Here is a 115343-nt window from a genome sequence, read left to right on the forward strand (position 1 = left end):
GAACGGCTACCGCTGGCGACCTCGGTTGGAGATTACGAAGCGCTGTTGCCGTGGAACTGCTCGCCGGTATCGCCCAGCTAAGCGCTCTACCCATCTTGTAGTCGGTGGGGTTTATGGAGCGCTTACATCGTACATTGCGGTTGAGCCCGCTGTGCCAAAACCACTGCAGTGGCGTTTCTGGATGCTCACGACAGTCTATAATTTCCACAAATCTGTCACACTTATAAGCTAACGGAGGAAAAGCTCGTGGGCCATAAGGTTATCTATCTTTTGTATCCGGCTTTTCAATTAAGCTACCACGCGTGCGCTATTTATGTGTGATGTGCTTAAAGGCCGTAATCGATATTGGCGTTTAGGTTTCGTTTGATATCAGTAAGCGGCTGTCAGGTAAGGGCACGGTGTTTCATTACCTTGTCGATGGCGATGCGATCTCGATCACTTACCAAGGCGCAAGGGTTCGTTTCGGCCAGCAGTCCGGGCGTTCCACGCTGAGTGTTGTCTGGGGTTGGTTGTCGGGCACGACGGGAGGCGGGGAGTCAAGCTACGTTGAACTTGCTGAGTGCGACAACCACTCCTAAGGCACAAACTCCACCCGCAAGCCCCGGCTCGCACTGCGCCCCTGATCATCACTGACCCGCAATCGATACTCTCCTGACTTACCCGGCCGCCAATTCAGCGTGGCTTGCGGCGGCCCTTGGCCGATCAAGGTTTGATCAGCGAACCAGTACAACGTCGCCGCATCGCTGGCCGCATTGGCATTCAGCGGGATGCTTTCCTGTGGCTGGGACAGGCGCAGCTGATAGCTCACCTGGGTCAGCGGCGAACGGATCTGCGGCGCTTCGCTCTGGTCGCTGACGCGGTTGGGTTGGCAGTTTTTCATCACGTTGGGCGGCGTGCGCCGCGGCAGGCCGGCGGCGCGGTATAGGCGTTGCACGTCACTGGGCCAGAATTCGAAGACCTCTTCGCGGGTGTATTGCGCCTCGAACGGCGGGCAGGCGGCTTTGCCGGTGCGGGTGTCGATCAGCACCGGGCGGTGCAGGTTGGACACGCGAATCGGCGAGACGCCGGGGATATACCAGGTCTTGCGGGTTTGCGGGCACCAGCGGTTGGGTAACTCGCCGGAGGCGGCGCAGATGTCGATGCGCACCAGTCCGGCGGGTGGCTTGTCGGGTTTGATCACCACATTCGGCAGGGCCAGGGGCAGGGCGTCGGCAATGCGGAAAAACAGCGGCGCAGCCGTCTTGGCGCCGATAAACGCCGGGTTCGGCCGGCCATCGAAGTTACCCACCCACACCACCAGCACGTACGGACCGACCAGGCCTGCGCTCCACGCATCGTGAAACCCCCAAGAGGTGCCGGTTTTCCAGGCGGTGCGCCAGTGGCGGCCAGGCAAGCCATCCGGGCGTGGGTTGCGACGCAGCATGTCGCGCACCATGAAGGCGGCTTGAGGCGTTAGCAGTTGGGCGCCGGTGGTCTGGGGCTGTTCCTGCAAATAGCGCAATGGCCGCAAGTGCCCGTCACCGGCCAGCATCACATACAGCCGCGCCAGTTCCTCCGGTGTCATCTCACCGCCGCCGAGGGCCAAGGCCAGGCCGTAGTGGCTTTCATCGCGCAGACCTTTGATACCGGCGTGCTGCAGCAATCCATATAAGGACGGCGACTTGACCTGGCTGGCCAGCCACACCGCCGGGATATTTCGACTGCGTATCAACGCATCCCGGGCTGTCAGCGGCCCGACAAAACTGCCGTCGAAATTTTCCGGCTGGAAGTAGCCGAAATTACTTGGCAGATCCTTGAGGATACTCATCGGGTGGATCACCCCTTGGTCCAACGCCAGCCCATACAGGAAAGGTTTGAGCGTCGAGCCCGGTGAGCGCCGCGCCAATACGCCGTTGACTTGACCGTGGAGGCTTGTGGATAAGTAATCCGCCGAGCCTACCAGCGCCTTGACGCTCTGATCGCGGCTGTCGATCAGGATGGCCGTAGCGTTTTCCACACCGGTACTGCGCTGCTCGGCGATAAATCCGGTGATCAGCCGTTCGAGTAAATGTTGCAAGGGCAAGTTGAGGGTGCTGTGCAACTCGTTGCCGGCCTGGGATGCCAGCAATTGCTCGCTCAAGTGCGGTGCCAGAAAGGGAATCTGCTGGCGGTTGCGCGCCTCCAGGGGCAGGTCCAGCAAACTGTCGTTACGCGGGTCCTGTGGGTAAGTCTCTCGCCAGTCAGCCATCAAGCGCAGCCGCGCGTTTTGCAACGACGGCCCGAAGCGCGCACGTCGCCCCGGTTGCTGCGGAATCACCGCCAACGCCAGCGCTTCGGACAACGACAGTTGTGCCGCCGACTTACCAAAGTAGATGCGGCTTGCCGCCTCGGCGCCCTCGATATTGCCGCCCATGGGCGCCATGTTCAGGTAGGCCTCAAGGATATCGTGCTTGCTGTAGCGTGCTTCCAGCCACAGCGCCAACGCCATCTGCTGCAACTTGCCCGGCACTTGGCGGGTGTTCAGATCCCACAAGCGCCGCGCCAGTTGCATGCTCAAGGTCGACCCGCCCTGGCGTTGGCCACCGCTGTAAGTGGCCAGGGCTGCGCGCAGCAACGCTGGGGGATTTATACCCGGGTGCCAGTAGAAATTACGGTCTTCCTTGAGCAGCAAGGCCTCGACCAATGACGGCGACATGCGCTCCAGCGGCAGCCACAGACGGTATTGCCCGTCATCCGCCAATGTCATGCGCAGCAGTGAACCGTCGTCGGCCAATACCACCCGTGACGAGGTCACGGCCTGTTCCAGCGGGGCATGGGGCCACAGCCGCAGCCCCGCCAGTAGAACCGCCGCTGCCAGCAGCGGCGTCAGGCGTTTAAGGCTTGGTAATTTCAAGCTGGCCTACTTTGCCGCGCCCTTGCAGGGTGGTTTCGTACATGCCTTCGGCGTAGGCCGGTGGCGTATTGAAGGTGCCGGCGTTGGTGGCACGCACGCGGTAGACGAAAGTGCCTACATCGCGCAGTGCAGTGCCGTACAACACCACCCGATCATCACGCACGTCCACATAGTCCGGCTGCCAGGTGCTTAGCTCGGTTTCGCCGATGGGCGCTTGCCATGCGTCAGCTTGCTGGCTGTCTTCTTCCACGTATTCGGACTCTTCACCTTCCTCACTGCTGGCGGCTTCCGGCTCCGGCGGCAAGTTATACACAGGCTCGACGCCACCCGGCAGCAAGTCGACCACGGCCACTTGCTGCACCTGATCACGGTCTGTAGCACGCAGACGCAGGCGTACCAGGAACTCATCACCTACCGCCACCTTGCTCACCGGCTCGCCCTTGAGGTCGAGGTATTCGTGGATGATTTCCAGGCCATTGTTGATCGGCTTGAGCTTGGCGCCCTTGTCGAAACCGGCTTCGCTGAGCATGTAGAACGCGGCCGGGCCGTCGGATTTTTCCATCACCAGCTTTTGCGTGGTGGCTGGCACGGCGGCGCGTGGTGGCTGACCGGCCATCTCCAGCAATTGCTGTTGCTTGTCACCCAGCCAGGCGGTGGCCTTGAGGGTCATGTCGCTTTGCGCGCGCTGGCCATAGTTGTCCAGGGCGCGCAGCAACAGCGCCGCCGACAGCGAGTTGTAACGCTGCTCATTGAGGCGCTTGCCGAGTTTATCCAGCAGGGCCGTGGGCACATCGTCCATTAGCTCAGGGAAGTGGCGCGCCAGCAGGTGCAGGTGTTCGGCATCGTGCACCAGCGGGTCGTAATACAAACCGTCGCTGTTCCACTTATCCACAAGCGAACGCCATGGGATTTTGCGGAACAGTGCATCGGCCTGGCGATCCTGCTTGAGCAACTTGTAGCTGGCGGCTAGGTAGGCGGCGCCCAGGTCGTTCTGCCAGGTGTCTTTGAAGTAGCTCTCGTAGCGCTCGCGGATATCGCTCAACGCACCACTCACCAGAATCCCCTGACGGCTCAGCAGGTAACTGGCGTAGGCGCGGTTGCGCAATTCCGACAAGCCTTCGCTAGGACCGTTGGCCAGGTCTGTCAGATACGCGTTCGAGCGCACCAGCAGATCTTCCGGCACAGGCGACCCGCGCTCTTTGGCTTCGATCAGAAAGTCGGTGGCGTACAGGCTGGCGTACGGCGCCACGTCCGGGTTGGCGGCCCACAAACCGAAGCCACCGGCCTGGTTCTGGCGTTGGCGCAGCATGCGCACGGCGCTGCTGAAGGCTTGTTCGGCTTGCGGTGTGTTGCCGCCCCAGATCAATGCCGGCATGGCCTTGGATACCAATTGCTCGGTGCAGGCATAGCCGTAGTCATCCAGGTAATGCTTGAGGCCGTTTGCCCATACCAGTGGCGAGGCGGCCACACCCAGTTGCACGTCACGCAGCTGGCTGAACAGTTCGCGAGTAGGTTTGAGTTCTTTGCTGGCGCCGTCGAATCGGCCCAGGCTCAGTGCCACGCGATGTTCGCTCAGCGGTCGAATCGAGGTAGTTTCCGCCACCTGGATACGCTTGCCGTTTGGCAATACGGCGACGAAGCGTAAGTCTGCCGAACCGAGGATTTCACCCACCTTGATCTTGAACTCGGCAGTGCCTTCCTTGCGCGGTTGCAGTGACAACGTACTGCCCTTGTCGCCCTGTACCTTGAGGCCATCGCTGGTCTGCAGTTCAACCTTTACGTCGGCCGCCGCATCGAGGTTGCTGAACACCCCGGCGCTGACGTTGAACACATCCCCGGGCGCCACAAAGGCTGGCACGTTTGGTGTGATCACGATCGGCCCGCGCACCTCGGTATTGGCTTCGCTGACACCGACGCTGTCGCTGTCCACTGCCACCGCAAACAGGTGTAGCTTGCCGTTGAAGCTGTCCGGCACCTGGTAATGCAGCACGGTTTCGCCGGCTGGCAGGTCGACCAATCCCGACCACCACGCCACCGGCGGCTGATGCTTGCGCTTGAACGGGTTGAGGTGATTGGCCAGGGCGCCTTCCGTATCGCCACCGGGCGCCGCCCCACTGAGCAGGCGGCTGAATTCCGGCAGGATTAGGTCAAGGATCTGACTGGTGCCTACCTCCAGCGCACGCTTCTGGAAGAAGAAGCCCAACGGGTCAGGCGTCTGGTAACGCGCCACTTGCAGGATGCCTTCATCTACCGCGTAGACCACTGCGCGGCCCGGGCGGTCGGCAGTGACCTTGATATCCAGCATCTGCCCCGGCTCGATTTTCGCCGGGCCTTCAACCTTCAGCGCCATGCGTCGCGCATCCAGGTTGATGCTGAACGGCACCACACCATAGGACAGCGGGCTCATGTACACCTCGGCCGAACCCATATCGCGCAAAAACTGCACGTTGACGTAGGCATTGCCCTCGAGCCCTGCGGGAACGCGGATATGTTGCACGCTGTTGGTGCTGTCGGCCTTGAACCACTGCTGGGTGTAGACCTTGTCGCGCTCGATGGTGATCAAGCCGGCGCCGGTGTAGGGCGCACGGATGCCGATGGCGATCTCATCACCGGTGGCGTAGCTGCGTTTATCCAGGCGCAGTTGCAGCTCAGCGTTGCGTTCCAGCGAGCGCGAAGTGTTGCCACGCCCGGCCACGCTGTAGTCGATCTGGTTGAGCAGGTTGCCGTTGGCGTCTTTGAGTTGCAGGGTGAAATCGCCCGGGGTTCCGGTGTTCAAGGTCTGCTTGGCGCCTTGGGCGGTCATCACCAGCGGCTGCGCTGGCTGGCTGATGTTCTTGATGCGCGACTCGTACTTGTAGGTGCCGTTGGACTGTTTCACCAGCACCGACACATAACGGTGTTCGACCACTTCGCTGGTCAGGCCGTCTACCGCCAGCGGCGTAAGGTCCGCCGCGACGGCCAGCCATTGCACCTGGCGCGGCGCGTCTTTGGCGACGTACGACAGCGAATCCTGACTTTTCACACCGACCAGGTAGGGCGCGGATGACACCAGCAAGGCACTTTGCGCCGCCACATTGCGTCCGCCTTCGGCTTCGAATACCTGGCTCATCACCTGCAGGCGATAGGTGCTGTTGGCGAAGCGTTGCAGGTTGAGGTCGAGCACGGCTTGGCCGTTGTCGTCGACGGTGGTTTCGGCCAGGTCTTCAGTGCTGGCGTCTTCTAGAGCGTCGTTGAGGCGGAAACGGTAATCGGGGTAACGGTCAAACGCCGCGAGCGTCGGGCTCAGGGACATTTTCGCGGTCACGCGACGGCCGGCCGCCGGTGCGCCGAACAAGTGCATGGCGGTGACCTTGGCTACCACTTGGTCCGGTGGAATCCAGCCCTGCACAGGCGTGTCATGCAAACTCAGGCTGACCTTCATGCGGTCCGGTTCGAAGTCGCGGACCTTGAAGCTCACGCTGCCCAAGTCGGTACGGGTCTGCTTCTGGCCAATCAACTGCAAGGTTGCGGTGTACTCCCCGGCCGGCGCCACTTCGCTGCTGGGGAAATCAAAGGTTTCAAAACCGCTGGCGGACAGCTTCACCGGCTGGCGGATGATTTCCAGGCCACGCGGATCGGTGATTTGCAGCTCCACCGGCAGGCCTTGCAGCGCGCCTTTCCAGTTGCCGCTGCGCACGATCATGCCAAGGTGCGCGGTTTCACCGGGCCGGTACAGGCCACGGTCGGTAAACAGGTAGGCGCTGAGGCGATCAATCGCACCATCTTCTTCCAAACCGCCTACGTCGAAGCGCGACAAATCCAATTGCTGGGACTGGCGGGCAATGGGCAGGAACGACTGATCATTACCGCGAGTGACCACATACATCAGTGGCGTTTTCTCACGACGCAGTTCATCCAGCTTGGCGAAATGCGCGTGGCCTTCGCCGTCGGTATGGCCGCTGGCGACCGGCAAACCGTTGCGACCGATGATATCAACTTGGGCGTCGGACACCGGCGAGCCGTTGCCGATGGACTGCACATACACATCGTGGCTGCCATCGCTGGAGCGCTTGGCGATGATGCCGAGGTCGGTCACCACGATAAAACGCAGGTCGCTGGTGCTGTTGCGCTCGTACTCGAACGTACGCTCGGCGGGGTCATCCTGCGGGCTGAGCTTGAGGACAAAAATACCGCGACGTCCGCCATTGGCGGTGAGGTAGTGGCTGAGGTCCACATTGCCGTAGACGGTTTTTGCCGGATCATTGGATGACAGAGGAATATCCAAAGACTGACGCTCGACCATGCGATCGAAGTACTCATTGCCAAAGTTTGGTCGCGCAAAGCTGCCGCTGCTCTGGTCCACCAGATGTTGCAGCTGGTTGGGCAATAGGCGGGCGATTTCCACATGGGCGCCGGGCACGCCACGGGCCATGAACCCTAGGCGTTTTTCGCCATTGAGGCTGAGCAAGGCGCCGTCAGACAAGAACTGCAAGGTACGTGGATACGCCGGCATGCTGATCAGCGACGCCGTCGGAGTTTTTGCCAGGTAGCCACCGATGGCTTCAAGGTTGGCGGGCACTCGTACATACACCGCGCGACCGGCCGGGACCTTGAATTTGAAAGCGTGCAGGGTGTTCAGCGGCTCGACGCTGGGCACGTGGGTCAGGTTGACCTTGGTGCTGCGGGCGAGCAGGGCGTCGTCGATCTCGTTGCTGTTGTAGGGGCGAGTGTCGTCCTGGACTTTTTCTAGCAACAGCCAGGCCTGGACCTTACCGGCGATGGTGTCGTCGGCTACGGCGCTGGAGCTGCTGAACATCAGCACGGGCTCCGGTTCGCCACGTTCGTTGTCGACAAAACTCACTTCGGCCCCGGTAAAGGTCAGGCGATAGCGACCGGGCACGGTGACGTCCGCCACCAGCGGTGCGCTGCTGGCGTTGCCGCCGTCGCGGGCCTTAATGCCTTCGTCGAGCTTAGCGCTGACCGGTGTGCTTTCCAGCGGCGTAGCCAGGGCGGCGGAGCGTACGTAGGCGTTTAGCTTTTTCTCGTCGAAGGTGATTTCCGGGCGGTTGGGCAACTGGGCGTCGCGGTAGACCAGGCCTTTGCCGAGGGTCACCGTTACGCGCTTGCGTAGGCTGTCTTCATCCACCGGGTGTGAAAAATGGAAGGTGGCCACCAGCTGTTTCAGCGTCGGGTTGGACGGGTCCTGGTACAGCTCGTTTTGCGCCAGGGTGGCTCGGAACGGTTGGGTGGAAAACTGCATGCTGTACTGGTCCAGTAACACGCCATCGGCCAGCAGGTTTTTCTTGGCCAGGTCCAGGGTGTAATGGGCGTCGATGGGCCAGTCTTTCTCAGGTACGAACTGCAGGGTACGGTCGTCGGACCAACGCCAGGTGCCCGCAACCGCAGGTTTGAGGCTAATACCGTCGGTGACCGGTTTGCCGATGGCCGCCAACGGGGCCACGGATTCGCCGAAACGCACCTGCACGTTATCCACAACCGGCTGCTGCTGGGTGTAGTCGGTGAGGTTCGGTTTGTGCAGCGAATAGCTCGCGGTGTGCGGCTGCGGCAGGTTGGAATACCAATGCCAGCCGTAGAACCCGGCGGCGGCCAGCAGGACCAGGCCTAACACGCCGGCACCGGTCTGGCGCGGATAAGCGCGGGCTTTGCTGCCCATGTTCGCCAACCCACGGCCGGTAGCGCGCAGCCAAAGCGGCGGATGCCATTGGCCAAAGACGGCCCCCACCACAGTCAATAACGCACCGACAATACGGCGGCTAATCGCTTTGAACGAATCGGACATGGTGAGCATCCCTGGCTAAGTGCGGCGTATCTTACACGCGTCTTTGATACAAAAGATGACGCCATACGCCGACGGCTTTGGCCGAATCATTTAGCCCCTCGGCACAGTGGAGCAGGTCCGAGGCGTAGGCCGGGGCGCCCTCGAGGCTGAGGTCGGTATGGGGGGTGAAAAAGTGGTGGGGCGGGTTGGGCTTTACTTTGCTCATTGCGGTAACTCCAATGTAGTCGATTGGAGCAGCCACGAATCGCGACTAAACGATGGGGTGGCGCTTGTGCGCCCCATGTAAATCTTTCCCGAGCGACTAAACCCGGTCACTGAATTGGCAGTGACAAACGCAGACTAGCCACCCAAAGGCAGGGCACAAGCGGCTGGGATTCTCTCGGAAATGTCCGGGGAGGTAGGACTGCTTTTTTCAGACATTACCTCGGCCCAAAAGCGTTGACGTTTGCGGATTGGGCTATGGCAGGTTTTGTCTGCCTTTAGGCATACAAATGATTGGTGAGCATCACAAAACAACTGTGGGAGCGAGCAAGCCCGCTCCCACATTTTGATCTTCAGAGGGCTTGAGGTCGGTGGCTCAGGTCCACCAGTAGCGCACGAGGTGGAAGAAAATCGGCGCCGCAAAACACACCGAATCCAGCCGATCCAACATACCGCCGTGCCCTTCGATCATATGCCCCCAGTCCTTCACGCCCCGGTCGCGCTTGATCGCCGACATCACAATGCCGCCGGCAAACCCCAGCAGGTTGATCAACAGCGCAATCAGGAAAGACTGCCAAGGATTGAACGGCGTGGTCCACCACAGTGCCGCACCGATCAGGGATGACAAGAGGATGCCGCCGACAAACCCTTCCACTGTTTTCGACGGTGACAAGTTAGGCGCGATCTTGTGTTTGCCGAACAGCTTGCCGCACACGTACTGCAGCACGTCGGACAGTTGCACCACGATCACCAGGTAGGCGATCAACAACAGGTTGCGGCCTTCGTAGCCGGGGATGTCGAGGGTGAGCAAGGCGGGCACGAAGGATACGCAGAACACCGCGATCATCAGGCCCCATTGCACCTTCGACGCGCGCTCAAGGAAGTGCGTGCTGTCGCCGCCCAGCGAGGCGAGGATCGGTAGCAGCAGGAACACATACACCGGGATGAAGATCGAGAACAACCCATACCAGTCCGAGTAAATCAGCAGGTATTGCAGTGGCAACGCCAGGTAGAACGCGGCGACCAGCGCCGGGTAGTCGCTGCGGCGGGTGGGCGTGAGCGTGAGGAATTCGCGCAGGGCGTAAAACGATACGGCATAGAACAGCAGGATCACCGCGCCGGTGCCGAGCCAGAAGGCGACACCGATGACTACCACCATCACCCACCAGGCGTTGATGCGCGCGTTGAGGTTGTCGATCACCGCGTTCGGGTTGCCACGGGTACGCAGTTTGAGGATCAGGCCGATCAGCGAGGCGAGCACCAGGATCGCGCCGATGCCGCCGAACAACATCAGGGTTTGGCTATCCATCTCAGGAATGCTCCGGGGCAAGGGCGAGCAGAGCATCGCGAGTACGGGCGAGGAAGGCGACTTTGTCTTCGCCTTCTTCCAGTTGCAGCGGTGCGCCGAAGCTGGTGGTGCACAACAATGGCAGCGGCAATACGCGACCTTTGGGCATGACACGGTTGAGGTTGGCGATCCACACAGGAACCAGTTCGGCCTGTGGGTAACTTTTTGCCAGGTGGTACAGGCCGCTTTTGAACGGCAACAGGCCATCCTCAAGATTGCGCGTGCCTTCGGGGAAGATGATCAGCGAGTCGCCGCCTTCCAGCGCATTGAGCATGGGCTGTAATGGGTTATCCACAGGGTCTTTGCGTTCGCGGTCGATCAGCACGCCGTTGAACACGCGGTTGATGATGTAGCGACGCAAGGCACTTTTATTCCAGTAATCGCTGCCGGCCACCGGGCGCGTGAATTTGCGCAGGTTCTGGGGCAACGAGGCCCACAGCAACACGAAGTCGCCGTGGCTGCTGTGGTTGGCGAAGTAGATGCGCTGCACCGGCACCGGCGCGCAACCGAGCCACAGGCTGCGGGCGCCAGTGACGGTGCGGGCCATGGAGGTAATCAGCGTGGCGACCACGGGTTCGAACATGAGGATTCCTTATCCGGCGAAAGGCAGCCAAGGGCTGGCGAGGATCACGGCCAGGGTCAGCAGCGCTTGCGCGCCGAGCAGCCAGGCTTGTTTGCGCAGCAGTTTGAGTGCGCCGCGACGGCGCTCGGTCCAGGGCCGGCCAGCGCGTTTGGGCGATTGCAGGCCGAGGGTTTGCAGGGCCTGGTCGAGGTCGGCGGTGCGCTCGATGTCGCGCGCCAGCATGGCGAACAGGTCAGCGTCAAACGCCACACGCAGCGCCCAGTACTTTTGCAGCAGTCCGAGGATAATCATCCACAGGCTCAGTAGCAGGCAAATCGGCGAAATAATCGCTATCAACAGTTGAGCCAAGCCAAATAACACGCCGACCAGCGTCAGGCCTGTTGATAACTGATCCAGCGAACGGCCGCGACGCAGCAGGCTGGCGACGACCTGAAGTTCCATATCAACGGGCATGGGACAAACCCTCCAAGGCTTCTCGGTGAGCAGGGTGCAGGACCACGTCGGGCCGCGCTGTACGAATGATAGTCAGCGCATTCTCTACCGTCGCGGCACGTCCGGTAGACAACAGCCAGGCGGCGACGGCGGTTGCGCTGCGCGAATAGCCAAGGGCGCAGCACACCAGCAATGGGCCGCTGGCGCGCAAGCGTTCGATGGCGTGTGCGGCTTGCCGGCATTCGTCGGGTGTCGGTGCGACAAGGTCCAGCACGGGTATGGACTGATAGGCGCGTCCCTGTGGATTAATCGGCAATTCTGCGCAGAGATCGACGATGGCCTTGAAGGGCGCCTGCTCACTTGTCGTAGGAATACGACCAAGCCAGACGTTATCCACAACCCGGTCGGGTTGTGGATGTTTGCGTGTCCACAGCCGTGAGTTGATCCAGGCAGCTGCCAGATAGGGCGCGTATAGCCAGCGCGCGGCAGGGGTTAGTTGGCCATCGGCGCGTTTCTGAAAGCCCGAAGCGCCCAGTACCAAGTAATTGGCTTTGACCAACGCGAGAGAAACCGACGGCCAGAGTATCCACAGCCAGCCACCGCCCAGTACAACGGCAAGCATCGCCAACAGCAAAGCGCACACGCCGTAACGCACGCCTAACCGCCAGCGTTTGGGCGCGCGCGTCAGCCGCGCATTCAACAATGGACTCGGGTGTTCAACCGGCCACAACCACACGCAAATCCACCCCGCGAGGGCGCCTGTGGGTAAGTCGATAAAGTGATGTTGATAAGTGGTCAGTACCGAAATACCGATCAACGCGAACCAGCCATGCACCACCCACCGCCAGAACCCTTGAGTGTGGCGCTGGAACATGACCCACAGGATCACCAGCAGTGCGATATGCAGCGAGGGCGCCTGGTTGAACGGCTTGTCGAACCCGGCCAGCACCGCAAACAGCCAGCCGAATACGCCATCCAGTTCAGGCCGCTCGAAGGTGAAGCGCAACGGCCAGATCAGGAAGCTGCTCACGGCAATCACCTGCGCACTCAGCAGCCGCAACGCGTGTTGTTTCAACTCGTGGCGGGTACTGGGCAGCAGGAGTGAGCACCCATACAGCAGGTCGATGGACCAGTAGGGCACGATGGTCCAGGCCCAAAACGGCATATGGGTTTCCCAGCCGAACACCAGCGTGCCGACGTCGCTGCGCTGGCTGGTGACCCAGGTGGCAAAGCCGTAGGTGCTGAAGAACAGCGGCGCCAACAGCAGCAGCCATAAAACCGCTGGTTTCAATAAACCGGGTTCGCGCATGCTCAGATCTTCTGCGCCAGTGACACGGTAAAGATGCCCCACTCATCCACACGCTGGGTGATCTTGCGAAAGCCCGCAGCCTCGACCAACTGATCCATTTCCGCCTGGCTGCGCCGACGCATGACCCAGGCCTGGCCCTGGCGATGACTGGTCAGCGCACGGGCAATCAGTTCCAACTGCGGGTGCCATGGTTGGCCGGTGTACACCAGGTAGCCGCCGGGCTCCACGGCTTCGGCCAGGCCGGCCAGCGAGCCGCCGACCATGCCGTTATCGGCAAACAATTCATACAGCCCGGACACCACTGCCAGTGTCGGCTTGGGGTCCAGCGCGGCCAGGTCGAGGCGATCAAACGCATCGCCTTTGACGAACTGCGCGATATCCCCCAGGCCCTTCTCGCGAATCAAGGCGCCACCGTCGCGCACGTTGATGTCGCTGTAGTCGCGCAGCAGGATCGACTCCGGCAGCGGCGACACGCCCTGCAAGGCTTCCAGGATGTAGCGACCATGACCGGCGGCAATATCCACAATGCGCACTTCGCGATCATCCGCGCGTAACTTGGCCATGGCCAGGCGCAGCAGTTCCTCGACGTTCAGCTTGCGCTGGCGAATGCCGCGCCAGCCGATGGAGTTGAGGTAATTGGTGTCGATCATCCGCCCCAGCCGACCTTTGCCGGTGGGTGTGTTGCGGTACACGTAGTCCAGGGTGCTGCCAGAGTCGAAGCCGGTGTCGAAACCCAGTTTTACCCCATCCGACAGATTTTTGCCCAGGCCCATGCTGGCGCGGGTCATGCGCCAGTACAGGTCGCGCAAGGAGTTGCGCGGCAACGGCGCGGCAAGGGATTCGGACTCGGCGCAGGTGGCGCCGATTTTGTCGGCGTGGAGCAACGGGGCGCGGTCCAGCGGGTGTTCGAAGTTCTGCAGGATAAAGCGCTTGGCGCTGCTCACGGCGGTCGCGCGGTCGCGTTCGCCGAGGGTGTCGTGAAAGAAACCGGGGAGGATATGCAGCTCTTTTTTCAGGCTGCCGAGACGATCGAAAAATTGCTGCTGGGGTTTGCGGTGCACCACAAAGTCGGAGCCCGAGATCAGCAATTGGGTCGGCACCTGGATCGCTTGGGCATCGGCTACAACCCGGTCGGCCGCTTCGTACAGGCCGAGCAGCACATTCACCGAAATGGCCTTGGTGATCAGCGGGTCACTGTCGTAGGACACCACGCGTTCCGGGTCATGGCTGAGGAACTTGGCCTTGACGTAACTGTTGACGAAAAAGTTGCCACGGAACTTGCGCATCAGCGCCAGGCCCGGCCGGGCGAATGGTACGTAGAGCTTGACCTTGAACGCCGGGGAGGCAAGCACCAGGGCGCGGATCTTCGGTGCGTAATCGTGCACCCAGGTCGCGGCAATCACCGCGCCGACGCTTTGGGCGATGACGGCGAAGTTTTCTTCTTCGATGCCATAGGTGGCGCCAATGTGATCGCAGAACGTCTGCACATCGCGGGCGCTGGTGGCAAAGCTCGGGCTGTCACCGCGCGCGCCGGGCGAATGGCCGTGGCCACGGGCATCCCAGGCGAAAAAGTCGAATGCCGGCAGGTCCAGTTCATCCACCAGATGGGCGATGCGCCCCGAATGCTCGTGGCCGCGATGGAACAGCACGATCGCCTTGCGCGGCTCATCGCCAAACGCAGCGGTAGCCGGCCAGTGCCGGTAGAAAAGCTCGACGCCATCGTGGGTACTGAAGGTGTGCTCTTGCTGTTCGCGCATCGCAAAATCCTTATGCAGAAGGGGAAGTCGTTTCGTTAAGACCTTGGCGCACGCGGTTGACCAGGGTGTAGGCGAGCAGGGCGGCGACCAGCCACATCACCGCATCGACCCAACCCGCGCCCAGCCAGCCCAGCGCCACGCCGGTGGCCAGCACACCCAATACAAACGCTCGATCGCTCTTGCCCATCGGCCCGTCATAGCGGCGCGACGCGCCCACCATCGGCCCAAGCACTCCGGCGTATTCGCTGAACACCGCCAGCAGCGCCACCAGCAACACAGGCGCCAGGCTTACGCCGGGGATCAATGCAAACGGCAGGATCAGCGCGCTGTCGGCGATCACGTCGCACAGTTCATTGAGGTAGGCGCCCAGGCGCGACTGCTGGCCGAATTCTCGGGCGAGCATACCGTCGATGGCATTGAGGGCCATGCGCAGGATCATCCACAGCGGGATCAGCGCAAACAGCCACAGGTGTAGGGCAAAGCTGGCGATCAACAGGCCGACCAGCAGCGAAATCACGCCGGCCAGAAGGGTGATCTGGTTGGCGGTGGTGCCGTTGTCGTAGAGGCGCTGCACCAGAGGGCGCAGCAGGTTTTGAAAGCGCGGCTTGAGCTGATAGATCGAAATCATAAGGGGTAACGCTTCCTTGTCCATTGACCCGCGAAAAACTGGTCTGGAGTGTGCCGATTAATCGCAGCCTGCACCAGTGATGGCGCGTGTTTATGGGGGTTTAGTCACGATCTTGGACACAACGATGTCCCTGTGTGGCAGCTGGCAAGTCAGCTCTCACACAGGACCGCTTCCACAGGGGGGTTGGGGGGTACTGAAACTGCTGTTTTTCGAACAAAAATTTCACGCATCGTGTTATATCGTAACGAATTATGTACATTCAGGCGTTGAGTGGATGCAAGTGGATCTGGAAGCTGAAGGCGCTTCGGTGGAGGGCCTCCCGCGGTTTCAACAAGGGCTCTTCCATGCCCGTCGATTGCGCCAAGCCGGTATCAGCCTGACGGTGCTGGCCGTTGCCGGCTGGGTGCTGGCGCTGTTTGTCGCGCTGTTCGCGCCGCTGTCGATTTGGCCGGTGGTGTTGATCAATGGCGCGTCGGCGTTGCTGCTGCTGGTGGCCGGTTTGCAATCGGCGTGGTGGGTGGCGGATTGGCGTGCCCAGGCGTTGGAAGCGCCTGCGGTTGAAGAACCGGTTGAAGACATCGGCCGGTACGCGCGCCTTGCGGAGCGTTTTGGCAAGCAGATCGGCGCGCCGGTGCTGTGGCTTGGCGGTTGGTCGTTGCTCGCGCTGGTCAGCATTCTTGAGTTCTGGAACCTGGCCTTGCCCGCCGCTCCCGTCGGTCAATCAGCAAGCGTCGGTGCGGCGCTGGCGCTGGCCTTGGCGTTTGGCCTGCTGGTGTTCGAACGTCGTCTGGCCCAGGAAACCGCTGCGCAGTGGCCGGAAGCCTCGCAACTGGCACAGTTAAGCCGAGTGGCGATTATTTGCCTGGTGATCAGTGCGATTTGCCTGCTGTTCGCAGGGGCGAATTCCGTCTGGCCCCTTAGGTTGGCCGTGTTGATCGGCCTGCTGCCGGCGCTGGTCTCGCTGGAGTTTCTTTTAAGAGCGGTGCTGTCACTGTTTAGCCCGCGTCAGCCACGCCTCGAACCCCGCCTGATGGCGCAGAGTTTTATCGCTGGGCTGCTGCGTTGGCCGCCGCAACCCTTGCTCGCGTTGCAGCACGAGTTGCACAACCGCTTCGGTATCGATTTGCGCCAGATCTGGGCGTTTACCTACATGCGTCGGGCGTTTCTGCCGGTGCTGTTGGTGGTGCTGGCGGTAGGCTGGGCGCTGACCGGCGTGCATGAAGTTCCGCTGCAAGGGCGTGGGATTTATGAGCGTTTTGGCAAACCGGTGCAGGTCTTCGGCCCTGGCCTGCATGCAGGTTTGCCATGGCCGTTGGGCCGCGTAATAAGCGTGGAAAATGGTGTGGTGCATGAGCTGGCCACCAGCGTCAGTGACGCCGCCGCGCCGGAACTCGCCCCCGCCGAAGGCCCACCGCCGCTGATCGCCAACCGCTTGTGGGATGCCAGCCATGTAAATGACAAATCCCAAGTGATTGCCAGCAGCAGCGGCGACAAACAGAGCTTCCAGATCGTCAATATGGACGTGCGGTTTGTCTACCGCATCGGCCTCACCGACCAGGCCGCGCTTGCCGCCACCTATAACAGTGCGGATGTGCCGACCCTGATCCGCAGCACCGCCAGCCGCATTCTGGTGCATGACTTTGCCTCGCGCACCCTCGATGAACTGCTCGGTGAACAACGCACCAGCCTGGCCGACGAGATCGGCCGCGCGGTGCAGGCGGACCTGCAAAAGCTCGACAGCGGCGTGGAAATCCTCGCCACCGTGGTCGAGGCGATCCACCCGCCGGCCGGTGCCGCCAACGCCTATCACGGCGTGCAAGCCGCACAAATTGGCGCCCAAGCGTTGATCTCTCGCGAACGCGGCGCGGCCAGCGAACAAACCAACCAGGCCTTGCTCCAGGCCAGCACCGCGCGCGACCAAGCCCAGGCCACTGCGCGCGAAGTGAATGCGGGTGCCCAAGCGGCCGACCTGCGTTTTATCGCCGAACAAAAGGCCTACGCCACGGCTGGTCAGGCCTTCGTGCTGGAACAGTATCTGGGCCAACTCAGCCAAGGCCTGGCTCACGCCAAGCTGCTGATTCTGGATCATCGCTTGGGCGCCGATGGCGCGCCGACGATCGATCTGCGTTCTTTTACCTTGCCGGCCGATCCCTCGGTGCCGCGTAAAGCCGTTCAATAAGGAGTCTGTCTGTTGAGCGCTCATTCTCACGATCATCATCACGGCCATCACCACCACCCTCATCACGGTGACGAGCAAGCCGCCGGCCCATTCCCATGGCGGCGCATGGCCTGGGCGCTGTTGCTGGTGCTGTTTGCAGTCGCGGCCGCCAGCCTTGTGCAGGTGCGCTCCGGCGAGGCCACGGTGATTACCCGTTTCGGCAACCCATCGCGGGTGCTGCTGGAACCGGGCCTTGGCTGGCGCTGGCCGGCGCCGTTCGAAGCGGCGATCCCGGTGGACTTGCGCCTGCGCACCACCTCCAGCGGTTTGCAGGATGTGGGCACCCGTGATGGCCTGCGCATCATCGTGCAGGCCTATGTGGCGTGGCAGGTGCAGGGCGACGCGGAGAATGTGCAGCGCTTCATGCGCGCCGTGCAGAACCAGCCGGATGAAGCGGCGCGGCAGATCCGTACCTTTGTGGGGTCGGCACTGGAAACCACGGCGGCCAGTTTCGACTTGTCCAGCCTGATCAACACCGATGCCAGCCAGGTGCGCATCGCCGATTTCGAAGCGCAGTTGCGCCAGCAGATTGATCAACAATTACTCACCACTTACGGCGTGCGTGTGGCCCAAGTCGGGATTGAGCGGCTGACCTTGCCGTCGGTGACCCTCACCGCCACGGTCGACCGCATGCGCGCCGAGCGTGAAACCATCGCCACCGAACGCACCGCCGTGGGCAAGCGTGAGGCAGCGCAGATCCGTTCTGCCGCCGAGCGCGATGCGCGCATCCTCCAGGCCGACGCGACGGTGAAAGCCGCCGATATCGAAGCGCAATCGCGGGTCGAAGCAGCGCAGATCTATGGTCGCGCGTACACCGGTAATCCCCAGTTGTATAACCTGCTGCGCTCGCTGGATACCTTGGGCACCGTGGTCACGCCGGGGACCAAGATCATCCTGCGCACCGATGCGGCACCGTTCCGCGCCTTGGTGGACGGGCCGAAGGATGTTCAGCCATGACCGAGCGTGACAGCCCGGACAGCCCATGGATCCAGGCCGGGCGCCTGACCTTTCTGGCGCTGTACGCGGTGACCGTGTTGGCGGCGTTGGCCTGGGCGTTTTCCAATGTGCGCCAGATCGACCCGCAGAACCGCGCCGTGGTGCTGCACTTCGGCGCCCTTGACCGCATCCAGAATGCCGGGTTGTTGTTGGCGTGGCCGCCGCCGTTCGAGCAGGTGGTGCTATTGCCCGCAGCCGACCGAGTGATCGAGCGGCGTGTGGACAACTTGCTGCGTTCCGACGCGGCGACCCAGGCCGACCGCGTGGCCAGTTTTGCCACGCCGCTCAGTGATGCGCTGGCCGGCTCCGGCTACCTGCTGACCGGCGATGCCGGTGTGGTGCAGCTGGATGTGCGGGTGTTCTACAAAGTCACTGAACCTTACGCCTTTGTGTTGCAGGGCGACCATGTGCTGCCGGCCTTGGATCGACTGGTGACCCGCAGCGCCGTGGCCCTGACGGCAGCGCGTGACCTGGACACGATTTTGGTGGCGCGTCCTGAATTGATCGGCACCGACAACGGCGCCGCCGAACGCCGTGAGCGGTTGCGCGGCGATCTGGTGCAAGGCATCAATAAACGCCTCACGGAGTTGGCTTCCACAGGCTTGGGATTGGGCATCGCAGTGACCCGCGTCGATGTGCAATCGAGCCTGCCTGGCCCGGCAGTGAATGCCTTCAATGCCGTCCTCACCGCCAGTCAACAAGCCGATAAGGCCGTGGCCAACGCTCGCACCGAAGCTGAAAAACTCACCCAAAATGCAACCCAACAAGCTGATCGCCTGGTGCAAGTTGCCCACGCCCAGGCCAGCGAACGCCTGGCCAATGCCCAGGCGCAAACCGCAACCGTTGCCAGCCTGGCCCAGGTGAAAGACCCGGGCCTGTTGTTGCGCCTGTACCGTGAACGTCTGCCGAAGATTCTTGGCCAGGCCGGTTCCGTGACCACGGTCGATCCACAAGACGACTCCCGCTTGATCATCCAGGGAGCCGAACAATGAGCGCACCCATGCTGACCTCCGCCGAGCAGCGCAGTGCCGCCCGGCAATTGACCCTGGCCATGTTGGCCTTGGGCTTGCTGATACTGGGCCTGGTATGGCGCTGGCTGGCGCCGGACCAGACCGGTGTGAGCCAGTTGCTGTTGGGCGTGGCGTCCTTGCTGGTGGCCGTTCCCGTGATGCGTTCGGCCTGGTACAGCCTGCGCTTCCCCAGCCTGCATGGCATCACCGACCAATTGATCGCCCTGGCCATGCTCGGTGCTTGGGCTACGGGGGATTTGCTGACCGCCGCGCTGCTGCCGATCATCATGATTTTCGGCCACGTGCTGGAAGAACGCAGCGTGATCGGCTCACAGGAAGCGATCCATGCCCTCGGCAAACTCACCCGCAGCCATGCGCGGCGGGTGCAGGCTGACGGCAGCATTGTTGAAGTGGATAACGGCACGCTGAACACTGGCGATATCGTCGAAGTGCGCGCCGGTGATCGGGTGCCCGCCGATGGCGTGGTGCTGTCGGGCCAGGCGAGCCTGGACACGGCGCTGATTACCGGTGAGTCGGTACCGTTGGAAGCCAGCGCAGGGGTGCTGGTGTTTGGCGGCGCGATCAACCTCGACGGCTTGTTACGTATTGAGGTGACCCGCACCGGTAACGAATCCACCTTAGGCAAAGTCATCGCGCTGATGCAGAACGCCGAGCGTTCCAAGCCACCGATTACGCGGCTGCTTGAGCGCTATGCCGGCAGCTATATGGTGCTGGTGTTGTTGCTGGCGGCGGTGACCTGGTTTGTGACCAATGACGCCCAGGCGATGCTCGCCGTGCTGGTGGCGGCATGTCCCTGTGCGCTGGTGCTGTCGGCGCCGGCCACGGCGATTGCGGGAATTGCGGTGGCGGCGCGGCATGGGATTCTGATTCGCAGCTCGGCGTTTCTGGAGGAGTTGGCGGACCTGACTTCACTGGTGGTCGACAAGACCGGCACCCTGACCTTTGGCACCTTGCGTCTGCAATCCATCGAAACCACGGCGCCGGATCGGCAGGTGATGTTGAACCTGGCGGCCAGCCTGGGCTCGGCCAGCAGCCACCCGGTCAGCCGGGCGTTGGCGGGGTTGGCGACGCAGGAACAGATGCAAGTGTTGACGGACATTCGCGAACGCCAGGGGCTGGGCGTCGTGGCGCAAACCCAGCAGGGCGAAGCGGCCTTGGGCCGGCCAGAGTTATTCGAGCAACTGGGCATTGTCACTACGGCGGTGCCGAACCACGATGGCCCGATCGCCGGGCTGGCGCTGAACGGGCACTTTCTCGCCTGGCTGCTGCTGGCCGACAGTGTCAAACCGGAAGCACGCCAAGCCCTGCAAGAGCTGCGCGAGCTCGGCCTCGGTCGGCAACTGCTGCTCACGGGCGATCGTCAAAGCGTGGCCGACAGCCTCGCGCTGGAGGTGGGCATCAGCGACGTCGAAGCCCAGGCCCTGCCGGAAGACAAGCTCAACCGCGTGCTAGGGGAAATCGGCAGCGGTTTTCGCCCGATGGTGGTGGGCGACGGCATCAATGATTCCCTGGCGCTCAAGGCCGGTGTGGTCGGCGTGGCCATGGGCGCGGGCGGCGCGGATATCGCCTTGGCGTCGGCGGACGTGGTGCTGATCGGCAGCGACCTGCGGCGTCTGGGTACTTGTGTGCGCTTGAGTCGCCAATGCCGGCAGACGTTGCAGGTCAATGTGATCATCGGCTTGGGCTGGACCTTGGCCATCGTCGTGTTTGCGGCTTTCGGTTGGCTGGGTGCGGCGGGCGCGATGATTGCGGCGGTGCTGCATAACCTCAGCACCTTGCTGGTACTGGGCAATGCCGGGCGACTGTTGCGATTTCAGGAGCCACTGTTGAAGCTTGAGGAATAATGTTCAGAAATAGTTGAGAGGTGTTGTAACGCCGATGGGGGACCTCGCTCTAGTGGTGTGTCGAGACTGAACAATCCGTTCAGACCGACACCCACACTGACCCTTGAGGACTACAAAATGAACATCAAAAATGCCGTTTCCGGTGCTGCCCTGGCTCTCGCTGCCGCCACTATGTTTGCCGGTGTCGCCACTCAGGCACAGGCCGCCGACGCTACTGTTCATTGCTACGGCGTAACTTCCTGCAAAGGCATGAACGACTGCAAGACCGCTGAAAATGCCTGCAAAGGGCAGGGCTCCTGCAAGGGTCACGGTTTCAAGGCCATGACCAAGGCAGCCTGTGACGCCGCTGGCGGCAAAGTCGGCGAGTAATCGCAGCCGAGTGCTACCGCAGCGGTTTACCGTCCGCTGCGGACACTCTCCCAGGAGTGTCTTATGCCTACCCCCCTTGCGAGCCTCGGTTACGGCCTGGGTTTACGCAGTGAGTACTACCCGCAGATCCTTGAACAATCGCCGCCCGTGGATTGGTTTGAAGTGATCTCCGAGAATTATCTGGTCCAGGGCGGTAAAGCCTTGTACTACCTGGATGCGATAGCCGAGCGCTATCCCCTGGTGATGCACGGCGTGTCCTTGTCCATCGGCGGGCCCCATGCCCTCGATACCGATTACCTGAAGCAAATCAAACAGCTCGCCGAGCGCATCCAGCCGGCATGGATTTCCGATCACCTGTGCTGGAGCCGCGGCAGCGCCCACCAGTTGCATGACCTGCTGCCGCTGCCTTACACCGAAGAAAGCCTCTACCACGTAGCTGCCCGCGTGCGCCAAGTGCAGGACGTGTTGCAACGCCCTCTGGTGCTAGAAAATGTCTCCAGTTATGTGCGCTCCAAGGCCGACGAATTCACCGAGTGGGAATTCCTCAACGCGTTGGCTCACTTGTCGGGGTGCCAGTTGTTGCTGGACGTCAACAATGTGTATGTCAGCTCGCGCAATCACGGCTTCGACGCTTGGACGTTTATTCGCAACCTGCCACCTGGGAGTATCCGCCAGCTGCACCTGGCGGGGCATATGGACTACGGCGACTACGTGGTCGACACCCATGACCATCCTGTGTGTGACCCGGTGTGGGCGCTTTATCAACAAACGCTTGAACACCTGGGGCCTGTGTCGACGCTACTGGAGCGCGACGACCATTTCCCACCCTTTGAAGAGCTGCTCATCGAATTGAGCAAGGCCCGTGAGTTGGGCGCTAAGGCCCTGGCCAGGAGGCATTTATGCGCCTGACCGATTGGCAGTTGGCCTTCGAACAGCACCTGTTAGCCGACACACCGAACGCCAGCAGTGGCTTCGCCGCGACCTTGATGGGCGGGCCGACGCTGGATGTAGAGACGGGCCTGGCGATTTACCACAACGCCTATATCGCGCGGCTGCAGGAAGTGTTGCGGCATGATTTCCGCACTATCCATTATTGGTTGGGCGATGATGAATTCGCCTCGCTGACCAAGGCCTATGTGCGCCGTTATCCATCGGCCCATTACAGCCTGCGCTGGCTGGGTCAGCGTTTCCCGGCGTTTATCCTTGAGCATTTGGTGGCGGAGCAAAGTGCGCCGCTGGCGGAACTGGCGCGGTTGGAGTGGGCGTTTACCCTGGCCTTTGATGCACCGCAGGGCGAACGGCTGACGCTGAACGATATGGCGTTGTTGCCACCTGAAGAATGGCCGGTGCTGCAGATCACCCTGGCGCCATCGGTGCAGCAGGTGCTGTGTCATTTCAATAGCGTAGCGATCTGGCGCGCCAGCAAGGACGAGTCGGATTTCCCCGACAGCCAGCCGTTGAGCCCGCCACAGATCTGCCTGGTGTGGCGCCATCAGAATATTTGCCATTACCGTAGCTTGGAACCCGAAGAAGCCTGTGCCTTGGCGGGAATGGCGACCACTGGCTGGAACTTCGCCGAACTGTGCGCAGCGTTGGCAGTCAGTTACGCAGAGGGTGCACCGTTGCAGGCTATCACGTGGCTTAAACAATGGGTTCAGGACGGCTTGCTCGAGCGCCGGGCCTTATAGGCGAGCGCTATCAAATCGATAGCCTCCTACTTTGTCTTCGGATGGTCTACCCTCAAGCCAGGCGTCTGAAACACGGGGGGACTACTCATGCTCGCGCAACTTCCACCGGCCTTACAGAATCTTCAGCTACCGCTGCGTCTGCGACTCTGGGATGGCCATGAATTCAACTTGGGCCCCGAGCCCAGCGTGACCATCGTGGTGAAGGACCCCGCGGTTGTCAGCCAATTGACCCATCCCACGCTCAACTCATTGGGCGAAGCCTTTATCGAAGGCAAGCTGGAGCTGGAAGGCTCTATTGGCGAAGTGATCCGGGTGTGTGATGAGCTGAGTCACGCGCTGGTGCACGACGATGAACCCCGTCCGGTGCGCTCGATTCACGATAAGGCCACTGACGCAGCCGCTATTTCCTACCATTACGACCTGTCCAACGCGTTCTACCAGCTGTGGCTGGACCAGGACATGGCGTACTCCTGCGGGTATTTCGAAACCGGCAGCGAATCCATCGACCAAGCTCAACAAGACAAATTTCGCCACTTGTGCCGCAAATTGCGGTTGCAGGCCGGCGAGTACTTGCTGGACGTCGGTTGTGGCTGGGGCGGCCTGGCGCGTTTTGCCGCGCGGGAGTTCGGGGTCAAGGTGTTCGGCATCACCTTGAGTAAAGAGCAGTTGGCACTGGCCCGCGAGCGGGTGAAAGCCGAGGGCCTGGACGATCAGGTGGACCTGCAACTGCTCGACTACCGCGACCTGCCGCAAGACGGTCGTTTCGACAAGGTGGTCAGCGTGGGCATGTTTGAACACGTCGGCCACGCCAATCTGGCGGAGTACTGCAAGACGTTGTACGGCGCCGTGCGTGAAGGCGGCCTGGTGATGAACCACGGCATTACCGCCAAGCACACCGACGGTCGCCCTGTGGGCCGCGGCGCGGGGGAGTTTATCGAGCGTTATGTGTTCCCCAACGGCGAACTGCCGCACCTGGCGATGATGACCGCCGAAATCAGTGAAGTCGGGCTGGAAGTGGTCGACGTCGAAAGCCTGCGCCTGCACTACGCCCGCACGCTGGACCATTGGAGCGAGCGCCTGGAAGACAACTTGGAGGCAGCGGCGAAAAGGGTGCCGGAGCAAGTGCTGCGCATTTGGCGGTTGTACCTGGCGGGTTGCGCGTATGCGTTTGCGCGAGGCTGGATCAACCTGCACCAGATTCTGGCGGTGAAACCCCATGCTGATGGCAGTCACGAACTGCCGTGGACGCGGGAAGATATCTATCGCTGATCTACCGGGACGTTAGCGATCCAAATGTGTTGGCCTTTAGAGGATGGGTGAGATCAGCCGCGCGACCCGCATGCCCAGTTGTTGAAGACGGCGTGTCTCGCGGCTTTCTTCCTGGCTGACCTCATGGGCCAGCGCGAAATCGTCCAGCAGCATGTGCTCGACTTGTTTAGCGAACGCTTCGTCGACCGTCAGCAGCATCACTTCGAAATTTAGCCGGAACGAGCGGTTGTCCATGTTGGCGCTGCCGATGGCGCTGATTTCGCTGTCCACCAGCACCACCTTCTGATGCAGAAAACCAGGCGTGTAGCGGAATACGCGCACCCCGGCGCGCACGGCTTCGAACGCATAAAGGCTGGACGCGGCGTAAACGATGCGGTGATCGGGCCGTGACGGCAGCAACAGGCGCACATCTACACCACGCAGAACCGCCAAGCGCAAGGCGGCGAATACCGCCTCATCGGGCACAAAGTACGGGCTGGTGATCCACACGCGTTGGGTGGCTGCATGAATGGCTTCTACGAAAAACAGTGAGCAGGTTTCGTACGGGTCGGCGGGGCCGCTGGCGAGCAATTGGCAGAGCACGCCATCCTCGGGGTAGGCGTCCGGCAGAATCAATGGCGGAAGTTCCCGCGCGGCCCAGAACCAGTCTTCGGCAAACGACTCCTGCAAGCACGCCACCACCGGCCCGGTGACCTGCACATGCGTATCGCGCCACGGCGCCAGCGGCGGTTTTTTGCCCAGGTACTCATCGCCGACGTTATGCCCGCCGATAAACCCGGTGATGCCGTCCACCACCACGATCTTGCGATGGTTACGGAAGTTGACCTGGAAGCGGTTGAGCCAGCCGCTGCGCGTGGCGAATGCTTTGATATGCACGCCGGCTTCACGCAGTGAATGCACATAGCGATGAGGCAGGGCGTGGCTGCCGATACGGTCGTACAGCACGTAAATGGCTACGCCTTGAGCGGCTTTTTCCTTCAACAAGATGTGCAATTGGCGGCCCAGTTCGTCGTCGTGAATAATGAAAAACTGGAACAGCACGGCGGTTTTCGCGCTTCGGATGGCTTCAAAAATCGCGCTGAAGGTCGCGTCGCCGTTCACCAGCAGACGTACCTCATTGTTGGCCAGGCACGGCATGCGGCCCAGCTTGGGCATGGCGCGCAGCGAGGCGTAGGCGCTGGAGTGACGCGCAGCAAGGGCCTCCTCGACCCACGGGCGCCAGTTCAGTGCGGTGATTGCCTTGTGCATTTCCTGGTTGGCCTGGCGACGCGCCTGGATGTAGGCATCGAACGTGCTGCGACCAAAGATCAGGTAGGGGATCAGCGTGAGGTAAGGCATGAACATCAGCGACAAGGCCCAGGCGATCGAGCCTTGGGCGGTCCTGACGGTCAGCACCGCATGAATCGCGGCGAGGGTCCCGAGAAAGTGCAGCGTGGCAATGAAGTAGGCAAGCAGGTGCGGGCCAAAGAAATCCATGGACGACGGTACTCCAGGCAATCCAGTGCCTAACAGACCATGTCTGGTCACGAATGTCGCTATTTTATTTGCCGTGCAACACTGACGCTTTTACGGCGTCTAACGCCCACAATTGCCCAGGAGTTACCCGATGAATGCTCGTCTGCTAGGTTTGGCCATGGTTGTTGGTTTGTCGCTGCCCGTGGCAGCGCAGGCGCAGATGCTGGCGCCGGGCTTGTGGGAATTGACCACCAGCAATATGAAAGTCGATAACCAGGACCTGCCGGACTTGTCGCTGATCCTCGGTCAACTCAAGCAACAGATGACCCCCGAACAGCGTGCCATGCTCGAAAAACAAGGCATCAACATGGCAGGCAAAGGTGTGCAGGTGTGCCTTACACCGGCACAGGTCGCCTCCGATTCCATCCCCCTGACCGACCCGCAATCGGGCTGCAAACAGGAAGTGACCGACAAGACCGGCAACCAGTGGAAATTCCGCTTCAGTTGCCCGAAAGCCCAGGGCACTGGCGTGGCGACGTTCCAGAGCCAGAAGGAATTCACCACCACCGTCAACGGCACCTTCAATGCCACTGGCATCCAGCAGAAGGGCAGCCTGGACAGCCATGCCCAGTGGTTGGGTAACGATTGCGGTACAGTCAAGCCTCGCGCTTAACGCAGAAAATGCAGGGGTAAACCCTGACAGCTATCGACCACTTGGCCGTTGTGCCAGGCCAGGTGGCCGGATACCAGGGTGGTGCTGACGCTGTGGCGAAAGCTGCGTTCGGCGAAGGGCGTCCAACCGCAGCGGGCCAGGATCGGCTGGCTGCTGACGGGCTTTCCCTCGGGCTCGGGTTTGATCAGTACCAGGTCGGCCCAATAGCCTTCGCGTAAATAACCCCGGTCCGGGATGGCAAACAGGTCGGCGACGCGGTGGCTGGTCTTCGCTACCAGGGTGGTGATGGGCAGCAGCCCGTCCGCCACCAACTCCAGTAATGCCGGCAACGCGTGCTGCACCAACGGCAGCCCTGACGGCGCTTCGCGATACCCCATCTGTTTTTGCGCCCAGGTATGCGGCGCGTGGTCGCTACCGATCACATCCAGCCGGTTGCTCAACAAGGCCAAGCGCAAGGCATCGCGGTCGGCGCGGGTCTTGATCGCCGGGTTGCATTTGATCTGGTGGCCAAGGCGGTGATAGTCGCGGTCATCGAACAGCAGGTGATGCAGGCAGACTTCGGCGGTGATGCGTTTTTCGGCCAGAGGCTTGTCTTCGAATAGCGCCAACTCGCGGGCGCTGGTCAGATGCAATACGTGCAGGCGGGTCCCATAACGCTTGGCCAGTTCCACCGCAAAAGATGAGGAACGATAGCACGCCTCGGCATCGCGGATCAGCGGGTGCGCCACGGCTGGGATGTGCTCGCCGAAGCGTTCGTGCAGGCGCAGTTCGTTGGCCTGGATGCTCGGCGTGTGCTCGCAATGGGCCAACAGAATGGTCGGCACTTCGGCGAACAGGCGTTCCAGGATGCGTGGATCGTCCACCAACATGTTGCCGGTCGAGGCGCCCATGAACACTTTGACCCCGGCCACCTCCCGCGGGTCGAGCGCGGCGACGGTGTCGAGGTTGTCGTTGCTCACGCCGAAGTGAAAGCCATAGTTGGCCACCGAGTGCAGTGCGGCGCGGCGTTTTTTATCGGCCAGGGCTTCCAGGTTCAGGGTGGCCGGATGGGTGTTGGGCATGTCCATGAAGCTGGTGATGCCACCGGCCACCGCGGCGCGGGATTCACTGTAGAAACTGCCTTTGTCCGGTGCCCCGGGGTCGCGAAAGTGCACTTGGTCATCAATCATGCCGGGCAGCAGCCATTGGCCTTGTGCGTCGATGGCCACGGTCGCGTTGCAGCCTTCGATGCTGCTGGCGATCTTCTCGATGCGACCATTGGCAACCCATACATCGGCGTCGAATGCCTGGCCTTCATTCACCAGGCGGGCGTTGCGGATCAGCAGGCGGCTCATGGTTCAGAACTCGTTTTGCAGGGCTTTGTAGCCGCGCACCAGATCGACATTGGTGCGTGCCACGTCTTCGGAGAACTCCGAGGCACTGACGCTCACCGGCGGGAATTGCGACAGGTCGGTATTGGGTCCGATGCGGGTGGTGGAGGGCACGTAGAACGCGGCGGGCAAGTCGCGCCCGTCGACCACCGAGTTGTGGCGCACCACGCAGCCGTCGCCCAAGGCGCAGTTGAACAGCACGCTGTTGAAACCGATGAACACGCGGTCGCCAACGCTGCACGGGCCGTGGACGATGGAGCGGTGGGCGATGGAAGTAAATTCTCCGATCGTCACCGCCGCGCCGGACTTGGAATGGATGACCACGCCGTCCTGGATGTTGGAGTTGGCACCGATGGTGATCGGGTCCATGGCGCCGCTGGCGTCGACTTCGTCGGCACGGATCACGGCGTAGGGGCCGACGAAGACGTTCTCGCCAATGATGACTTTGCCGCAGATGATCGCAGTTTTGTCGACGTAGGCGGATTCGGCAATCACGGGCAGATCGCCCGACGGGTTCTTGCGGATCATGGCTTGCCCAACGCGGCGCACAGGGTGTTGAGGTTGTATTCGAACAGTCCTGTGAAGGTGCTGGCCGGGCCTTCCGCGGCGAGGGCGTCTGAGTACAACGTGCCGCCGATCTGCGCGCCGCTTTCATCAGCGATCTGCTTGAGCAGGCGCGAATCCTTGATGTTTTCCATGAACACGGCTTTGACTTTGTCTTGGCGGATCTGAGTGATCAGCGCAGCCACTTCGGCAGCTGACGGCTCACGTTCGGTGGACAGGCCTTGGGGGGCGAGGAACTCAATACCGTAAGCCTGGCCCAGGTAACCGAAGGCGTCGTGGGAGGTGACGATGCGGCGGTTGCCGGGTGGCAGCGCGCCGAACTTGGTCTTGGCCTCGGCGAGCAGGCGGTGGATTTCTTTCAGGTAGGTTTGGCTGTTGCGCTGATAGTCGGCCTTGTTGACGGGGTCGGCAGCGATCAGCGCCTTGGTGATGTTGTTCACGTAGATTTCGGCATTGGCCAGGTTATGCCAGGCGTGTGGGTCGGGAATGGTTTCGCCGTCTTCATCCATGGTGTGAGAGATCACGCCTTTGCTGGCAGTGACCACGGTGGCTTTGGTTTCGGTGCTGGTTACCAGGCGGTCCAGCCAAGGCTCGAAGCCGAGGCCGTTCTTGATGATGACTCTGGCCTTGAGCAGCGCTTTGGCATCGTCCGGCGTTGGCTCGTAGGTATGGGCGTCGGCGTCGGGGCCGACCATATTGCTGATCTGGATGTGATCGCCACCGATCTGGTGAGTGATGTCATCGAGGATGCTGAAGCTGGTGACCACCTGAAGCTTGTCTGCGGCCTGAGCCGTCGATAAGGACAAGACGAGACTGAACAGCACGAGTAGAGCGCGCATCGGGAAACACCTCATTGGGATGACAGCAAGGGCGGGCGGCGCAGCAAGCCGTGCACCGGACCGAAGACAACGGACAGCAGATACCCGGCACCCGCCACCAGCACGATGGCCGGGCCGCTGGGTAACGAGTAGTAGAACGACAGCAACAAACCCAGCCACACCGACACGCATCCCAGCACTGCCGATACTGCGATCAACACGGGCAGGCGCCGGCTCCAAAAACGTGAAGCGATGGCCGGCAACATCATCAGGCCCACCACCATCAAGGCGCCGATGGCCTGGAAGCCGATCACGAGGTTCAGCACCACCAGGGTCAGGAACAGCCCGTGAGCCAGTGGGCCGAGGCGACTGACGGTTTGCAGGAACAGTGGGTCGAGGGTGTCCAGCAGCAGCGGCTTATAGATCACAGCCATGGCGATCAGGCTGAAACCCGTGACCCAGAGCATGCCAGTGAGGGTGGTTTGGTCCACGGCCAAGGCGGAGCCGAACAGCAGGTGCAGCAGGTCCAGGCGCTTGCCGGCGATGCCGAGGATCAGCACGCCGGTGGCGAGCGAGATGGGGTAGATGGCAGCGAGGCTGGCGTCTTCGCGCAGGCCTGTGCGACGTGTGATCCAGGCTGACAGGCCAGCCATGCTAAGGCCTGCGCCGAGGCCACCGATGGTCAAGGCGGGCAGGCTGAGCCCGGCAAACCAGAAACCCAGCGCGGCGCCGGGCAGAATGCCGTGGGCGACGGCGTCACCGATCAGGCTCATGCGCCGCAGGATCAAAAACACGCCCAACGGTGCGGTGCTGCAGGCGAGTACCAGGCCGCCAATCAAGGCGCGACGCATGAAGACGAAGTCGACGAAGGGCATCCACAGGTGGGCGGCGAAATGCATCAGGCCACCTGCATCTGAGGTTGCGGGCGGATCAGCTCTTTGCTCGGGCCAAACACGCAGCCGGTGCTTTTGATTTGCACCACTTGCTGGGTGTGCTGGCGCACGGACGCAAGGTCATGGCAGACGACGATCAGCGTGCGGCCTTGCGCTTGCCAGGCGTGGATGTGTTTCCAGCACAGCGCCTGGCCTTCTTCGTCGAGGGCGGCGTGAGGCTCGTCGAGCAACAACACGGGCGATTCGGCCAGGCTCATACGGGCGAGCAGGGCGCGCTGCAATTCGCCCCCGGACAAGGCCATCAGCGGGCGGTGCTCCAGGCCGCTGAGGCACCAGTCTTGCAATACCGCCTCAAGGCGCTGGCTACGTTGTGGCGGGGAGAGTTGAGTGCCCCAGAAACCGGCGGCGACCAATTCTTGAAGGCTGATGGGGAATTGGCGGTCGAGTTGTTGCTGCTGGGGCAGGAACGACAGGCCGCCACGGCGTGGAACGTCCACGCTGACTTTGCCCGCCAGAGGTTTCTGCAGGCCGGCGATGACCTTGAGCAGGCTGCTTTTACCGGTGCCGTTGGCCCCGATGATGCCGGTCAGGCTGCCTTTTTCCAGGGTGAGGTTTATGGCGGGTGTCAGCGGTTGGCCTGGGGCGCCCCAGCGCAAAGCGGTGCAGGTGATCATGCAGGGTTTCTCGTCCAGCGGCTTTCAGCCACGGCATCGTGCGCGTGCAGGCTTTCGGCGTGGATCACTTTCAGGTGGAAGGCTTTGACGGCATCCGAGCGTTTCAAGGCGAGGTTCACGCGGCGGGCGGCGTCTTCGCAGAACATCAGGTTCTGCCCATTGGCCAGGGCGAAGGCTTGTTCGTCCGCACGTTTTACAGCGGTTTGTACGGCGGTGCCGAGGGCGGCTTCGACCTTATCGATTAACTCTGCAATAGGTAATTGCTCGCCTTGCAGTTGGACATGCAATTGCGCATTGCTGCGCTGGCTGTGGGGCGTGGCGACGATGCCGCTGGCGCTGCCGAGCCAGCTCAACACGTCGTCGTGCCGCAACGGGGTGTTGCCGAAGTCTTCGACAAATTGCTGCTGAATCAATTGCCTGGCGAGGGCAGCAGAGCAGGGGCAGGTTGAGGAATAAATAACGTCAATTTTTAGTTCCACGTGGAACATCTGGTTTTCAAGACGCGCTTCGATACTGATCGGGTAGCGCTTCCATCCGGCCAAGGGGCTGACCAAGGCGGCGCGTTTCAGCAGCAAATCCGTGTGGATACGCAGGTAGGCGTTCTTAGATAAACCTTCATGACTGTCGAGAAACCGCTGCAGTACATTACGCAGATGTGCGGGCGTAAGGGACTGCTGGTCGAGCATTTCCAGCGCCAGGTACAGGCGTGACATATGAATGCCACGGGCGCTGCCATCGTCCAGGCTCACGCCAGCGTCGGCGGTGGCCGTCAGGTGCTGGCCGTTGATCAGGATCGGCAACGCGATGCCGCACATGCCCACCCAATCGAGTGGCAAGGCTTGGCGTGAAGCCTGCGCGGCGATATCCGGCAGAGTCAGCGCATTCATGAGCAGGTCCATCGTTGGAAATAAAAAGACATGTTATATTATAACTATTGAGTCGACGATGATTTTTCTGCTCCAGCCTTTTTTCAGTCATGTCGAGTAGGGACGCTCCTTTATTTGCGGTATTCGTATGCACAGACGTCAGCTCTTGAACCTGCTCTTGGCCAGCCCTCTTTTCACTCTGCCGTTTACGGCCCACGCCACGCAGATACGCAACGCCCGCTTGTGGCGCTCGGACGACAAGCTTCGGCTGGTGTTCGACCTCAGCGGCCCGGTGCAATACAAGACGTTTACCCTGAGCGCACCGGAGCGTTTGATCATCGACCTGAGCGGCGCCGGGCTCAGTGGTGATTTCACTCAGTTGGCGTTGAAGGACAGCGGGATCACCTCAATCCGCTCCGGGCATTTCGGCAAAAGCGATACGCGCATCGTGCTGGACCTGGCGTCGCCGATGCAGCTCAACAGCTTTCTATTGCCACCTCAGGACGGCCAGGGCCATCGCCTGGTACTGGACCTGACCAGCGCCACCCAGGCGCCTCGACAAATCGCCGCCGAACCTGCGCCGTTAGTGGATAAGGCGCACCCCAAGCGCGACATCATCGTGGTGGTCGACCCCGGCCACGGTGGCAAGGACCCAGGCGCCGTCGGCGCCAAAGGCCAGCGCGAGAAAGACGTAGTGCTGTCCATTGCCCAGTTGTTGGCCAAGCGTTTGAAGCGTGAAAAGGGCTTTGACGTGAAGTTGGTGCGCAACGACGACTTCTTCGTACCGCTGCGCAAGCGCGTGGAAATCGCCCACAAGCACAATGCCGATATGTTCATCTCAGTGCATGCCGATGCGGCGCCGCGGATCACCGCGTCAGGCGCATCGGTGTATGCCCTATCCGAAGGTGGCGCCACTTCAGCCACGGCGCGGTTCATGGCGCAACGAGAAAACGGCGCCGATTTGCTCGGGGCCACCCGCCTGCTGAACCTGAAGGACAAGGACCCCATGCTGGCTGGGGTGATTCTGGACATGTCGATGAATGCCACGATCGCCTCCAGCTTGCAGCTGGGCAGTTCGATTTTGGGCAGCTTGGAAGGCATCACCAGCCTGCATCAGAAGCGCGTGGAACAGGCTGGGTTTGCGGTGCTCAAGTCACCGGACGTGCCGTCGATCCTGGTGGAAACCGGGTTTATCTCCAATGCACGGGACAGTGCGCGCCTGGTTACCGTGCGCCACCAACAGGCGGTTGCGGAGGGTCTGTTTGAAGGCCTGAAAAAGTATTTCCAGAAGAACCCACCGATGAACAGCTACATGGCGTGGGTGCAGGAGCAGAAGAACGGTCAGGTCTAACAGCCGGTCATGCGGCTGCAGGTAAATTTGGCGCTGGCGCCGCCCGAACTGGAAAACCGGTTGAGGGTGGTCCAGCCCACGCGCCGCGTGTAGCCGACCCATGCCTCACCGTCCGATGCCAGCCCGGTAAAGAACGTCAGTTGCCCGTAACGGCTGTTGGTCTGAGCCCAATAGCGTTTGCCGATCACCTCGTACCCGCGCAAGTACGTGGTGCTGCCGACTGTCGCTACACTGTAGGCGTTACCCAAAGGGTCGACGCAGGCCAGCAGGTTGGCGCTGCGCGTGCAGTTGGCCAGCAGACTCGGCGCTTGGGCGCAGGCAGTTCCTGCCGCCACCAATAACAGGGCGCACACCCAGTATTTCATCGGGATTCTCAAGGTTGGGGAAGTGTTCAAGCATTGCGCCCTTCGTCGTGGCAAGCAAGACGGCATTGGCTTATTTGAGTTGTTATACTATAACATAAAAGCACAGCCTGGCTTTACCGGGCGGCCTGATGAGAATGTCCTGATGCCCAATCGTCTCCCCGTTACTGTGTTGTCCGGCTTTCTCGGCGCCGGTAAAAGCACGCTGCTCAACTACGTCCTGCGCAACCGTGAGAACCTGCGGGTGGCGGTGATCGTCAACGACATGAGCGAAATCAACATCGACGGCAGCGAAGTCCAGCGCGACGTCACGCTCAACCGCGCCGAAGAAAAGCTGGTGGAAATGAGCAACGGCTGCATCTGCTGCACCTTGCGGGAAGACTTGCTGGAAGAAGTCGGAAAGCTCGCCAAGGAAGGTCGGTTCGATTACCTGCTAATCGAATCCACCGGCATCTCCGAACCCTTGCCCGTGGCCGAAACCTTCACTTTTCGTGATGAAAACGAACAAAGCCTGGCCGACATCGCGCGCCTGGACACCCTGGTTACCGTGGTCGACGGGATGAACTTCCTGCTCGACTATCAGGCTGCTGAAAGCCTGGCCTCACGCGGCGAAACCCTCGGTGAAGAAGACGAACGCTCCATCACCGACCTGCTGATCGAGCAGATCGAATTCGCCGACGTGATCCTCATCAGCAAGATCGACCTGATCAGCAGCCGCGAACGCGAAGAGTTGATAGCGATCCTCGAGCGTCTTAATGCCCAGGCGGAAATCATCCCGATGGTCATGGGCGAAGTGCCGTTGCACAAGATCCTCAACACTGGGCGTTTCGACTTTGAACGCGCCGCCCAAGCCCCCGGCTGGTTGCAGGAACTGCGCGGTGACCACGTGCCGGAAACCGAAGAGTACGGCATCGCGTCCACCGCTTACCGTGCCCGCCGCCCCTTTCATCCGCAGCGTTTTTTCGACTTTATCGACCGGCCCTGGGTTAACGGCAAACTGCTGCGCTCCAAGGGCTTTTTCTGGCTGGCCAGCAAGCATCAGGATGCGGGCAGTTGGTCCCAGGCCGGCGGCTTGATGCGCCATGGTTTTGCCGGCCGCTGGTGGCGCTTTGTGCCGAAAAGCCAGTGGCCGCAGGACGAAGAAAGCGTCGCGGCGATCATGGGTAACTGGCAACCGAGCACCGGCGATTGTCGCCAGGAATTGGTGTTTATCGGGCAAAACATTGATTTCGCCCTGATGCGCGCCGAGTTGGACGCCTGCCTGCTCAACGATGAAGAAATGGCCGTGGGCGTCGAAGGTTGGCGCCTGCTGGCCGATCCCTTTGGCCCCTGGTATGAGGAGGCTGCCGCCTGATGCTGGCCCCGGTGATTCCCCTGCGCCCCGTGATTCGCCAGGCCTTTGGTGAAACGCCGCTGGCACTCTCTGACATTCTCGAAGACGGCGTGAACCTGGCGTTGTGGCAGCGCCAGTTGCCGCTGCACATCGCTGAGTTCGGCGCCTTGCTGGTGGCGCTCAATGAGCCGTTGGCCGATTCCATGGTCATTGAGCTCAACAACGAAGACGCCGTGCCCAACGTGCAGGGCTTGGCGTCCAGTTGCCGCGATCTTGAAGGCTATGAAGGCTTTGTCGCCGATGTATCGTGGCTGGTCAGCGCGTTTGCCTGCTTGCTGGGTGCCAAGCGCATTGGTGTGCGGCTGCGACTGTTGGACAAGGCCATGTGCCCGCGTTTTCACGTCGATCATGTGCCGGTGCGGTTGATCACCACCTATGCCGGCATCGGCAGCCAGTGGTTGCGCGAAGGCGTGATGGACCGTCGCAAGCTGAGCCAACCGGACGCGGAGCCCAGCGAGCGTATCGAACAGATCCACTGCGGCGAAGTCGCCCTGCTAAAGGGCACCAAATGGCATGGCAACGAAGGCAACGGTTTGATTCACCGCTCGCCAGCCCTCAAAGCCGATGAACGCCGCTTGATCCTGACACTGGATTGGCTCGCATAACCGCGTAGGATCAAACGCTCTACACGGTCCGAACGATGCCCTCATGCTCCAGAACATTCCTACCCACGTGATTGCCGGGGCCCTGGGCGCCGGCAAGACCAGCCTTATCAAGCACCTGCTCGCCCAGCGCCCGGCACACGAGCGCTGGGCCGTGCTGATCAATGAGTTCGGGCAGATCGGCCTGGACGCCGCCTTGCTCACTCAGGATGACGACGGCATTGCCCTGGGCGAAGTCGCCGGAGGCTGTCTGTGCTGTGTGAATGGAGCCCCGTTTCAGGTAGGGCTTGGTCGCTTGTTGCGCAAGGCCAAGCCTGACCGGCTGTTTATCGAACCGTCGGGCCTGGGCCATCCCGCGCAATTGCTCAAGCAGTTGCGCGCAGCGCCGTGGCAGGAGGTGCTGGCCGTTCAGCCTTGCGTGATGGTGTTGGATGCGCAGGCCCTGGCGGCAGGCAAACCCTTACCGCCAGCGCAACAGGAAGCGCTGGCCCGTGCAGGCCTGCTGGTATTGAACAAGGATGAAGCGCTGGACGCCGCACAGCGCCAGGCGATTGAGCGGTTGTTACCGGAATGTCCGCTTTACTGGACGCGTCAGGCCGGGCTGCCTCTGGAGCAATTGCCTGGCCTGCACGAACACGCGAGCAGCGCTGTGGATAACTTAGACGTGCCAAAAGGCCTGGCGCAAATGCCGGCCATCTGGAGCGATCCTACGTTGCCGATTTGCCTCAGCCAAGCCCAAGAGGGCGGCTGGAGTATCGGCTGGCGCTGGCACCCGAGCCAGCAATTCGATGCGCAGCGCCTGTATCAATGGCTCACACACCTTGAATGGCGCCGCGCCAAGCTGGTTATCCACAGCACAGAAGGTTGGGTTAGCGCCAACGCTGTGGATAACAGCCCGCTCGTCTGGCAACCCAGTGAGTGGCGTCGTGATTCGCGGGTCGAGTTGATTTTCAGCGAGCCACAGGACTTGGCCGCGTTGCAAGCTGCATTGGCGGCCTGCCGTTACTGACGGTTCTTGGTGCCGTGGTCCTGGCGCCACTGGCTCAGCTCGATCACCTCGGCGCTAGGCAGCGGCGTCTTGATCTCGAACGGGTAGGGCGCGAGTTCGATATGTGCACTGTGGGCGCCAAATTGGGTAATCGTCCCAGGATGGCGGGTTTCCCCGGTCACGGTGAACTCGAAATTGTAGATACGTGCCAGGCGCCGTCGACCGTTGGCATCCTTCACAAAACCGATGCGCTTGAGCGCCACCGCGCCGTCCAATAGTTCGATGTCGAGCTTGGCGCAATGCTGCTTGACCCGCTCCAGCGCCCGTTCGCGCAAGCCGTGGTTGTGCCACACCCAGGCGGCGCCGGTCGCCAGCAGCATCAACACGAAGATGTTTCCCAGGGTCAGCATGCGATGAACTCCAACAAAGTGAGAGCAGCTTAACTGTGTCGCCGGTCTGTCGTATAGGCCGTGTTTAGTCGCATACTGCGCGCCCAGAATTTCAACGGCTTGACGGAATCCCCTGCATGAAACGCACACCTCATCTGCTTGCGATCCAGTCTCATGTGGTCTTTGGCCACGCCGGAAACAGCGCCGCCGTGTTCCCCATGCAGCGGGTTGGGGTGAACGTCTGGCCATTGAACACGGTGCAGTTCTCTAACCATACGCAGTATGGCCAGTGGGCGGGCGAAGTGTTGGCGCCGCAGCAGATTCCGGCGCTGGTGGAAGGCATCGCCGCGATCGGCGAGCTGGGCAACTGCGACGCCGTGCTGTCCGGCTACCTCGGCAGTGCGGACCAGGGCAGGGCGATCCTCACCGGCGTGGCGCGCATCAAGGCCCTCAACCCCAAAGCCCTGTATTTGTGCGACCCGGTGATGGGCCACCCGGAGAAAGGCTGCATTGTGCCCCAGGAAGTCAGCGATTTCCTGCTGGACGAAGCCGCGGCCATGGCTGACTTCCTGTGCCCCAACCAGCTGGAGCTGGACAGCTTTGCCGGGCGCAAGCCGCAATCGTTGTTCGATTGCCTGGCCATGGCCAAAGCGTTGCTGGCGCGCGGGCCGAAGGCAGTATTGGTCAAGCATTTGGATTACCCCGGCAAACTGCCGGATGGTTTCGAAATGCTGCTGGTGACCGCCGAAGGCAGCTGGCACCTGCGCCGACCGTTGCTGGCGTTTCCGCGTCAGCCAGTGGGCGTTGGCGATTTGACCTCGGGGCTATTCCTGGCGCGCGTTTTGTTGGGCGATAGCCTCCTGGCCGCCTTTGAGTTCACCGCCGCAGCGGTGCATGAAGTGCTGCTGGAGACCCAGGCTTGCGCCAGTTACGAGCTGGAGCTGGTGCGCGCCCAGGATCGTATCGCCCATCCTCGGGTGCGTTTTGAAGCCACGGCCATCGGCCTGTAGGATCATTCCTGATTGAGCCAGGCAAAGGGCGTCCGTTAATATCGGACGCTTCTTCATCCCCTGTGTTTTTCAAGGAAGAACCATGTCCCCCTTATTCCCTTTGCTGCGGGCGCTAACCGCCCTGGTACTGATGTCGCTGCTGGCCGGTTGCAGTGTGAACGGCACTTACCCTGACGCCACCGAGCCTGATGCCGCCAAGCTGCGTTTCATCTCTAATACGTCCAATACCACCATCGACGTCTACGACGCTCAGCACTGTATGGGCCAGACCACTGGCATGCTGAATAATATTTTCCTGGTCGATACCCGGCGGCGTGTCGACATGTCCGTCCCCCCGCCAGCCAAGGCCAGGGGGTTGCTGGAGTTCAAGCTGGCGCCTGGCAAAGAGACGATGTTGATGATTAATACCAATGGGGGTAGCTACGTTTGCGGCAAAGCACTGAGCATCACGCCAAAGGCAGGGGAAGAGTATGAAGTGACCTTTGACATGGCGCGGGGGGTTTGCACGACTTCGTTGCAGCGCCTGGTCCGATCTAATGGCAAGGACGTGCGCATTCCACAGCCGATATTCGAGAACGGCATGCCATCGTGCGCAGGCAAAAGCCCGATATTCGGTAGGGTTATCCCCGTCACGCCACACCGTACCGCGTTGATCAACGCGATCGTTGAAACCCATATGCAGCTCATCACGTTGATGGAACCAGACACAGCGCAGCGCCCGCAAGCCACCGAAGAGGCGATCGCCGAGCGCAAGGCGAAATTTGGCCAATTCACTCCACCCGAGGCCTATTGGGCTGAGTACCGTCAGAACTATGCACGGGTGAATCAGGAGTTGGCCGGCCGCAAGGCGCGGACTCTTGAGCTTTATGAGAGGGTTTACCGCATGCGGCTGAGCGGCACCGAAGATGCCATTCTGGAGCAGTGGCAAAACCCGACAGACGCCGCCGTGGTAGAGCGCGTCAAGGCGAACGACAAGTTGATGGCGCAGTACTATCAGAACACCAGCAAAGCGGTGATGGTAGACATCGTTAACCATCACATTGAGCGCATGAGCCAGTTGGATCAGCGATTTGATGTGTGCGCCCACTACGATCAGTGCTGGCGGTTGTAGGGGCGGGGATTGTTCGCCCCTACAAGGGAAAAGGGCTTATAGGGCGTCCGCCTTGATTTCCTGGTAGCGCTTTTCCAGCTCCTGGCGGATCTGGCGGCGCTGCTGGGCTTGCACGAACCGGCGTTTGTCTTCGCTGTTGTGCGGTTGCAGCGGCGGTACGGTGGCCGGTTTGCGCTGGTCGTCCACGGCCACCATGGTGAAGAAGCAGCTGTTGGTATGGCGCACCGAGCGCTCGCGGATATTCTCGGTCACCACCTTGATGCCCACCTCCATCGAGGTGTTGCCGGTGTAGTTGACCGACGCGAGGAACGTCACCAGTTCGCCGACATGGATCGGCTCGCGGAAAATCACCTGGTCGACCGACAACGTGACGACATAGCGGCCGGCATAACGGCTCGCGCAGGCGTAGGCGACTTCGTCGAGGTATTTGAGCAGGGTACCGCCGTGGACATTGCCTGAGAAGTTGGCCATGTCAGGGGTCATCAATACCGTCATCGACAGCTGGGCGTTTCCGGGTTCCATAGCACACTCACGGGTTGTAGGCATTGGTTGGGGGGGCACCTCTGCAGGTGCTGGAATCTTTGCAGCGCCATCCCTAACGGGACGCCGGTGGGCGGCTTGCCGTCACGCTTCTACCGATCTGTTTCCATATCTTGCGCCGGCTTTCTGCCGGAAGTCGCGGTGTTAACCCGCGGCGGTCATGCCCAAGCGCATGAGCCGAGTGTTCGGCATGTATGGCGAATGGCTGCGCAGCATTCAGCCAAGGGCGACGGTGCGATGCTGGTGTCGATAATCCGCAAGATCATCCTGCAGGTGGGGGTGAACCTGGCGCTGGTGGTCGCGATCTTCTTTAACAGCAGTTTTTTTGCGGCGCGTATCGGCGGGTATCTGGAGGGTTGGATCAGTGATCCAAGCTGGCAGAAGGCGTTGATCTGGGGTGGGGCGTTGCTGTTGTCGCTGCCCTTCCTGATCGCGGCGTACCGCAAGCTCAAGGCGCTGTCGATGCTGCTGGCGGAGATGAGCGTGAAGCCGGAAATGGCCGGGCGGCATACTCAGCGCGTGCGGCGGGTGATTGCGGAGCTGATCCCAATCCTCTCGCTGCTGGTGATTTTCCTGCTATTGGCAGCCTTGTCGGCCAGTATCCTGCCGACCCACAAGTTGCTGGTGCTGATCGCCGTGGTCACGGCAGCGGTGGCGGCCCTGCTCTGGCGGTGGTGCATCCGCGTGCATACGCGGATGCAGGTCGCATTACTGGAGACGCTGGATAATCACAAGGATACGCCAGAGCACTCACACCGGCCTGGGTGTGGACTCAGCTTTCCAGCCAGACGTCCCGCGCCCAGTGCCACACCGATTCCCAGGTTTCTTCGGTGACAAGCTCTTCTTCGCCAGACCACAGCACTACCGTGCCGTCTTCCTCGACGCAGTAATAGTCGTCACCGTCCTGGCAGATCGGGATCATGCTGCGATCAACGCCGGCATCCCAAGCGTTTGCTGCCACGTCCGGCAGGTAGGTGTGGGATTGTGGGTCGGTGACAGTCACCGGCTCCAGGCTGCCGTACACCACGTCGCTGACGGTCAGCAGGAATTCCCGGAAGACAAACGGGATGTCGATGAACAGTTGTTCCTCGATTTCCACAATCTGATCTTCATCAGGCAGTTCCAGGGGAACCGGGACCGGTTCGTTGGCTTCACGCAATTGTTCGATGATTTCTTCCACGGCCGGGATCCTCTTGCTAGATGGCGCGGTTTATAGGGGCGTTTTATACAGTAGCTCGCTATAAGTGCAACCGTGAAATAGAAAACCCCGGACAGGTCCGGGGTTTTTTGTGACTGCCTGCTCAAGCGTGCGGGGATCAGCCGTTCTGGCGGATACCGGCGACCAGCCATGGCTGGTTCTCGCCTTGTGGGCGTTCCATGTTCCAGCTTTCGCTGAACACTTCACCCTGGTCGAAGCGCGAGGTCTTCGACACACCGCTGAACGTCAGTGTGGCGATGGTCTTGTCGGCGCGATCATCCACGCCGTCCAACTGTACGCGCAGGTCTTCAATGTAGGTCGACTGGAAAGCGTCGCCCAGGTCGGCACGTTCGCGCTTGAGGAACTCCAGCAGTTGCGGGGTCACGAACTCGGCGATCTTGTCCATTTCGTTGGCGTCCCAGTGCTGCTGCAGGGACTGGAAGTGGCTGCGGGCCGCTTCGACGAAACGTTCTTCGTTGAACCAGGCCGGTGCGTTGATCACCGGGCGGGCTGCAGCAGGTGCTGCCGAACCACCGAAGATCGAACCCATGGCTGGTTTTTGCTCGAACGCTTCACGCTGCATCGGCGCGCCGGCGGGAGCCAGGTGCTCCTGCTGCTTGCGGCGACGGGCAGCGATAAAGCGGAAGATCATAAAGGCGATGACCGCCAGGATCAGCATGTCGAAAATCTGCATGCCCTCGAAGCCGCCCCCCATGAACATGGAAGCGAGCAGGCCACCGGCGGCGATACCGGCCAGAGGGCCTAACCAGCGCGAAGCACCGCCAGCCTTGGCAGCAGCGCCCGCAGCACCGGCTGCGCCTGCGGTAGCCGCAGCACCGCCGGATGGAGCCATTTGGCTGGTCTGGTGAGTCGGTGCTGCCCCCGAACTTTTGCCGCCACCGAAGCGCTTGGCGTTGGCGTCGATGCTCATCGTCAGGCCGATGCACAACGCCATGGCGATGCTAAGAAAACGTTTCATAAAGGGAATTCTCATTTGTGGATTGCACGCGCGCCATGTTGCACAGGTGCAGTGACAGTGGCTAGCGACATAATGTTTCGGGCTTTTGCGTAGGACCGGCTCAGAATGGTCTGTAGGACTTATTACAGATATTGGCCCGCGCTTGCTAAAAACAAGGGCGGGCCAATCACCTTCATGTAGGCAGATGTTTCAAATGGCTTCGAGCTTCGCGTAACCCATCATCAGCCACTTGCTGCCTTCGGCGAAGTTCACCTGTACCCGCGCCTGGGCACCCGCGCCCTCGAAGTTGAGGATCACGCCTTCGCCGAACACCGAATGCCTGACCTGCTGGCCAAGGCTGAACTGGGTTTCCGGAATTTCTGAGCCGGCGAACAGGCTGCTGGCGCTTTGCTGCTGGCCTCCGCCGAACGGGCGGCTGACGCTGTTGGAGAGGCGCACTTCCTGAATCAGACCCTTCGGCACCTCACGTACGAAGCGCGACACCTTGTTGTAGGTCTCGCTGCCGTACAGGCGTCGGGTTTCGGCGTAGGTCATCACCAGGTTCTGCATGGCGCGCGTGATGCCGACGTAGGCCAGGCGACGTTCTTCCTCTAGACGGCCAGGTTCTTCCAGGCTCATCTTGTGGGGGAACAGGCCTTCTTCCATGCCGACCAGGAACACATACGGGAATTCCAGGCCCTTGGCGCTGTGCAAGGTCATCAGCTGGATGCTGTCTTCATGCTCATCGGCCTGGGTGTCGCCGGCTTCCAGCGACGCATGCCCGAGGAATGCGGCGAGCGGAGTCAGCTCTTCGTCTTCCTCGGTGTTTTCGAACGCACGGGCGGCGCTCACCAGTTCCTCAAGGTTTTCTACCCTGGCCTGGCCTTTCTCGCCTTTTTCCGCTTCGTGGTAGGCGATCAGGCCGGACTGTTCGATCACGGTCTGAGTCATCAGGTGCAGCGGCATTTCCGCGCATTTGGCCGACAGGTTCTCGATCAGCTCGACAAACACGCCCAGTGCGCCCGCTGCACGACCGGTCAGGCCTTTATTGGCGATCAGCAAGCGCATGGCTTCCCACATCGACACATCGGCATGGCGAGCGTGGTCGCGAATCGCCTCGACGGTTTTCTCGCCGATGCCACGCGCCGGGATATTGATGACGCGCTCCAGCGCCGCATCGTTGCCACGACCTTCCAGCAAACGCAGGTAAGCCATGGCGTTCTTGATTTCGGCACGCTCGAAGAAGCGCTGGCCGCCATAGATGCGGTACGGGATGCGCTCGCGCAGCAAGGCTTCTTCCAATACCCGCGATTGGGCGTTGGAGCGGTAAAGAATCGCGATGTCGCTGCGCGCCAGGCCGGTTTTCAGCGCGCTTTCGATGGTTTCTACCACGTAGCGTGCTTCATCGTGCTCGTTGAACGCGGCGTATAGGTTGATCGCTTCGCCTTCGCCGCCGTCGGTCCACAGCTCTTTGCCCAGACGCCCGGTGTTATTGGCGATCAAGGCGTTGGCTGCCTTGAGGATCCCGGCTGTGGAGCGGTAATTCTGCTCCAGGCGGATGGTGACCGCGTCCGGGAAGTCTTCGGAGTACTGGTAGATGTTTTCGATTTTCGCGCCACGCCAGCCGTAGATCGACTGGTCGTCGTCACCCACCACCATCAGACTGTCGCCACCTTTGGCCAGCAGGCGCAACCAGGCGTACTGCACGGCGTTGGTGTCCTGGAACTCGTCCACCAGAATGTGTCGGAAGCGTTTCTGGTAATGGGCCAGCAACCCTGGGTTGTCGCGCCACAGGTCGAGGGCGCGCAGCAGCAGCTCGGAGAAGTCGATGACCCCGGCGCGCGCGCAGGCGGCCTCGTAGGCTTCATAAATGCTGCGCATGGTGGCCAGGAACAAGTCGCCGCTGGCCTGGATATGTTGCGGGCGCAGGCCTTCGTCTTTCTGGCCGTTGATAAACCATTGCGCCTGGCGCGCCGGCCAACGCTGTTCGTCGAGGCCCAGTTCACGGATCACCCGCTTGACCAGGCGTTGCTGGTCATCGCTGTCGAGGATCTGGAAGGTCTGGGCCAGGCCCGCTTCCTGCCAGTGGGCGCGCAACAGGCGGTGCGCCAGGCCGTGGAAAGTGCCTACCCACATGCCGGCCGGGCTGATGCCCATCAACTGCTCGATGCGGTGGCGCATCTCGGCCGCGGCCTTGTTGGTGAAGGTCACCGACAGGATGGAATGCGGGGACGCGTTCTCGACCTGGATCAACCAGGCGATACGGTGCACCAGCACTCGGGTTTTACCGGAGCCAGCACCGGCCAGGACCAACTGACGGCCAACGGGGGCTGCTACGGCCTGGCGTTGGGCATCGTTGAGGGAGTTAAGCAAAAGAGAGAGATCATCGCGCATCGGCGCATTCTATGGCCCACGGGAGAGTGGGGCAAATACCAATGCCGGGTGGTCGACGTAAAACAGTCGGGGTGATGACCGGTCGGTCAACGGTCGCAGCCCGCGCAGCGTCTCGTTCAAGCCGTCTGGCTCCGGAGTTTGCGCTGCCTGAGCGTGCGGATTTTATGACGTGGAGCAGTTTGGCCGGAGCGCTTGCTTGTGTATGCTCCGTCGACGTTTCGGGCTCACCATTATAAGAACACTGCCTATGACCCTCAGCACCGATCTGCTCGGCCCCTCGGCGGCGCCCGCGCAGGTTCTTCGCAAACACTACGCCACCGAGATGGCGGTCGAGCGCACGCGCCTGCTGTATCAAGGCTCCCTGCTGCCGACCCTGTTGATGCTGGTCAATGGCCTGGTCTGCGCCTGGCTGCTCTGGAACCCCAAGCAATACCTCTTGGACAGCATCTGGCTGGTCTGGCTGCTGGCCCTGGTGGCGATGCGCGTGATCCAGGTGGCGGCGTTTGATTCAGCCATGCCCAGCCGCCAGGCCCAGCCGATATGGCGACGCGTGTTCATGCTCGGCTCGGCGGTCAGCGGCCTGACCCTGGCTATTGCCGCCATCGCGCTGGTGCCGGCGGACAGCTTTATGCAACAGGCCTGGGTGTTTGGCCTGATTGGCGCCGCGACGCTGTCGGCCAGCGTGGCCTATGCCGTGAGCCTGCCGGCGTTTTTGTCTTTCGCCTTGCCGTGCCTGGTGCCGGCGATCATCTACCTGTTCTGGAGCGGCGACCCGCGGCAGCGCGGTTGGGGTGTACTGGGCCTGATCCTGCTGGCATCCTTGAGCCTGGTGGCGTGGCAGGTCAATCGCCTGATCCAGCGCGGGCTGCTGCGACGCTTCCAGAACCAGGCGCTGATCGAGCACCTGCAACAGGCGCAGCAGCGCAGCGAACAACTCAATCAGGAGTTGGTGCGCGAAGTCGAACAGCGCCGCCAGGTCGAGCAGGAACTGCGTGACGCGCAAATCGGCCTGCAGGACCGCGTGGCGCAACGTAGCCAGGAGCTGGACGCCGCCAGCCTGGCCCTGAATAAAAGCGAAGCGCGCCTGGCCATGGCCCTGCAAGCCAGTGAACTTGGCCTGTGGGACTGGAACCTGCAAACCGACGAAGTCCACCACACCCAGCTCAAGGAATTGTTCGGCCTGGAGTCGGAGTACGTCACGGCGATGCTCGGCCATCTCAAGCCGCGCCTGCATCCCGAAGACCTGCCGCTGCTCAAGCGCGCCCTGGTGGAACACCTTAAGGGCCGCAGCGAGGACTATCAGGTGGAGTACCGCGTGCGCCACGGCGATGGGCACTGGGTATGGATCGAAGACCGTGGCCGTGCCGTGGAGCGCACGGCCAACGGGCGAGTCACGCGCATGCTTGGCACGCGCCGCGATATCAGCGCCGGCAAGGCGCTGGAGGAACAACAGCGCCTGGCGTCGACCGTGTTCGAGGCGGCCAGCGAAGGTATCGTGATTCTTGACCCGGACTACAAGCTGGTCGCCGTCAACCAGGCGTTCAGTCGTGTGACCGGTTTTGAAACCGGCGACATGATCGGCCGCAATGTCGTGGAGCTGCCCAGCAGTCGTGATGCCCGCCGCCACTTCCCGGTGATCCGCCAGGCGCTGCTCAGCCACGGCACCTGGCAGGGCGAGCTGGTGGAAACGCGTAAGAACGGCGAGCTGTACCCGCAGTGGCTGCAATTGAACGTGGTGCGCGATGTTCGGGGGAAAGTCAGCCATATCGTGGGTTTCTTCGCCGATCTCTCGGCCAGGCGTGAGTCCGAAGAGCGCATGCGCTACCTCACCCACTATGACGAATTGACCGGCCTGGCCAACCGCTCGCTGTTCCGCGAACGGCTGCGCGAGGCTCATCAGCGCGTGCGTCAGGGCGGGCGCAGCCTGGCGCTGCTGCATATCAACCTGGACCGCTTCAAGCTGCTCAATGACAGTTTGGGCCATGAAGTCGCCGACCAATTGCTGCAGAAAGTGGCGCGCCGCCTGATCAACGCCTTGCCCGAGGCCGACACCATCGCACGCCTGTCCGGGGACGAGTTCGCCGTGTTATTCGACGCTTATGGCAACCTCTCGAGCCTGGCGCGAGTCGCCACACGACTGTTGGCCAAGCTGCGCGTGCCGGTGACGGTGGATGGGCATGAGCTGGTAGTGAGTGCTTCGATGGGCGTCAGCCTGTTGCCGGACAATGCACGGGAAATTTCCGCGCTGGTCAGTCAATCGAACATGGCGATGCAGCACGCCAAGCATCTGGGCGGTAATAATTTCCAGTTCTACACCGACAGCCTGCAAGCCAGCACCCTGGAGCGCTTACAGCTGGAAAACCACTTGCGCAAGGCCATCGAGGAGCGCCAGCTCATGGTGTTCTACCAACCGAAACTGTGCCTGGCCACCGGTAAGCTGAATGCTGCCGAAGCGTTGATCCGCTGGGAGCATCCGCAGTGGGGCATGGTGCCGCCGGGGGACTTTATCGGCCTGGCCGAAGAGACCGGCCTGATCGTGCCACTGGGCGAGTTCGTGCTGCGCGAGGCCTGCTGGCAAGCCTGTGAATGGCAGCGTCAGGGGTTGGCGCCGATTCGAGTGTCGGTGAACCTGTCGGTGCATCAGTTGCGCCAGGGCAAGGTGGTCAGCCTGGTGCGTCAGGTGCTCGAAGAAACCGGGCTGGCCCCGCAATACCTCGAGCTGGAGCTGACCGAAAGCCAGTTGCTCGACAGCGTTGAACACATCATCGCGACCTTCCAGCAACTGCGCGACCTGGGCGTGAAGTTGGCCATTGATGATTTCGGTACCGGTTATTCGTCCCTCAGCTACCTCAAACGCATCCCCGTGGACTACGTGAAGATCGACCAGAGCTTTATCCGTGGGCTTGGCCAGGGGCGTGAAGACGCGGCCATTACCCGGGCAATCATTGCCATGGCCCATGGGTTGGCGCTCAAAGTGGTGGCCGAAGGTGTGGAGGATCAGCAGCAGCTGGATTTCCTGCGAGGGGAGCAGTGTGACGAAGTGCAGGGCTATTTGATCAGCCGGCCGATGCAGGCCGAAGGGTTGGCAGATTTGTTACGGAAAAATGCAGATTTTCCTGAGTGACGCCAAGGCCGCCCCTGTGGCTACAACTTGGCCGCCCTTAGATTCAAAGGGGAGCAGGGCGATTTAGTGATGCTTCGGACGGGCAAAACGACAATTCTTGTAGTATAACTACAAGATTGCTACATCCTTGGCCCTGCCCATAACAAGAGTCCTGCCCTTTGAACCTGTTGCAACATATCGCCCAGTCGCGCCACCTGTTACGCAAATCGGAACTCAAGGTTGCCGATCACGTGCTGCTTGACCCTGCGGCTGTGATGCACAGTTCCATGGCCGACCTGGCCCATAGTGTGGGCATCAGCGAGCCGACCATCGTGCGCTTCTGCCGCGCCATCGGTTGCTCCGGGTTCCAGGACTTGAAACTCAAGTTGGCCCAAAGTTTGGCCGCCGGTGCCAGCTTCGGGCAATTTGCGATTCACGAAGACGATTCCGTCGCCGACTACAGCCTGAAAATCTTCGACACCACCCTGCACACCCTGATGGAAGTGCGCGAGAAGCTCGACCCGGTGGAGTTGCAAAAGGCCGTGACCGCTATGTCCCAGGCCCAGCGTGTCGAGTTCTACGGTTTTGGTGCTTCGGGCGCAGTGGCCGCTGACGCCCAACACAAGTTCTTCCGCCTGCTGCTCACCGCCGCCGCCTACAGTGACCCGCATATGCAGGCAATGTCGGCGGTGACCTTGAAGCCTACCGACGTCGCCATCTGTATTTCCCAGTCGGGCCGTTCCAAAGACCTGCTGATCACCGCCAATCTGGTGCGTGAAAGCGGTGCGACCCTGATCACCCTGTGCCCGAGCCAGACGCCGTTGGCGGAACTGTCTACGGTCAACCTGGCAATCGACGTGCATGAAGACACTGAGATTTATACGCCGCTGACCTCGCGTATCGCCCACTTGGTGGTGATTGATGTGTTGGCAATGGGCGTGGCCATGGCGCGCGGGCCGAGCCTGGTCAACCACCTCAAGAGCGTGAAGCGCAGCTTGCGTAGCCTGCGGTTGTCGCCCAAGTCGGTCAAAGCCCTCGACGATTGATTCAAAGTCACACTCGGTCAAATGTGGGAGCTGGCTTGCCTGCGATAGCGGTCTGCCAGTTACCACATCACTGACTGAGCCACCGCTATCGCAGGCAAGCCACACACATTGGATTTGCGTCAGTTTTAGAAGATTCATCGTCCTGTAACCCCCGCGCCGCCAAACCGTCATCCCCTGCGCCCATCCTGTACTCCCCGCACTCGCATTGGGAGACTCGAAATGGCCCGGCCCTACGAAGAAAGCAACAGCACCGTAAAGACCCGTCGTCAGCAGGAAGACCAACGCCGCATGGCGTTCCGTCGCGCAATCGAAGACCGTTGCGAGGAGCGCCAATTGCTCCAGAGCATCAGTGACTACCCGGAACTCCACTGGCAGGCACCCGCGGCTGCCCAGCGAACCGCTCAGCCAGTGCGCTGATCTGCACCCGTTCGCTGCGAATAAAGCCCAGGAACGCATGGGCCACCGGTGACAGGCGCTTGGCCTTGGCCTGCACCAGGCACCAACTGCGGTACAGCGGCAGCTCTTCCACCGGCAGCTCCTTGAGCCCGCCGGTGGCCAGTTCCATGTTGACCGCGTGGCGCGTCAGCAGGGCCACGCCCAATCCCGCGCATACACATTCGCGCTGCGCCTCGGCCGAGGCGACTTCCACCGTCTGGGTGAAGTGCACACGTTTCTCCTTAAAGTACTCTTCGCAAGCCATCCGCGTGCCGGAACCCGGTTCACGTAGCAGCAGCGTGTAAGGTTCCAGATCTTGCAGGCGCAGTGGGCCTTGCAGGCTCAAAGGGTGGTTGGGGGGCGCCACGGCGACAATCGGGTTGTTGAGGAATGGCAGGAATTCCAGGCCCATGTCCTGGGGCACCATGGACATGATCACCAGATCGTCGCGGTTGTCGGAAAGCCGGCGGATCACCTGGGCACGGTTGACCACCGTCAGGTGCAACTGCACCTCAGGGTGCTGGCGCTTAAAGGCAGCAAACAAATGCGGCACAAAGTATTTGGCGCTGGATTCCACGGCCAGCTTCAGTTGGCCCTGCAGCGAGCCCTGCATGTCCGACAGCTGCATATCGAGGTTCTCCAGCCGTCCGAAGATATCGCGACTGGCCCGTTGCAGCGCTTCAGCGGCCTCGGTCATGTAGAGTTTTTTGCCGACATAATCGAACAGCGGCTGGCCGATCAGCTCTTCCAGCTGACGAATTTGTAGGCTCACGGCGGGCTGTGTGAGGGACATTTCCTCGGCGGCGCGGCTATAAGAGCGCAAATCACACACTTCATGAAAGATCTGCAGCTGACGCAATGTCAGTCGCATCAATGACTTACGCATGTTTAGCTCTCCTCATCCCAAGCCAGCCGAACAACTATAAGTCTTTACTTATGCATGACCCAATAATTATTGATTTTTGTTAATCCCTCTATGGGCTTAGGGTGTGTCTTGCGACTGTCATGAAACATTTGGTCACGCGACGACCCAGCTCCTGTGGGTCGAAGAACGCAGCAATCGGCTCAAGGGAATTTCCAAGTGATAAAAAAGATCCTGATCGCCAACCGTGGTGAAATTGCCGTACGAATCGTGCGTGCCTGCGCCGAGATGGGCATTCGCTCGGTCGCGGTCTACTCCGACGCCGACCGCCATGCGTTGCACGTCAAGCGTGCCGACGAAGCCCACAGCATTGGTGCCGAGCCACTGGCCGGTTACCTGAACCCGCGCAAGCTGGTGAACTTGGCGGTGGAAACCGGTTGTGATGCGCTGCATCCCGGCTATGGCTTCCTGTCGGAGAACGCCGAACTGGCGGATATCTGTGCCGAACGCGGGATCAAATTCATCGGCCCGTCCGCTGAAGTGATCCGTCGCATGGGCGACAAGACCGAAGCGCGCCGCAGCATGATCAAGGCTGGCGTACCGGTCACGCCCGGCACCGAAGGCAACGTCGCCGACATCGCCGAAGCCCTGACTGAAGGCGACCGTATTGGTTACCCGGTGATGCTCAAGGCCACCTCCGGCGGTGGCGGTCGTGGTATCCGTCGTTGCAACAGCCGCGAAGAACTTGAACAAGCCTTCCCCCGCGTCATCTCCGAAGCCACCAAGGCGTTCGGCTCGGCGGAAGTGTTCCTGGAAAAATGCATCGTCAATCCCAAGCACATCGAGGCGCAGATCCTCGGTGACAGCTTTGGCAACGTGGTGCACCTGTTCGAGCGCGATTGCTCGATCCAGCGCCGCAACCAGAAGCTCATCGAAATCGCCCCAAGCCCTCAGCTGACCCCGGAACAGCGCGCCTACATCGGCGACCTGTCGGTGCGCGCCGCCAAGGCCGTGGGTTACGAGAACGCCGGCACCGTGGAGTTCCTGCTCGCGGAGGGCGAGGTGTACTTCATGGAGATGAACACCCGGGTGCAGGTGGAACACACCATCACCGAAGAAATCACCGGGATCGACATCGTCCGCGAGCAAATCCGTATCGCCTCCGGGTTGCCGCTGTCGGTGAAACAGGAAGATATCCAGCACCGGGGTTTCGCGTTGCAGTTCCGCATCAACGCCGAAGACCCGAAGAACAACTTCCTCCCAAGCTTCGGCAAGATCACCCGTTACTACGCCCCCGGCGGTCCTGGCGTGCGCACCGACACGGCGATCTACACCGGCTACACCATCCCACCGTTCTACGACTCCATGTGCCTGAAACTGGTGGTGTGGGCGTTGACCTGGGAAGAAGCCATGGACCGCGGCCTGCGTGCCCTGGACGACATGCGCCTGCAAGGCGTGAAGACCACCGCCGCCTACTACCAGGAAATCCTGCGCAACCCGGAATTCCGCAGCGGCCAGTTCAATACCAGCTTCGTTGAAGCCCACCCTGAGCTGACCAACTACTCGATCAAGCGCAAACCCGAAGAGCTGGCCCTGGCCATCGCCGCCGCCATCGCCGCCCACGCAGGCTTATAAATAAGCAGCTGCAAGTTGCAAGCGGCAAGCTACAAGTTAAAGCGCATCAGCCTTTACTTGCAGCTTGTAGCTTGAAACTTGCAGCTATGAGGAGATCCGAATATGACTAAGAAAATCTTCGTAACCGACACCATCCTGCGCGACGCCCACCAATCGTTGCTCGCGACCCGCATGCGCACCGATGACATGCTGCCGATCTGCGACAAGCTCGACAAAGTCGGCTACTGGTCCCTGGAAGTCTGGGGCGGCGCGACCTTCGACGCTTGCGTACGTTTCCTCAAAGAAGACCCGTGGGAGCGCCTGCGCAAACTGCGCGCCGCGTTGCCTAACACCCGCCTGCAAATGTTGCTGCGTGGCCAGAACCTGCTGGGCTACCGCCATTACAGCGACGACGTGGTCAAGGCGTTCGTGGCCAAGGCGGCAGTCAACGGCATCGACGTATTCCGCATCTTCGACGCCATGAATGACGTGCGTAACCTGCGCGTGGCCATCGAAGCGGTGAAGGCCGCCGGCAAACATGCCCAGGGCACCATCGCCTACACCACCAGCCCGGTGCACACTGTCGAAGCGTTTGTGGCCCAGGCCAAACAGCTCGAATCCATGGGGTGCGACTCGATTGCGATCAAGGACATGGCCGGCCTGTTGACCCCGTACGCCACCGGTGAACTGGTCAAGGCGCTGAAAGCCGAACAAAACCTGCCGATCTTTATCCACTCCCACGACACCGCCGGTCTGGCCGCGATGTGCCAACTCAAGGCCATCGAAAACGGTGCCGACCACATCGACACCGCCATTTCCAGCTTTGCCTGGGGCACCAGCCATCCGGGTACCGAGTCGATGGTCGCCGCCCTTAAGGGCAGTGAGTTCGACACCGGCCTGAGCCTGGAACTGCTGCAAGAGATCGGCCTGTACTTCTATGCCGTGCGCAAGAAGTACCACCAGTTCGAAAGTGAATTCACCGCCGTCGACACCCGTGTGCAAGTCAACCAAGTGCCGGGCGGGATGATTTCCAACCTGGCCAACCAGTTGAAAGAGCAGGGCGCCCTCAACCGCATGAGCGAAGTGCTGGCCGAAATCCCGCGTGTGCGTGAAGACCTTGGCTTCCCGCCGCTGGTCACCCCGACCTCGCAGATCGTCGGCACCCAGGCGTTTTTCAACGTGCTGGCCGGTGAGCGCTACAAGACCATTACCAACGAAGTGAAGCTCTACCTGCAAGGCGGCTACGGCAAGGCGCCGGGCACCGTGAATGAGAAACTGCGTCGCCAGGCCATCGGCAGTGAAGAGGTCATTGACGTACGCCCGGCCGATTTGCTCAAGCCGGAAATGACCAAGCTGCGTGGCGAAATCGGCGCGCTGGCCAAGTCTGAAGAAGACGTGCTGACCTACGCCATGTTCCCGGACATCGGCCGCAAGTTCCTCGAAGAGCGCGACGCCGGCACCCTGGCGCCGGAAGTACTGTTGCCGATTCCTGAAGCGGGCGGCGTGGCCCGTGCCGGTGGCGAAGGCGTGCCGACCGAGTTCGTCATCGACGTGCACGGTGAGAGCTACCGCGTGGACATCACCGGTGTCGGCGTGAAGGCCGAAGGCAAGCGCCACTTCTACCTGTCCATCGACGGCATGCCCGAAGAAGTGGTGTTCGAACCGCTCAACGAGTTTGTCAGCGGTGGTAACAGCAAGCGCAAGCAGGCCACCGAGCCGGGCCATGTCAGCACCGCGATGCCGGGCAATATCGTCGACGTGCTGGTCAAGGAAGGCGACGTGGTCAAGGCCGGCCAGGCCGTACTGATTACCGAAGCCATGAAGATGGAAACCGAAGTGCAGGCAGCGATTGCCGGCAAGGTGAGCGCTGTTCATGTAGCCAAGGGCGACCGGGTCAACCCTGGCGAAATCCTGATTGAAATCGAAGGCTGATACAGCCTTCGACATTACCGTTTAATCCTCGGGGGGGCAGGTGCTCCCCTTTTTTTCGCCTGTAGTTTGCTTAGAAACGCATCCGCCACTGCCCTATCAAGCCTTGGCTGCTGCTTTGGGTGCCGTTTTCCGCGCTGTAGGCCAGGCCGACGGTGTGGTTGGCTGAGAGTGCCAGATCGAGCCCAGCCTGCAGGTTCAGGCTGTTGCGGTCGAGCGACGCGCCCTGAAGGGTGAAGCCGTCAATGCCGCCCTGGCGAAAGGACTGGCGCACCTGGCTGTCGACGTCGCCATAGAGGTGTTTCCACTGCGTACTCAGATGGGGTGTGAGGGTCATCTGGTTGTCGAACAGGAACAGTTTGGCCAGGCGCAGACCAAAGGTGCTGCTCAGGTTCTGTTGGGTTTGCGCATCGACGTTCAGCGCCGCGGCCCCGCCGTGTTCCTTGAAACTGTCACGGCTGTAGCGCTGGTAGCCAAGGCCAGCAAACGGCTCGATGCTGATGTCGCCACTGCCCAGTTGGTAGCCCATTTCGCCGAAGACATTCTGGCTGTTGGCGGTGTAGCGGCCCTTGAGTGTGTCCTTGTAACCCAGGATATCGATGCCACGTTTGTTTTGCCCCGCATGGCTGCTGTAGATCGCGCCCAGGCGTAACGCCAACGGACCGTCCTGGCGCACGGCGTAACCGCCCAGATGCCAGCTGTCCAGGTCTGCGGTAAAGCGCTGCGTATCGAAACGGCTGCTGGATTTTGCCCCCAGCACACCGACTCGCCAGGCGTGGTCGACAGCCCAATCTGCGCCCATTAAAACGCCTTGGTTGGCCGTATTCAGGCCGGCAGTGCCGCGCTGGCTGTCGAGACCGCCTTCGCTGCCGAGGTTTTTTACCCAGAAGTGGCCGTTGGAGTCGGTGGGCAACTCGCGCAGGGTCGAGAGCACGCGGCTGCTCAGTTGCTGGGTGCTGCTCTGGGTTGCTGCCGCCAGGTTTGCGTTCTGGCTGCCCGCCAGTTGCTCGAGGGCCGCGCCGAATGCGCCGGGTTTCTGTGCGAGTTCTGCGTTGAGTTTCTCCAGGGCCTTGATCTGCTCGGAGCTCAGTTTGCCCGACTCCAGCAGGCGAGTCAGTGCTGGCTCCAGCACCTTCGCCACCTGCCGACCATTGTGAGTAGTGGCTTGCCCAGTGAAATAGCCGTCGATAGGCGCAGCTTCAACTTCGGGAAGGTCGAACCACTCAAAAGCCGGTGCGTCGTAGGGTTGATACCAGTACGGCATGTACTCGATATCGCCGCGCGCATGTGCATATTGAAGGTTGGCCGCAGCGAGTAGGCTGATGGCAAGTACGATTCTGCGGAGTGTAATGGGCATGAATTCCCAACCTCTTGGTGAATGAGGCGGGGAATTTAGCGAGGTGAAGGAGGGATAACTGTCAGGCCACGCAGTCGCGGTGTGCGGGAGTTGTCGCTATCGGTCGGCGATAAGCGACGTCTGCATTTTATTGCGTAATCACGATCCTAAAAGCACACCAATATGCATTTTAATGCAGCTTTTGGAGCTCAACTACGACGCACATACCCCTTGCCATAGTGCCGTTCCAGCCGCGCCTGGATCAGCTCCATGCCCAGCGACAGCACCCAGTAAATAATCGCCGCCGTGGTCAGCATCTCGATATAGCGATAGCTCGAGCGGCCATAGGACTGCGCCAGGAACATGACCTCCCACACGCCCATCACCGAGATCAGGGACGAGTCCTTGAGCATCGAGATGAACTGGTTGGTGGCCGGCGGAATGATGGTGCGCATGGCCTGGGGCAGGGTGACGTGCCAGAAGATCACGTTGTCACGCATGCCCAGGGCGAGTGCCGCTTCACGCTGACCGTGGGTGACACCGAGGATGCCGGCGCGGAAGATTTCGCTCAAGTAAGCGCCGTAGTTCAGCGACAACGCGATGATCCCGGCGACGATGGCGCCCGGCACCAGGCCCAACTGGGGCAGGCCGAGGTAGATAAGCAAAATCTGGATCAGCAGCGGCGTGCCGCGAAAGAACGAGGCATAAAAGCTGGCGATGCCAAAGGCCACGGCGCTTTTCGACAAGCGTCCCAGCGCGGTGACAAACCCCAGCACCGACGATATACCGATCGAGCACAGGCACAAGAACAGCGTCAGCGCCGCGCCTTGCAGGAAGCCATTGGGCGAAAGGTGCACGCCCACCAGGTTGGGCAGCTTGTCGAGGATGATCGAGAACTTCAGGTCAAAGCTCAGGAAGAAACTGGCGAACAGGCAGAACAGCACGGCCCAGGTCAGGTACAACCGGGTGCGAAAACCGAAGAGCCGCTGCCAGCGCGACGCGCTGACCGGCGGCTTGGGAGGTGTGGGGAACGCAGTCATTGGCTGATGTCGGCGCCGATCCATTTCTGCGACAGCTTGCTCAGGGTGCCATCCTGTTTCAACTGGGCGAAGACTTCACGCACCTTGCTGTCCCACTGCGGGTCGCCTTTTTCGATCGCCACTGAGTTGGGCTCCGAATACAACGGCTCGCCGGCCAGCTTGAAGCGCTTGTCCTCGGTGAGGCGCGGTTGAGCGGTGACCAGGTTGGTGAGGATTGCATCCAGGCGCACGCCGGCGCCCAGGCCGAGGTCTTGGAAGGCCACGTTGTCGGTGTCGTAGGGCGCGATCTGTACGTTGTCGAATGGATACTGCAACTGCGTGTCTTCGGCGCCTTCAATCACCAGGTTTTTGTTCAGGTAGCTTTCATAGCTGGAGGCGCTGGTCAGGCCGACTTTCTTGCCGCTCAGGTCCTTGGCGCTGTGGATGCGATCATCCTTGGCGTTGACCACGATCACCGCCGGCGAGGCGTAGTACTCCACCGGAAAGTCGAACACCTCGGCGCGGGCCTTGCTCGGGGTCATGGAGCAGATGCAGATGTCGTAGCGGCCACTCCAGCGGCCGGCCGCGATCACGTCCCAGGAGGGCGTCTCCAGGCGCAGCTTCACACCGAGTTTTTGCGCCACGGCCTTGGCCACGTCGACGTCGAAGCCATCGAGCTGATTTTGTTCGTTAAGAAACGAGAACGGCGGGTAGCTCTCCATCAGCACGCCCACCAGTTCTTTCTTCTTCTCAATTCGGTCCAGCGTTGCACCGCCAAAGGCTTGCGTTGAAGCGGCCAGAATCGTCAGGCCCAAGGCCAGCAGCGGTTTCAGTTTCATGGATCGGTACCTGAATGAAAAAAGAGTTGTTATGAAGCGGATTCGACGTATTAAATAGTTATAAGAACGACTCTCATAGTGAGTTATTTTCATAAGCTTATGAGTAAAAAGCATATGGCCACAGCAACAGTAATTCTTGATGGCGGCATGGGCCGTGAACTGCAACGCCGTGGCGCGCCGTTCCGGCAGCCGGAGTGGTCAGCGTTGGCCTTGAGCGAAGCGCCCCAAGCGGTGGAGGCGGTGCATACTGCGTACATTCAGAGCGGTGCCAACGTGATCACCAGCAACAGCTACGCGGTGGTGCCGTTCCATATCGGCGAGGCGCGGTTTGCCGAGGAGGGCGAAGCCCTGGCGGCGCTTGCCGGTGAGCTGGCCAGGCGCGCGGTAGACGCATCCGGCAAGGCCGTGCGCGTGGCGGGTTCGCTGCCGCCGCTGTTTGGTTCGTATCGCCCGGACCTATTCAAGCCACAGCGCGTATCCGAATTGCTGACACCGTTGGTGCGAGGCCTCGCGCCTTTTGTTGACGTGTGGCTGGCGGAAACCCAGAGCTCGATCGTTGAAGCCCGTGCGATCCACGCCGGTTTGCCCGAGGACGGCAAACCGTTCTGGCTGTCGTTTACTCTCAAGGATGAAGACACCGACGAAGTCCCGCGCCTGCGTTCCGGCGAACCGGTGGCGGATGCGGCCGAAGCGGCGGCGCAGCTGGGTGTGCAAGTGCTGTTGTTCAACTGCAGCCAGCCGGAAGTGATAGGCGATGCCATTGACGCAGCGCGCCAGACGTTCGAGCGCCTGGGCGTGCAGATTGAGGTGGGCGCCTACGCCAATGCCTTCCCGCCGCAGCCCAAGGAAGCCACGGCCAACGATGGTCTTGACCCATTGCGTGAGGATCTGGACCCGCCGGGTTACCTGCACTGGGCAGCGGACTGGCAGGCACGCGGTGCCAGCCATTTGGGCGGATGCTGCGGGATCGGGCCTGAGCACATTGCGGTGTTGGCCCAGAAGCTGAGGTAGTTGAATTCACACAAGTCCTAATGTGGGAGCGTGCTTGCTCGCGAAAGCGGTGGATCAGTCGACAGCTGCAGTGACTGACCCGCCGTATTCGCAAGCAAGCCTGCTCCCACAAGGGTTTCTGTGTTGCCGGGTAGATTAAGCCCGGCACTCCGCCAAGCTTTTCACCTGGCCTGAACCTGTCTGGTTAGCCTCGGACAACCACGCCTCAAACCCCGCCCCAATCGCCGGCCATTCGGTATCGATGATCGAATACCATGCCGTATCCCGGTTCTGCCCCTTGACCACCATGTGCTGGCGGAACACCCCTTCAAAACTGAACCCCAGTCGCTCTGCCGCATATTTGGAGCGGGTGTTGCCGTTATTGCACTTCCATTCCAGCCGACGATAACCCTGCTCGAACGCATACTTGGCCAGCAAGTACACCGCTTCGGTGCTTTTCGGTGAGCGCTGCATCGGCGCGCCAAAGGTGACGTGGCCGATTTCGATACGGCCCTGGGCTGGGACGATGGACATCAGGCTGAGGATGCCTTGCACCTGGCCGGTCTTGAGGTCGACCACGCTGAAGAAATAGGGCTCGTTGTGTTGAGCGTGGTTGTTCAACCAGGCATTGAACGCACTGCGCTCAGGAAAAGGCCCGTAGGGTAAATAGTCCCACAGCTTGGGGTCGGCACCGGGGCCTTCAAGGGCTTGCCACAAGTCATCGCCATGGCGCGCCGGGTCGAGTTTTTCCAGGCGGATAAAACGCCCTTCAAGCAGTTGCACGCTGGGTGCCGGGACGCCTTTCCAGTTGGCGAGGGAGGTGGACATGCTGCGCTCCTTAAAGACCTTTGCGAAATTGGATGAAACCAGGGCGTTCGGCGATGCGTTCGTACAGCTGGATCGCAGTGGCGTTGGTCTCGTGGGTGAGCCAGTGAACCTTACAGCAGCCGTCAGCCTTTGCGGTGGCGTAGACAAACTCAATCAGCTTGCGGCCCACGCCGGTGCCCCGTTGAGAGGGCTCTACGAGCAGGTCTTGCAGGTAGCAGGCGTTTTCGATGCTCCAATTGGAGCGGTGGTAGATGAAGTTGACCATGCCCACCGCCTTGCCGTCTTGCCAGGCCAGTACGGAATGGGTCGGCTCGTTGGCGTCGATCAGGCGCTCCCAGGTGCTTTGGCTAACGGCGCCCGGCAGTTCGGTGTTGTAGAACTTCAGGTACGCCTGCCACAGCGGCAGCCAGGCGCCATGGTCGGCGGCGGTGACCTGGCGGATGTCGATCTGACTCATTCTGGGACTCCTTGGGGGATAAAGCGTGCGAGGGTCTGGTCGCGTACGTCGACGCTGGCGGCCAGCCCCTCGCGAACGCCGGCGATGTCGGCAGCGCTGCGGTTCTGGCTGAGTTTGCGTTTGCCGATCAGGCGCTCGATCGGCAACGCAAAGCCGACAATGGCTTTGAGCATGCCTTCAATGTAGTCGGCCGGGGCGTCGCTGACTTTCCACGGCTGGGCGCGGCTGCCTTCATGGCGATCGGTCAATGCACTGACCACCCCAAGCAAACGCTCGGCATCGGTAAACACCTCGGCCTTGCCGTAGGCATGCACGGCGATGTAATTCCAGGTGGGCACGACTTTGCCGTGCTCGGCCTTGGCCGGGTAAAACGACGGGCTGATATACGCCTCGGCGCCGGCGAAGATCACCAGAGCTTCGCTGCCGTTTTGCAGGTCCTTCCACTGCGGGTTGGCCTTAGCCAGGTGCCCGTAAAGTGTGCCATCAGGGCCTTCATCGGGGTTGAGCAGCAGCGGCAAGTGGCTGGCTTGCAGGCCGTGCTCGCCTACGGTCACCAACTGCGCCAAGCGGGTGTGCTGGATCAATTGCTGCAGTTCGGGCAAGTCTTCGAGGGCAAAGGCACGGGGCGTATACATAGAAATTTTCCTTGGCGAATGCCTGCATCCTAGGCAGGCTAATGGTTCGTTGTAAGAGCCATCTAGCGCTAATTTCATAGGTCCAATATGCCGCCCATTGCGCCGCCGTTGTCGTTCAACCCTGCCGGTATCGAGCTGGATCGCCGTCAGGGGCTGACGCGCCAGCTGTACGAAGCGCTGCGTCAACGCGTGCTGGACGGGCGACTGGCCAGCGGCACGCGCCTACCCGCCAGTCGTGACTTGGCGGCTGCACTGTCGATCTCGCGGAACAGCGTGGTGCGCGCTTACGATCAACTGTACGCGGAAGGGTTTATTGAAAGCCGAGTAGGCGATGGCACTTACGTCGCTCAATTGCCTACGGCAAAAAAACTATCCACAAAAGTATCCACAGGGTTTTCAACAAGCTTATCCCCAGCCTTATCCACAAATTGGTTGGATTTGCCGGTTAACTCAGCCAGTGAAGTTATCCACAGGCCTGCTTTTGGGCGTGTGCAAACTCACCATTTACCGGTTCCACCTCCCGGGCCACCAAGGGCGTTTCGGGTCGGTGTTCCGGCATTCGATCTGTTTCCATTTGAGGTATGGGCCAAGCTGAATGGGGCTTTCTGGCGCAAGCCCGACTTGGCACAACTCTGTTATGGCGACCCGGCGGGGGACGACCGCTTGCGTGGCCTGATTGCCGCGTACCTGCGCAGCTCGCGGGGCATGCAGTGCTCAGCTGAACAAATTGTGATCACCAGTGGCGCGCAGCAGGCAATCAGCCTTTGTGCACAGCTGCTGGTGGAGCCCGGCGATGGCGTGGCGGTGGAAAACCCCGGCTACCGGGCCGCAGGGCATGCGTTCGCCCTGGCAGGCGGGCAGCTGCACGGTGTGCCAGTGGACGGCGAGGGCATCGATTGTCAGGTGCTCAACCGCCTGCAGGATTGCCGTGTGGCCTATGTCACGCCTTCACATCAGTATCCGTTGGGCGTGGTAATGAGCCTGGCGCGGCGCCTGGAATTGCTGGCCTGGGCCGAACGCACGGATGGCTGGATCATCGAAGACGATTACGACGGAGAGTACCGCTACAGTGGCGCGCCGCTCTCGCCGCTCGCCGCCTTGGACCGCAACGGGCGGGTGCTCTACGTCGGCACCTTTGGCAAAGTAGCCTTTCCGGCGTTGCGCCTCGGTTACCTGGTATTGCCACCGGCGTTGGTAGACGCCTTCGCCCGGCGCCGCGCCGTGGACATGCGCCACTCCGAGGTCAGCACCCAGGCGGTGATGGCTGAATTCATGGCGACCGGGCATTTCCAGCGGCACATTCGCCGCATGCGCCGGGCCGCGTTGAGCCGCCGCAATGTGTTGTTGGCGGGTTGGCCCAGCGGTCTGCCGGGTGTGGGAGAACTGCCCAGCGTTGCGGCGGGGCTGCATGTGACGGTGCGTGTCGACAGCCGGGCCCGCGAGCAGCAGTTGCTGGCGCAGGCCCACGCGGCGGATGTCGAGGTCAACGGCCTGAGCGCTTACTGGCTGGCGCAATCAATCACGCCAGTGGATCAGCGCGCAGGCCTGGTATTGGGGTTCGCCGCGGTGCCCGAAGCGGACATGGCCTCGGCACTGGCGCGATTGCGCCAGGCCTGGCAATGCTGATCAGGTGCCCGATTTGATTTTGGTCCAGGCCCGTGTCCGCACACGTTCCGCATCACGCCCCAAGGGTTTCAAGGTGTACAGCGTGGCCATCGCCGCCTCGGTGGGGTATAGGTTTGCGTTGTTGCGAATCGCCGGGTCGACCAACTCGGTCGCGTCCTTGTTGGGGTTGGGGTAACCGACGAAATCGCTGACCGGCGCGATCACCTGTGGCTGCAGCAGGTAGTTGATAAAGGTGTAGGCGTCCTGAGGGTTTTGCGCGCCCTTAGGGATGGCGAGCATGTCGAACCAGATCGGCGCGCCTTCTTTGGGCAGGCGCATGTCCACCGTCACACCATTCTTGGCTTCCTTGGCGCGGTTGGCGGCCTGGGAGAAGCTGCCCGAGTAACCCACGGCCACGCAGATGTCGCCGTTGGCGATATCGGCCATGTACTTGGAGGAGTGGAAGTAGGTGATGTAGGGGCGGATCTTCATCAGCAGCGCTTCAGCCTTGGCGTAGTCCTTGGGGTTGCTGCTGTTGGGGTCCAGGCCCAGGTGCTGCAAGGCCAGTGGCAGGATCTCCGAGGGCGAATCGAGAAAGGCCACGCCGCATTGCTTGAGCTTGCTGATATTTTCTTCCTTGAAGATCAGGTCCCAACTGTCTACCGGTGCGTTCGGCCCCAGTGCGGCCTTGACCTTGTCGGGGTTGAAGCCGATCAGGATGGTGCCGTACATGTAGGGCACGGCGAATTTGTTGCCGGGGTCGTTGGCTTCGATCAGCTTCATCAGCTTGGGATCGAGGTGGTTCCAGTTGGGTAACTGGCTGCGGTCGAGGGGCTGGAACACCCCGGCTTCGATTTGCTTGGCCAGGAACACGTTGGACGGCACTACCACGTCATAGCCGGAGTTGCCGGTGAGCAGCTTGGCCTCCAGGGCTTCGTTGGTGTCGAAGATGTCGTAAACCAGTTTGATGGTCGGGTTCTGCGCCTTGAAGTCCTCAAGCGCCTTGGGGGTGATGTAGTCGAACCAGTTGTAGACCTTGAGGGTTTTTTCTTCGGCCTGGGCCGCGCCGCTCAAGAGCGTGGCGCATAAGGCGAGGGTAGTGAGCAGCTTCATCGGGTAGCTCCTTGTTCGAAACCTTCGAGCACGTTGACGGCGTTGATGCCGATTTCTTCCACCGCGTAGCCGCCTTCCATGACGAACAGCGTGGGTTTGCCAAGGCGAGCCAGGCGTCGGCCCATGGCCAAATAGTCTGGGCTGTCGAGTTTGAACTGTGAGATCGGATCGTCCTTGAACGTATCTACGCCCAGAGACACCACGATGATGTCGGCGTCATAGCGTTCGGTTTCCTTACAGGCCTCGTCCAGCGCCGCGCTCCATTGATCCCAACCCGAACCGGCAGGCAGCGGATAGTTGAAGTTGAAACCTTCTCCCGCGCCTTCGCCCAGCTCGTCGGCATAGCCGAGGAAGAACGGAAATTCCGCTTCCGGGTGCCCGTGGATAGAGGTGAACAGCACATCGTTGCGCTCATAGAAAATCGACTGGGTGCCGTTGCCGTGATGGTAGTCCACGTCAATGATTGCGACCTTCTTGTGGCCTTGGTCGAGAAATGCCTGGGCCGCGATGGCGGCATTGTTGAGGTAGCAATAACCGCCCATCAAATCGCTGGCGGCGTGATGCCCCGGCGGGCGGCACAGCGCGAAGGCACTGTGGGCGCCTTGCTGGATTGCCTGTTGCGCGGTCAGCGCCACCTGCGCCGCACTGTACGCCGCTTGCCAGGTGCCGGCGGTGATCGGCGCGCCGCCGTCGAAGCTGTAGTAACCCAGTTGGCCGTGCAGGCTGGTGGGCAATACCCGGCGCAACGTACGGGCCGGCCAGGTATACGGCAGCAGGTCGCCGTCGGTGGCGAATTCAGTCCAGCGCGCCCAGGCGCCTTTGAAAAACTCCAGGTAGTCGCGACTGTGGATACGTTGCAGCGGCGCCAGGCCGAAATCCTGCGGCGCCTGCACCGGGCCGAGTTCGCGGTCCTTGACCCGTTGCAGTACATGGTCGGCACGCGACGGCATTTCGAAGCAGGGCATCAGTTGCCCGTCCATCAATTCGCACCGGCCGTGATGCAGGTGATGATCGTCTGAGTAGATCGTCAGCATTTTTTTGTTCTCCGCAGGCTGTATCAGTGGATGCAGTCTTGCGGTGGGACGGTTTTTAGCAAACGGCAAGAGCGGCCAAAAGGGGATAAATACGGCCAAATTGTGTGTCCGCAATTCGCCCCGATAACGTGCATCGGCGCGCCATTACGAAGCGTCAGGGGCGAAATTGACTAGGCGCCACCCCGCTCCAGCGCACAAATGCATGGCGAAAGCTGGCGGTTTCACTGAAACCGAGTTTTTCGGCGATTCGGTAGATTGGCATCTCGTCCTGCCCCAGCAACTGCTTAGCGCGGTCGAAGCGCAGTTCGTCGAGCAGTTCCTGGTAGCTGCTGCCCAAGTCATGCAAATGCCGACGCAAGGTTCGCGCAGAACAGTTCATCTGTTCTGCCAAGCCTTCAATGCCGGGCGCGGCGTGGAGCTGTGCGGCGAGCAGATGGCGGATTCGACCCAGCCAGGCCTGGCGCCCGGTGAACTCCAGGTTCTGCTTGCGACAGCGTTCGGCCACGGTGTGATGGGTGACGGCGTCGGCCAGTGGCAGCGGCTGGTCGAGCCAGCGCTTATCAAACGCAAAGGCATTGGCGCTGGCTTCAAAGTGCAGTGAGCAGGCGAAGCACTCGTGGTAGCGCGCGTGATAGTCCGGCGCGCCGTATTCGAAGCGTGCGCCGAGTAACGGCAGCGGCTGGCCCAGCAGGTCGTCGCAGATGAGTTTCAGCGAAACCAGGCAGAATTCAACATTGAACATTTCCAGCGCGGGCGTTTCCCGGTAATCGGCGGCGGTCAGCCAGATACGCTCGCCGTCGTTTTCCAGGCTCAGCTCGAAAAGTGTTCCCAACAGCGCCGGGTAGCGTAGCGCCAGGCGCAAAGCGTCACCGAAGGTGGCGCAGGTGAGCAGCGCATAACCGAGCATGCCGTAGGACGACACATGCATCTTGCGGCCCAATTCGAGGCCGATATCCCGCCGCAGCGCTACTGCGTTGGCACACACGCGCATCTCCTGGTTGGTGGTGATGCAGGTGTCGGCGCGGCTCAGGTCGGCGGTGCAAATGCCGCTGCCGGCAAGCAACGTTTCAGCGGGAAAGCCTTCGATCTTGAACGCGTTAACGATCAGCGAGACGGCATTGAGGGTGGTGAGGTGGGAGTGCAACATAGGGTCTTCCAGCCACGGGATGGCTGGAAGAAGAGCAAGTTACATGCCGCTCAGCGCAACTCGCCGCACAGGTCCAGCTCCACCAGGCGGCGGACTTCCTGGGTATCTAGCCCGGCACCGATCAGCGCATTGAGCTTGCCGAACGCCGCTTCGCGGGTCATGCCGCCGCCGGACAACACACCCGCGCCGCGCAGGCGACTGCCGGCTTCATAGACGTCCAATTCAACACCGCCTTCATGGCATTGGGTGATGGCAACGACCACAATCCCCTCAGCCTGCGCACGTTGCAGGCTGGCCAGGAACGCGGGGTTGTCGCTCGGCCCGGTGCCACTGCCGAAGCATTCAAGGATCAGTGCCTGGATGCCGCTGTTGAACAGCGCGTCCAGTTGTGCGGCAGCGATACCGGGCACCAGCGGCAGCACGCCGACATTGGCCAACGCTTTCGGCTGGCGGAAATGCAGCGCCGCCGGGATCATATCGGCCTGGGCCACGCCGCCGTTGCGTTGCAGGGCGGCAAACGGATGACGGCCAAAACTGCGGATTTTCGCGCAACGGGTTGGCGCCATCAGCGAGCCATGGAAGTACAGTTGAACACCGGGTGCCAGGCCTGCGCCCAGCGCAACCAACGCACCGCTGACGTTTTCCCAGGCATCACTGTCCGGCACGCCGGCTGGCAGCATGGAGCCGGTGAACACCACCGGTGCCGGCAGACCCAGCAGTTGGAAGCTCATGGCCGCTGCGCTGTAGGCCAGGGTATCGGTGCCGTGCAGGATCAGCACGGCATCGCAGCCTTGGTCCACGGCGTCGATCACTGCTGTGTGCAAACGCTGCCAGTACGCAGGGGTCATGTTGGCGCTGTCGATCAGCGGCGCCATTTCCTGGAAGCGCCACGCAGGCACAGGCTGGTCGGTGAGCTGTTCGCGCATGCGTGCTTCAAAACCGGATGCGGGAGCCAGGCCATTGGCGCTGGCCTGCATGCCAATGGTGCCACCGGTGTAGAGCACCATGACGTTGTTAGCTGGTTGCATCGAGAAATCTCCTGAACGAAAAACGCCGCCGGGCCCAGAGCATGCCCAAGGCCGGGCGGCGTGTCATCTATCTAACTGCGCTCAGCGTTGCGGTTGAGCGTTCAGTTCAGCCGAGGCTGCCGCTTCCGGTTTTGCCGGGTTCGCTGGCCAGGCCTTGCGGTCCAAGTCCAGGTCAGGGAACTGGCTGGAATCGAACACAGGGGTCTTGATGCCTGCCGCACGCTGGTTGTCGTAGTCATTCAGGATGCGCATGGCGATCTTGAACAGGAACGCCAGGGCAAACAGGTTGACGAACGCCAGCAGGGTCATGGTGATGTCGGCAAAGGCGAACACGGTGCCCAGGTTTTCGATCGAACCCCAGAAAATCAGCACCAGCACCAGCGCCCGATAACCCATCAGCACCTTGCGGTTATTGCCGACCAAAAAGCGCAGGTTACTCTCGCCGAGGTAGTAGTTGTACATGATCGAGGTGAACACGAACAACGCCAGGGCCACCGAGATGAACATGCGACCCCAATCGCCCACTACCGCTGCCAGGGAGTTCTGGGTCAGGGCAATGCCGTCGCCTTCAAAGCCCGGCGTGTAGAAACCGGAGAGCAGGATCAGCAATGCAGTACAGGTGCAGATCACGAAGGTGTCGAGGAACACGCTGAACGCCTGGACCACGCCTTGGGCGATCGGGTGTTCCACGGAAGCCACCGCCGCCACGTTAGGCGCACTGCCCAAACCGGCTTCGTTGGCGAACACGCCGCGTTTCACACCCATGATGATCGCGCTGCCTACCAGGCCACCGAAGGCTTGGTCGAGGCCGAAGGCGCTCTTGACGATGGTCGCGAGCATGGCTGGCACTTGGTCGAATTGCAGCACGATCACGTACAGGGTTACCGCGATGTAGATCAGGGTTTTGACCGGCACCAGCAGGTCGGCGATCGAGGCGATGCGCTTGATCCCGCCGATGAACACCAGGCCCAGCAATACCGCCAGCGCCAGGCCGGTGTAGGTGGTGTCCAGGCCAAAGGCGTTGTTCAGCGAGTGCGTCACGGCGTGCGCTTGCAGGCCGTTGAAGGCAAAGCCGAACGTCACCAGCAGCAGGAACGCCATGACCATCCCCAACCAGCGTTTTTGCAGGCCGTGCTGGATGTAGTAAGCCGGGCCGCCACGGTAGGTGCCTTCGGCGTCGGTGCGTTTGTAGAGCTGGCCGAGGGAGCACTCGATGAAACTCGAAGACATGCCCACCAACGCGGTGACCCACATCCAGAACACGGCGCCCGGGCCACCCAGGGTCACGGCAATGCCGACACCGGCAATGTTACCGGCACCCACACGGCCGGCCAGGCTGAGCATCAGCGCCTGGAACGAGCTGAGCTGGCCAGCGCTGCTTTTCAGGCTGTCTTTAAACACCGAAAACATGTGGAAGAAGTGACGAAATTGAACGAAACGCGAGCGAATCGTGAAATAACCGCCGAGCCCGACAATGAGCACGATCAGTACTTTCCCTGAGAGGAAGTCGTTGATGACTTCGAGCATGGAGTGTTCCTCGCTGATTTTTCTAATGGCAAACTCAGGACGGTTCGACGCCGTCGCATCGCACCAGGCAGTGCGCGACAGTTCGACCCCAATCCTTTTGCGGGTTGTTATTCATGCGGTTTCGCGCAGTTTCAGGGCCTCGTTACCGACGGCCGCAGACGCGAGAGGGGCGGCACTATACCTAGGCGAACGTGATTCGTCTGCTCGGGCTGATTAAAGGTTTCAGCCACGCAGTGGCGGTCAAGGTGGGTTTGCAGGGCGATATTGGAGTTTTTATGGGCGTCATTTCGCAACCTCAAGGCAAAAAAAGGGCCTGAAGAACGAGCCTTCAGGCCCTCAAAAGGTGAGAGGTGTCTAGTCCCTCAACCTGGTGAGCGGTGCAACAAACGCTTAGGCCTTCAATGGGACCAAGCGTGGGGCAATCATGTTTTCGGGGCGCAGGATGTCGTCGAGCATGGCGTCGTCGAGCAAGCCTTCTTCGCGCACCAGTTCCAGCACGCCACGCCCGCTTTCAAGGGCGATACGGGCGATGCGGGTAGCGTTTTCATAGCCGATGTAAGGGTTCAGCGCGGTGACCAGGCCGATGGAATGCTCCACCAGTTCGCGGCAGCGGGCTTCGTTGGCGGTGATGCCGACGATGCAGTGCTCGCGCAGCATGTCCATGGAGCGTTGCAGCAGGCGGATCGAGTCGAAGATCTTGAAGGCGATCAGCGGTTCCATCACGTTCAGTTGCAGTTGGCCGCCTTCGGCTGCCATGGTCAGCGCCAGGTCGTTGCCGATGACTTGGAACGCGACCTGGTTAACGGCTTCCGGGATGACCGGGTTGACCTTGCCGGGCATGATCGAGCTGCCTGGCTGGCGTGCCGGCAGGTTGATTTCGTTGATGCCGGTACGTGGGCCGCTGGATAGCAGGCGCAGGTCGTTGCAAATCTTCGACAGTTTCACCGCGGTCCGCTTGAGCATGCCGGAGAACAGCACGAACGCGCCCATGTCGGAGGTGGCTTCGATCAGGTCGGCAGCCGGTACCAGCGGCTGGCCGCTGATGGTTGCCAGACGCTGAACGGCCAGGGCCTGGTAACGCGGGTCGGCGTTGATGCCGGTGCCGATGGCGGTGCCGCCCAGGTTCACTTCGGTCAGCAGTTCTGGCGCCAGGGTTTTCAGGCGGGCCAAGTCTTCGCTGAGGGTAGTGGCGAAGGCGCGGAATTCCTGGCCGAGCGTCATCGGCACGGCGTCTTGCAATTGGGTACGGCCCATTTTCAGCACGTGGCTGAACTCGACGCCCTTGGCAGCGAACGCCTGTATCAGGCTGTCGAGGCTGGCCAGCAACGCGTCATGGCCCAGCAGCAGACCCAGGCGGATCGCGGTCGGGTAGGCGTCGTTGGTCGACTGCGCCATGTTCACGTCGTTGTTCGGGTGCAGGTACTGGTATTCGCCCTTGTTGTGGCCCATGGCCTCCAACGCGATGTTGGCGATGACTTCGTTGGCATTCATGTTGGTTGAAGTGCCGGCGCCGCCTTGAATCATGTCCACCACGAATTCTTCGTGGAAATCGCCGCGGATCAGGCGGGCACAGGCTTCGCTGATGGCAGCGTGCTTGGCTTCGCTGAGCTGGCCCAACTCGCGGTTGGCGTCAGCGGCTGCTTGCTTGACCATTGCCAGGCCGACCACCAATTTCGGGTAATGCGAAATCGGAACGCCCGAGAGGCGGAAGTTATTCACCGCTCGCAGGGTCTGGATGCCGTAATACGCTTGGGCAGGTACTTCGAGTACGCCAAGCAGGTCTTTTTCTGTGCGGAATGATGCAGCGGAGGACATGACGAAAATCATCTCAATAGGGACCCGGAACAGGCCGGAACGCTGTGAATGCTAGGCGTGTAGACGTTTTTGGGCCAATGCTGTTAAGCACTGGCCTATGCGCAAACGGCATAATGCGCATGTGACCCAGCTATGATGGCGGGCGTGTGTGCCAAAATGGTGCGTACCCGTGGGAGGAAGTGATGAACCTTGAGAGCAAATGGCTGGAAGACTTCAGTGCCCTGGCGGCAACGCGCAGTTTTTCCCAGGCGGCAGAGCGGCGCTTCGTCACCCAGCCGGCGTTCAGCCGACGCATCCGCAGCCTGGAAGCTGCGCTAGGCCTGACCTTGGTCAACCGCTCACGCACCCCGGTGGAGCTGACGGCGGCAGGGCAGCTGTTTTTGGTCACCGCGCGCACCGTGGTCGAACAGCTCGGTGAAGTGCTGCGCCATTTGCATCATCTGGAAGGCGGGCAGGGCGAAGTCATGCAAGTGGCGGCTGCCCACTCCCTGGCACTGGGCTTCTTCCCGCGCTGGATCGCGCAACTGCGCAACGAAGGATTGAACATCGCCACGCGGCTGGTTGCGACCAACGTCGGCGATGCCGTGCACGCCCTGCGCGAAGGCGGTTGCGACCTGATGCTCGCGTTCTACGATCCCGACGCGGCGATGCAGATGGACGCCGAAATCTTCCCGTCCTTGCACCTGGGCAACACCGAAATGCTCCCGGTATGCGCCGCCGATGCCGACGGCAAGCCACTGTTCGACCTGGAAGGCGAGGGCAGCGTGCCGTTGCTGGCCTACAGCGCCGGTGCGTTTCTCGGGCGTTCGGTGAACTTGCTGCTGCGCCAGCGTGCGCTGCGCTTTACCACGGTTTACGAAACCGCCATGGCGGACAGCCTCAAAAGCATGGCCTTGGAAGGGTTGGGCATCGCCTGGGTGCCGCAGCTCAGCGTACGCGCTGAACTGGCGCGCGGGGAATTGGTGGTGTGCGGCGGGCCGCAATGGCATGTGCCGCTGGAGATTCGTTTGTATCGCTGTGCGTTGGTGCGCAAGGCGAACGTGCGGTTGTTGTGGCGCAAACTGGAAGGTGGCGCGGCGCAAGGCACCTGAGGGCGACGAAAATCAAATGTGGGAGCGGCGGTTCGACGCGTCGACTTGCTCGCTCCCACATGATTCTTCAGCGCTTTTGACTGACTCATAAGTCAATAAAACCGCCACTTTGCGCCGCTAGACAGATGGTCATCCAAGGGGCTGTTTATCTTAATTATTACGGTATACTGCGCGGCCTTCGGCCGGTCCAACTGGCCCAATTTCGTACAACAAGCCACGCCGGATTTCCCGCGTGGCTTGTTGTTTTTTGACGCGCCCGCGGGCGCCCAGAGAGAAGAGGCACGACGATGAGTGCATTGGTTGGCGTGATCATGGGCTCCAAGTCCGATTGGTCCACCCTTAGCCACACCGCCGATATGCTGGAAAAACTCGGCATTCCGTATGAAGTGAAGGTGGTCTCCGCCCACCGCACCCCGGATTTGCTGTTCCAGTATGCCGATGAAGCAGAATCCCGTGGCATTGAGGTGATCATTGCCGGTGCCGGCGGTGCAGCGCACTTGCCTGGCATGTGTGCGGCCAAGACGCACCTGCCGGTGCTTGGTGTGCCGGTGCAGTCGGCGATGCTCTCGGGCGTGGATTCGCTGTTGTCCATCGTGCAGATGCCCGCCGGCATTCCGGTGGCGACCCTGGCGATCGGCAAAGCCGGCGCGATCAACGCCGCTTTGCTGTCCGCCAGCATCCTGGGCGCCAAGCACCCGCAGTTCCACGCGGTGCTGAAAAAATTCCGTGCTGAGCAGACAGACAGCGTGCTGGACAATCCAGACCCACGTATCGCCTGAGGTTGTTGACGATGAAAATCGGTGTAATCGGTGGCGGCCAATTGGGCCGCATGCTGGCCTTGGCGGGCACCCCGCTGGGGATGAACTTCGCTTTCCTGGACCCGGCGCCGGACGCCTGCGCGTCCGCCTTGGGTGAACACCTGCGGGCTGACTACAGCGACCCGGACCACCTGCGCCAACTGGCCGACGAAGTCGACCTGGTGACCTTCGAGTTCGAAAGCGTTCCGGCTGAAACCGTAGCGTTCCTGTCGCAGTTCGTGCCGGTCTATCCGAGCGCTGAAGCCTTGCGCATTGCCCGCGACCGCTGGTTTGAGAAAAGTATGTTCAAGGACTTGGGCATTCCGACCCCAGCCTTCGCCGACATCCAGTCCCAGGCGGACCTGGACGCCGCTGTCGCCAACATCGGCCTGCCGGCCGTGCTGAAAACCCGCACCCTGGGTTATGACGGCAAGGGCCAGAAAGTTCTGCGCACTGCCGCCGATGTGATTGGTACCTTTACCGAACTGGGCAGCGTCGCGTGCCTGTTGGAAGGCTTCGTGCCGTTCACTGGTGAAGTCTCGCTGATCGCTGTGCGTGCTCGTGATGGCGAAACCCGCTTCTACCCGTTGGTGCACAACACCCACGACAGTGGCATTCTCAAGCTGTCCGTGGCCAGCACTGATCACCCGCTGCAGGCGCTGGCCGAAGATTATTCCAGTCGTGTGCTCACGCAACTGGACTATGTGGGCGTGATGGCGTTCGAGTTCTTTGAAGTCGACGGTGGCCTGAAGGCCAACGAAATCGCCCCGCGCGTGCACAATTCCGGGCACTGGACCACCGAAGGTGCCGAGTGCAGCCAGTTCGAAAACCACCTGCGGGCGGTTGCGGGCTTGCCGCTGGGTTCCACGGCCAAGGTCGGCGAAAGCGCCATGCTCAACTTCATCGGTGTGGTACCGCCGGTGGAAAAAGTCATCGCCATCGACGACTGTCACCTGCATCACTACGGCAAGGTCTTCAAGGCCGGGCGCAAGGTCGGTCACGCCAACCTGCGCTGCAAAGACCGTGCGACTCTCGAAGCGCAGATCCTCAAGGTCGAGGCGCTGATCGCCGAACAATAACTCAGGGATCGGCGGGAACCATTCGGTGACCGCCATCCTCTGATTGCAGGATGCCCAAGCCTGACTAGGCTTTGGCATAGTTCACTTTCAATCAGAGGGAAATGCCATGGGTATCATCGGAACCATCTTTATCGGCTTGATCGTCGGTCTGCTCGCGCGTTTCCTCAAGCCTGGCGACGACAGCATGGGCTGGATCATGACCATCCTGTTAGGTATCGCCGGCTCTCTGGCCGCGACCTACGGTGGTCAGGCACTGGGTATCTACCAGGCGGGTCAAGGCGCAGGCTTCCTCGGTGCCTTGGTCGGCGCCATCGTGCTGCTGGTGATCTACGGCTTGATCAAAAGAAAGTAATCAGCCGACAAAGTCCTCTGCGCTGCGCAGGCGCAGAGGGCTAGAATGCTCGGCACTTGTACTTGCGAGCTTCTCCATGCGCCGTCTTCTATTGACTCTCCTCTTGCTGGGCTCTGGCCTGGCACACGCCGGCGAACTGCCGGAAACCGACTGGCTCGACCTGATGCCGCTGTCGGATCAAAAAGCCCTCGAAGCCATGCCCGAGATCGACCACAACTCGCCCGAAGCCCAAGGCACCTTTACCGACAAAGGCGGCTTGAAGCAGAGCAAGGGCTTGCCGGCGGTGATGTATTCCGCCAAGACCGTGGCGGCCATGAACGGCAAGAACATCCGCATCGGCGGCTACCCGGTGCCGTTGGAAACCGACGCCAAGGGCCGCAGCACGCTGTTCTTCCTGGTGCCGTATCCGGGCGCGTGTATCCATGTGCCGCCACCGCCGCCTAACCAATTAGTGTTGGTGCGTTATCCCAAAGGGCTGAAGCTGAATGATATTTACACGCCGCTGTGGGTCACGGGCACGTTGAAGGTGGAGAAGGTCAACAACGACTTGGCCGACGCCGCCTATGCCCTGGATGCGGGGAAGGTACGGGTGGTGAAGGAATCTGATCTCTAGGGCTCAACACCCATCAATGTGGGAGCTGGTTTGCCTGCGATAGCATCGGCTCGGTGTCACTGATACACCGAATCGTCTGCATCGCAGGCAAAGCTCCCACATTTTGATCGGCGTTTACAGGGCGATACCGGCGATGCTCACGCCCAGCGTGTGGCTTTCACCGGGTGCCAGGCTTATCACATCATCCAGCACATTCGCTGTTTCGATGCACAGCATGCCTGTCCAGCCATCGTCAGCCATGTCATCAAAGGCCTTGGCACGCTCGGTCCAGGGGTTCCAGATCACGGTCGACTTCGAACCCTGGCTGGTGAGCTGGATACGGCGCTGCCAGTCGTTATCGATGATGCTCAACTGCGCGGGTGTATCCAGGTAGATTCGGTCGGTCTCGCCGGTGAAGTGCAGCAGCCCGGATTGCTGTTTTGTGCTCCAGCCGTCGGCGGTATCGATATACGCCGATCCGTCCAGCCCTTCGACCTGCACGTTGCGCACATCGCTCACGGCGAAATAAGTGTGCAGCGCCTGGCTGAAGGTCACGGTGTCGGTGCCATGGTTGTGGCTGGTGAGGCGGATATGCAGTTGGTCGTCGAGCAGCAGGCTGAGTGTCAGGTCGACTTGATGGGGCCAGCCAGGGAAGCTGCCCGCGGGTACTGGCAGCATCAGGTCAACGCGCAATGCCTCGCCTTCAAGCCTGGTAGCGGCCAATTCCCAGCGTGCTGTGCGCGCAAAACCGTGCGCGCCGGCAGGCTGATCGCTTTGACGCATCGCCTTGACGCTCAGGGGGTTGCGGTCGAACACGCCAAACCACGGCCAACACACGGGGACACCAGTACGAATGCCTTTGCCTTGTTTGAACACCGCTTCAGGGTTCGGCCAGATCAGCGGCTGCTCGCCGTCGCGTCCGTAACTGAAGATATGTGCGCCCTGTTGGGCCACCATCAGTTCGGCGCCGTTGTGGCGGATGCGCCAGCAATCCAGCTCGTCGATTTTCACGGTCTCAACGTGGGGCGTAGGCATAGCAACACTCTTCAATGGCAGGCAATGGGGCAATTGACCGTCAAAACCGTGTGAGGTTTAACGCGCGCGTGACGGTACCGAGCGCGTACGGCCGCTGCCATCGATGGCGACGAACACGAATACGGCCTCGGTGACCTTGCGCCATTCGCTGGACAGCGGGTCGTCGCTCCACACTTCGACCATCATCTGGATCGAGCTGCGGCCGATTTCCAGGGCCTGGGTATAGAAGGAAAGCTGTGCGCCCACCGCGACCGGCACAAGGAACGCCATGCGATCAATCGCCACGGTGGCGACACGCCCGCCCGCGACCTTGCTGGCCATGGCTGTGCCGGCAAGGTCCATCTGCGCGACCAGCCAGCCGCCGAAGATATCGCCGAAACCGTTGGTTTCACGTGGAAGCGCGGTGATTTGCAGGGCGAGATCGCCTTGCGGGATTGGATCTTCTTGTTCGAGTTCGATCATGCCGAGGGCCTCTGACCCGTGACGCTTCATGGGTATTTCAAGTGGATAGCCGTCTTATGGAAAAACGTTTGAGCACCAACATACACCGCGTGATGCATTTCTCGTAAGGCGTACTAAAGGGAAACTCTGCCAAATCGGCTGGACGGCACCCAACAACGTTTTGGCACAGCAGCCCCTCAAGACTGCGGTTCTTGCGCCTGCAAGGGCCGAGTATATCGGGACCCTGGCGCCACGACGACCTCTGGGGGCTCATTTGGTCGGCAATTCGCGGCTGTATGGGGGCTTTTTGTGACAACTGTGCTTCTGGTGTGCTTTTCCGGGCGATTTGCTATCTTGCCGAACCTGCTCCGGCCCTTCCAGCACCTCGGGCTTGCCGTTCTGACTAATAAGAGAAGCCTTGCCATGTCCTCCGTGCCTGCAAGCAGTGCGCAACCTTCGCGCCCGCTGACCCGCAACGACTACAAAACCCTGTCGCTGTCTGCCTTGGGCGGGGCGTTGGAGTTTTATGATTTCATCATTTTCGTGTTTTTCGCCACCGTGGTCGGGAAACTCTTCTTCCCCCTCGACATGCCCGAATGGCTGCGCATGATGCAGACCTTCGGCATCTTCGCCGCGGGTTACCTGGCACGCCCGTTGGGCGGCATCATCATGGCGCACTTCGGTGACCTACTGGGTCGCAAGAAGATGTTCACCCTGAGCATCTTCATGATGGCCGTGCCGACCCTGATCATGGGCCTGCTGCCGACTTACGCGCAGATCGGCCTGTGGGCGCCAGTCCTGCTACTGCTGATGCGCATCATCCAGGGCGCAGCCATTGGTGGCGAAGTACCCGGCGCCTGGGTGTTTGTCTCCGAGCACGTACCGCCACGCCATATCGGCTACGCCTGCGGCACCCTGACCAGCGGCCTGACCGCCGGCATTTTGCTGGGTTCGCTGGTGGCCACCGCCATTAACACGCTTTATACCCCGGAGCAGGTCTCCGATTACGCCTGGCGGATCCCGTTCCTGCTAGGCGGTGTGTTCGGCCTGCTGTCGGTGTACCTGCGCCGGTGGCTGCATGAAACACCGATCTTCGCCGAGATGCAGCAACGCAAGACCCTGGCCGCCGAGTTACCGTTGCGCGCCGTGTTGCGCGACCACCGTGGCGCCATCTTGCTGTCGATGCTGCTGACCTGGCTGCTGTCCGCCGGCGTCGTGGTGGTCATCCTGATGACCCCGACTGTGCTGCAAACCGTTTACCACTTCAGCCCGACCGTGGCGCTGCAGGCCAACAGCCTGGCCATCGTCACCCTGAGCCTGGGCTGCATCGCCTCGGGCGCCCTGGCCGACCGTTTCGGCGCCGGCCGCGTGCTGATCGTCGGTTGTGCGCTGTTACTGGCGACTTCCTGGACGCTGTATCACAGCCTGATGGCCCACCCGGACTGGCTGTTCCCGCTGTACGCCTTGACCGGGCTGTTCGTAGGCACCATCGGCGTAGTGCCATACGTGATGGTCAAGGCCTTCCCGCCCGTGGTGCGCTTCAGCGGGTTGTCGTTCTCCTACAACGTGGCCTACGCCGTGTTCGGCGGGCTGACGCCGCTGGCCGTGTCGCTGTTGATGAAAGAAAGCCCGATGGGCCCGGCCTACTACGTTGCCGCGCTGTGTGTGATGGGGATGGTGGTGGGTGGGTATCTCTGGAAGCGCTCCCGCTGATTGTTTGATAACGATCACTCCCACGGCCTGCGTGGGAGTGATGGCCGTTCCTCGCTTTATCCCCTCCCTTGCCAATAGTGGCCTTTCATCTAACTGTCACATTCTCGACATAGAGTGTTCACACGGCCTCCTGATACTTGGCCCCGATCCAATTATCCCTATCTGCTAGGAGCAAGGCATGAAACTGAAACGTTTGATGGCGGCAATGACTTTTGTCGCTGCTGGCGTTGCGACCGCCAACGCGGTGGCCGCTGGTGTTGATCCGGCAATCCCGGCTTACGTTAAAACCACTGGTGTGTCGGGCAACTTGTCCAGCGTCGGTTCCGATACCCTGGCTAACCTGATGACCCTGTGGGCCGAGGGTTACAAGAAGGAATACCCGAACGTCAACATCCAGATTCAAGCTGCCGGCTCCGCTACCGCGCCACCTGCGCTGACTGAAGGCACCTCCAACCTGGGCCCGATGAGCCGCAAGATGAAGGACACCGAACTGGCCGCCTTCGAGCAGAAGTACGGCTACAAGCCAACCGCTATCCCGGTTGCCGTGGATGCCCTGGCTGTATTCGTGCACAAGGACAACCCGATCCAGCACCTGACCATGGAACAAGTCGACGCCATCTTCTCGTCGACTCGCCTGTGCGGTGCCAAAGCTGAAGTGAAAACCTGGGGTGACCTGGGCGTGACCGGCGACCTGGCCAACAAGCCAGTACAACTGTTCGGTCGTAACTCGGTGTCCGGCACCTACGGCTACTTCAAAGAAGAAGCCCTGTGCAAAGGCGACTACAAGCCAAACGTGAACGAACAACCGGGCTCGGCTTCGGTCGTGCAGTCGATCAGCTCTTCGCTGAACGGCATCGGTTACTCGGGCATCGGCTACAAGACGGCCAGCGTGAAAACAGTGGCCCTGGCCAAAAAAGGCAGCACTGAGTTCATCGAAGACAGCGAAGAAAACGCCCTGAACGGCAAATACCCGCTGTCGCGCTTCCTCTATGTGTACGTCAACAAAGCACCGAACAAGCCTCTGGCGCCGCTGGAAGCTGAGTTCGTGAAACTGGTGCTGTCCAAACAGGGCCAGGAAGTTGTAGTGAAAGACGGCTACATCCCACTGCCAGCCAAAGTTGCCGCCAAGGCACTGGCTGACTTGGGTCTGAAAGAAGGCAACTGATTGCCTCTGCGGGGCCGGCCTGCCGGCTCCGCGTCCGAATTTTCCAATCCGCTGCCAGCTATGCTTCGCGGCGGATTTGTTGCGTCACTGCACTGTCATCTTTCTGTCATACAGGATCGCTAGGGTGTGCGCATGAATGATCTGGCCAATTCCACCATGACGACGACTTCTCCTCCCAAGCGCATTGATTTCAATACGCCTGAGCTGCAACGCAAACGCCGCATTCGCGCGCTCAAGGACCGACTGACCCGTTGGTATGTACTGGTCGGCGGCCTCGCTGTCCTCGGCGCCATCACCCTGATTTTCTTCTTTCTTGCTTATGTAGTCGCGCCCTTGTTCCAGGGCGCCTCATTGACCAAGGAAGACGCACTGACCCCGGCCTGGATCCAGGACGCCGGCAAGCCGCTGATGATCTCCCTCGAAGAACAGAACCAAGTCGCCATGCGGGTTTCCGACAAGGGCCAGGCGCTGTTTTTTGATGTGGCGACGGGCGCCGAACTCAAGCGTGTCGACCTGCCGCTGCCCGCCGGCGCCAGCGTTGCGTCCATCGGTGAAGACCAACCCGGCAGCCCGCTGGTGATCCTTGGTTTGTCCAATGGCCAGTCCCTGGTATTCCGCCACACCTATAAGGTGTCCTACCCGGACGGCAAGAAAACCATTTCGCCTGCAATCGAATACCCTTACGGCGAAACGCCGATCGTGCTGGATAACGCTGGCCGTCCGCTGGAGCACGTCGCCCTCAACGCCACGGACTCCACCTTGGTAGTCGCAGGTTCGGCCGGTTCGCACTTGAACGTGTTGTCCCTGAGCCGTGAAGAAAACATGATGACCGGCGAAGTCACCAGCGAGCAGAAGCGTATTGAGCTGCCGCAAATGACTGAGCCCGTGAAGGCGATCTTCATCGACCCACGCCAGCAGTGGCTCTATGTGATTAACGGCCGTGCCCTCGCCGATGTATTCAGCCTGCGCGACAACAGCCTCAACGGTCGCTACAAGCTGCTGGAAGACGGCAACGCTGAAGTCACCGCCAGCACTCAGTTGGTGGGTGGTATCTCGCTGATCATCGGTAACTCCAAGGGCGGCCTGGCCCAGTGGTTCATGGCCCGTGACCCGGATGGCGAGCAGCACCTCAAGCAGATCCGCACCTTCCAGATGGGCACCACGCCTATCGTTGAAATCTCCGCCGAAGAGCGCCGCAAAGGCTTTACCGCCCTCGATGCGTCCGGCAAGTTTGGCGTGTTCCATAGCACCGCGCACCGCACCCTGCTGGTCGACCCGGTGGTCGATGGCCAGGGCGTGTTCGGCATGTCGCCACGGGCCAACCGCGTAATTGTGGAAGCCGGCGGCAAGTTGCAACCGTTGATGCTGGACAACCCGCACCCGGAAGTCTCCTGGAGCGCGTTGTGGAGCAAGGTCTGGTACGAAAACTACGACGAGCCTAAATACGTCTGGCAATCGACCGCCGCCAACACCGACTTCGAACCCAAGATGAGCCTGGCCCCGCTGACCTTCGGTACCTTGAAGGCTGCGTTCTACGCCATGCTGCTGGCTGCGCCGCTCGCAGTTGCCGCCGCGATCTACACCGCTTACTTCATGGCCCCGAGCCTGCGCCGCAAGGTGAAGCCGGTGATCGAGCTGATGGAAGCCATGCCGACGGTGATCCTCGGCTTCTTCGCCGGCCTGTTCCTGGCGCCGTATGTGGAAGGGCATCTACCGGGCATTTTCAGCCTGCTGATGCTGTTGCCAATTGGCATCCTGGTCGCCGGCTTTGTGTTCAGCCGCCTGCCTGAGTCGATCCGCCTGCGCGTTCCCGATGGTTGGGAAAGTGCGATCCTGATCCCGGTGATCCTGTTTGTGGGTTGGCTATCGCTGTACATGAGCCCCTACCTGGAAACCTGGTTTTTTGGCGGTGACATGCGTATGTGGATCTCCCACGACCTGGGCATCACCTACGACCAGCGCAACGCCCTGGTGGTCGGTTTGGCCATGGGCTTCGCGGTGATCCCGAACATTTACTCCATCGCCGAAGACGCTGTGTTCAGCGTGCCGCGCGGCCTGACCCTGGGCTCCCTGGCCCTGGGCGCTACGCCGTGGCAGACCATGACCCGCGTGGTGATTCTGACCGCCAGCCCGGGCATCTTCTCGGCGCTGATGATCGGCATGGGCCGCGCTGTCGGCGAGACAATGATCGTGTTGATGGCCACCGGTAACACCCCGGTGATGGAGATGAACCTGTTCGAAGGCCTGCGCACGCTCGCGGCCAACGTCGCGGTGGAAATGCCCGAGTCGGAAGTCGGCGGCAGTCACTACCGCGTGCTGTTCCTCTCGGCGATGGTGCTGCTGTTGTTCACCTTCATCATGAACACCCTCGCCGAGCTGATCCGTCAGCGTCTGCGCAAGAAATACTCGTCGCTTTAAGAAAGGTAGAAGTCTGTGAAACAGAACTCCCTGAATGGATGGTTCAAGAGCGGCGCCCCTGGCGTCTGGATCAGCGGTGGCGCGGTGTCCATCGCGGTCATCATGACCATTGGTTTGCTGGCTGTGATTGCGGTGCGTGGTTTGGGCCACTTCTGGCCAGCCGACCTGATCCAGGCCAACTACACCGTACCGGGCCAGGCCAATCACGTCGTCATCGGCGAAGTGGTGCAGAAAGAAGAAGTACCGCGTGAGCGCCTGAAAAGCGCTGGCCTGCCCGTGCCGAACCAAGGCCCGGAATTCATGACCCGCGAGCTGATCAAGGTCGGCAACCGCGACCTGAACGGCAACGACTTCACCTGGATCGTCGGCGAGTGGCTCAAGGACCAGACCACGCCTGCGAACCTGATGACCATTGAGCGGCGTGAGTGGGGCAACTTCTACGGCACGCTGGTCAACGTCAAACAGGATGGCAAGGTCATCGCCGAAGGCGAAGCTGCGTGGCCAGAGCTGCAGGCCCGTGTCGACCGCGTCAACAAGCTGGCTGCCCAGCTCAAGACCCTGGAGAAGTCCGACATAGGAGCGATCAACGCCGGCCTTGAACGCATCCGCCTGCACGGTCGCAAACTCGAGCTGGAAGGCAAGCTCGACGCCGCCGCCCAAGCCGACATGGACGCTGACCGCGCGGAACTGAACGCCCGTTACCAGGACATCGAGGCACGCTTGGCCGACCTGCATGCCCAGTTCAACCGCGACTCGCTGACCGCCCGTGACGGCAGCGGCAAGGAAGTCGAAATCGGTATCGGTAAGGTGGTGCACGCCTATCAGCCGAATGCCATGGGCACTGTTACCAAGATCGGCTTCTACTTCACCAAGGTCTGGGAATTCCTCAGCGATGACCCACGGGAAGCCAACACCGAAGGCGGGATCTTCCCGGCCATCTTCGGCACCGTGATGATGACCCTGATCATGGCGATGATCGTGACGCCGTTCGGCGTGCTGGCGGCGGTGTACCTGCGTGAATACGCCAAGCAGAACACCTTGACGCGCATCATCCGTATCGCCGTGAACAACCTGGCCGGCGTACCGGCCATCGTCTACGGCGTATTCGGCCTGGGCTTCTTCGTGTATGTATTGGGTGGCTCGGTTGACCGCCTGTTCTTCGCCGAAGCCCTGCCGGCGCCGACCTTCGGTACGCCGGGCCTGCTTTGGGCTTCGCTGACCCTCGCGCTGCTGGCGGTGCCGGTGGTGATCGTGGCCACTGAAGAAGGCCTGGCGCGGATTCCTCGCACCGTACGTGAAGGTTCCTTGGCACTGGGCGCGACCAAGGCGGAAACGCTGTGGAAGATCGTACTGCCGATGGCCAGCCCGGCGATGATGACCGGCATGATCCTCGCCGTGGCCCGCGCCGCCGGTGAAGTGGCGCCGCTGATGCTGGTAGGTGTAGTGAAGCTGGCCCCGTCGCTGCCGCTGGACGGCAACTACCCGTACCTGCACCTGGACCAGAAGATCATGCACCTGGGCTTCCATATCTATGACGTCGGCTTCCAGAGCCCTAACGTCGAGGCGGCACGGCCACTGGTGTACGCCACCGCCTTGCTGCTGGTGCTGGTGATCGCCACGCTCAACTTGTCGGCGGTGTGGATCCGTAACCACCTGCGCGAAAAATACAAAGCGTTGGACAGCTAAAGCCATTCGCCACAAGCGGCAAGCTGCAAGCCGCTTTTGCTCAAATCTTGCAGCTTGCAGCTAAAAGCGTGCAGCTACGAACGGAGTGAGACCATGCAACAAGACACCCATTCCCACGGCATCAACATGTCTGCCCTGGGTCGTGACAAGCAGAGCCTGAGCCTGGCGCAGGAAACCGTGGCCATCGAAGTGCCGGGCCTGAGCCTGTACTACGGTGAAAAGCAGGCGCTGTTCGACGTCAGCATGAACATCCCCAAGCAGCGTGTGACCGCCTTCATCGGCCCGTCGGGCTGCGGCAAGTCGACGCTGCTGCGCACCTTCAATCGCATGAACGACCTGGTCGACGGTTGCCGCGTGGAAGGTGCCATCAACCTCTACGGCACCAACATCTACCGCAAGGGCGAAGACGTGGCCGAACTGCGCCGCCGCGTGGGCATGGTGTTCCAGAAGCCCAACCCGTTCCCCAAGACCATCTACGAAAACGTGGTCTACGGCCTGCGCATCCAGGGCATCAACAAGAAGCGCATTCTCGACGAAGCGGTTGAGTGGGCACTCAAGGGCGCGGCGCTGTGGGACGAGGTCAAAGACCGCCTGCACGAGTCGGCACTCGGCTTGTCCGGCGGCCAGCAGCAACGTTTGGTGATCGCGCGCACCATCGCGGTGGAACCGGAAGTGCTGCTGCTCGACGAACCTTGCTCGGCACTCGATCCGATTTCGACGCTGAAGGTTGAAGAGCTGATCTACGAGCTCAAGTCCAAGTTCACCATCGTCATCGTGACCCACAACATGCAACAGGCGGCGCGGGTTTCCGACTACACCGCGTTCATGTACATGGGCAAGCTGGTGGAATTCGGCGATACCGATACGCTGTTCACCAATCCGGCGAAGAAGCAGACCGAAGACTATATTACGGGCCGGTACGGCTAGCCCCGGCTGCAAGCCGCACGTTTCAAGCGGCAAGTAAAAGCAGTTTGATCAACGACACACATCAGCTTGCAGCTTGTAGCTTGCGGCTTACAGCTTTTGCGGAGCAGACGCATGATTAGCAAAGAAGGCCTTACCCACCATATCTCCGCGCAGTTCAACGCCGAGCTTGAGGAAGTGCGCAGCCACCTCCTGGCGATGGGCGGGCTGGTGGAGAAGCAAGTCAACGACGCCGTTACTGCGCTGATCGAGGCCGACTCGGGCTTGGCCCAGCAAGTGCGTGAGATCGATGACCAGATCAACCAGATGGAACGCAACATCGACGAGGAATGCCTGCGCATTCTCGCCCGTCGCCAGCCGGCGGCCTCCGACTTGCGTTTGATCATCAGCATCTCCAAGTCGGTGATCGACCTGGAGCGCATCGGCGATGAAGCCACCAAGATCGCCCGCCGTGCCATCCAGCTGTGCGAAGAAGGCGAAGCACCGCGCGGTTATGTAGAAGTGCGTCATATCGGCGACCAGGTGCGCAACATGGTGCGTGATGCACTCGACGCGTTTGCGCGCTTCGACGCCGACCTGGCCCTGTCGGTGGCCCAGTACGACAAGGTCATTGACCGCGAATACAAGACCGCGCTTCGCGAGCTGGCGACCTACATGATGGAAGATCCGCGCTCTATCTCGCGGGTCTTGAGCATTATCTGGGTACTGCGCTCCCTGGAGCGCATCGGCGACCACGCGCGCAATATCTCGGAATTGGTGATCTACCTGGTGCGCGGTACCGACGTACGGCACATGGGCCTTAAGCGTATGAAGGCCGAAGTTGAAGGTTCAGTCGATCAAATCCCTAATGTTCCGGGCGTAACTGACGATAAGTAAGGTTGCCCGAGAAATTAACGCCCGGCCTTTGGTCGGGCGTTTTCGTTTGCGGGAGATGAATTTATTACGTCTCGGATGAAAGATAGTCCGAACGTGACTGCAGAGTTTTGGCAAAATGCCATCAGTCAGGCGTCTTGCGTGCCGAAGTTTTTATAGGATGAAGGGTCGATGAGTAAAGTCAGTGTATTGGTGGTGGATGACGCCTCGTTTATCCGCGACCTGGTGAAGAAGTGCCTGCGCAACTACTTCCCCGGGATCAAGCTTGAAGACGCGGTGAACGGTAAAAAGGCCCAGGCCATCCTGATGCGCGACTCCTTCGACCTGGTGCTGTGCGACTGGGAAATGCCGGAGATGTCCGGGCTTGAGCTGTTGACCTGGTGCCGTGAGCAACCTCACCTCAAGGCCATGCCATTCGTGATGGTGACCAGCCGTGGCGACAAGGAAAACGTGGTCCAGGCCATCCAGGCCGGGGTTTCCGGTTACGTCAGCAAGCCGTTCACCAACGAACAGTTGCTGAGCAAGGTCAAGCAGGCGCTGCACAAGGTCGGCCGTCTTGACGCCCTGGTCGCTAGCGCACCCACCAAGATGAACTCAGCCTTCGGCAACGACTCCCTGAGCGCACTGACCGGTGGCAAACCCGAAGCGGTCAAGTCGGCACCAGTGGCTGCTGCTCCTGCGCCGAGCCGAGGCCTGATCAACAGTCCGCCGGCTCAAGCGCCTGCCGCGGCAGCCCCGGCCGGCGCTCGTGGTCAAGGTCAGTTGCGCCTGTCCAGTGGCACCCAGCAATGCGTGATCAAGGCGTTGAGCATCAAGGAAGCGCTGTTGGTGGTCCGTCGCGGCGAAGTCCTGCCTCAGGTACTGGAAAGCGCCGTGCTCGACCTTGAGCAAGGCGACAACGCCGAAGTGGCGCGCCTAAATGGCTACCTGCATGCCATCGTCGCCTTCGAACCCAAGCCCGACAGTGACTGGCTGCAACTGACCTTTCGGTTTATCGACCAGGACGCGCAGAAACTCGACTACATCTCCCGCCTGATTGCACGTGGTACGGCGCAGAAGCATTTTGTGCCGGGTGCGTGATTTGGAGTGGGCGGACGATGCGGCGACCCGACAAGCCCGCTACAGACTGTAACGATCCGTTGTTAGCCTGCCGGTCAGTCATCCCGGCAGGTTCACGCCATGCTCATGCGCTTACTACTGTGCTGCGGGCTGGCAGCGGTCGTCACTTCGACCCAGGCCATGACCCTCTACAAATCCACCGATGCCAATGGCGAGGTGTTTTTCAGTGACCGGCCAACCCCTGGTGCCCAGGCATTTGTGATCCAGGAGCGTCGGGTCGAACGCGTGAAACCGCTGATGCCCCTGGTGCCCCAATCGCGTTATTCACAACAAGCCTACCACTATCCCTTGCCCTGGCGCGGCGGCCCGTTCCACCTGAGCCAGGGCCCCAACGGCAGCTTCAGCCATACCGACGCCAAGAGCCGCTACGCCATGGACATCGCCATGCCGGAAGGCACGCCGATCATTGCGGCGCGCAGCGGTGTGGTGGTGAAGACCGAAAATGAGCAGGAGGGGCGTGGCAGTGATGCCTCAGGCAATTTCGTGCGGGTGCGTCACGATGACGGCACCGAGGGCGTGTACCTGCACCTCAAGCACGGTTCGGTGAGTGTCAGGGCAGGGCAGCGTGTAGCGGTGGGAAGCCCGCTGGCGTTGTCCGGTAATACCGGCAACAGCAGCGGGCCGCATTTGCATTTTGTGGTGCAGCGCGCCAGCGAGGCGGGGCTGGTGTCGATCCCGTATGAGTTCAACCAGCCAGTGGGTGCATTGCCCAACTTCGCGTTGGGCAATTGAGGGTTCAATCCAGCAGCAGCACCTTGGCCAACACGATCTTCGGCCCTTTCATCTTCTTGATGATGATGCGCAAGCCTTCCACCTCCAGCACTTCTTCCTCTTCCGGCACCCGCTTGAGGGTGTCGTAGATCAGCCCGGCCAGGGTTTCGGCTTCGATGTGGTCCAGGTCGACACCCAGCAGGCGCTCCACCTTGAACAGCGGGGTATCGCCGCGCACCAGCAGCTTGCCCGGTTGATAGGCCAGGATGCCGCGCTCGGCCTTACGGTGTTCGTCCTGGATATCGCCAACCAGCACTTCCAGCACGTCCTCCATGGTGAGGTAGCCGATGATGTTGCCGTCGGCTTCCTCCACCAGGGCGAAGTGCGCGCCGCCTTTGCGGAACTGCTCCAGCAGTTGCGACAACGGCATATGCCGCGACACACGCTCCAGCGGGCGGGTCAGCTCGGCCAGGTTGAAGGATTCGGGGATGTGGTCCAGTGCGGCCAGCTCCAGCAGCAAATCCTTGATGTGCAACAGGCCCACGAACTCGTTGCGCACCGCGTCATACACCGGGTAACGGCTGAATTTGTGACGACGGAACAGCGCGAGGATTTCCTTGAGCGGGGCGTTGAAGTCCAGGGTCACCAGGTCTTCCCGGGAGTTGGCCCAGTCCACCACCTCTAGCTCGCCCATCTCCACCGCCGAGGCCAGCACGCGCATGCCTTGGTCGCTTGGGTCTTGGCCGCGGCTGGAGTGCAGGATCAGTTTGAGTTCTTCGCGGCTGTAGTGGTGTTCGTGGTGCGGGCCAGGCTCGCCTTGGCCGGCGATGCGCAGGATGGCGTTGGCGCTGGCGTTGAGCAGGTAAATCGCCGGGTACATGGCCCAGTAGAACAGGTACAGCGGCACCGCCGTCCACAGTGATAGCAGCTCGGGCTTGCGAATGGCCCAAGACTTGGGCGCCAGTTCGCCGACCACGATGTGCAGGTAGGAAATCACGAAGAAGGCGGCAAAGAACGACACGCCTTTGATGACTTCCGGGGACTCGACGCCCATCGCGCCCAGGAGCGGCTCGAGGATGTGTGCGAAGGCCGGCTCACCAACCCAGCCCAGGCCCAGGGAGGCCAGGGTGATACCCAGCTGGCAGGCCGACAAGTAGGCGTCGAGCTGGCTGTGCACGGTGCGCAGGATCTGCCCGCGCCAGCCGTTGGTGTGGGCGATGGCCTCGACCCGAGTCGAGCGCAGTTTGACCATGGCAAATTCCGCCGCAACGAAGAAACCGTTGAGCAGTACCAGGACCAGTGCAAAAAGAATCATGCCGAAGTCGGCGAAGAGCGTAGCGAGGGTGATACCAGGGGAAGGGTCCATGATGGGGTTTTGCAGGTTCCGTGTTCAATAAGGGGTGGCAGGTGAGCCTGAAGGGCAGGCCCAAGTCGGCCAATGTAGCGGCTGACGGGGCGCTTGCCTAGTGCTCACTGCCGGGCGGGGCAAGGAATACATTCTCCAAAACAACTCATGTCCCTGTGGGAGCGTCGTTTTCGAGTTACTCGTCTATGCCAACCACCCGCGAACGCGTCATCTGCGCCGGCGGAAAATGGCAGGTAAACGTACTGCCATGCCCCAGCACGCTGCTGATTTCCAGGCGGGCGCGGTGACGCAAGAGCACATGCTTGACGATCGCCAGGCCGAGCCCGGTGCCGCCGGTGTTGGAGTTGCGGCTGGAGTCGACGCGGTAGAAACGCTCAGTCAGGCGCGGCAGGTGCTTGGCGTCGATGCCGATGCCGGAGTCCTGCACGCTCAAATGTGCACCCTGTTCGTCGGCCCACCAGCGGATGCGGATATTGCCTTTGTCCGGGGTGTACTTCACGGCGTTGAACACCAGGTTGGAAAACGCACTGCGCAACTCACCTTCGCTGCCTTTGAGCAGCACGGTCGGGTCGGCTTCCAGGGTGATCTGCTGCCCGCGTTGACCCGAGAGGGCCTGGGCGTCGTTCTTGATGGTCTGCAACAGGCTCTGCACCGCCGCCGGATGGTTATCCGACGGGTAGTCAGTTGCCTCAAGCTTAGCCAGCAAGAGCAGGTCGTTGAGCAGCGTCTGCATGCGCGAACCTTGCTGCTGCATCTGCTGCAGGGCCCGGCTCCAGCGCGGGTTGATCTCGTCGACGTTGTCCAGCAGCGTCTCCAGGTAACCGCAGATCACGGTCAGAGGCGTGCGCAGCTCGTGGGAGACGTTGGCGACGAAGTCTTTGCGCATCTGTTCCAACTGATGAATGCGGGTCACGTCGCGCACCAGCATCAGGTGTTCGTTGTTGCCGTAGCGCGTCAGGTACAGCTGGATGCGCACGCGGTCATTGGTGGGCGAGGGGATTTCCAGGGCTTCTTCGTAGTTCTCCTGTTCGAAGTACTCCTTGAAGCGCGGGTGGCGCACCAGGTTGGTTACCGGCTGGCCGCTGTCCTGGGGCGTCTTGAGGCCCAGCAGGGTTTCGGCCGCGCGGTTCCACCATTCCAGGTTGCCGTCGCTGTCGAGCATGATCACAGCGTCTTTGAGCGCGGCGGTGGATTCCTGCACCCGGTCGATCACCGCCTGCAGGCGCCCGCGCACCCGTTGGTCGCGGCGTTGCAGGTGGTAGATGCTGTCGAACACCTCGCCCCATAGACCGTAGCCATCGGGTGGTGCTTCGTCGGGTTTGTGCTGGCGCAGCCATTCGTGCAGGCGCAGCAATTGCTTGAGGGTCCAGCCCAGGTACAAGGCAATGCCGACGGCCAGGCTCCAGCCGTAATAACCACTGACCAGGCCCACCAACAAGCAGCCGGTGATCAGCAAAAGCATGTGGCGGATCAGGGTGCCATGCCAGTTTTGGTTCAAGGTGCGTCCTTCGGAGCAGTTTCAAGTTTCAAGCTGCAAGCTCCCAGCTACAGCAGTCCGCTTTGAACTTGCGGCTTGTGGCTAATTGCTTGTAGCTCAACCTTTGGTTGAAAACCGATAGCCAGTGCCGCGCACGGTTTGTACCAGATTCTCGTAGGCCTCGCCCAAGGCTTTGCGCAGGCGGCGGATATGCACATCCACGGTGCGCTCCTCCACATACACGTTGCCGCCCCACACTTGGTCGAGCAACTGGCCACGGGTGTAGGCGCGCTCCTGGTGGGTCATGAAAAACTGCAGCAGGCGATATTCGGTAGGGCCCATCTCGGCCGGCGTACCGTCGATGGTCACGCGGTGGCTGATCGGGTCCAGCAACAGGCCGCCGACTTCAATCGGCGCTTCGCCATCGGTTGGGCCGGCGCGGCGCAATACGGCTTTCAGACGAGCGACCAGTTCGCGTGGGGAAAACGGCTTGGTGATGTAGTCATCCGCGCCGACTTCCAGGCCCTGGATCTTGTTGTCCTCTTCGCCCTTGGCGGTGAGCATGATGATCGGGATGTCCCCGGTCAGCTCGTCACGCTTGAGACGGCGGGCCAACTCGATGCCGGAGGTGCCTGGCAGCATCCAGTCCAACAGGATCAAGTCCGGCTTGCGGTCGACGATAATGGCATGGGCCTGCTGGGAGTTCTCCGCCTCCAGGCAGTCATAGCCGGCCATTTCCAACGCAACGGCGATCATCTCGCGGATGGGCGCTTCGTCGTCAACAATCAGAATGCTCCTGCCAACCATGCTCAAAAATCCTCTTGTCATTTAACTGTCTTGCGCCGCATTAGATAACGGAATTATTGCAGTCGTGTGACAGTAATTTAGTCGCTCGGGCAATTCTCGCCTCTCTGGACTACGCTGTGGGTCCGAATCCTGACAACCAAAATAGGAAGGTTCCAATGACTTACAGCACGATGTCCTGGAAAGCCCTGCTGGTAACGGCCGCGTTGACGCTGCCGACCCTGGCGTTCGCGGCGGAGCCGGCGATGACTAAAGATGGGATGCTGGTCGACCACAAGGGCATCACCCTCTACACCTTCGACAAGGATGCCGACGGCAAGTCAGTGTGCAAGGACCAGTGCGCGACCAACTGGCCGCCGCTGAAGGCTGAGTCCACCGATACCTCCATGGGCAAATGGACCGTGATCACCCGCGACGACCAGACCAGCCAGTGGGCTTATGACGGCAAGCCGGTCTACACCTACAAGGATGATAAAAAGGCCGGTGACAAGACCGGTGATGGCAAGGGTGGGGCGTGGCATGTGATCAAGCCCTGACCACGCGGTGCTGCTGACGCCTTCGCGAGCACGTCGAAGGCGTCAGCTCCATCACCACGAAAAACGGCCTCAGCGAAACGCGTAGTCCGCCACAATTCCGACAAAAATCGCCAACCCCGCCCAGTGGTTGTGCAAAAACGCCTCGAAGCACTTCATCCGATCCTTGTCGCGGGTGTACCAGAACTCCCAGGCAAAACATCCAGCCGCCGCCAGCAACCCCAGGTGGAACCAGCCGCCCAACTCAAACCGTGTACCGGCCAGCAACAGGCACACCAACGCCAGGCCCTGTAGGGTAAGGATAATCACGCGATCGGCATCACCGAACAGAATGGCGGTGGATTTCACGCCGATCTTCAAGTCGTCGTCACGGTCTGTCATCGCGTAATAAGTGTCATAGCCCACCGTCCAGAGCAGGTTGGCGATGTACAGCAGCCAGGCAGCGGCGGGCAAGCTGCCGGTCTCGGCGGTAAACGCCATCGGCATGCCCCACGAAAACGCCGCGCCCAGCACCACTTGAGGGTAATAGGTGTAACGCTTCATGAACGGGTAGCTCGCCGCCAATGCCAAACCACCGAGGGACAGCAGGATGGTGGTGGCGTTGGTCAACAGCACCAGCAGAAAACTGATGCCCATCAGCACCGCAAAAAACACCAGCGCTTCCTTGGAACTGATCTTGCCGCTCACCAGCGGGCGCTGCTCGGTGCGCTTCACATGGCCGTCGACCTTGCGGTCGGCCCAATCATTGATCACGCAGCCGCCGGCCCGGGTCAGCACCACGCCCAACACGAAAATCACGATGTTGATAAAGGACGGCGAACCCTTGCCGGCAATCCACAGCGCCCACAGCGTCGGCCACAGCAGCAGGTAGATGCCGATGGGTTTGTCCATCCGGGCCAACTGAATGAAATCCCAGGCCCTCGGGTTCAGGCGGTTCAGGGATTTGAGCATGCGTTGATACATCAGCAGTTCTCCGGATGGGCATGCAGCGCGTGCCAAAAGCTCGGCAAAAAGATTTCCGCCACCAGCACGCTCAGCGCACCGCGATCAAAGCGTGAGCGGCGTGCCCACAGCCCGTCGGCCTGGTCCGCCGTGGGCAACCATTGCCGCGGGTAATGGCACACCTCGATTGCCTGGCGGGTGAAGGCCTGGTCGCAAAACAGCAATTCACCCAGTGAACGGCTGCCCAACTCATCCATGTGCAAGCCGTCGCCCTGCAAGGCACTGCGCGCCGCCACACTGCGCGCGAACACCCACGGCTGGCCCTTCCCACGCAAATACACTTCACGCACCCAGCCGATACTGGCCGGCGCCAGCGCCAGGGCAGCACATTCATCATCGCGCAGTGGCTGCCAGCCTTCGAACAGTGGCGTCACGCTGAAGCCGTCGTCCGACAGCCACGTCAGCCGCCGGGTGAGCGAGTCTTCGTTGAACAGCCAGTTGAGGGTCAAGGGCGCGGGCGCAGGGATCAAAAGGCTCTGGGTCAGCCATTGGCAAGCATCGGGAAGGTCGATTGAGTGCGGCACGGTGAGTCAGTATTGGCAGCAAAAGAGGCGGTGAGCTTACCATGGCACCTTGGACTTTTGCCGCGCTGAACCGGTGCCTTGCGTCGATCGTGCTTGCATCTGCCGGCCCCGATCAGTACAAAACGCCCTGAGCTGTACGGCAACGCTGGATCCATCGACCGTCGGCCAAACTGCCTGGACCCTGAGGAAGCAAGTAATGAAGAAGTGGCAATGTGTAGTCTGCGGCCTGATCTATGACGAGAAAGACGGCTGGCCGGATGACGGAATCGCTCCGGGCACCCTGTGGCAGGACGTCCCGGAAGACTGGCTGTGCCCGGACTGCGGCGTGGGCAAAATGGATTTCGAAATGATCGAAATCGGCTGATCTGCAAATTTAAGAACCGTACTACAAGGAGAAAGGAATGAACGCACCTGTCGTGATCATCGGCACAGGATTGGCCGGTTACAACGTGGCCCGGGAGTTTCGCAAGCTCGACAGCGAGACCCCATTGCTGCTGATCACCGCGGATGACGGTCGCTCCTACTCCAAGCCCATGCTCTCCACCGGCTTTGGCAAGAACAAGGAAGCCGATGGCCTGAGCATGGCCGAACCGGGCGCCATGGCCGAGCAACTCAAGGCCGAAGTGCGCACCCACACCCGTGTCAGCGGCATCGACCCCGGCCACAAGCGTCTGTGGATCGGCGAGGAAGCAGTGCCCTACCGCGACCTGATCCTGGCCTGGGGCGCAGAAACCGTGCGCGTACCGGTTGAAGGCGATGCGGCTGAACTGATTTTCCCGATCAACGACCTCGAAGACTACGCACGCTTCCGTGCCGCCGCTGCCGGCAAACGCCGCGTTTTGCTGCTCGGCGCAGGCCTGATCGGCTGCGAATTCGCCAATGACCTGATCCTTGGCGGTTATGAAATCGACCTGGTGGCGCCGTGCGAACACGTCATGCCGACCCTGCTGCACCCGGCAGCGGCCGCGGCGGTGCAAGCCGGGCTGGAAGGCCTTGGCGCACGTTTCCACCTGGGCCCGGTGCTCAATCGCCTACAGCGCACCGCTGACGGCGTGGAGGCGCACCTGTCGGACGGTGAAGTGATCCACTGCGACCTGGTGGTCTCGGCCATCGGCCTGCGCCCACGTGTCGACTTGGCCGCTGCCGCCGGCTTGCAGACCAATCGTGGGATCATGGTGGACCGCCACCTCAAGACCTCCCACGCCAACATCTACGCCCTGGGCGACTGTGCCGAAGTCGACGGCCTGAACCTGCTGTACGTGATGCCGCTGATGAGTTGCGCCCGCGCCCTGGCCCAGACCTTGGCCGGCAATGCCACGGCCGTCAGCTACGGCCCGATGCCAGTGACCGTCAAGACGCCGGTCTGCCCGCTGGTGGTTTCACCACCACCACGGGGCACCGAAGGCGTTTGGAGCGTTGAAGGCGAGGGTGCCGACATCAAGGCCCTGTGCCGCGACGCCAGCGGTCGCCTGCTGGGGTATGCATTGACCGGTACCGCCGTGATGGAAAAACTCGCCCTGAACAAAGAACTTCCGCCTTTGCTGGCGTAAATACCGGTCGTTCTGTCGGAATAAGCACGTTTTTCACCTTAGAAAGGTCGCCGCGAGACTGGCGGAGCGTGCGAGGGCATGCCATCCTCACTCCCGTCTGCCGCAGAGTAGAGCCTGCGGCGCTTTGGGCGTTGCTCCAACGATGAGCAGCACGGACATAACAACAAAAAACCGTCAAAGAGGCTTCACTTATGCGTAAACCAGAACTCGCAGCCGCCATCGCTGAAAAAGCGGATCTCACCAAAGAACAGGCCAACCGCGTACTCAACGCCATTCTCGAAGAAATCACCGGCGCCCTGCACCGCAAGGACAGCGTCACCCTGGTGGGCTTCGGCACCTTCCTGCAACGCCATCGCGGCGCCCGCACCGGCAAAAACCCGCAAACCGGTGAGCCGGTGAAAATCAAGGCGAGCAACACCGTTGCGTTCAAGCCGGGCAAATCGCTGAAAGACACTGTTAACGCGTAATGGCGTTACCGTCTCGAAGGGGGCGGGGAGGTAGGAAAAATGGGCACGCCGACTGGGTCGGGTGCCCATTTTTTGTTTAGGCTAGCAATCAATGGCTCTTTTTCTTTTCATCCAAATAAAAATTCAGATATTTCTTTGGTCTTTCTTGAAAGGCCCTTGCCTGACCGAACCCATAAGCCTCATCAAAGGCTTTGTAAGCCTCGGCATTTTTTCCCAATTCGAGAAATACCATTCCGACGTTTATCAGTGGGCCGGTATCAATATCTGACTCTCGGCCATCAAGCGTCTTTTGTGCCCATGACTCAGCTGCTTGGAAATCGCCGCTGTCGAAGTGAAGGTTGAAGAAAGAACCTGTAACCCACGACGATAAGGGCGCCCACTCAAGCTTTGGCTCAGGCAGTAAATCCCATGCCTGTTGGTACAGGACCTGCGCTTCAGTTTTTTTGTTTTGCTCATCGAGATCATTGCCCATCGCCATGACAGCCATGATTTTGTCTGCCAGTGTTGGATTTTCGTCTGCCAAGTCTTTCATACATAATCCTTACTAATATTTAGGCTTTTCTGCCGGGCCGATAAAGTCGCCGGGGTCCTTGTACCGGTCCGTCAGCAGTGCGCCTTTTGATCGGTTGTGGGAATAGTATTCCAGCTCATAGTTGTCAGGATCGCGCATCCAACCTCTCACTTCCTTGGTTTTAGCTCCGTGGTAACCACCTTTGCTGTTCCAATATTTAACAGCATCGGTTTTATGAGCCATATCAGCATCTTTGATCGAGTACCACTTTTTATCAGTGCTCTGGAACCGCATGTTTTTTCCGGAGCCAACTATTTTCCCTTCGGCTCTCATCCGCGCTATCACCGCTTTCCCTGTACGGCTGGCTTTGCCTGGTGTTCTACCCACGGAGTTCAGACGGCAGGACAAGCCGAGTGGGTCGATCCAACCGAACGGATTGGACGCGTACGCATAGAAATTCAAACCTCCGTGTAAACCTATCGGATCCGGCGTCGTAAACCGCCCCACATCCGGATCATAAAACCGGAACGTGTTGAAATGCAGCCCCGTCTCCCGATCCAGATACTGCCCCTGAAACCGCAGGTTCTGCTCTTCGATGTAATAAGGCTCACGTACTTCCTCAACCGTATTGCCCCACACCCGATAAGTAGCCTGCCAGACGCTGTGCCCATCGGCCTCGGTTAGTTGCTCGGGCAACCCGTTCAGGTCGTTGTGGTAGTAGCGAATCTTCTGCAACGGACCAATGCCGTCGACGCGGGCAAGGGGTTCGTAGCCGTCATCATCGTAAACATAGAGGCTGGTCTGGCTGTGTTTATGCTCCTGCAACAACCGCAGTCCGTCCCAGGTGAATCGAGTTTCGCCTAGCGGATAACCATCGTTGCCGTGCTCAGTTTTCTCGATGCGTCGACCCAGCGGGTCATAGGTCATCCTGACCACGCCGCCGTTCTCATTACGTACTTCAACCAACCGGCTTTCCGCGTCATACGCAAAGCGTTGCACGCCTCGTTTGGCGCTGCGCTTTTCAATCATCCGGCCAAACGCATCGTAGCGATAACGCTTGTCCTGATAGGTCAGCAGCTTGTTATGCACCACCAACCCGGCACCCGCCTGCGGGCCATCCAGCAGGTTGGCAGCGGCGTCGTAGGCGAAGGTTTCACGCTGGCCGTGCAGGCTGTCCTGGCTGGCGATGATGCGGCCGGTGGCGTCGTAGTGCAGCAGTTGGCGGTGTTGAGCGGCGGGTTGTTGGTCGAGTTTGCCGATCAGGTTGTCGGCGGGGTCGTATTCAAACTGTTTTTGCGCCGCAGCGGGCAGCAAGGTTGACTGACTGGCGTGACGACGCTGGCGTGAACGCAGGCGGCCACTGCGGTCGTATTCGCTGCGGGTGCTCAGTTGGCCCTGGGTGCGCAGCACTTCGCGGTGCAGGCGGTCACGCTCGAAGTCGCTGATGACCTGGCCGTCCAGGTTGACCTGGTGCAGGTGGCCGCTGCCGTAGTACAGGCGGTTGAGCCACCGGCCGTCCGGCAGTTGGGTTTGGATCAGGTTGCCGAGTTCGTCGTAGTGGTGTTGCAGGTTCCCCGCCGAACTCTGCTCGCAAAGCAGTTGGCCGAGGGCGTCGTAGGCAAAGCCCAGGGCTTGGGCATTGCCCTGCGAATCGGTGAAGGTGACAGCCGTGAGCTGGTCCACTGCGTCGTAGTGGTAGTCGGTACGGCCATCGTCGGTGGTCTTGGCAATCAGTCGGCCCACCGCATCGCGTTCCAATCGATGGACGATCGGCGCGGGCAGCGTTTCGGGCACCAGGGCCAGCCCGTTTCCGTAAGGCGCCGGCACGGCTGTCACTGCTGTGACATTGTCCAGCGGGTCATAGCTGTACTGCTTGGCGCTGCCGTCGAGGTCTTGCTGTTCAGTCAGCCGATCCCCGGCGTCCCACGCAAAGCGATAGCGTTCGCCGTTCTCGTTGATCAGCGCTTGCAGCCGTCCATAGCTGTCATAGCCGAACTGCACCTGTCGCCCATGGGCGTCGGTCCGTTGTCGGACTTGGCCACGGCGGTTGTGTTGGTAGAGGGTGGTGTGTCCGGCTGGATCGGTGTAGCCCACCAACTGACCGCTGACATCGCGCTTATAGTGCTCGGTGCGGCCGTCCGGCAGTTGGGTACTGAGCAAGCGTCCCTGGGCGTCGTAGCTAAATTGAGTGCGCTCGCCAAGGGCGTCGGTGATGACCTGCAAATACCCCCGCTCGTCGTAGCTGAAGCGCGTTGGATAACCTGAGCAGTCGATGTGCTCGGCCAGTTGCCCGAACGGATTCCAGCGCAGTTTTTTGCTTTTGCCGGTGGCGTCAATAATTTCCACGGGCTGGCCATGTGCGTCATAGCGGTAGCGCGTGACGTAGCCCAGCGGATCGGTTTCGGCGATGCAATTGCCGCGCGGGTCGTAGCGATACCGCCAACTGTTATCGGCGGCGTCGGCTTCTACCTGCGGCAGCGCCCAGTGTTCCAGCCACAAAGTCGAGTCGCTGCGGCCTAGCGGGTCGGTCTCGCCGATGAGGTTGCCGCTCTCATCGTAGCTGTACTCATAGCGCCCACCCAGGGGGTCGGTGGCGCTGAGCAATTGGCGTTCGTCGTTCCATTCGAACAGCCAGGTCTGACCGAGGTTATCGCTGTACTGAATGATCTGGTGCTGAGTGTTCCAGTGGCGGGTGCTGACGCGCTGCAAGCCATCGGTGATGTGAGTGAGGCCCACCTTCAAGTCATAGTCGAACTGGTAAGTGTCACCCTCATCGGTCCAGTGCCGGACCACACGCCATTCCAAGTCCTCAATCAAGGCCCATTCATAGAAGCACCGCAGCCCGGTGGGTAGTTGATGCTCCACCATTCGACGCGCCACGTCGTAGGCAAAACGCCTTTGCACCTGGCCGGTTGCGTCACGCACCTCAGCCAGATTGCCGGCCGCGTCGTAGCCATAACTGACGAGCACTTCGCGGCGTTGGTCGGGGTACAGGCGCTCAATGTGAGTCAGATGCTCTTGGTCACGGATCAGCTCAATCTGCACTAAGTCGAAGGTATCGCGCAGGCGTACCAGGCGCCCGGCTTCGTCATAGTCAATATGGATGCGGTTGTCGTTGCGATCGCCCAGTTGGCTCAAACGCAGGCGCGTCGGATTGGCCGGCGTGGGTTCGAACAAGCGGTACAGACCATCATCACTTTCGATCAACAACTGCCCATTGAGGTGTCGCCGCACGACGAGCCCTTCACCGGCGCTGAATACCGCGCCGCCCAACGGGATCGAACCCATGTCAATCGGGCGTCCCTGCTCGTCGGTGTAGACCAGCGTCTCTCCGCCTTCGGGATGCGGACGGATCTCTACGCACACTTCATAGGGCACGCTCCAGCCAGCGCCAAACAGGCTGTCCGAGCGTTCGTCGCGGCTGTTGTAGAAGCGCTGCCAGTCGATCGGCAGGATGCCGGGTAAGACGAAGTCCAGCTCTTCGACGTCGCCCAGTACCTTCGCGCCTGTCGCCGCATGTACCGGATTCGACGAACCCATCGCCGCGTTGGCCATCGCCCCCATCGCACTGCTGACCGCCATCGAAGTGGCTCCGCCGATCAGCATGCACGGCAACTTGCTGAAGAACTTGCCCTTGCCACCCTTGAGCATCAACAACGCCGTGACCGCCAACCCCACACCCGGGGTCTTGCCGCTGCGAATTTCCCGCACCACCACCGAACCACCGCCAATGGTCACGTTGGAAGAAATCAGGCCCGACGACACCACGGTTGCATCGCAGGTACTGCGGTCTCCACTGCGCACCGCCGGTTGGCCGTTGACGGTGACCTTTTCCGACCCTTCGGCTAGAAACTGCGGCGGCATCGGTGGGTGCTTCATGCACGCCACCAGGTCCAGCGGCTTGGGTACGGCGCCGGGTGCGGGCGTTGCAACTGTAGGGCGCCACATCTGCGAGAAGAAGCTCTCGGCCATGTCCAGGTAACCGGGCTCGGGAGCGGGTTCTTCCAGCTCGGTGCCGGCCGGCGCGACATGGGAACTGATCGCCCCGGCGGCGCGGGCGGCGGGGATGTTGTTGGTCAGGGTGTTGGTGGAGCCGGTAAGAATATTGGCCTGCACCGTGGGCGGAAACAGCGCGTTGCTGAAACTTTCACATAAATTCGATAAGCCTTTGTCGGCCCCGGTCTTGCTCATGGCCAGGCCGACAATCGTGCCCACCACCGCACCCAGGAGGAAGCAACCTAGCCCGCCGGTGGCGACGGTGATACCGGTGGCGGCAACCACCGCAGCGGTTGCGACGGCGGTGATCGCGATATTGGCCGCCACCTCCAGCACCCCGCCAAGGATGTCCGCCATCATCGAGGTGTGGGAGAGCGCATCGCCCATCCGGGCAGCCCAGAGTGCATCAGACAAGGACTGCACTTCCGTGCCTGATTGAATTGAACGCACAACTTTCCATAGTCGCCGTGTCCTTGAGTGTCATGGCATACGCATCAGTGCTGTCTTCAACCGTTTTATCAGCGTGGGACTTTCCAGGCATTCCAGCGGGGTGATGTTGTCCAGTGCCGGAACCGTTTGCCCGATCCACCACAACCCCTCCTCAAGGCCCCGTTTCCCGCGCAGTATCACTGCCATGTCGAGATGGCCGCCCAAGGCCTTGGCCAGTTCACGCGCATCGTCGTCAAGGTAGTCTTCTTCATACAAGGCCACTGTGCTCTGCCAGTCCGCGTCACCCGGGTATTCGTTTTCCAGTCGTTCCATGTTCAAAAACCTGCAAAGGAGATCAAGTTGCTGCCAGTCGGGTTGCGTGCCGATGGCGCCAGGATTCCATCATAGCCATTGGCCTTGGCCCAGTTGCCGATCTGATGGGTCTCGGTGTACTTCGAGCCGGTGATGCTTTTAAGGCTGACCCCTAGCTGTTTGCGCACATCGGCGCGGGTCAGGTCCAAGACATTATTGAGCTGCACTTTCTTGCTGACCAACACCCGTTTGGACAGGTCGACCTTCCAGTGCGTGACCTCGCCCAGCGCGGTTTTCCGTGAGTTCGCGCCATACACCCCGCCGACGCCTTTGGTGGTGTAGCGGTGTGTGGACTCCACATTCCACTTGTGCGCCTGCCAAGTGGTCCCGATGCGCCCCGGTTCCTCGAACCGATACACGGTGCGACTGACCTTGCGCCCCTTGGGTGGGCTGGAGCATTTCATCAGGCCCAGCGGGTCAATCCAGCTCAGCGGGTTGGGCGCATATTGATAGAGATTCAGGCCGCCGGCCAGACCGATGGGGTCGGGTGTGGTGAAGCGCCCGATATCCGGGTCATAAAAGCGCAGAGTGTTGTAGTGCAGCCCCGTTTCCCGGTCTAGATACTGGCCCTGGAAGCGCAGGTTCTGTTCTTCGATGAAATAGGGTTCTCGGCTTTCCTCGACGGTATTGCCCCAGACTTCATAGCGCGCTTGCCACACCGTATGGCCGTCGCTCTCGGTGAGGCGTTCGGGCAAACCGTTGAGGTCGTTGTGGTAGTAGCGGATTTTTTGAAGGTCACCTGTGCCATCGATACGGGCCAGTGGTTCGTAGCCCTCGTCGGCATAGATATAGAGGCTGGTCTGCTGATTGCAGTGCTCCTGCACGAGTTGCAGCGCGTCCCAAGTGAAACGTGTCTGGCTCCGCTGCACACCGTTGCGGTCGTAGGTGGTCTTGGCGGTGCGCCGGCCCAGCGGGTCATAGGTCATGATGACCCAGGAACCGTCATCGTTGTGCACCTGTGCCAGCCGTTGCTCCGCGTCGTAGCTGAAGCGTTGGGTGCCGCGCCGAAGGCTGCGCTTTTCAACCATCCGGCCAAAACCGTCATAGCGGTAATGTTTGTCCTGGTAGGTCAGCAATCGGTTGTTGGCGACCTGTCCTGAGCCGTCCAGCAGGTTAGCCGCCGGGTCGTAGCGGAAGGCTTCCCGTTGACCCATGAGGTTGTCCTGGCTAGCCAGAATGCGGCCGGTAGCGTCGTAATGCAGCAATTGGCGGTGTGCCGTGCCGGGCTGGCTGTCGTAGCGTTCGACCAGTTGGTCGCTGTCGTCATAGCCCAAGCGTGTCTGCACCGGTGGATGTAACAGCGAGTGGTCCGGTTGGCGGCGCTGGCGGGCACGCAGACGTCCACTGCGGTCATATTCGCTACGCGTACTGATACGGCCCTGGGTGCGCAGCACTTCGCGGTGCAGACGGTCCCGCTCGAAGTCACTGATGACCTGCCCATCCAGGTTGACCTGATGCAAGTGCCCGCTACCGTAGCGCAGGCGGTTGAGCCAGCGGCCGTCGGGAAGTCGGGTCTGGGTCAGGTTGCCCAATTCGTCGTAGAGATGCTCCAGGCAACCGGCGGCGCTTTGTTCGAGGGTCAGCTGACCGAGGGCGTCATAACCGAAGCCCAGGGTTTGCTGCTCGCCATCGTGTCCTGTAAAGGTGATGGCTGTGACTTGGTCGAGTTCATCGTAGCGGTACGTCGTGCAACCATCTACGGTGCGCTTGGCGATCAGCCGGCCTGCTGCATCCCGCTCCAGATCATGAATGATGGCGGGCTCGGCGTCGGACGATGCGAGGGTTTCTACCTGTGTGACATTGTCCAGCGGGTCGTACGTGTACCGTTTTCGACAGCCGTCCAAGCGCTGTTCGAGGGTCAGGCGATCACCGTCGTCCCAGTCGAATCGGTAGTGCTCACCATTTTCGTTGGTCAGGCTGTGCAGGCGGCCATAGACGTCATGGCTCAACTCCACACGGCGGCCATGGGCGTCGATGCGCTGGCGCAACTGGCCGTTCGACGAATGTTCGAAGCGCGTGGTGTGGCCGGCAGGGTCGCTGTAGCCGATCAACTGGCCGCTGGCGTCACGCTGATAGTGCTCGCTGCGCCCATCGGGCAACTGCTTGCTGATCAGTCGGCCCTGGTCGTCATAATTGAAGCTGGTGCGTTCCCCGAGCGCGTCGGTACTGGCCAGCAGCAAGCCTCGCTTGCAGTAGCTCAAACGGGTGGTAAGGCCCGTACAGTCGGTGTGCTCGCTCAATTGACCCAGTGGGGACCAGCGCAAGGTCTTGCGCTTGCCGCTGGCGTCGATGATCTCCCTGACTTGGCCGTGTCCGTCATAGTGATAGACCGTGCGGTTGCCCAGTGGGTCGGTTTCGCGAATGCAGTTGCCCCGCGAGTCGTAATCGTACTGCCAGGTATTGCCAGCGGCATCGCTCTCCGCCAGTGGCAGCGCCCAGTGCTCCAGCCACAAGGTCGATTCACTGCGCCCCAGGGGGTCGAGGGTCTCAGTCAGGTTGCCGGCATCATCGTAGCTGAACTGATAATGCCCACCGAGAGGGTCGGTTGCGCCCAGCAGTTGGCTATCATCATTCCACCGGAAGGCCCAGGTTCGCCCCAGTGCATCGGTGGACGCGATGATCTGGTGTCGCTCATCCCAGTGTCGAATGCTGACGCGCGCCAGCCCGTCGGTGATACGGGTGATGCCTGTATCCAACGCATAGTCGAATGTGTAGGTGTCCCCGGCCTCCGTCCAATGCCGGACAACACGCCATTCAAGGTCGTCAACCTTGGCCCACTGATAGAAGCAACGAAGGCCGGTGGGCAATTGATGCTCGACCATGCGCTGCCCGGCATCATAGGCAAAACGGCGCTTCACGTGCCCGTCGGACTGGCGTACAGAGGCCAGGTCGCCACGGGCGTCGTAGGCGTAATGCATCAGTACTTCACGGTGTTGGTCGGGATACAGGCGTTCGATTCGGCTGACGCGATGGGGCCAAGTGTTGTCGTACGTCAGCTCGACCCTCACCAGGCCAAAGGTGTCACGCAGGCCCAGCAGGCGACCATCGTCGTCATAGTCGAGGTGGATTCGGTTGTCGTTGCGATCTCCCAGTTGGCTCAGGCGTAGCAACGATGCGTCCTGTGGCGCCGGATCGAACAGTCGGTACAAGCCGTCTGCGCTTTCGATCAGCCACTGGCCGCTCAAGTGACGCTTGACGCTGAGGCCTTCGCCAGCGCTGAACACGGCACCCCCCAAAGGGATCGAACCCATGTCGATACGTCGACCCTGCTCGTCGATGTACAACGCGTAGTCGCCCCCTTCAAGGTGAGGCAGCAGCTGCACGCTGACTTCATAGGGCACACTCCAGCCGGCACCAAACAAGCCATCGCGGCGTTCATCCCGGCTGTTGTAGAAGCGCTGCCAGTCGATGGGCATGATCCCGGGCAAAGCGAAATCCAGCTCCTCGGGGCCGCCCAGCACTTTGGCCCCCGTGCTCGCGTGCACCGGGTTGGAAGAGCCCATGGCGGCGTTGGCCAGCGCGCCCATGGCCTGACTGACCACAAACGAATTGACGCCTGCCAGCAGCATGCAGGGAAGGTTGCTGAGGAACTTGCCTTTACCCCCCTTGAGCATCATCAGCGCGGTGACGGCCAGGCCAACGCCCGGCGTCTTGCCGCTGCGGATCTCGCGCACCACCACTGAGCCCCCGCCGATAGTCACATTGGGCGAAATCAGCCCCGACGACACCACGGTGGCGTCGCAGGTGCTCCGGTCACCGCTGCGTACCGCCGGTTGACCGTTGACCGTGACCTTTTCCGAGCCTTCGGCCAGAAACTGCGGCGGCATCGGCGGGTGTTTTGTGCAGGTCACCACGTCCAGCGGTTTAGGGACTGCGCCGGGCGCTGGCGTGGCGACGGTGGGGCGCCACATTTGCGCAAAGAACCCTTTGGCCATGTCCAGGTAGCCGGGCTCTTCGCTGTGTTCCGGTGCTGGCGGCGTTGTTTCGGTTTCGGTGCCCGCAGGTGCAACGTGGGAGGGCACGACGCCGGCCGCGCGCGCAGCGGGCAAGGCGTTGATCAGTGTGTCGGTGGACCCGCTGAGGATTGTGGCCATCACCGAGGGAGGGAACAGCGCGTTGCCGATTCCCTCGCACATGGCGCTCAACCCCTTGTCGGCACCGGTCTTGCTCATGGCGATGCCGACGATCACGCCGACTACCGCCCCCAGTACGCAGGCCCCCAGTCCACCGGTCGCGACGGTAATGCCGGTAGCCGCCACCACCGCAGCGGTTGCCAGCGCGGTAATCGCCACGTTAGCCGCCACTTCCAGCACGCCGCCGAGGATGTCCGCCATGACAGAGGTGTGGGACAGCCCATCGCCCAGGCGCGCAGCCCAGAGCAGTGCGTCAGACATGCAAAGGCCGCTTCACTGGGGGACGTCGAACACGAGCGAGCTCTTGATCGTCGACCAGTGCGCCGCCTCGGCGTCCCCAAGCTTGTCAGCCTTCACATAACTCAATGCAAGCATCTTGCGCGTACCCGGCAACACCAGCGCCAGTTGGTACTGGAACACCTTGTCATTGCCCTTGTTGAACTGGCTGCGCAGCTCGATGCCTTCGACCTCTTGCGCGGCGCCCAGGCGCACGTCCACACCCGGTTGATAGCGCAAATCCTGCACCTGTTTTTCCAGGCGCTGGAGTTGGTCATTGAAGTTGCTGTGCAGGGTTTCGCCTTCGGCCAGCAGGCTGCGGCTGACGATCAGGGACGTCCCCAATTCAGGGAACTTGAGGATATTGATCGTCGCGTCCTGCAACTCACTGGCGGGCAGTTGAAACTGAAATTCGTTGATCCGGTACGTCATGGCAAACAGGTCTCGTCAGGAGCTTTTAGGCGCGGGGAACGCGGCTTTAATGTTGGCGTCGATAGCGCCTTTCTGGCCCTGGCCATCGGGCGTGGCACCTGGGCCGCCGCCGTTGTTCAGGTGCAGCACGCCGCCGGTGTTGAACTCGGCGTCGCCGCTGGCGTAGAAGCTGATTTGCACACCGGTGAGGTTGATCTGCCCGCTCGCATTCAACTCCAGAATGCTTTCACCGCAGACTAGGCGCAGGTTCTCGCCCACTTCGATGACGTAGCTCTGGCTGATGCTGTCGGTCTTCCTCTGGCCCACGGAGAGGATGTCTTCCTGCTTGACGATGCGCAGGCGGTTGTTGCCGATGGTCACCGTCTCGTCATGCCCAATACTCTTATTCCGGTCATGCCCCACGGAATGGCTTTCGTCGACCTCGACCACAATGTCCTGATTCCGCTCGGCATGGATATACAACTGCTCCAACCCCTTCTTGTCCTCCATGCGGATTTCATTGAAGTTGGCCGGCGTGCCACCTTTGCTGGATCGACTCTTCATGCCGCTCTGAGTCGCGTTCTCCGGTAGGTCGTAAGGCACCGTCTGCTCGGCGTTGTACACCCGGCCGGTGATGATCGGCCGGTCGGGGTCGCCTTCGAGGAAGCTCACAATCACTTCCTGGCCGATCCGTGGGATCTGCATCGAGCCCCAGTTTTTCCCGGCCCAGGATTGCGACACACGAATCCAGCACGAGCTGTTTTCGTTGGATTGATCGTGACGGTCCCAGTAGAAATGCACCTTCACCCGGCCGTACTGGTCGGTCCAGATTTCCTCGCCTTTGGGGCCGACCACCAGCGCGGTCTGCGGGCCTTTGACGACAGGGCGGTGCGTATTGGCCAGTGGGCGGAAGCTTTGTTGGGCGTCGATGCAGGTGAGGCTGCTTTCAAACTGCGCCGACCCCGAGCCGCCGCCGCTTTCCAGGCTTTCCTGGACGATGTAGTAGCGGCAGCCGACGATCAGGTATTCGCGGTTTTGGTCCTGGCGACTGAAGCCGGTCAGGCTGAACAAATGCCCTGAACCCAGGCCACGGGCGTTGCCGCTGAACTCGACCTGTTCGTGCAGGGTTTGCAGGGCTTCGATGCGGGTGCGCGCATAGTGCTCGCCGTCTTCGCTTTGCACGTAGGTGCCGGGGTAGTCGTACAGCGGATAGTCGCCGGCGGTGTGCGGACGCGGCATGGCCGAGCGCACGTCGATGCTGGCGCTGGGGCGCTGGAAGTCGTAGTCGTTGAGCTCCAGCGAGCCCGGCTGCACTTCGTGCGCCAGGTGCCAGTTGTGCATGTGGTCGCGTTCGCGCTGCTGCTCGTCCTTGGGGTAGTACGGGATCGACGCGTAGCCGGGCACGCTAGTGTGGGCGCCATAGGCGTCGGCCAGCACCAGCACATGGCGGTCCTGTTCGTGGCGGAAGAAGTAATAGATGCCTTCCTGTTCCATCAAGCGGCTGACGAACTCGAAGCTGGTCTCGCGGTATTGCACGCAGTATTCCCACTCGCGGTACGGCCGGCTCAGGGCGTCTTCGAAGTCGGAAAAACCAAGGTCGCGAAACACCTGCTTGATGATCTGCGGGATGCTCAGGTTCTGGAAAATCCGGCAGTCCGAAGTGCGGCTGAGCAGCCACAGCCACGGGCGCAGCGTTACCTGGTAACTGGCGAACTGGCCCTGGTCGATGTTCTGGCTGCAGCGCGCAACGATGCCGTGGAAATGCCGCTCGCCGCCATCCGCCAGTTGCAGGCCCACGCTCATGGGTTTGCCGAGCAGCTGGTTGAGGTCGATGTTGGCGTCCAGGGACGTCAGTTGCAGCTCATAGTTGAACAGCCTGCCCAGCTCTTCACCGCCGCCCATTTCATTGAGCAGCAGCACATCCGGCCCGAGAGGGCTGGTGATCTTGGCCAGGCGTGAGGCTTGGTTGAATAGCATTGGGCGTCCTGTAAAGGTCTTGATTACTGAAGGAACCGAATCCAATGTGGGAGCTGGCTTGCCTGCGATAGCAATTGAACATTCAACATTTATGTTGACTGATACACCGCTATCGCAGGCAAGCCAGCTCCCACATTTTGACCGTGTTCCGTCAGGTCAATCTGCGTCGCTGAAGTCGTAGTGCAATTCATTATCCCGGCTGCTGATCCTCACGCCCGCCAACGCCTTGCCTTCCAGCATGCGCGTGAGGAATTCACGGCTCATGTCCGGCAGCAGGCTGTTGGTCAGGATGGTGTCGATCATGCGTCCACCGCTTTCGGTCTCGGTGCAACGCGAGACGATCAGGTCGACCACCTCGTCGTCGTAGTCGAAGGCGACTTTATGGGTGTTTTCCACGCGCTTTTTGATGCGGTCGAGTTGCAGGCGGGTGATCGCCTTGAGCATCTCGTCGCTCAGCGGGTAGTACGGAATCGTCACCAGTCGGCCGAGCAGCGCCGGCGGGAAAATCTCCAGCAGCGGCTGGCGCAGGGCCTTGGCGATTTCTTCCGGCTCCGGCACGTTTGCCGGGTCTTTGCACACCCGGGAAATCAACTCGGTACCGGCGTTGGTGGTCAGCAGGATCAGGGTGTTCTTGAAGTCGATCACCCGGCCTTCGCCGTCTTCCATCACGCCCTTGTCGAACACCTGGAAGAAGATCTCATGCACGTCCGGGTGGGCTTTTTCCACCTCGTCCAGCAGCACCACGCTGTAGGGCTTGCGCCGCACCGCTTCGGTCAGCACACCGCCTTCGCCGTAGCCGATATAGCCCGGTGGCGCGCCCTTGAGGGTCGACACGGTGTGGGCTTCCTGGAATTCGCTCATGTTAATGGTGATGACGTTCTGCTCACCGCCGTACATGGCTTCGGCCAGCGCCAGCGCGGTTTCGGTCTTGCCCACGCCGGAGGTGCCGGCCAGCATGAAAACACCAATCGGCTTGCTTGGGTTGTCGAGGCCGGCGCGGGAGGTCTGGATGCGCTTGGCGATCATCTGCAGGGCATGGTCCTGGCCGATGATGCGTTTTTTCAGGTGCTGGTCGAGGTTGAGCACCGTTTCCAGTTCGTTGCGCGCCATACGGCCGACCGGGATGCCAGTCCAGTCGGCGACCACCGAGGCCACGGCCTGGTAGTCCACGGTCGGCAGGATCAGCGGGGTTTCGCCTTGCAGCGCGCTGAGGCGCTGTTGCAGGTCGACCAGTTGCTCGCGCAAGGCGTCGTCGCCACTGTCTACGGCGCCGGCTTTCTCGCGCAGGGTTGCACGGGTGGCGAGGAGTTCATCCACCAGGGTTTTCTCTTCGGCCCAGCGGCCTTCCAGGGTCGCAAGACGTTCGCGTTCTGCGGCCAGCAAGGCTTCGCTGTTGCTCTGGCGCGCGCCAATGGCGATGCCGATGGCATGCTCGCGGGCGATGATTTGCAGCTCGGTTTCCAGCGCTTCGATGCGACGGCGGCTGTCGTCCACTTCCGCCGGCACCGCGTGCAGGCTGATGGCGACGCGGGCGCAGGCGGTGTCCAGCAGGCTCACGGATTTGTCCGGCAACTGACGCGCCGGGATGTAGCGGTGGGACAGCTTGACCGAGGCTTCCAGCGCCTCATCGAGGATCTGCACCTGATGGTGTTTCTCCATGGTCGAAGCCACGCCACGCATCATCAGCAGCGCCTTTTCTTCCGACGGCTCGGCAACCTGTACTACCTGGAAGCGGCGGGTCAGGGCCGGGTCTTTCTCGATGTGCTTTTTGTACTCGGCCCAAGTCGTGGCGGCCACGGTACGCAAGGTGCCACGGGCGAGGGCGGGCTTGAGCAGGTTGGCCGCATCGCCAGTGCCTGCAGCACCGCCGGCACCCACCAGCGTGTGGGCTTCGTCGATAAACAGGATGATCGGCTTGGGCGACGCCTGGACGTCTTCGATGACCTGGCGCAGGCGCTGTTCGAACTCGCCTTTCATGCTGGCGCCGGCTTGCAGCAGGCCCACGTCGAGGCTGCGCAGTTCCACGTCTTTGAGTGCAGGCGGTACGTCGCCGGCGACGATACGCAGGGCGAAACCTTCGACCACGGCGGTCTTGCCCACGCCGGCTTCGCCAGTAAGGATTGGGTTGTTCTGGCGGCGGCGCATCAGGATGTCGACCAGTTGGCGGATCTCTTCGTCACGCCCCACGATAGGGTCAAGCTTGCCGCTGCGTGCCTGCTCGGTCAGGTCGACCGTGAAGCGTTTGAGCGCTTCCTGCTTGCCCATCGCGCTCGGCGCCATCGCACCGCTGGCTTCGCCCGGCACGGCGCCGGCATTGAAGCCATCGCTGGCGCTCAGGGCATTCTCCGGCGAGTCACCGACGTATTCATCAAAACGCTCGCTCAGGGCTTCGGCTTTGATCTTGTCGAACTCCGACGACAGGCTCAGCAACGCATGACGCAGGCTCGGCGTCTTCAAAATACCCAGCACCAGGTAACCGGTACGCACCTGGCTTTCGCCAAACATCAGGCTGCCGTAGACCCAGCCGCGCTCCACGGCTTCTTCCACATGGGACGACAAGTCAGTGATCGAGGTCGAGCCACGCGGTAGGCGGTCCAGGGCTTCGGTCAGGTCACGTGCCAGGCGCGCCGGTTCAACGTTGAACTGGCGGATGATGCGGTGCAGGTCCGAGTCCTGCAGTTGCAGCAATTGATGAAACCAGTGAGCCAGTTCCACATACGGGTTGCCCCGCAGCTTGCAGAACACGGTGGCGGCTTCGATGGCCTTGTAGGCCACGCTGTTGAGTTTGCCGAACAGTGCGGCGCGACTGATTTCACCCATGCTCTGGATTCCTTGAGGTGGTGGCCTGATCGGCGTAATGCCGGGCCAGGATTAGGTCGTTGGCGTCGTGCGCAGGGCTACCGAGCCAGGTGTTGAAGCCCAGGCGGAACTGGCCGTTGAGTTGCAGCGCCGGGACTTCGGGTTGTTGCAAAACCAGGTTCAGGTCCCAGTCCAATTCATCGCCCAGGTACTCGGCCACCCACGCCACCAGCTCGTTGAACGGCTGATGGCCGGGCAGCATGCCCATGTAGTCATCCAGCTTGAGCGGCCCCAGGCGGATACGGAATTTGTGCTGGCGGTCCCACACGAAGCTGCCCAGGCAAAAGTCCACACCCAGCCGGTTGGCGCTCACGCCCACGCGGCTGCGCTCGGGCAGTTCCAGCCATTGGCCGACGTATTCTTCTATCTCCACCGGCAGCCCGAAATACTCGCCGAGGATCGCCTTCAAACCGTCCGGGTAACGGGTTTGCGCCGACAGGTGGCCGCTGTAATGCAGCTTCGCGGTATCAGGGATGAGTCCCTGATTGAGCAGGCTCGGCATGCCGCGCCCGCTCAAAGCCGCCAGGCGTGCAGACCAGTAATCATCGTCTGGACGGTCGTGGCTGACCGTCGGCCGTGCCTCCGCCCAGGCCCGGTAAAACAGGCTCAGCAGGCGATGGTGGAACACATCCAGGAATTGCTTGCTGGTGCTGTCGGCGTTGTTGCGCTGGCGCTCGCGCACGTATTCGGTGATATGCAGCGGCAGCGGGCCGTTGGGGCCGCCGAGGCCAAAGAAGAACTGCTCGAGTCGCGCCGGTTTGCCATCGCCACCCGGATCGACCGAGGCCAATGTGGCCGGGGCGAAGGTGCAATCGGCCTGCTGGCCCAGGCGCAGCGGGTCATCCGCCAGGCGCAGGGAATGGCCCAGACGCGGCAGCTCGGGCGATTCACACTCGATACGCCGCAGCGCCTGGAAGAAATCGTATTCCCAGGGCTCCTGATGCATCGCATCCAGGGTACTCACAGGGTCGGACGACGTCCGGGCTTGGCTTTCCATCGCATGATCTCGCCGCGTTCGGTGGTACGGATCACCGTCTCGGTAAAACTGTTGATCGACACGTAGCGTGCCAGGAAGCGTTCCAGTACTGCACCGAGCAGGAACACGCCGGTGCCGCGAAACGCGTTTTCATCAAATTCCAGGGTGATTTCCAGGCCACGCCCAAACACAATCGGGCCGGGCATCGGCAGGCGTCGGGTCACGGCTTTGCTGCTGACTTCGCGCAGGCCTTCGATCTGCAATTGCAGGGCGGCGTCGTTGCTGTCGCCATACAGGCGCAGCAGTTCGCGCAAGGCGCCGGCGCCTTGGCCCTGTTCGCTCAGCGAGAGGTAATTGAGCGACAACTGACTGATCAGGCGCCAGGCCTTGGCATCGTGGGCGTGGCTGGGGCGCGGGCGGCTTGGGCCAGCCACACACCGCACGGCCAATACTGGCGCGCTGTCGGCCAAGGTAAAGTCGGTCTTGCCATTGCCCACGGTCATGAACAACGGCAGATCGCGGTTGGTGCACAGCGCCGTCACGCCGAGTTGGCGCAGGTCATGGCGGTACGGCGACTGCCGGCTGTCCACCAGGCTGACAAAGGTTTCGCTGCCCACGTAAGTGGAGCGCGGGCCGTTGCGGCGCTGGTCGCTGGACAGCACTCGCGGCTCACGGCGCACCGTGTAATAGGCCTGGTCGCGGCCGTAGCGGGATGGATCGCGTACCGCGTAGAACGGCAAAAACGACTGCTCCGGCCCGGTGCCGTGGCCGGTGATGCTGCTCAAGGAGTGAATCTCGAAATCCATCGGCCGCGTGCGGTCAGCGATCACATGGTGTTCGTTGACGCGGTCAGACAGGTGAATACGGTCCACGCGTTTCGGGAACAGATTGATCGCCGGGGTGCAGAACGGCAGGAACTGCGCCGGGCCGACGCTGCCTTCCAGGCTCGGCTCGTGGCGATCAAACAGCACGATCAGTTCCAGCTCCTGACCGTCGCAGCGCTTGACCGCACGGCTCAGCTCGGCGAATTCGACGAACAGGAAACGATGGGGCAGGGCGAAGTATTCCTGCAGCAGGCGATAGCCCTGGAACGCGCGGGCAACCACCGGCATGGCCGCGTCGGCATCGTCAAAACCACGGGAACGCAGCGCGTCTGGCGGCAGGCGCTCGACCCAATCGCCGCCGGGTTTGCGCGCAAACACCGCGCAGGCGTTGCCCAGCAGCTGTTCGTAAAGGCGAAACGGTTGCTCATCGGCACCACTGAGGTACAGCGGCAGGTTATCCAGGTCGAGGCTGTTGAACGGCAACTCGGCGCCGGTGCGCAGAGTCAGGCGCAAACCCGCTTTGGCCTTCGGCTCGCTTGCAGCCAGGCGCCCGAGCACGGCGGCGGGGTTGCCGAAGTACTCGGCGTTGCTCACCTGCAACGGCCACAACGTCACCGGGTGGGCGGTGCGGTACTCGCAGCAAGTCTGGGTTTCACGGCCCAGCGCGGCACGCAATACCGTGTCGCGGGGCAGGGGGAAACCGCTGGCCAGCGAGCCTTCGTCCGGGTCGGTCTGCAATTGCACCACGGTCATCGACGGCGTCGGTGCCAGGTAGTGCGGGTAGGCGATTTCCAGCAGATTGTGGGTGAAGGTCGGGTATTCGGCGTCGAGCTTGAGCTGCACGCGGGCCGTGAGGTAGGCAAAACCTTCGAGCAAACGTTCGACGTACGGGTCGGCGCAGTCCATACCGGACAGGGTCAGCCGACTGGCGATCTTCGGGTATTCCTTGGCGAACTCGGCGGCGCTTTCGCGCACGTGGTGCAGTTCCTGGTTGTACAGCTCCAGCAGGCGCGGGTTCATGGGCGTCTCCGCTGGTCGGCGTTGACCACACGTACGTGGCCGGACTCCAGGTCCAGGTCGGTTTGCAGCAACAGGCGCAACGGCACCGGCTGCGCCCACAGGTCGCCTTCGATCTCGAAACTCAGCGCGTTGTGGTTCATCTCGCCATGGCCGACGCGGGCTTTGACGCGCAGGGTGTGGCGCAAAATGCGTGGCTCAAAAGTGGCAATAGCCTGGTAGATCAGGGCTTCAAGCGCCTTGATGTCCACGCTGGAAACGCTGTTGCCCGCGAGCGCCGGCAGGCCGTAATTGACCACTGAGGTACCGGCCGGGGTGTGCAGCGTGGCGTCGGCATCCAGCAACGACGTGGTGTTGAGCAGCCACGCCAGGTCGCGCAGAACCGAGGCTTTTAATTGGGTCAGGGACAGCACGCGTTTGTCGGCGCTTTCCTTGGGGTTGGTTGGGTCATCGTCAGTCAACCGATCCAGCAGGGACGGTTGCAGACGGTCGCGGGAAGCGATTTCAGTTACCACCAAAGCAGCTCCACGGACGGGTTGTGAGAGGGACGGGTTTCGAGAGGGGCAAGGTGAGCTTGGGGACGTGGCGCGAGGCCACGGCCCCAAGGGCTATCAGCGCTTGGTGTTGGAACGGATGTTCCAGCCAAACTTGATCGCGCCGCCGTCTTTGGTGCCGTCGGCTTTCTGCGGCTGGTAGTCGACCATCACTTGGGCGAAGTTCAGGGTCACGTTCTCGGTCAGGCGATCATCGGTGCCCGAACCGCCGGTGCTCAGCGAGGTGACGAGCACTTCTTCCAGGTTGATCACCATGTACTCGACTTGGCTTTCGCCACCGGCCTTGCGCACGGTCAGCTTGACCTTGTCGATGTGCTTGCCGCTGGCGCAGTGCATCATCAGGTTCGGCGAAGCCTTGTCGACGTACTTGGTCAGCGACAAGTCCTGGATATTCACCTTGCCCGCGCCGCCGCCACCGCCAACGTGCATGTTGCCGGACTGGGCCATGCCCCAGCTCCAGTTCAATACGTCGATTTCGTCCTTGTGGGCTTTGTCCATGGACTCGCCCTTGATGTCGCCGATCTTGATGAAAATATCAACAGCCATGTTTTCTCCCTGTGTGGCCCAAGCCACGAAATTTGGTTAAGCCCAATGGGCTTTGCTTTTCTGTAGAAGCTGGCTTGCCTGCGATTGCATCACCGCGGTCTGACTGGCAGACCGCGTCGCCTGCATCGCGGGCAAGTCGAAGCGTCGAACCGCCGGCTCCCACAGTAGAGCCGGTTCAACCGTTACTTATGCGCTTTTTGCCGAAGGCAGCTTCGATACCAGGCGCAGCGACACGGTCAGCCCTTCGAGCTGGTAGTGCGGGCGCAGGTAGAACTTGGAGTTGTAGTACCCCGGGTTGCCTTCCACTTCTTCCACGATCACTTCGGCGGCAGCCAATGGGTGCTGGGCTTTGGTGGTTTCGGTGGAGTGCGCCGGGTCACCGTCCACGTAGTTGAGGATCCAGTCCTGCAACCAGCGCTGCATTTCGTCCTTCTCTTTGAAGGAACCGATCTTGTCGCGCACGATGCACTTCAAGTAGTGAGCGAAACGGCAGGTGGCGAACAGGTACGGCAGGCGCGCGGCCAGGTTGGCGTTGGCGGTGGCGTCCGGGTCGTCGTATTCGGCCGGTTTCTGCAACGACTGCGCACCAATGAACGCGGCGAAGTCGGTGTTTTTCTTGTGCAGCAGCGGCATGAAACCGTTCTTCGCCAGTTCCGCTTCACGGCGGTCGCTGATGGCGATTTCGGTTGGGCACTTCATGTCCACGCCACCGTCATCGGTCGGGAACGTGTGGGCCGGCAGGTTTTCCACTTCGCCGCCGGACTCGATGCCACGGATGCGCGAGCACCAACCGTAGTGTTTGAACGAACGGTTGATGTTCACCGCCATCGCGTACGCGGCGTTGGCCCAGGTGTACTTGGAGCTGTCGGCACCGTCGGTGTTTTCTTCGAAAGCGAAGGCTTCCACCGGGTCGGTCTTGGCGCCGTACGGCAGGCGTGCCAGGAAGCGCGGCATGGTCAGGCCGATGTAGCGCGAGTCTTCCGATTCACGCAGCGAGCGCCAGCCCGCGTATTCCGGGGTGGTGAAGATCTTGGTCAGGTCGCGCGGGTTCGACAGTTCCTGCCACGAGCCCATGCCCATCACGGTCGGCGAGGCCGCAGCGATGAACGGGGAGTGCATGGCGGCGCAGACTTTCGACAGCTCGCCCAGCAGCTCTACGTCGGGAGGCGACTGGTCGAAGTAGTAGTCGCCCACCAGGCAACCGTACGGTTCGCCGCCGAACTGGCCGTATTCTTCTTCGTACATCTTCTTGAAGATCGGGCTCTGGTCCCACGCGGTACCCTTGAATTTCTTCAGGGTCTTGTGCAGGTCCGGCTTGGAGATGTTGAGCACGCGGATCTTCAGCTGCTCATCGCTCTCGGTGTTGTTGACCAGGTAATGCAGGCCACGCCAGGCGCTTTCCAGCTGCTGGAAATCCGGGTGATGGATGACCTGGTTGACCTGGGCGGTCAGCTTGGCGTCGATAGCGGCGATGATCGATTCGATCGACTTGATCGCGTCATTGGACACCAGGTCGGTTTGCGCCAGAGCCTGTTCGGCCAGGGTGCGCACGGCCGTTTCGACGGCTTCGCGGGCACGCTCGGTCTTTGGCTTGAACTCTTGCAGCAGCAGGTTCGCGAACTCGCTGGCTTCTTCGGTGGCACCCAGGATCTGGGAGCCTTCGCGGGCGGTATTGTCAGTCATGATTACTGGTCCCCTGCAGGCTTAGGCGCGCTGGCAAGTGCCTGAAGCAATGCCGGGTCCTTGATCGCCTTCATGATGATTTCTTCAGCGCCGGTCTTGCCGTCCATGTAGGTCAGCAAGTTGGCCAGCTGGGTGCGGGCTTCAAGCAGTTGGTTCAGCGAATCGACTTTGCGCGCCACGGCAGCCGGGCTGAAGTCGTCCATGCTTTCGAAGGTGATGTCCAGGCTCAGGTTGCCTTCGCCGGTCAGCTCGTTCGGTACGTGGAAGGCCACGCGCGGCTGCATGGCCTTGAGGCGCGAGTCGAAGTTGTCGACGTCCACTTCAAGGAACTTGCGGTCAGCCACCGCCGCCAAGGGCTCGGCAGGCTTGCCGGCGAGGTCGGCCATCACACCCATTACGAAGGGCAGTTGGACCTTTTTCTCGGCGCCGTAAAGCTCGACGTCGTACTCGATCTGCACTCGAGGCGCGCGGTTGCGCGCGATGAATTTCTGAGAACTTTGCTTCGCCACGTTGCTGCTCCTGGTCGCTTGAGCGACGGTGTTGTTACTGGACTGCCGGGCGACTTACTCGCCGTCCGGGCCGCGCAGGTTTTCAAATTGGGACATGCCGTCGGGAATCAGATTGCGCACGATGGCCGCGAAGTCGGCGTGCACCAGATTCTTCGCGCGGTTCAACAGCACCGGCAGCGGGCTCGAAGGCTCGTGCCGGGTGTAGTACGCAAGGATCTTGTCGAGGCTGCGCAACACGTCGTCGCGATTGGCGATATCGCCAGCGGGGCGCGGTGCTGCGGGGGCGGCGGCGAAGTCGACCGAGGGGGCATTGTCGTCACTGACGGCCTCGGGTTCGCTGCTGCTGTCGGTGCCGGGCACCGCTTGATTGAGTATCTGCAACGCTTGTTTAAGCGGTTGCTTCAAGGCACTGAGGTCCACGCCCTGGGCGGAACCGACCTGATCATTGACGTGCTGTTCGATGGCTTCGCAAGCCGCGCGGGCAGTACTCAGGGCGTCGCGGGTGGCTTGCAGTTGCTCGGGGTCGCTGTCGAGGAACGCGGCATTGAGTTGCTGGGCGCCGAGTTGTTCATCGGGGAAACTCAGCAGGCCGCTGGCGTTGAGCGCGGCGCGCAGGCTCACGGGGCCGAAAGTGCGTGAGCGCGTGAGGATGCTTTCGCGCAGCAGGCGAATGTTCATGTCACAGGTCAAGCCGGTGAGGGCGTTGATGCGTACGGTGGGATCGTTATCGTCGTCGGCATCCAGGCGCGGGTGCAGGTCGGCCCAGTAGTCGCGCAGCAACGCGTTGATCAGTGTCAGGGCTTCGGCTAAACCAGCCACGCCCTGCAGGGCGAGGGAGCTTTGCAGCAGGAAATGGGTGATGCGCAGGTCTTTGCTGCGCGCCAGCAAGTCGAGGCTTTGCTGCTGGATGCTGCGCCATTCCGGCGGTTCAGCGGGCAGGATCGAGTCGCCCATTCTGCGCTCGGGTTGGCCCTTGGCATCACGCTCCAATTGCAAAAATTGCGCGTCATATTCCATGTCTTCGCCACAAGGCGAAGTGGCAGAAACGGCGGTGAGCAGCAACGGCACATCCACTGAAATCGATCTCCCTATCAGCCCGTTAGATGGCGGGCAATTCATGCATTAGTTGTTCGAGGAACTTTGCATGTTTTCTTGGTCATATAGGTGCAATGCCATTAATGTGCCATTACTGGTGTTCAAGAAGTTGTGCATTTTTGGTGTAGTACTTATGGCTTGTCAAGGTAAGCTATTCGCCCTCTGTGACAGATGTGCGGTGCTTAACAACCTGCGCGACTGGTGGGTCGAGTGGTGCACCGGGGCAGAATTTTTGTCATAGAACCCAGTTAAGATCAGCGATCATGCTGGCATTGGCAGGTTTTAGAGGGTCGATTGCTCGACCTGATGGGGATATCCCGGCGGCGCAGTTCCGGGAATCGACCGCGAGCGAAGTATCAGCAAGGAGGCAAGATGTCGCTGTGTTTGACTATCACTAGTTATCACAAGATTACCCCTGGGCAATGCTCCGAAAAGTCCATGAATCAGGGCGCGCTGGCTATCGGCCGCAGCGCTGAGAATGACTGGATATTGCCTGACCCTGAGCGGCTGGTTTCCTCGCAACACTGCGTTATTCAATACAAAGACGGCCGTTACTACCTAACCGATAACAGCACTAATGGTGTGGAGTTGGTTAAAGCGGGTGTTCGTATGCGTCGGGGTAACAGCGAGCCGCTGCAAGATGGTGAGTTGATCCGTATCGGCGATTACGAGATCCAGGCGCGTATCGATTTCAACGTGCAGGCCGTCGATAGCCAGCCGTTTGCCGGTGACTCACCGAATAGCTTTGAAGCGCTGATGGGCGCCGTGGTGAGCACACCCACGCCAATCCCAACACCCTCGATTGCACCCCAGTTCCAGGGCGCCTCGTCGATGGACACCCTGCCGGACCTGTTCGACTTCCTCAGCCCCTCCGCCGTGCCGCCGCCGACCGTGGCGGATCACGTGCCTTCTGAACAACATGACTTCCGCCCGCCGACGCCCGTCGCCGTGCCCGCGCCTGTGGTTGAAACGCCTGGGTTGTCGGGCTCGGTGATTCCCGAGGATTGGGACCTGTTCGGCGACGCGCCGGCGCCGGCGCCAGTGACCAGCGCACCACCACCGCCTCCACCACCTGCTCCGGTGATCCAACCGCCACCGGTGGTCGAGCCCCCGGTCCCTGTTGCCGATACCCAGCAGCAACCCGACCTCCTGCAAGCCTTC

General features: G+C 61.1%; 97 protein-coding genes and 1 pseudogene (1 of these 98 running past the window's edge). 42 read left to right on the forward strand and 56 right to left on the reverse strand.

Annotation, left to right across the window (positions count from 1 at the left end):
• The first annotated feature begins 368 nt into the window (after nucleotides 1–368).
• The gene (locus tag AACY30_RS09030) at nucleotides 369–578 is read left to right on the forward strand and encodes a hypothetical protein (RefSeq protein WP_339470606.1); all 210 of its coding nucleotides are present in this window, start codon (nucleotides 369–371) and stop codon (nucleotides 576–578) included.
• Here AACY30_RS09030 and pbpC read toward each other — a convergent pair.
• From pbpC to AACY30_RS09075, 9 genes are all read right to left on the reverse strand, one after another.
• Nucleotides 575–2872, reverse strand: a complete 2298-nt coding sequence (gene pbpC / locus AACY30_RS09035; protein ID WP_339540186.1) for a penicillin-binding protein 1C — start codon at nucleotides 2870–2872, stop codon at nucleotides 575–577. The genes AACY30_RS09030 and pbpC overlap by 4 nt on opposite strands.
• Nucleotides 2853–8651, reverse strand: coding sequence for an alpha-2-macroglobulin (locus tag AACY30_RS09040; RefSeq protein WP_339540187.1), 5799 nt, complete (start codon nucleotides 8649–8651; stop codon nucleotides 2853–2855). Before AACY30_RS09040 ends, pbpC begins: the two co-directional genes overlap by 20 nt.
• A gap of 31 nt (nucleotides 8652–8682) precedes the next feature.
• Nucleotides 8683–8856 (reverse strand): hypothetical protein, encoded by a 174-nt coding sequence (locus AACY30_RS09045; RefSeq protein WP_339470568.1) that lies wholly within the window; start codon nucleotides 8854–8856, stop codon nucleotides 8683–8685.
• 372 nt (nucleotides 8857–9228) lie between these two features.
• Nucleotides 9229–10161, reverse strand: a complete 933-nt coding sequence (locus AACY30_RS09050) for a phosphatidate cytidylyltransferase (protein WP_065910146.1) — start codon at nucleotides 10159–10161, stop codon at nucleotides 9229–9231.
• 1 nt (nucleotide 10162) lies between these two features.
• Nucleotides 10163–10783 (reverse strand): lysophospholipid acyltransferase family protein, encoded by a 621-nt coding sequence (locus AACY30_RS09055; protein WP_065875565.1) that lies wholly within the window; start codon nucleotides 10781–10783, stop codon nucleotides 10163–10165.
• Between the two features lie 9 nt (nucleotides 10784–10792).
• Nucleotides 10793–11236, reverse strand: a complete 444-nt coding sequence (locus tag AACY30_RS09060) for a hypothetical protein (protein WP_339540188.1) — start codon at nucleotides 11234–11236, stop codon at nucleotides 10793–10795.
• On the reverse strand, nucleotides 11226–12524 hold the full coding sequence (locus AACY30_RS09065) for a phosphatase PAP2/dual specificity phosphatase family protein (protein WP_339470570.1): 1299 nt from the start codon (nucleotides 12522–12524) through the stop codon (nucleotides 11226–11228). The genes AACY30_RS09060 and AACY30_RS09065 overlap by 11 nt, the downstream gene beginning before the upstream one ends.
• A 2-nt stretch (nucleotides 12525–12526) precedes the next feature.
• A complete protein-coding gene (locus tag AACY30_RS09070) occupies nucleotides 12527–14281 on the reverse strand; it encodes a bifunctional alpha/beta hydrolase/class I SAM-dependent methyltransferase (protein ID WP_339540189.1) in 1755 nt (584 codons plus the stop codon).
• A 10-nt stretch (nucleotides 14282–14291) separates the two neighbouring features.
• The gene (locus tag AACY30_RS09075) at nucleotides 14292–14909 is read right to left on the reverse strand and encodes a CDP-alcohol phosphatidyltransferase family protein (protein ID WP_339470572.1); all 618 of its coding nucleotides are present in this window, start codon (nucleotides 14907–14909) and stop codon (nucleotides 14292–14294) included.
• Between the two features lie 274 nt (nucleotides 14910–15183).
• Here AACY30_RS09075 and hflK (AACY30_RS09080) point away from each other — a divergent pair, with 274 nt between their 5' ends.
• The 8 genes from hflK (AACY30_RS09080) to cfaB all read left to right on the forward strand — a co-directional run bounded on the left by hflK (AACY30_RS09080) (nucleotide 15184) and on the right by cfaB (nucleotide 24324).
• Nucleotides 15184–17088 (forward strand): protease modulator HflK, encoded by a 1905-nt coding sequence (gene hflK / locus AACY30_RS09080; protein WP_339470573.1) that lies wholly within the window; start codon nucleotides 15184–15186, stop codon nucleotides 17086–17088.
• A 12-nt stretch (nucleotides 17089–17100) separates the two neighbouring features.
• Entirely contained in the window at nucleotides 17101–18084 is a 984-nt protein-coding gene (hflC, locus tag AACY30_RS09085; RefSeq protein WP_339470574.1) for a protease modulator HflC, read from the forward strand.
• Nucleotides 18081–19115, forward strand: a complete 1035-nt coding sequence (gene hflK / locus AACY30_RS09090) for a protease modulator HflK (RefSeq protein WP_339470575.1) — start codon at nucleotides 18081–18083, stop codon at nucleotides 19113–19115. Before hflC ends, hflK (AACY30_RS09090) begins: the two co-directional genes overlap by 4 nt.
• Complete coding sequence (locus AACY30_RS09095; protein WP_339540190.1) at nucleotides 19112–20998, forward strand: cation-translocating P-type ATPase; 1887 nt, start codon at nucleotides 19112–19114, stop codon at nucleotides 20996–20998. The genes hflK (AACY30_RS09090) and AACY30_RS09095 overlap by 4 nt, the downstream gene beginning before the upstream one ends.
• Before the next feature lie 117 nt (nucleotides 20999–21115).
• On the forward strand, nucleotides 21116–21367 hold the full coding sequence (gene bufA2 / locus AACY30_RS09100) for a BufA2 family periplasmic bufferin-type metallophore (protein ID WP_339470579.1): 252 nt from the start codon (nucleotides 21116–21118) through the stop codon (nucleotides 21365–21367).
• 63 nt (nucleotides 21368–21430) lie between these two features.
• A complete protein-coding gene (gene bufB, locus AACY30_RS09105; protein WP_339418592.1) occupies nucleotides 21431–22276 on the forward strand; it encodes an MNIO family bufferin maturase in 846 nt (281 codons plus the stop codon).
• Nucleotides 22267–23055, forward strand: a complete 789-nt coding sequence (locus tag AACY30_RS09110) for a DNA-binding domain-containing protein (RefSeq protein ID WP_339540191.1) — start codon at nucleotides 22267–22269, stop codon at nucleotides 23053–23055. The genes bufB and AACY30_RS09110 overlap by 10 nt, the downstream gene beginning before the upstream one ends.
• Before the next feature lie 87 nt (nucleotides 23056–23142).
• Nucleotides 23143–24324: a C17 cyclopropane fatty acid synthase CfaB gene (gene cfaB / locus AACY30_RS09115; protein WP_339470582.1), complete on the forward strand. Its 1182-nt coding sequence runs from the start codon at nucleotides 23143–23145 to the stop codon at nucleotides 24322–24324.
• A gap of 36 nt (nucleotides 24325–24360) precedes the next feature.
• On the opposite strand, the gene cls is transcribed toward cfaB, so the two are convergent.
• Complete coding sequence (cls, locus tag AACY30_RS09120; RefSeq protein ID WP_339418596.1) at nucleotides 24361–25800, reverse strand: cardiolipin synthase; 1440 nt, start codon at nucleotides 25798–25800, stop codon at nucleotides 24361–24363.
• 130 nt (nucleotides 25801–25930) lie between these two features.
• Between cls and AACY30_RS09125 the strand changes: the two genes are divergently transcribed.
• Nucleotides 25931–26452 (forward strand): DUF3617 domain-containing protein, encoded by a 522-nt coding sequence (locus AACY30_RS09125; protein WP_339418598.1) that lies wholly within the window; start codon nucleotides 25931–25933, stop codon nucleotides 26450–26452.
• On the opposite strand, the gene AACY30_RS09130 is transcribed toward AACY30_RS09125, so the two are convergent.
• The 6 genes from AACY30_RS09130 to folE2 are packed head-to-tail and all read right to left on the reverse strand — an operon-like array spanning nucleotide 26449 to nucleotide 31658.
• Entirely contained in the window at nucleotides 26449–27786 is a 1338-nt protein-coding gene (locus AACY30_RS09130) for a dihydroorotase (protein WP_339418600.1), read from the reverse strand. The two genes, AACY30_RS09125 and AACY30_RS09130, sit on opposite strands and share 4 nt — an antisense overlap.
• Before the next feature lie 3 nt (nucleotides 27787–27789).
• Entirely contained in the window at nucleotides 27790–28350 is a 561-nt protein-coding gene (locus AACY30_RS09135; RefSeq protein WP_339470586.1) for a gamma carbonic anhydrase family protein, read from the reverse strand.
• Nucleotides 28347–29225, reverse strand: coding sequence for a metal ABC transporter substrate-binding protein (locus AACY30_RS09140; protein WP_339540192.1), 879 nt, complete (start codon nucleotides 29223–29225; stop codon nucleotides 28347–28349). Before AACY30_RS09140 ends, AACY30_RS09135 begins: the two co-directional genes overlap by 4 nt.
• Before the next feature lie 11 nt (nucleotides 29226–29236).
• Nucleotides 29237–30103: a metal ABC transporter permease gene (locus AACY30_RS09145; RefSeq protein WP_339418604.1), complete on the reverse strand. Its 867-nt coding sequence runs from the start codon at nucleotides 30101–30103 to the stop codon at nucleotides 29237–29239.
• On the reverse strand, nucleotides 30103–30771 hold the full coding sequence (locus AACY30_RS09150; RefSeq protein ID WP_339418606.1) for a metal ABC transporter ATP-binding protein: 669 nt from the start codon (nucleotides 30769–30771) through the stop codon (nucleotides 30103–30105). Before AACY30_RS09150 ends, AACY30_RS09145 begins: the two co-directional genes overlap by 1 nt.
• Nucleotides 30768–31658, reverse strand: coding sequence for a GTP cyclohydrolase FolE2 (folE2, locus tag AACY30_RS09155; protein ID WP_339470590.1), 891 nt, complete (start codon nucleotides 31656–31658; stop codon nucleotides 30768–30770). The genes AACY30_RS09150 and folE2 overlap by 4 nt, the downstream gene beginning before the upstream one ends.
• A gap of 127 nt (nucleotides 31659–31785) precedes the next feature.
• Between folE2 and AACY30_RS09160 the strand changes: the two genes are divergently transcribed.
• Nucleotides 31786–32988 carry an N-acetylmuramoyl-L-alanine amidase gene (locus AACY30_RS09160; protein ID WP_339470592.1) on the forward strand — a complete coding sequence of 401 codons (1203 nt, stop codon included), beginning with the start codon at nucleotides 31786–31788 and terminating at the stop codon, nucleotides 32986–32988.
• Here AACY30_RS09160 and AACY30_RS09165 read toward each other — a convergent pair.
• Nucleotides 32985–33353, reverse strand: coding sequence for a glutamine synthetase (locus tag AACY30_RS09165; RefSeq protein ID WP_339418687.1), 369 nt, complete (start codon nucleotides 33351–33353; stop codon nucleotides 32985–32987). The two genes, AACY30_RS09160 and AACY30_RS09165, sit on opposite strands and share 4 nt — an antisense overlap.
• Nucleotides 33354–33495: 142 nt before the next feature.
• On the opposite strand from AACY30_RS09165, the gene zigA reads away from it, so the two are divergent.
• Genes zigA through AACY30_RS09180 form a run of 3 tightly spaced genes read left to right on the forward strand, consistent with a single transcriptional unit; the run spans nucleotide 33496 to nucleotide 36354 of the window.
• Nucleotides 33496–34704 (forward strand): zinc metallochaperone GTPase ZigA, encoded by a 1209-nt coding sequence (gene zigA, locus AACY30_RS09170; RefSeq protein ID WP_339418612.1) that lies wholly within the window; start codon nucleotides 33496–33498, stop codon nucleotides 34702–34704.
• A complete protein-coding gene (locus AACY30_RS09175) occupies nucleotides 34704–35348 on the forward strand; it encodes a DUF1826 domain-containing protein (protein WP_339540193.1) in 645 nt (214 codons plus the stop codon). Before zigA ends, AACY30_RS09175 begins: the two co-directional genes overlap by 1 nt.
• Nucleotides 35349–35391: 43 nt before the next feature.
• Complete coding sequence (locus AACY30_RS09180) at nucleotides 35392–36354, forward strand: CobW family GTP-binding protein (protein ID WP_339470607.1); 963 nt, start codon at nucleotides 35392–35394, stop codon at nucleotides 36352–36354.
• On the opposite strand, the gene AACY30_RS09185 is transcribed toward AACY30_RS09180, so the two are convergent.
• Nucleotides 36348–36743: a DUF3301 domain-containing protein gene (locus tag AACY30_RS09185; protein ID WP_339418616.1), complete on the reverse strand. Its 396-nt coding sequence runs from the start codon at nucleotides 36741–36743 to the stop codon at nucleotides 36348–36350. The two genes, AACY30_RS09180 and AACY30_RS09185, sit on opposite strands and share 7 nt — an antisense overlap.
• Nucleotides 36744–36859: 116 nt before the next feature.
• Here AACY30_RS09185 and pdxY point away from each other — a divergent pair, with 116 nt between their 5' ends.
• A complete protein-coding gene (gene pdxY, locus AACY30_RS09190) occupies nucleotides 36860–37732 on the forward strand; it encodes a pyridoxal kinase PdxY (protein ID WP_049710858.1) in 873 nt (290 codons plus the stop codon).
• Between the two features lie 82 nt (nucleotides 37733–37814).
• A complete protein-coding gene (locus tag AACY30_RS09195; protein ID WP_339540194.1) occupies nucleotides 37815–38843 on the forward strand; it encodes a hypothetical protein in 1029 nt (342 codons plus the stop codon).
• 36 nt (nucleotides 38844–38879) lie between these two features.
• Here AACY30_RS09195 and AACY30_RS09200 read toward each other — a convergent pair whose 3' ends face one another.
• On the reverse strand, nucleotides 38880–39365 hold the full coding sequence (locus AACY30_RS09200; RefSeq protein ID WP_339418621.1) for an acyl-CoA thioesterase: 486 nt from the start codon (nucleotides 39363–39365) through the stop codon (nucleotides 38880–38882).
• Between the two features lie 169 nt (nucleotides 39366–39534).
• On the opposite strand from AACY30_RS09200, the pseudogene AACY30_RS09205 reads away from it, so the two are divergent.
• Nucleotides 39535–40133, forward strand: a pseudogene (locus AACY30_RS09205) (cation:proton antiporter); the annotation flags it as partial.
• Nucleotides 40134–40155: 22 nt separating this feature from the next.
• Here AACY30_RS09205 and AACY30_RS09210 read toward each other — a convergent pair.
• From AACY30_RS09210 to uvrD, 3 genes are all read right to left on the reverse strand, one after another.
• Nucleotides 40156–40563, reverse strand: coding sequence for an SMI1/KNR4 family protein (locus AACY30_RS09210; RefSeq protein ID WP_017135771.1), 408 nt, complete (start codon nucleotides 40561–40563; stop codon nucleotides 40156–40158).
• 136 nt (nucleotides 40564–40699) lie between these two features.
• Nucleotides 40700–41560 carry a Tim44 domain-containing protein gene (locus AACY30_RS09215; RefSeq protein WP_339418622.1) on the reverse strand — a complete coding sequence of 287 codons (861 nt, stop codon included), beginning with the start codon at nucleotides 41558–41560 and terminating at the stop codon, nucleotides 40700–40702.
• 189 nt (nucleotides 41561–41749) lie between these two features.
• Complete coding sequence (uvrD, locus tag AACY30_RS09220; RefSeq protein WP_339436619.1) at nucleotides 41750–43933, reverse strand: DNA helicase II; 2184 nt, start codon at nucleotides 43931–43933, stop codon at nucleotides 41750–41752.
• A 247-nt stretch (nucleotides 43934–44180) separates the two neighbouring features.
• On the opposite strand from uvrD, the gene AACY30_RS09225 reads away from it, so the two are divergent.
• From AACY30_RS09225 to AACY30_RS09235, 3 genes are all read left to right on the forward strand, one after another.
• The gene (locus AACY30_RS09225) at nucleotides 44181–47057 is read left to right on the forward strand and encodes an EAL domain-containing protein (RefSeq protein ID WP_339540195.1); all 2877 of its coding nucleotides are present in this window, start codon (nucleotides 44181–44183) and stop codon (nucleotides 47055–47057) included.
• 158 nt (nucleotides 47058–47215) lie between these two features.
• A complete protein-coding gene (gene hexR / locus AACY30_RS09230) occupies nucleotides 47216–48082 on the forward strand; it encodes a transcriptional regulator HexR (RefSeq protein WP_010168370.1) in 867 nt (288 codons plus the stop codon).
• A 219-nt stretch (nucleotides 48083–48301) separates the two neighbouring features.
• Nucleotides 48302–48499: a PA3496 family putative envelope integrity protein gene (locus AACY30_RS09235; RefSeq protein ID WP_339540196.1), complete on the forward strand. Its 198-nt coding sequence runs from the start codon at nucleotides 48302–48304 to the stop codon at nucleotides 48497–48499.
• On the opposite strand, the gene AACY30_RS09240 is transcribed toward AACY30_RS09235, so the two are convergent.
• Nucleotides 48429–49403 (reverse strand): LysR family transcriptional regulator, encoded by a 975-nt coding sequence (locus AACY30_RS09240; RefSeq protein ID WP_339418629.1) that lies wholly within the window; start codon nucleotides 49401–49403, stop codon nucleotides 48429–48431. The two genes, AACY30_RS09235 and AACY30_RS09240, sit on opposite strands and share 71 nt — an antisense overlap.
• Before the next feature lie 195 nt (nucleotides 49404–49598).
• On the opposite strand from AACY30_RS09240, the gene AACY30_RS09245 reads away from it, so the two are divergent.
• Together AACY30_RS09245 and oadA are read left to right on the forward strand one after the other, a co-directional pair.
• A complete protein-coding gene (locus AACY30_RS09245; RefSeq protein ID WP_049710865.1) occupies nucleotides 49599–51014 on the forward strand; it encodes an acetyl-CoA carboxylase biotin carboxylase subunit in 1416 nt (471 codons plus the stop codon).
• Nucleotides 51015–51116: 102 nt separating this feature from the next.
• Complete coding sequence (oadA, locus tag AACY30_RS09250) at nucleotides 51117–52925, forward strand: sodium-extruding oxaloacetate decarboxylase subunit alpha (protein WP_339418632.1); 1809 nt, start codon at nucleotides 51117–51119, stop codon at nucleotides 52923–52925.
• A gap of 70 nt (nucleotides 52926–52995) precedes the next feature.
• Here oadA and AACY30_RS09255 read toward each other — a convergent pair whose 3' ends face one another.
• From AACY30_RS09255 to AACY30_RS09265, 3 genes are all read right to left on the reverse strand, one after another.
• Complete coding sequence (locus AACY30_RS09255) at nucleotides 52996–54279, reverse strand: autotransporter outer membrane beta-barrel domain-containing protein (protein WP_339540197.1); 1284 nt, start codon at nucleotides 54277–54279, stop codon at nucleotides 52996–52998.
• A gap of 188 nt (nucleotides 54280–54467) precedes the next feature.
• The gene (locus AACY30_RS09260) at nucleotides 54468–55298 is read right to left on the reverse strand and encodes an amino acid ABC transporter permease (protein ID WP_339540198.1); all 831 of its coding nucleotides are present in this window, start codon (nucleotides 55296–55298) and stop codon (nucleotides 54468–54470) included.
• Nucleotides 55295–56116: an ABC transporter substrate-binding protein gene (locus AACY30_RS09265; protein ID WP_339418637.1), complete on the reverse strand. Its 822-nt coding sequence runs from the start codon at nucleotides 56114–56116 to the stop codon at nucleotides 55295–55297. Before AACY30_RS09265 ends, AACY30_RS09260 begins: the two co-directional genes overlap by 4 nt.
• Before the next feature lie 114 nt (nucleotides 56117–56230).
• On the opposite strand from AACY30_RS09265, the gene AACY30_RS09270 reads away from it, so the two are divergent.
• Nucleotides 56231–57127, forward strand: a complete 897-nt coding sequence (locus AACY30_RS09270; RefSeq protein ID WP_339540199.1) for a homocysteine S-methyltransferase family protein — start codon at nucleotides 56231–56233, stop codon at nucleotides 57125–57127.
• A gap of 135 nt (nucleotides 57128–57262) precedes the next feature.
• Here the strand turns inward: AACY30_RS09270 and AACY30_RS09275 are convergent, their stop codons facing one another.
• The 3 genes from AACY30_RS09275 to AACY30_RS09285 are packed head-to-tail and all read right to left on the reverse strand — an operon-like array spanning nucleotide 57263 to nucleotide 59026.
• A complete protein-coding gene (locus AACY30_RS09275; RefSeq protein WP_339540200.1) occupies nucleotides 57263–57934 on the reverse strand; it encodes a GNAT family N-acetyltransferase in 672 nt (223 codons plus the stop codon).
• Nucleotides 57935–57944: 10 nt separating this feature from the next.
• Nucleotides 57945–58391 (reverse strand): GNAT family N-acetyltransferase, encoded by a 447-nt coding sequence (locus AACY30_RS09280; protein WP_339472151.1) that lies wholly within the window; start codon nucleotides 58389–58391, stop codon nucleotides 57945–57947.
• Entirely contained in the window at nucleotides 58388–59026 is a 639-nt protein-coding gene (locus tag AACY30_RS09285) for an FMN-binding negative transcriptional regulator (RefSeq protein ID WP_339540201.1), read from the reverse strand. The genes AACY30_RS09280 and AACY30_RS09285 overlap by 4 nt, the downstream gene beginning before the upstream one ends.
• 87 nt (nucleotides 59027–59113) lie before the next feature.
• Here AACY30_RS09285 and pdxR point away from each other — a divergent pair, with 87 nt between their 5' ends.
• Nucleotides 59114–60652, forward strand: coding sequence for a MocR-like pyridoxine biosynthesis transcription factor PdxR (pdxR, locus tag AACY30_RS09290; protein ID WP_339540202.1), 1539 nt, complete (start codon nucleotides 59114–59116; stop codon nucleotides 60650–60652).
• On the opposite strand, the gene AACY30_RS09295 is transcribed toward pdxR, so the two are convergent.
• The 6 genes from AACY30_RS09295 to aspA form a co-directional block, all read right to left on the reverse strand.
• Nucleotides 60653–61744 (reverse strand): polyamine ABC transporter substrate-binding protein, encoded by a 1092-nt coding sequence (locus AACY30_RS09295; protein WP_339472157.1) that lies wholly within the window; start codon nucleotides 61742–61744, stop codon nucleotides 60653–60655.
• A complete protein-coding gene (locus AACY30_RS09300) occupies nucleotides 61741–62778 on the reverse strand; it encodes a histone deacetylase family protein (RefSeq protein ID WP_339472158.1) in 1038 nt (345 codons plus the stop codon). The genes AACY30_RS09295 and AACY30_RS09300 overlap by 4 nt, the downstream gene beginning before the upstream one ends.
• A gap of 154 nt (nucleotides 62779–62932) precedes the next feature.
• Nucleotides 62933–63925 (reverse strand): AraC family transcriptional regulator, encoded by a 993-nt coding sequence (locus AACY30_RS09305; RefSeq protein ID WP_339472159.1) that lies wholly within the window; start codon nucleotides 63923–63925, stop codon nucleotides 62933–62935.
• A gap of 50 nt (nucleotides 63926–63975) precedes the next feature.
• On the reverse strand, nucleotides 63976–64953 hold the full coding sequence (locus AACY30_RS09310) for an asparaginase (protein WP_339472160.1): 978 nt from the start codon (nucleotides 64951–64953) through the stop codon (nucleotides 63976–63978).
• A gap of 81 nt (nucleotides 64954–65034) precedes the next feature.
• Nucleotides 65035–66480, reverse strand: a complete 1446-nt coding sequence (locus tag AACY30_RS09315) for an alanine/glycine:cation symporter family protein (protein WP_339418651.1) — start codon at nucleotides 66478–66480, stop codon at nucleotides 65035–65037.
• 390 nt (nucleotides 66481–66870) lie between these two features.
• Complete coding sequence (aspA, locus tag AACY30_RS09320) at nucleotides 66871–68295, reverse strand: aspartate ammonia-lyase (RefSeq protein WP_339418656.1); 1425 nt, start codon at nucleotides 68293–68295, stop codon at nucleotides 66871–66873.
• A 182-nt stretch (nucleotides 68296–68477) separates the two neighbouring features.
• Between aspA and AACY30_RS09325 the strand changes: the two genes are divergently transcribed.
• The 5 genes from AACY30_RS09325 to AACY30_RS09345 all read left to right on the forward strand — a co-directional run bounded on the left by AACY30_RS09325 (nucleotide 68478) and on the right by AACY30_RS09345 (nucleotide 72227).
• Complete coding sequence (locus AACY30_RS09325; protein ID WP_076952091.1) at nucleotides 68478–69386, forward strand: LysR substrate-binding domain-containing protein; 909 nt, start codon at nucleotides 68478–68480, stop codon at nucleotides 69384–69386.
• A gap of 287 nt (nucleotides 69387–69673) precedes the next feature.
• Nucleotides 69674–70165 (forward strand): 5-(carboxyamino)imidazole ribonucleotide mutase, encoded by a 492-nt coding sequence (purE, locus tag AACY30_RS09330; RefSeq protein ID WP_003176980.1) that lies wholly within the window; start codon nucleotides 69674–69676, stop codon nucleotides 70163–70165.
• Nucleotides 70166–70176: 11 nt separating this feature from the next.
• On the forward strand, nucleotides 70177–71262 hold the full coding sequence (locus AACY30_RS09335; RefSeq protein WP_339472161.1) for a 5-(carboxyamino)imidazole ribonucleotide synthase: 1086 nt from the start codon (nucleotides 70177–70179) through the stop codon (nucleotides 71260–71262).
• A 106-nt stretch (nucleotides 71263–71368) separates the two neighbouring features.
• Nucleotides 71369–71614, forward strand: a complete 246-nt coding sequence (locus AACY30_RS09340) for a GlsB/YeaQ/YmgE family stress response membrane protein (RefSeq protein ID WP_003231726.1) — start codon at nucleotides 71369–71371, stop codon at nucleotides 71612–71614.
• 76 nt (nucleotides 71615–71690) lie between these two features.
• Complete coding sequence (locus AACY30_RS09345) at nucleotides 71691–72227, forward strand: DUF3299 domain-containing protein (protein ID WP_339540203.1); 537 nt, start codon at nucleotides 71691–71693, stop codon at nucleotides 72225–72227.
• 114 nt (nucleotides 72228–72341) lie between these two features.
• On the opposite strand, the gene AACY30_RS09350 is transcribed toward AACY30_RS09345, so the two are convergent.
• Nucleotides 72342–73241 (reverse strand): D-hexose-6-phosphate mutarotase, encoded by a 900-nt coding sequence (locus tag AACY30_RS09350; RefSeq protein WP_339540204.1) that lies wholly within the window; start codon nucleotides 73239–73241, stop codon nucleotides 72342–72344.
• 57 nt (nucleotides 73242–73298) lie between these two features.
• The gene (locus AACY30_RS09355; RefSeq protein WP_003176975.1) at nucleotides 73299–73703 is read right to left on the reverse strand and encodes an acyl-CoA thioesterase; all 405 of its coding nucleotides are present in this window, start codon (nucleotides 73701–73703) and stop codon (nucleotides 73299–73301) included.
• 402 nt (nucleotides 73704–74105) lie between these two features.
• Between AACY30_RS09355 and AACY30_RS09360 the strand changes: the two genes are divergently transcribed.
• From AACY30_RS09360 to AACY30_RS09395, 8 genes are all read left to right on the forward strand, one after another.
• Nucleotides 74106–75395, forward strand: a complete 1290-nt coding sequence (locus tag AACY30_RS09360; protein ID WP_339540205.1) for an MFS transporter — start codon at nucleotides 74106–74108, stop codon at nucleotides 75393–75395.
• Nucleotides 75396–75573: 178 nt separating this feature from the next.
• Nucleotides 75574–76560: a phosphate ABC transporter substrate-binding protein PstS gene (locus AACY30_RS09365; RefSeq protein WP_339418668.1), complete on the forward strand. Its 987-nt coding sequence runs from the start codon at nucleotides 75574–75576 to the stop codon at nucleotides 76558–76560.
• A gap of 384 nt (nucleotides 76561–76944) precedes the next feature.
• Entirely contained in the window at nucleotides 76945–78978 is a 2034-nt protein-coding gene (locus AACY30_RS09370) for an ABC transporter permease subunit (RefSeq protein ID WP_339540295.1), read from the forward strand.
• A 15-nt stretch (nucleotides 78979–78993) separates the two neighbouring features.
• On the forward strand, nucleotides 78994–80664 hold the full coding sequence (gene pstA / locus AACY30_RS09375) for a phosphate ABC transporter permease PstA (RefSeq protein ID WP_339540206.1): 1671 nt from the start codon (nucleotides 78994–78996) through the stop codon (nucleotides 80662–80664).
• 93 nt (nucleotides 80665–80757) lie between these two features.
• Nucleotides 80758–81591: a phosphate ABC transporter ATP-binding protein PstB gene (pstB, locus tag AACY30_RS09380; protein ID WP_049710890.1), complete on the forward strand. Its 834-nt coding sequence runs from the start codon at nucleotides 80758–80760 to the stop codon at nucleotides 81589–81591.
• A gap of 111 nt (nucleotides 81592–81702) precedes the next feature.
• Complete coding sequence (gene phoU, locus AACY30_RS09385) at nucleotides 81703–82464, forward strand: phosphate signaling complex protein PhoU (protein WP_049710891.1); 762 nt, start codon at nucleotides 81703–81705, stop codon at nucleotides 82462–82464.
• Between the two features lie 168 nt (nucleotides 82465–82632).
• A complete protein-coding gene (locus tag AACY30_RS09390; RefSeq protein ID WP_339472164.1) occupies nucleotides 82633–83541 on the forward strand; it encodes a response regulator in 909 nt (302 codons plus the stop codon).
• Nucleotides 83542–83640: 99 nt separating this feature from the next.
• The gene (locus AACY30_RS09395) at nucleotides 83641–84312 is read left to right on the forward strand and encodes a M23 family metallopeptidase (protein WP_339540207.1); all 672 of its coding nucleotides are present in this window, start codon (nucleotides 83641–83643) and stop codon (nucleotides 84310–84312) included.
• 4 nt (nucleotides 84313–84316) lie between these two features.
• On the opposite strand, the gene AACY30_RS09400 is transcribed toward AACY30_RS09395, so the two are convergent.
• The 3 genes from AACY30_RS09400 to phoB all read right to left on the reverse strand — a co-directional run bounded on the left by AACY30_RS09400 (nucleotide 84317) and on the right by phoB (nucleotide 87941).
• Nucleotides 84317–85657, reverse strand: a complete 1341-nt coding sequence (locus tag AACY30_RS09400) for a hemolysin family protein (RefSeq protein ID WP_065875510.1) — start codon at nucleotides 85655–85657, stop codon at nucleotides 84317–84319.
• 175 nt (nucleotides 85658–85832) lie between these two features.
• Entirely contained in the window at nucleotides 85833–87119 is a 1287-nt protein-coding gene (gene phoR, locus AACY30_RS09405) for a phosphate regulon sensor histidine kinase PhoR (RefSeq protein WP_339472172.1), read from the reverse strand.
• 132 nt (nucleotides 87120–87251) lie between these two features.
• Entirely contained in the window at nucleotides 87252–87941 is a 690-nt protein-coding gene (phoB, locus tag AACY30_RS09410; RefSeq protein ID WP_010207570.1) for a phosphate regulon transcriptional regulator PhoB, read from the reverse strand.
• Between the two features lie 155 nt (nucleotides 87942–88096).
• On the opposite strand from phoB, the gene AACY30_RS09415 reads away from it, so the two are divergent.
• A complete protein-coding gene (locus AACY30_RS09415) occupies nucleotides 88097–88474 on the forward strand; it encodes a COG4315 family predicted lipoprotein (RefSeq protein ID WP_339540208.1) in 378 nt (125 codons plus the stop codon).
• A 69-nt stretch (nucleotides 88475–88543) separates the two neighbouring features.
• Here AACY30_RS09415 and ubiA read toward each other — a convergent pair whose 3' ends face one another.
• Both ubiA and AACY30_RS09425 read right to left on the reverse strand, forming a co-directional pair.
• Entirely contained in the window at nucleotides 88544–89434 is an 891-nt protein-coding gene (gene ubiA, locus AACY30_RS09420; protein ID WP_339540209.1) for a 4-hydroxybenzoate octaprenyltransferase, read from the reverse strand.
• Entirely contained in the window at nucleotides 89434–89997 is a 564-nt protein-coding gene (locus tag AACY30_RS09425; RefSeq protein ID WP_339540210.1) for a chorismate--pyruvate lyase family protein, read from the reverse strand. Before AACY30_RS09425 ends, ubiA begins: the two co-directional genes overlap by 1 nt.
• Nucleotides 89998–90193: 196 nt before the next feature.
• Here AACY30_RS09425 and AACY30_RS09430 point away from each other — a divergent pair, with 196 nt between their 5' ends.
• From AACY30_RS09430 to AACY30_RS09440, 3 genes are all read left to right on the forward strand, one after another.
• Entirely contained in the window at nucleotides 90194–90361 is a 168-nt protein-coding gene (locus AACY30_RS09430) for a rubredoxin (RefSeq protein WP_003213373.1), read from the forward strand.
• Between the two features lie 37 nt (nucleotides 90362–90398).
• A complete protein-coding gene (locus AACY30_RS09435; RefSeq protein ID WP_339540211.1) occupies nucleotides 90399–91547 on the forward strand; it encodes an NAD(P)/FAD-dependent oxidoreductase in 1149 nt (382 codons plus the stop codon).
• A 191-nt stretch (nucleotides 91548–91738) separates the two neighbouring features.
• Complete coding sequence (locus AACY30_RS09440; protein ID WP_094064412.1) at nucleotides 91739–92014, forward strand: HU family DNA-binding protein; 276 nt, start codon at nucleotides 91739–91741, stop codon at nucleotides 92012–92014.
• A gap of 88 nt (nucleotides 92015–92102) precedes the next feature.
• On the opposite strand, the gene AACY30_RS09445 is transcribed toward AACY30_RS09440, so the two are convergent.
• The 14 genes from AACY30_RS09445 to tssA all read right to left on the reverse strand — a co-directional run bounded on the left by AACY30_RS09445 (nucleotide 92103) and on the right by tssA (nucleotide 114161).
• Nucleotides 92103–92546 (reverse strand): hypothetical protein, encoded by a 444-nt coding sequence (locus tag AACY30_RS09445; protein ID WP_339540212.1) that lies wholly within the window; start codon nucleotides 92544–92546, stop codon nucleotides 92103–92105.
• 12 nt (nucleotides 92547–92558) lie between these two features.
• The gene (locus AACY30_RS09450) at nucleotides 92559–96935 is read right to left on the reverse strand and encodes an RHS repeat-associated core domain-containing protein (RefSeq protein WP_339540213.1); all 4377 of its coding nucleotides are present in this window, start codon (nucleotides 96933–96935) and stop codon (nucleotides 92559–92561) included.
• A 66-nt stretch (nucleotides 96936–97001) separates the two neighbouring features.
• Nucleotides 97002–97283: a hypothetical protein gene (locus AACY30_RS09455; RefSeq protein ID WP_339436640.1), complete on the reverse strand. Its 282-nt coding sequence runs from the start codon at nucleotides 97281–97283 to the stop codon at nucleotides 97002–97004.
• A 2-nt stretch (nucleotides 97284–97285) separates the two neighbouring features.
• Complete coding sequence (locus AACY30_RS09460) at nucleotides 97286–101716, reverse strand: RHS repeat-associated core domain-containing protein (protein WP_339540214.1); 4431 nt, start codon at nucleotides 101714–101716, stop codon at nucleotides 97286–97288.
• Between the two features lie 12 nt (nucleotides 101717–101728).
• On the reverse strand, nucleotides 101729–102163 hold the full coding sequence (locus AACY30_RS09465; RefSeq protein WP_065880297.1) for a DcrB-related protein: 435 nt from the start codon (nucleotides 102161–102163) through the stop codon (nucleotides 101729–101731).
• A 15-nt stretch (nucleotides 102164–102178) separates the two neighbouring features.
• A complete protein-coding gene (locus AACY30_RS09470) occupies nucleotides 102179–104119 on the reverse strand; it encodes a type VI secretion system Vgr family protein (RefSeq protein WP_339471098.1) in 1941 nt (646 codons plus the stop codon).
• A gap of 156 nt (nucleotides 104120–104275) precedes the next feature.
• Entirely contained in the window at nucleotides 104276–106939 is a 2664-nt protein-coding gene (gene tssH, locus AACY30_RS09475) for a type VI secretion system ATPase TssH (protein ID WP_339471096.1), read from the reverse strand.
• Nucleotides 106932–107975 (reverse strand): type VI secretion system baseplate subunit TssG, encoded by a 1044-nt coding sequence (tssG, locus tag AACY30_RS09480; RefSeq protein ID WP_339471094.1) that lies wholly within the window; start codon nucleotides 107973–107975, stop codon nucleotides 106932–106934. The genes tssH and tssG overlap by 8 nt, the downstream gene beginning before the upstream one ends.
• Nucleotides 107939–109798, reverse strand: a complete 1860-nt coding sequence (gene tssF, locus AACY30_RS09485; RefSeq protein ID WP_339471092.1) for a type VI secretion system baseplate subunit TssF — start codon at nucleotides 109796–109798, stop codon at nucleotides 107939–107941. The genes tssG and tssF overlap by 37 nt, the downstream gene beginning before the upstream one ends.
• Nucleotides 109795–110310: a type VI secretion system baseplate subunit TssE gene (gene tssE, locus AACY30_RS09490; RefSeq protein WP_005792513.1), complete on the reverse strand. Its 516-nt coding sequence runs from the start codon at nucleotides 110308–110310 to the stop codon at nucleotides 109795–109797. The genes tssF and tssE overlap by 4 nt, the downstream gene beginning before the upstream one ends.
• A gap of 96 nt (nucleotides 110311–110406) precedes the next feature.
• Nucleotides 110407–110895, reverse strand: coding sequence for an Hcp family type VI secretion system effector (locus tag AACY30_RS09495; RefSeq protein ID WP_005792512.1), 489 nt, complete (start codon nucleotides 110893–110895; stop codon nucleotides 110407–110409).
• Nucleotides 110896–111081: 186 nt separating this feature from the next.
• Entirely contained in the window at nucleotides 111082–112578 is a 1497-nt protein-coding gene (gene tssC, locus AACY30_RS09500) for a type VI secretion system contractile sheath large subunit (RefSeq protein WP_339415066.1), read from the reverse strand.
• 2 nt (nucleotides 112579–112580) lie between these two features.
• Nucleotides 112581–113087, reverse strand: coding sequence for a type VI secretion system contractile sheath small subunit (gene tssB / locus AACY30_RS09505; protein WP_003231688.1), 507 nt, complete (start codon nucleotides 113085–113087; stop codon nucleotides 112581–112583).
• Between the two features lie 54 nt (nucleotides 113088–113141).
• Complete coding sequence (gene tssA / locus AACY30_RS09510; protein WP_339540215.1) at nucleotides 113142–114161, reverse strand: type VI secretion system protein TssA; 1020 nt, start codon at nucleotides 114159–114161, stop codon at nucleotides 113142–113144.
• Nucleotides 114162–114554: 393 nt separating this feature from the next.
• Between tssA and tagH the strand changes: the two genes are divergently transcribed.
• Nucleotides 114555–115343, forward strand: partial view of a type VI secretion system-associated FHA domain protein TagH gene (gene tagH / locus AACY30_RS09515; RefSeq protein ID WP_339540216.1) — the 5' portion only. It continues 564 nt past the right edge of the window; only the first 789 of its 1353 coding nucleotides appear in the window; it begins with the start codon at nucleotides 114555–114557; its stop codon lies off the right edge, out of view.

It is taken from the genome of Pseudomonas sp. RA_5y_Pfl1_P24, from assembly GCF_963970945.1.
Taxonomy (GTDB): Bacteria; Pseudomonadota; Gammaproteobacteria; order Pseudomonadales; family Pseudomonadaceae; genus Aquipseudomonas; species Aquipseudomonas tritici.

What these genes read in the sequence shown, in the direction of transcription:
- AACY30_RS09165 (WP_339418687.1), bottom strand. Translation starts at nt 33,353, where the DNA reads ATGAAATACTGGGTGTGCGCCCTGTTATTGGTGGCGGCAGGAACTGCC.
- AACY30_RS09465 (WP_065880297.1), bottom strand. Translation starts at nt 102,163, where the DNA reads ATGACGTACCGGATCAACGAATTTCAGTTTCAACTGCCCGCCAGTGAG.
- phoB (WP_010207570.1), bottom strand. Translation starts at nt 87,941, where the DNA reads ATGGTTGGCAGGAGCATTCTGATTGTTGACGACGAAGCGCCCATCCGC.
- AACY30_RS09110 (WP_339540191.1), top strand. Translation starts at nt 22,267, where the DNA reads ATGCGCCTGACCGATTGGCAGTTGGCCTTCGAACAGCACCTGTTAGCC.
- AACY30_RS09215 (WP_339418622.1), bottom strand. Translation starts at nt 41,560, where the DNA reads ATGAAACGTTTTCTTAGCATCGCCATGGCGTTGTGCATCGGCCTGACG.
- AACY30_RS09060 (WP_339540188.1), bottom strand. Translation starts at nt 11,236, where the DNA reads ATGCCCGTTGATATGGAACTTCAGGTCGTCGCCAGCCTGCTGCGTCGC.
- hflK (WP_339470575.1), top strand. Translation starts at nt 18,081, where the DNA reads ATGACCGAGCGTGACAGCCCGGACAGCCCATGGATCCAGGCCGGGCGC.
- AACY30_RS09075 (WP_339470572.1), bottom strand. Translation starts at nt 14,909, where the DNA reads ATGATTTCGATCTATCAGCTCAAGCCGCGCTTTCAAAACCTGCTGCGC.
- AACY30_RS09160 (WP_339470592.1), top strand. Translation starts at nt 31,786, where the DNA reads ATGCACAGACGTCAGCTCTTGAACCTGCTCTTGGCCAGCCCTCTTTTC.
- tssC (WP_339415066.1), bottom strand. Translation starts at nt 112,578, where the DNA reads ATGACTGACAATACCGCCCGCGAAGGCTCCCAGATCCTGGGTGCCACC.
- AACY30_RS09180 (WP_339470607.1), top strand. Translation starts at nt 35,392, where the DNA reads ATGCTCCAGAACATTCCTACCCACGTGATTGCCGGGGCCCTGGGCGCC.
- AACY30_RS09255 (WP_339540197.1), bottom strand. Translation starts at nt 54,279, where the DNA reads ATGCCCATTACACTCCGCAGAATCGTACTTGCCATCAGCCTACTCGCT.
- AACY30_RS09305 (WP_339472159.1), bottom strand. Translation starts at nt 63,925, where the DNA reads ATGTTGCACTCCCACCTCACCACCCTCAATGCCGTCTCGCTGATCGTT.
- AACY30_RS09340 (WP_003231726.1), top strand. Translation starts at nt 71,369, where the DNA reads ATGGGTATCATCGGAACCATCTTTATCGGCTTGATCGTCGGTCTGCTC.
- AACY30_RS09435 (WP_339540211.1), top strand. Translation starts at nt 90,399, where the DNA reads ATGAACGCACCTGTCGTGATCATCGGCACAGGATTGGCCGGTTACAAC.
- AACY30_RS09235 (WP_339540196.1), top strand. Translation starts at nt 48,302, where the DNA reads ATGGCCCGGCCCTACGAAGAAAGCAACAGCACCGTAAAGACCCGTCGT.
- tssG (WP_339471094.1), bottom strand. Translation starts at nt 107,975, where the DNA reads ATGGAAAGCCAAGCCCGGACGTCGTCCGACCCTGTGAGTACCCTGGAT.
- AACY30_RS09140 (WP_339540192.1), bottom strand. Translation starts at nt 29,225, where the DNA reads ATGCGCGCTCTACTCGTGCTGTTCAGTCTCGTCTTGTCCTTATCGACG.
- AACY30_RS09280 (WP_339472151.1), bottom strand. Translation starts at nt 58,391, where the DNA reads ATGAGTCAGATCGACATCCGCCAGGTCACCGCCGCCGACCATGGCGCC.
- AACY30_RS09335 (WP_339472161.1), top strand. Translation starts at nt 70,177, where the DNA reads ATGAAAATCGGTGTAATCGGTGGCGGCCAATTGGGCCGCATGCTGGCC.
- AACY30_RS09275 (WP_339540200.1), bottom strand. Translation starts at nt 57,934, where the DNA reads ATGTCCACCTCCCTCGCCAACTGGAAAGGCGTCCCGGCACCCAGCGTG.
- AACY30_RS09455 (WP_339436640.1), bottom strand. Translation starts at nt 97,283, where the DNA reads ATGGAACGACTGGAAAACGAATACCCGGGTGACGCGGACTGGCAGAGC.
- AACY30_RS09460 (WP_339540214.1), bottom strand. Translation starts at nt 101,716, where the DNA reads ATGTCTGACGCACTGCTCTGGGCTGCGCGCCTGGGCGATGGGCTGTCC.
- AACY30_RS09145 (WP_339418604.1), bottom strand. Translation starts at nt 30,103, where the DNA reads ATGCATTTCGCCGCCCACCTGTGGATGCCCTTCGTCGACTTCGTCTTC.
- AACY30_RS09265 (WP_339418637.1), bottom strand. Translation starts at nt 56,116, where the DNA reads ATGAAACTGAAACCGCTGCTGGCCTTGGGCCTGACGATTCTGGCCGCT.
- AACY30_RS09365 (WP_339418668.1), top strand. Translation starts at nt 75,574, where the DNA reads ATGAAACTGAAACGTTTGATGGCGGCAATGACTTTTGTCGCTGCTGGC.
- AACY30_RS09195 (WP_339540194.1), top strand. Translation starts at nt 37,815, where the DNA reads ATGTCCCCCTTATTCCCTTTGCTGCGGGCGCTAACCGCCCTGGTACTG.
- tssH (WP_339471096.1), bottom strand. Translation starts at nt 106,939, where the DNA reads ATGGGTGAAATCAGTCGCGCCGCACTGTTCGGCAAACTCAACAGCGTG.
- zigA (WP_339418612.1), top strand. Translation starts at nt 33,496, where the DNA reads ATGCCCAATCGTCTCCCCGTTACTGTGTTGTCCGGCTTTCTCGGCGCC.
- AACY30_RS09315 (WP_339418651.1), bottom strand. Translation starts at nt 66,480, where the DNA reads ATGCTCGAAGTCATCAACGACTTCCTCTCAGGGAAAGTACTGATCGTG.
- AACY30_RS09295 (WP_339472157.1), bottom strand. Translation starts at nt 61,744, where the DNA reads ATGAAGCTGCTCACTACCCTCGCCTTATGCGCCACGCTCTTGAGCGGC.
- AACY30_RS09260 (WP_339540198.1), bottom strand. Translation starts at nt 55,298, where the DNA reads ATGACTGCGTTCCCCACACCTCCCAAGCCGCCGGTCAGCGCGTCGCGC.
- cls (WP_339418596.1), bottom strand. Translation starts at nt 25,800, where the DNA reads ATGGATTTCTTTGGCCCGCACCTGCTTGCCTACTTCATTGCCACGCTG.
- AACY30_RS09355 (WP_003176975.1), bottom strand. Translation starts at nt 73,703, where the DNA reads ATGATCGAACTCGAACAAGAAGATCCAATCCCGCAAGGCGATCTCGCC.
- AACY30_RS09070 (WP_339540189.1), bottom strand. Translation starts at nt 14,281, where the DNA reads ATGCGCGAACAGCAAGAGCACACCTTCAGTACCCACGATGGCGTCGAG.
- pdxY (WP_049710858.1), top strand. Translation starts at nt 36,860, where the DNA reads ATGAAACGCACACCTCATCTGCTTGCGATCCAGTCTCATGTGGTCTTT.
- AACY30_RS09050 (WP_065910146.1), bottom strand. Translation starts at nt 10,161, where the DNA reads ATGGATAGCCAAACCCTGATGTTGTTCGGCGGCATCGGCGCGATCCTG.
- AACY30_RS09095 (WP_339540190.1), top strand. Translation starts at nt 19,112, where the DNA reads ATGAGCGCACCCATGCTGACCTCCGCCGAGCAGCGCAGTGCCGCCCGG.
- AACY30_RS09470 (WP_339471098.1), bottom strand. Translation starts at nt 104,119, where the DNA reads ATGCTATTCAACCAAGCCTCACGCCTGGCCAAGATCACCAGCCCTCTC.
- bufB (WP_339418592.1), top strand. Translation starts at nt 21,431, where the DNA reads ATGCCTACCCCCCTTGCGAGCCTCGGTTACGGCCTGGGTTTACGCAGT.
- aspA (WP_339418656.1), bottom strand. Translation starts at nt 68,295, where the DNA reads ATGTCCTCCGCTGCATCATTCCGCACAGAAAAAGACCTGCTTGGCGTA.
- oadA (WP_339418632.1), top strand. Translation starts at nt 51,117, where the DNA reads ATGACTAAGAAAATCTTCGTAACCGACACCATCCTGCGCGACGCCCAC.
- cfaB (WP_339470582.1), top strand. Translation starts at nt 23,143, where the DNA reads ATGCTCGCGCAACTTCCACCGGCCTTACAGAATCTTCAGCTACCGCTG.
- AACY30_RS09045 (WP_339470568.1), bottom strand. Translation starts at nt 8,856, where the DNA reads ATGAGCAAAGTAAAGCCCAACCCGCCCCACCACTTTTTCACCCCCCAT.
- AACY30_RS09350 (WP_339540204.1), bottom strand. Translation starts at nt 73,241, where the DNA reads ATGCCTACGCCCCACGTTGAGACCGTGAAAATCGACGAGCTGGATTGC.
- AACY30_RS09310 (WP_339472160.1), bottom strand. Translation starts at nt 64,953, where the DNA reads ATGCAACCAGCTAACAACGTCATGGTGCTCTACACCGGTGGCACCATT.
- AACY30_RS09300 (WP_339472158.1), bottom strand. Translation starts at nt 62,778, where the DNA reads ATGCTGACGATCTACTCAGACGATCATCACCTGCATCACGGCCGGTGC.
- phoU (WP_049710891.1), top strand. Translation starts at nt 81,703, where the DNA reads ATGATTAGCAAAGAAGGCCTTACCCACCATATCTCCGCGCAGTTCAAC.
- purE (WP_003176980.1), top strand. Translation starts at nt 69,674, where the DNA reads ATGAGTGCATTGGTTGGCGTGATCATGGGCTCCAAGTCCGATTGGTCC.
- AACY30_RS09185 (WP_339418616.1), bottom strand. Translation starts at nt 36,743, where the DNA reads ATGCTGACCCTGGGAAACATCTTCGTGTTGATGCTGCTGGCGACCGGC.
- hflK (WP_339470573.1), top strand. Translation starts at nt 15,184, where the DNA reads ATGCAAGTGGATCTGGAAGCTGAAGGCGCTTCGGTGGAGGGCCTCCCG.
- phoR (WP_339472172.1), bottom strand. Translation starts at nt 87,119, where the DNA reads ATGCTTTTGCTGATCACCGGCTGCTTGTTGGTGGGCCTGGTCAGTGGT.
- pdxR (WP_339540202.1), top strand. Translation starts at nt 59,114, where the DNA reads ATGCCGCCCATTGCGCCGCCGTTGTCGTTCAACCCTGCCGGTATCGAG.
- AACY30_RS09225 (WP_339540195.1), top strand. Translation starts at nt 44,181, where the DNA reads ATGACCCTCAGCACCGATCTGCTCGGCCCCTCGGCGGCGCCCGCGCAG.
- AACY30_RS09430 (WP_003213373.1), top strand. Translation starts at nt 90,194, where the DNA reads ATGAAGAAGTGGCAATGTGTAGTCTGCGGCCTGATCTATGACGAGAAA.
- AACY30_RS09065 (WP_339470570.1), bottom strand. Translation starts at nt 12,524, where the DNA reads ATGCGCGAACCCGGTTTATTGAAACCAGCGGTTTTATGGCTGCTGCTG.
- AACY30_RS09400 (WP_065875510.1), bottom strand. Translation starts at nt 85,657, where the DNA reads ATGGACCCTTCCCCTGGTATCACCCTCGCTACGCTCTTCGCCGACTTC.
- AACY30_RS09390 (WP_339472164.1), top strand. Translation starts at nt 82,633, where the DNA reads ATGAGTAAAGTCAGTGTATTGGTGGTGGATGACGCCTCGTTTATCCGC.
- AACY30_RS09285 (WP_339540201.1), bottom strand. Translation starts at nt 59,026, where the DNA reads ATGTATACGCCCCGTGCCTTTGCCCTCGAAGACTTGCCCGAACTGCAG.
- AACY30_RS09325 (WP_076952091.1), top strand. Translation starts at nt 68,478, where the DNA reads ATGAACCTTGAGAGCAAATGGCTGGAAGACTTCAGTGCCCTGGCGGCA.
- ubiA (WP_339540209.1), bottom strand. Translation starts at nt 89,434, where the DNA reads ATGTATCAACGCATGCTCAAATCCCTGAACCGCCTGAACCCGAGGGCC.
- AACY30_RS09055 (WP_065875565.1), bottom strand. Translation starts at nt 10,783, where the DNA reads ATGTTCGAACCCGTGGTCGCCACGCTGATTACCTCCATGGCCCGCACC.
- AACY30_RS09445 (WP_339540212.1), bottom strand. Translation starts at nt 92,546, where the DNA reads ATGAAAGACTTGGCAGACGAAAATCCAACACTGGCAGACAAAATCATG.
- AACY30_RS09150 (WP_339418606.1), bottom strand. Translation starts at nt 30,771, where the DNA reads ATGATCACCTGCACCGCTTTGCGCTGGGGCGCCCCAGGCCAACCGCTG.
- AACY30_RS09395 (WP_339540207.1), top strand. Translation starts at nt 83,641, where the DNA reads ATGCTCATGCGCTTACTACTGTGCTGCGGGCTGGCAGCGGTCGTCACT.
- AACY30_RS09175 (WP_339540193.1), top strand. Translation starts at nt 34,704, where the DNA reads ATGCTGGCCCCGGTGATTCCCCTGCGCCCCGTGATTCGCCAGGCCTTT.
- AACY30_RS09240 (WP_339418629.1), bottom strand. Translation starts at nt 49,403, where the DNA reads ATGCGTAAGTCATTGATGCGACTGACATTGCGTCAGCTGCAGATCTTT.
- tssF (WP_339471092.1), bottom strand. Translation starts at nt 109,798, where the DNA reads ATGAACCCGCGCCTGCTGGAGCTGTACAACCAGGAACTGCACCACGTG.
- AACY30_RS09345 (WP_339540203.1), top strand. Translation starts at nt 71,691, where the DNA reads ATGCGCCGTCTTCTATTGACTCTCCTCTTGCTGGGCTCTGGCCTGGCA.
- AACY30_RS09270 (WP_339540199.1), top strand. Translation starts at nt 56,231, where the DNA reads ATGGCCACAGCAACAGTAATTCTTGATGGCGGCATGGGCCGTGAACTG.
- AACY30_RS09040 (WP_339540187.1), bottom strand. Translation starts at nt 8,651, where the DNA reads ATGTCCGATTCGTTCAAAGCGATTAGCCGCCGTATTGTCGGTGCGTTA.
- AACY30_RS09440 (WP_094064412.1), top strand. Translation starts at nt 91,739, where the DNA reads ATGCGTAAACCAGAACTCGCAGCCGCCATCGCTGAAAAAGCGGATCTC.
- AACY30_RS09360 (WP_339540205.1), top strand. Translation starts at nt 74,106, where the DNA reads ATGTCCTCCGTGCCTGCAAGCAGTGCGCAACCTTCGCGCCCGCTGACC.
- AACY30_RS09200 (WP_339418621.1), bottom strand. Translation starts at nt 39,365, where the DNA reads ATGGAACCCGGAAACGCCCAGCTGTCGATGACGGTATTGATGACCCCT.
- uvrD (WP_339436619.1), bottom strand. Translation starts at nt 43,933, where the DNA reads ATGCGCGATGATCTCTCTCTTTTGCTTAACTCCCTCAACGATGCCCAA.
- folE2 (WP_339470590.1), bottom strand. Translation starts at nt 31,658, where the DNA reads ATGAATGCGCTGACTCTGCCGGATATCGCCGCGCAGGCTTCACGCCAA.
- AACY30_RS09125 (WP_339418598.1), top strand. Translation starts at nt 25,931, where the DNA reads ATGAATGCTCGTCTGCTAGGTTTGGCCATGGTTGTTGGTTTGTCGCTG.
- AACY30_RS09495 (WP_005792512.1), bottom strand. Translation starts at nt 110,895, where the DNA reads ATGGCTGTTGATATTTTCATCAAGATCGGCGACATCAAGGGCGAGTCC.
- pstB (WP_049710890.1), top strand. Translation starts at nt 80,758, where the DNA reads ATGCAACAAGACACCCATTCCCACGGCATCAACATGTCTGCCCTGGGT.
- bufA2 (WP_339470579.1), top strand. Translation starts at nt 21,116, where the DNA reads ATGAACATCAAAAATGCCGTTTCCGGTGCTGCCCTGGCTCTCGCTGCC.
- AACY30_RS09135 (WP_339470586.1), bottom strand. Translation starts at nt 28,350, where the DNA reads ATGATCCGCAAGAACCCGTCGGGCGATCTGCCCGTGATTGCCGAATCC.
- AACY30_RS09130 (WP_339418600.1), bottom strand. Translation starts at nt 27,786, where the DNA reads ATGAGCCGCCTGCTGATCCGCAACGCCCGCCTGGTGAATGAAGGCCAG.
- AACY30_RS09415 (WP_339540208.1), top strand. Translation starts at nt 88,097, where the DNA reads ATGACTTACAGCACGATGTCCTGGAAAGCCCTGCTGGTAACGGCCGCG.